Source organism: Ezakiella coagulans (assembly GCF_003096635.1).
In the GTDB taxonomy this organism is placed as follows: Bacteria; Bacillota; Clostridia; order Tissierellales; family Peptoniphilaceae; genus Ezakiella; species Ezakiella coagulans.
The window spans coordinates 33388-148730 of record NZ_QEKV01000002.1 but is presented as its reverse complement, the minus strand read 5'-3'; the positions used below and the strand labels follow the sequence as shown (position 1 = coordinate 148730).

The following is a 115343-nucleotide window of genomic DNA, read 5'->3' as shown; positions in this document are numbered from 1 at the left end:
ATTTTTTTAAATTAGTGAAAAATCTTTTAAAAACAACTAAAAAAGTTTTTTCTCTCTTTAAATATTAAAATCAAATACAATTTCATTAAAAAAGAGGCTTATTCAATTCAAGCCTCTTCATATTAATTTAATTATTTTTCTTTTTTAAAGCCGCCACCATATTTTTAAAGAATTTCGGCTTTGTGCCGTAGTTTAGGGCACCGTATCTGTAAATCTTTACAGCTAGCATACCCACAAGAACTGTAAATACAGCCAAAAGTCCAAACGACAGGAATAATTCCCATTGTGGAACAAAGTCCACGCCGTATCTCGTGATCATCGCAAAAGGACTCGTAAATGGCACTATGCTTGCAATTCTAAGAATTGTACCCGGATTGCTCATGCCGAACATTGAAATCATAAATCCTGCAACATAGATGAGCGACAACGGTTGGATTGCCATTCCGAGGTCTTCGATTTTAGAAACAAGACTTGCAGCACATGCGAAAAGATACAAGAACATAATATATCCGACAATAAAGAATGCCATAGATACTACAAATTGATCGATTGAAATGTTTATTTTTAATACTTGTGCAATTGTTGAATCAACTTCCGTTTTTGGTCCAAATTTTGTTCCGATGAACAGTCCGACGACAAGCACCATAACAACAAGCACGCCTATAACCGCAGTCGCAAAAACTTTTCCTCTAATGAGGTCTTTCGGTTTTGTCGAGGTTATCAAAAGCTCCATAGTTCTGTCGCTCTTTTCTCTTGCAACGCTCATTGCGACTTGGTTTCCAAACATCATCATAAGCGTGTATAAAATCATGAGCATCAAATATACAAGCCAGAAATTCTTTGCGCCGTCAGCTTCGAGGATTTTCGGCTCGAAGTTCGTTCCTTTTATAGCTTTTTCAACAATTTTCTCATCGACTCCCGCATTTCTCAAATAATCGCTAGATTCAAGAGCTGACATCGATTCGTTCACCGCTTCTAGCTTGCCCATATTTGAAACGGAGCTCGTCTTTATTACGACCTCCCTCTTGTCACCTGCAATTACATATCCGGCGTAAATATCGCCTGCTTTAACAGCTTCTTCAAGTTTTTCCGGAGAATCGAAATTTTCAAATTTCATTCCCGTTTTTTCTTCTGCCGATTCTTTATTCACAAAATTTTCGGTTGAGTAGATTCCGATGATATCGTCTTCGTCGCTTCCTGCAATCTTAGAGATAATACTCGGAATAAAACTTATGAGAAGTGAAATTGCAAACATTATCGCGACCGAAATTATAAAAGATTTTTTCTTTATACTCGTTAAAAATTCAAATTTAAATACTTTACCCATTTTTCTACCTCGCATATTTTAGGAAAATGTCAGAGAGTGTCGGCTTGTAAAGTCCGTAGCTGTCGACAACCGGTCCCGCCTTTGAAATGTCTTGCAAAAAATTTTCCCTTTCTTTTCCGGTCAAATCGACAACGACTCTTTCCTTTTCAATAGTCGATTCATATCCCATTTTCGAAAGAATTTCCGAATATTCATTCAAATCCGTTTCAAAAGGAATTACATAAACTTTGTTTCCTGCAAGTTCGCGTTTAACATTTTCAATGGTGTCGTTCACTTGGCAAACTCCGTCAGACAAAACAGCGATGTCCTTACAGATTTCATCCACATATCCCATTTGGTGCGACGAGAAAAGTGTGAGTTTGTTGTCGCCTGCTTTTTCCAAAATGAGCTCTTTCAAGAGATTTGAGTTTATCGGGTCGAGCCCTGAAAAAGGTTCGTCCATAATGATAATGTCCGGATTTCCCAAAAGTGCCTGTGAAATTTGAACCTTTTGTTGGTTTCCTTTTGAAAGCACTTCGAGTTTTCTCTTTTCATAGTCCGCAAGTCCCACTCTTTCCAAAAGTTCTCTCGCAGATTTCTTCGCAACCTCCGGATTATAACCCTTCAATTCCGCAAAATAAATCAGTTGCTCAAGTATATTCACCTTTTGATACATTCCTCTTTCCTCAGGAAGATATCCAATTTTAAAATCCTTCGCTCTGAAAGGTGCTCCGTCGATTGTAATCTCGCCGCCGTCCTTTTTTATTACGTCCATAAGTATTCTTATTGTTGTCGTTTTGCCGGCGCCGTTTCTTCCGAGAAACGCAAGCGGTCTTCCGCTCTCCGCCTTGAATGACAAACCTTTTAATACTTCTTTTTTGTCATAAGACTTGTACAAATTTTTAAATTCAAGTATCATAAGCCCTCCTTATTTTTATTTTAACACATCTCGATTAAGTACGTGTAAAAGCTTGTAAAATCAATATTTCTTTTATTATAGCACAACTCGAAATTCAGTTTTAAACAATTTTATATCAAAAATAAAAAATCTCTTCGAACTTTTTGTCGAGTGCTATGCTCAATATAAGTGCAAGTTTCGCCGTCGGATTGAACTGTCCCGTCTCGATTGAGCTGATAGTGTTTCTGGAGACCCCGACCATGTCCGCCAAGTTTTGCTGTGACAAATCTTTTTCTTTTCTTATTTCCTTTAAGCGGTTTTTTAAAACTAATTCATCTTTCATAAAAAACTACCTGCTAAGTTTTATAAAATGTGCCGCACACATTATGATTCCCAAAATCGTAAGCAAAATTCCGATGTATAGATGTTTCTTTTCTTTTAACCTGTGGTAATAGACAAAGCTCTGCGTCGCTAAAATCGCATAATATACTGTCCACACTGAAAAGTTGAACGAATTAAAGAAAAACCCTTCAACAACTATTATCAGTGCAACAACGCCCATCCCGACTTCCATCGAAAGCTTGCCCGCTTTCGACATTATGTCCAACATCATCTCGTCTTTGTTGTTCTTTTTATACTCTTCTCTGCTCTTTGCTAAAATTTCATCCTTGTCCAAAATTTTCTCCTTTCGTTTTATTTTGCCAAGTAAACTTGTTATTATCATTATAACATCGCCAAGTATACTTGTCAATAGTTTTATGTAAAAAAATTAAAGCGAGTTTTCACCCGCTTATAATTGTGTATTTAAATTTTTATAAATAGAATCATACTATGTTGTACGGAATGAACACTTCAAAAGTCGAACCTACGCCGAGTTTACTTTCAAGAATAACAGTTCCGCCCATAACCTCGACTCCGTGTTTTACAATTGAAAGCCCGATACCGCTTGCATCTGCGCTGTTTCTACTCTTGTCCGCAGTGTAAAATCTTTGGAAGATTTTTTCGCGGTCTAAATCGTCGATTCCGATGCCGTCGTCTTTGACGATAAACTTAAAGCCCTTGTCTCTCGCAACAAGTTTTACCCAAACCTTGCCGTCATCTTTTCCGTATTTTACGGCGTTGTCGACAAGATTGTAAACAGTTTCCTCAAGCACTTCCCTCACACCGGTGTATCTAACTTCGTCGAGTTCGGTTGTGATGGAGATGTTTTTGTTTTGTGCCTTTGAATTTATTGTATTCACGACATCGCTGATCAGCTCTTTCACGTTGATCTCTTCTTTTTTATTATTCTTTTGCTCCTCAACTTTCGAAAGACTCAAAATCTTTTCAACAAGTGTAAGCATTCTGTTGCCGCTTTTAAGAATCATATTTCCAACTTTCGGTACGTCCTCATTCTTCACCATATTATTTGTGAGCATTTCAGCATAACCGTTTATTGAAGTGAGCGGAGTTTTCAGTTCATGCGTTACATTCGATGTAAATTCTCGTCTTTCTCTTTCGAGAATACTTTCTTCAGTCACGTCTCTAATGACGATAATTCTGCCGACGAGATTGTCACTTACAAGAACCGGGTCGATTGTGATTAAAAGTTTTCTGTCGTCAATTTCGACTTCTATTTTTTCCTCACGCTTCGAATCCTTTTCTCCCAAAATTTCTATGAGTTTTTCATCCCTTATGAGATAAAATACGGACTTGTCCATGTAGCCTTCGTTCTTTTCCTTACCCAATAGGAAAATTGCCTTGCTGTTTATCATTTCAACGCGGTTCACATTGTCAATAAACAAAAATCCGTCCTGCATATTTCTAAAAATGATTTCAATAGTATCTCTGTATTCTTTGAGATCGTCGAGCCTTTCATTCAGCTCGTCCTGTTGATCTCGCACAATTCTCTTGATTGGATAGAGCTCCGGAAATTCCGAGTCGAGACTTTCTCCATGTGAGATTGCCGTAAATTGGTCTTTTAGATTTTCAACGAGTTTGTTTGAAACGTGGTTAATCGAGAAAAATGCGATTATAAGTCCGATGAAAAGAATAAATACAACCGGAATAATCGAGTCTTTAAACGATGAGAAAATATTTTTTTGCATTTCCGAAACTCTCAAAATATTTCCGTTCGAAAGTCTCGTTGCAAAATAGTAGAAATTTTCACCGAGAGTGTCCGATTTTCTTATATCGCTTCCCTTGCCAAGGTCTTTCGCTTCAACAATTTCTTTTCTCGTGCTGTGCGACTCCATTTTTGATGCCGCTTCGTCGGTGTCGTAGATAACATTGCCGTCGGTGTCCACAAGAGTGATTCTTATGCCGCGAAACGACTTCTTCGCCGCATCAAATTCCTTTTCATGCTCAGCATCTTCGAGATTCATATTTTTAAGAAAGTCTAAAATGTCCAAAAGCTTTCTTTCGTGAAAATCTTTGTAGCCGTCATAAAAATTTAGCGTCGTTGCAAGAGTTATTAAGATAACCATTAACAAAACCAATATTGAAAATCTCTTAAATAAACTCCTTTTCATTATTCCTCCAAAATATATCCGACATTTCGCACGGTTTTAATCATCACACCGCTCTTTCCGAGCTTTTGTCTCAGAAATGCTATGTGAACATCTACCGTTCTCGACTCGCCGAGGTAATCATATCCCCAAACTGCGTCCATAATTTTGTCGCGGGAAAGCACGATGCCCTTGTTTTGTGCAAGATAATATAATAACTCATACTCTTTAAACCCAAGTGACACGTCCTTGCCGTCAACATTCACGCGTCTTTTTTCAGGGATAATAGTCAAATCCTTGATTGTAATTTCATTCATCGAGTCAACGTCATTTCCACGTCTGATTCTCGCTCTAATTCTTGCCATGAGTTCAAGTACAGAAAACGGTTTTGTCACATAGTCGTCCGCCCCGAGATCGAGCCCTCTAACCTTGTCGATTTCTGCGGACTTCGCCGTAAGCATTATGACCGGAACTTCCTTGTACTTTCCTTCCCTCATCCACTTCAAAATCGAAATGCCGTCTTTGCCGGGAAGCATTATATCAAGCAAAACTAGCGACGGTGAATCTTCTTCGAGAGCCGCCTTGAACTCTTCAAAATCACGACATCCCTTCCCGCTGTATCCCTCATTTTTTAATGCATATAAAACCAATTCTCTGATGCTTTCATCATCTTCGACAATATAAATCATTGTTCATCATCCTTTTTTAGATATGGATGCGTGCCCGTGTGTTCATAAATCACCCATTCAGCAATGTTTTCAGCATGGTCGCCTATTCTTTCTACATATTTTCCAATCTGCATCAAGTCGAGTTGAACTTCCGGGTCGCTTCCTTGTTTAATCTTGTCGACAATTTTATGTCTAAGTTTTATAAACAAATCATCAACAACATCATCCATTATATCTATACCCTCAATTAAATCAATATTACCCGAAACAAATGCGTCCATTGAATTATTTAGCATTTTTTCTACAGTTTCAAACATTTCTTTTAAAAGAGGAAGTGGTGAATCAATTGATTCAAAATTTATATCTTCACAAATTTCCGCTATGTCTTCCGTTTGATCACCAATTCTTTCAAGGTCAGTAATCATCTTTAAAACCGATGTAACAACCCTAAAATCTCCGGCACGTGGAGATAGCGTCACAAGAATTCTTAATGCTCTGTCCTCTATTTCTTTTTCGAGATCGTCAGTCTTCTTATCGTTCATCGCAACTTGCTTTAAAAGCGTCAAATCTTTTTCTTTTAGACCCCTATATGTGTCTCTAATATTGTTTTCAACAAATGTTGCCATCTTGACAAGCTCATTTTTCAAATCAAATAATTCTTTTTCAATACTCATTCTAACCGAACCTCCCCGTAATATAATCTTCAGTTCTCTTATCCTTTGGACTCATAAAGAGTTCGGCTGTATCTCCAACTTCAACCATAACACCGTTTAAGAAAAACGCCGTTCTGTCCGTTACACGGCTCGCCTGTCCAATGTTATGTGTGACTATAACAATCGTGTACTTCTTTTTTAAATCCATGACAAGTTCCTCTATTTTTCCCGTACTTATCGGGTCGAGAGCGGATGTAGGTTCGTCCATAAGAATTACTTCCGGCTCAACCGCAAGTGCTCTTGCGATACAAAGTCTTTGTTGTTGGCCTCCCGAAAGTTCAAGTGCATTCTTTCTCAAATCGTCCTTGACTTCGTCCCAAAGATTCGCTTGTTTCAAAGACCTTTCTACTATTTCCTCGAGTTCCGCCTTTTTCTTCACACCGTGTGTCTTCGGTCCGTACATAATATTTTCGCTGATGCTCATTGAAAACGGAGTCGGAGCTTGGAAAACCATCCCGACTCTCTTTCTTAGTTCATTAACATCAAACTTTCTGTCGTAAATATTCTCGCCGTCCAATGTTATAAGCCCCTCAATTCTCGAACCCTCAACCAAATCATTCATCCTGTTTAAGCATTTCAGCGTCGAACTTTTTCCACAGCCTGAAGGACCGATAAAAGCAAGTGCCTGATTTTGTATTACATCAAGATTCAAATCTTTAACCGCAAGATAATCGCCGTAATAAAGATTCAAATCCTTTATAACCATTTTATTTACTTGACTATCTGTCATCATTATTTCCTCCGATTTTATTTGCCAAATATGTCGATAGAGCATTTAGCGAAAATATAATTATTAAAAGTACGACCGCCGTTGCATAGGCTTCGTTTGTGTATCTCGCTTCAGTTGAAAGCTTGTACATGTGAAGGGACAAAGTTATTCCCGGGTCCTTCAAACTCTTCGGAAGATTAGTTGAAGTTCCAAGAGTATATAAAAGCGCCGCAGTTTCTCCGATAACCCTTCCTATTGCAAGAATTACACCGGACAAAATTCCAGGCATTGCGACCGGAAGAATAACTCTAAAAATTGTTCTAAGTCTTCCCGCTCCCAGTGCAAAACTTCCGAGCCTATAAACCCCCGGTGTCGAAAGAAAAGCCTCTTCCGTCGACCTTACGATGAGCGGCAAAATCATAATGGAAACGGTTAGCGTTCCGGAAATAATACTCCACCCCATCTTTAGAGCGATTCCAAAAAACAGATATCCGAAAAGTCCGTAGACAATTGACGGAATTGCACTTAGTGTCTCGGTTACAATTCTTATGACCTTAACAAATTTCGAATCTCCCTTGCTGTATTCCGAAAGATAAATTCCCGTAAAAATCCCAATCGGTCCCGCAATTAAAATCGAAAGAACAACGACCACAATAGTCGAAATTATAGCCGGAAACATCGAAACGTTTTTCGAAGTGTAGTTCAGTGCAAAGAGTGACAATTTAAGATGCGGAACACCCTTGATGCAAATGAAAAGCACAATTCCCACAAGCACCGCCGTCGCAATGAACATCGATAGATATGCGAAAAATTTGTATAAAATCTCTTGCAGCTTTCTAGTATTTTTTGTTCTATTACTAACCCTCATTTTTACTGCTCCTACCTTTAAACATCAAGAACATACCGTTTATTATAAGAATGAAAATGAACAAGATACATGCTGTTGCAAAAAGCGCTTCCATGTGCTCTCCTGCCGCATATCCCATTTCAAGCACAACATTTGCCGTAAGTGTTCTGATTCCTTTTAAAATGTCCGTCGTAATTCGCGCTTGGTTACCGACAACAAGAATCGTTGCCATAGTTTCCCCGATAGCTCTTCCGATTCCGAGGATAACCGCCGCCAAAATACTGTTCTTTGCAGCTGGAAGAACGATCTTCATAACCGACCTTCCATGACTTGCACCGAGAGCTACACTTGCTTCGTAGTACTTGCGGTTCACAGCTTCGAGCCCCGCTTCTGAAATTGCTATAATCGTCGGCAAAATCATAATGCCCAAAAGAATACTTGCCGCCAAAATAGAAATTCCATGACCTCCTATATATTCTCTAATAAACGGAACTATAGTTTGGAGTGCAAAGAAACCGTATATAATCGACGGGATCCCCGCCATAAGATTTAACATCGGTGTCAAAAGTTTTTTCATCTTCGGACCTGCTTCGAACGCAAGAAAGAGTGCCGCGAAAATTCCAATCGGAACACCTATTAAACTTGCGAGAAATGTGACGACAAATGATGCATAAATCATCGGTAGAATTCCGTATGACGGAGGATTTGTCGCCGGCGACCACTTAGTTCCCAAGACAAAATCGAAACCGTGTCTTAAAATGAATGGAAGCCCCGTTTTAAAAATGAAGTAACATATTACTATAAAAGCTGCAATAGAGATGATTGATGCAGCCATAAAAACATATTTCATTAATTTTTCTTTAAGTTTGCCGTCCATCTCTATTGCTCCTTTCAAAGTTAACTATTTAACGTCGTTCCAGTCCTTTACTTCACCTACAAAAATTTTGTGAATATTGTCGAGTGAAATGTCTTCTGTTGCATTGTCGTTGTTTACAACAACTGCGATACCGTCCATTGCGATTGGCATTGCTTCAACCTTTTCAAGTTCTTCAGGCTTTAAATTACGGCTGCTCATACCGATTTCGGCAACGCCTTCGATTGCAGCTTGAATACCTGCTGATGAACCGTTTGATTGAATATCTGCTTCGAATCCAGGATTTAATTCCTTATACTTGTCGACCAACTTTTCCATAAGCGGAGTTACAGAAGTTGAACCTGCTATAGCAATTCTTCCTTCAATATTTGCCGGCTTATAGCTTTCCGTTGTTTCCATAGGAATGCAACCGTCTTCCTTAACAATTTCTTGACCGTCTTTACTCATAATAAATTTAATAAAATCTTTTGCTACATCGCTTAAATTTGCTTCGTGATAAGCAAGCATGAAAGGTCTTGCAATCTTATAATCGCCTTTTTTGATATTTTCCGGTGTTGCTTCAACTCCGTCAACCTTAACTGCCTTAACTTCATCGTTTAAAGAACCAAGACTGATATAACCGATTGCGAGTGCATCGCCGTTTACAGCAGTGATAACTCCTTCTGTTGAGTTAACGATTGTTGCTTCTTCATATGTGCTGTCAACTTCTTCACCCTTATCATTTTTTGATAAAATCTTTGTGATTTCTGTGAAAGCTCCTCTTGTTCCTGAACCTACTTCACGACTTACAACGTGGATTTCTCCACCTGCAGTTGTTTCTTCGGTTTTATCTTCGGTTTTATCTTCTGTCTTTTCTTCTGTTTTTGTCTCAGTAGTTTCTGTTGTTGTCTTTTCTGTTGTTTCCTTTTTTGTGTCATCCTTCTTGCAGCCTACTATTAATAAAAGTGCTGCTACTACAATTGCTAATGTTTTTAAGAATTTCATAAATATCCTTCTTCCTTTTCCTAAAATATTGCTTAGGTTTCCCTTGCAACTATATAATAACCATCAATTGTAAAATGGAGAGTTTAATATTGTAAAAACTATGTAAAATGAATTGTAAAATACAAAATTCATATTCTATTACCGCTAAAAATGTGATTTATATCATAATAATGTTAAAATAACATAAATTGTAAAATAATTTGACTATTGCTATGCTAAACTGTTATAATTTATATGGAGGTGCTTTATGAAAATAAATATTGGAAAGCAAAATGGCGAGATCATTAAATTTGTTGCAAAGGAAAGTGAAATCAAATGCGACAATCTAAAATACCTTGTCGACAACAACTTTTTTAATAGAGAAAACGGAGAGACATTCTTAAATCTTAAATGTGAAAATCCGGTACTTCTTACAGGACTTGGAAAGCCTGATGACATCACAATCGACACTCTTAAAGTCGCAGGTCTCAACGCCGGAAAAGAAGCAAACAGACTAAAACTAGAAAAAGTTACAGTTTGTGTGCCTGAACTAAAAAATTTCACAAGAAAAGAAACTGCTCTTGCAATAATCGAAGGGCTTCTAAATTCAACCTACAATTACGACAACTACAAAAAAACAAAATGCGAAATAAATCTTAAAGAAATAACCGCATGCGAAGACTGCACAGGCGATTTAAATAACGACGACATCGAAGAACTTATGGCAAAATGGAGCGGAATAGTTTTTGCAAGAAATCTTGTAAATACACCTGCAAACGATTTATATCCTGAAACACTTGCAAACGAAGCCATGAAACTTAAAGAACTCGGCGTCGACGTAAAAGTTTTTGGAAAAGAAGAAATAGAAAAAATCGGAATGAAAGCATACCTTTCAGTCGCAAGAGGATCCAATAGAGAACCGAAACTCATAGTAATGGAATACATGAAAGGCGAAGGCGCACCAATCTCATTCGTCGGAAAAGGCCTCACCTACGACTCTGGCGGATACTCATTGAAGCCAAACGACGGCATGAAAACAATGAAGAGCGACATGGGCGGCTCAGCTGCAGTTATCGGTGCAATTAAAGCGATTGCCGAAGCAAAACTTAAAGTTAACGTCGTCGGCGTTGTAGCAGCTTGCGAAAACATGCTTGACGGCGGTGCATATAAACCTGGCGACATCATCGGCTCACTTCGTGGCCTCTCAATCGAAGTCGACAACACAGACGCCGAAGGAAGACTCACTCTCGCCGACGCAGTCACCTACTCCGAAATGAACTACTCACCGAAACTCATGGTTGAACTCGCAACCCTCACCGGTGCATGCATTGTAGCAATGGGCGCACACAGATCGGGAGTGCTTGGAAATGATGCAGAATCAATTGAACACGTACTCAAATGTGCAAAACTCGAAAACGAAAGAGCATGGTCGCTTCCATATGGAAAAGACTACCAAGATCTCAACAAATCTGACATCGCTGACATTAAAAATAGCGGCGGTAGATGGGGCGGTGCATCGAGCGCAGGAGAATTTGTCGGAGCATTCATTGAAAATACAAAATGGGTCCACGTCGACATCGCAGGTCCTGCATTCAACTCGGCACCATTTATGGAACAACCGAAGGGTGGCACCGGCCACATGGTCAAAACCCTCTATAGAATTGCAAAAGAAAATAAATAATAAAAATAGAGCCTTTGATAGGCTCTTTTTTTTGTGGGGTGGTGTATAGATGTTTGTGTATATACATAATTTATTTCATTATCATTCACAGAATTATTATATTTTTATAATTGTCTATGTATGTGTACGCGTTGTAGCGTGACGGTTCTGCGAATCCTCACGCCATATATCAAGCGTATATCATTTACAAACCCAACAACAACGTTGTGTCAATAAAATATAAAACCAAAATCATTTAATAGTTTACAATTTTATTTTCGCTCTGTGTGTTTTCAAAAATTTTCCCACCCATTCTCCATTTTTGCGGCGTAGCGCCTGACATACGTAACAACGTTAGGAGTAACGATGTCCCGGCGCCATATTTGACATTTGATTTTTGGAGAAACCAAACAATAACGATGAGTGAAGAGAATATCCAACCAAAAGCTCATATAATTTATAAACATATCTTCGCTCTGTACGTCTCCCAAACAGTAGCGTCGGGTCGCTTCCCGACGCCCATTTTTGTGTCGGTAAAATATATGAAAATAATAACAACGTTGTGTCAAGAAAATATAAAACTTAAATCCCTTAATAATTTTTGAATTCATACATCATTGTGCGTTTACTCCATGCGTCGGAACGTAGTCCGACGCTACAAACAACGTAATCTCATACAAAAATAAATCATTTACAGTAATTTATTTTCACACGGAGATAGTTTCGGTGTACAAAAAAAGAACCGGAGACACCGGTTCATTTATTTTCACCTAAATTTGCTTAACTTTATGCAAATACACAACACAATTTGCGAGGAATTTTCGATGAGAAACGGTTAGATCGAGTGTTTTCAAACCAATTCTACATCCGTAAACACTTTTATTTGCGAGGATATTTTGATGAGATGCGCCGTAAACTCAATTTTTGATTGCGCCGATGTTTGGGAGGCGTTTATCATTTTCTATAGTAAATAAACACCGTTATTTGCGAGGAATTTTCGATGAGAAACGCTTAGCATGAAATATTTTAGGAGTGAGACGTACGTACAGGTACGTCGCAGCGACTAAAATATTGAATCAAGCGTTTATCGCGAAAATAACCGCAAATAGTCCCCCTTACTTCTTAATTGTGTTTCTGTAGTAATAGTCCACAAACTTTATCTCCCTATCCAACTCCTCATCCATCTCATCTGTTGCAGAATACTCGCTGCAAACTTTTACAAATGAATTTGTATAGACCGGAACGGTTTCCATCATTTCTTTTTTAAATTGCAAGACGTCGTCGCCCGGGAATGAAAGTTCCTTAAATAGATATGGTGCGAGGTTCATTGCGGAAATATCCGGTCCTTCTCCAACGAAGTCATTTCCAAGAATTTCCTTTGCAGAACCGTTAGCCCAAATTATATACGGCGTTTCATATTTTCTTAGGAAACTTTCGATATTATCCGAATCCATGTCTATGCCGAGCGATTTAAATCCTTCATCGTTCGGACCGAGAGCCGGATTGTGGTCGCCGAAAAATACAAGAACTGTCGGAGCACTTTCATTTTTAAAATGCTTAGTCATATCGTACATAAATTTTGAAGTTTTCTCAACACCTCTAAGATAGTTGTTCGTGGTGTAGTAATATTTTTCTTCGACATTATAAACATTGTCATAGTAGTATTTGTGCGGTTCATAAAAATAATACGGACCGTGATTTTGCATTGTAACCGTGAATCCGAAATATGGCTTTCCAGATTTTTTGTTGTCTTCAAAACCTTTTATTATATAGTCTTTCAAGATTTCATCCGGAAGTATCTCACCTTTTTTCACAACACCTTCGAACATATTTTCATCGCACCAAAAGTTGTCAAAGCCGACATTTTTATTTGTTTCCGCACGATTGTAGAACTTTCCGGTGTTAGGATGAAATGCCTCAGCATAGTATCCGTTTTCCTTCAAATATCTTACGATCGAGTTTTGCGGATTTTCATATCTCGGTGGTTTATACATGCTCGAAATAAACGAACGCTCCGTATTAATCGTGCCGCCTCCGAAAATGTTCACGACGAGATTTCCGTGAATGCTCTCATTTTTCACGAGATTATAGTATTCATAAGGATTTTCCTTGAAATTCACTCCTTCAAATCTCGAAAGGTCGTTGAAACTTTCTAGCATAACTGCGATTATATTAACACGTTTATCCTTTGGAATCGGCGCACCCTTATAATCTTTTAAAATCTCGTGGACCGCTTTTTTCGAATAATCTTTCGGTGCCGTTTCAAACATATTTTTTATTGAATATGTGAACGGATAAATCATGCCCTTTGACTTTACAATCTCACTTTCAAGCCATTTGTTATAGCCCTCAATCGATGTAGAATCATAATTTTCTTTACTGAAAATCGCTTGTGACATTATGAAACCGAGAAATAAATTGAGTGTAACTAGATGCAAAAACATATTTCTAGTAAACACTTTTTTCATGTCCTTATCCAAATATAGTAGCACAAAAAACACTGCAAGTACAATTACTGCAGCACTTCCAAGCCAATCCGGTGTCTGTATTTTAAAATTTGCCTCAACCATATCCCTTGCTTCACCTGCAAGAAAGATGTCAGCAAATCTGAACGGTTCATCTCTATAGACCAGCTTTGTCGTATTCGTAATTCCGATTGCAAACACTGCTATAGTCGTAATCAAAAAGCTTGCACTCAGCTTTCCCGTGACCGAGAAAAGCACGAGCATAGTGATTAAAATCGGCAGAAAATTCAAAACAAATAGTTTTGTGTTTTCCAAAAACGGCTTTATGTCATTGAAATCATAGTCCACGTCTACAAAGAAAAACGAAACGCCCGCCAATAGAAATGACAATATTAAAATTAGCAAAAATGAAGTTGTCAAATTTTTAAATTTCGATTTCATAATAACCTCTTTCAGATGAATTATAACATAAATTTTACATGTATTCAATGAAATTATGTTAATTAAAATATCTCTTGGAATTACGTTATGTTTATGTAATTTTGAAAATTTATGAATCGAGTTACAACAAAAATAAAAAGACACGCGAGAACACGTGTCAATGTTTAAATATTTCTCTAACAACAGCTCAAAAGTATCGAAATCGCCTTTTCCATCTTTTCGTCATCAAGTGCCGCAAATCCAAGTGAAAGATATGTTCCGGTCGGTTTACTGCCTCGAAGATATCGACTTAACGGAAATACAAGCACTCCTTTTTCTTGTGCAGCCTTCACGATTTCCATATCGCTCTTATATGTTTTAATCTCAACCAATATATTTGTACCGACAGGTTCAGCAATTATTTTCTTAACTTTTCCTGACGCTTCAAGGAGTTCAATCATCTTCTCGCGTCTGCCTTTGTATAGCTTTATCATTTTGTTGACGTGACGAATATAGTGTTTATCTATAAATTCGGTCAAAAACTTTTGCCAAATCGAAGGAATCGGACACGCCATAAACGGCAATGTCTCATTGTATTTTTCCATAAGTTCTTCCGGAAGAATCATATAGCTACATCTAATTGACGGTGCGATAGACTTTGAAAAACTCCCGATATAAATGGTTCTTTCCGCTCCCGACATGGTGTAAATTCTATCACTTCTGACCGGAGCATAGCGGAATTCACTGTCATAGTCGTCTTCAATAATGTAGTTATTCTTTGAAGATCTCATCCAATTTATTATTGCCTCTTTTTCTGTCGAACTCATTGTTCTTCCTATTGGAAATTGGTGCATAGAGGTCGTGCAAAGGACATTTGCATTTGAATTTATAAGTGTATTTATGCCGTTTTTAACATTTTTCGAATCGATGTCAATGTACGGAAACTTTCTTGCATTTAAAAGTGTCGGCACGATGTCATATCCCGGATTTTCAATTGCAAAAATTGAATCATTCGGAAGAAGTTCGAGAATTATTTGATATAAATATTCCATCCCGGAACTCAAAATTATGTTTTTCGGTGCAACTTTTATATCCTTTATTCGATTTAATATATATGCAATTGATTCGCGAAGCTCGAGCAATCCTTGTGGTTCGGTCGGGCTAAAAAGTGTTCTGTAGTCACTGTTTAAAACTTCAGTCATCAGCCTTTTTACAATTGCTATTGGGAATTGATCGTATGAAACAGCATTTGGCGAAAGATCATATTCAAAATCATCGCTTCTTTGGAACTCTCGTTTATGCAAATTTGTAACCTGAATCTTTGGGTACAAATTATCCGTCACATAAAATCCACTTTTCTTCTTCGCATGAATAAGCCCGTCATACTCCAAAAGTTCCATCGACTTTAAAACAGTGTTCTTGCTGACCCCGTATTTCTTTGTAAATCCAATTATCGAAGGCAGTTTTTCACCCTCTTTATAAAAGCCACTTTTTATATCTTCTTCGATTTTTTTATATACACTTTCATATAGTTTCATAAGTATATCCTCCGATTTCATTATAGCACATTTTATATTTTATATCCATATTTATTTTTAAAATTGTGTCTTCAATGGTAATAGATTTGATGTTATAATCTATTTAAAACTTATTGGAGGTTATTATGGAATTAAAAAAATTACTTGAAAGTTTAAAAGGCGGTGTCATCATGGATGTCACAAACCCTGAACAAGCAAAAATTGCAGAAAATGCCGGAGCAGTGGCAGTTATGGCACTTGAAAGAATCCCTGCAGACATAAGAGCTGCGGGCGGTGTTTCAAGAATGAGCGACCCGAAGATGATAAAAGAAATTATGGACACCGTAAAAATTCCGGTTATGGCTAAGGTTAGAATCGGACACTTTGTCGAAGCACAAATTCTTGAAGAACTTGGAATAGATTTCATTGACGAGTCAGAAGTTTTAAGCCCTGCTGACGATGTCTACCACGTTGACAAAACCAAATTTAAAACCCCATTTGTGTGTGGAGCAAGAAATCTCGGCGAAGCTCTAAGGCGTATCGAAGAAGGTGCGATGATGATTCGTACAAAAGGCGAAGCCGGAACCGGCGACGTTGTTCAAGCGGTCAGCCACATGAGAGCAATCATGTCCGATATCAGAAAAGTACACAACATGAGAGAAGACGAGCTTTTCAACTTTGCAAAGGAAATAGGTGTTTCGTATGAACTTGTAAAATATGTAAATGAAAACGGCAAGCTTCCTGTTTTAAACTTCAGTGCAGGCGGAGTCGCAACTCCTGCTGATGCTGCACTCATGAGACAGCTCGGAGCGGAAGGCGTGTTCGTCGGCTCCGGTATTTTTAAATCGAGTGACCCGGAAGTACGTGCAAAGAGAATAGTTATGGCTGTTGAAAACTTTGACAATCCGAAAAAAGTGCTTGAAGCACAAACCGGACTTGGAGAAGCGATGGTTGGATTAAACGAAGACGAAATCGACGTTATTATGGCTATGAGATAAAAAATAAGAGCCGGCACACTAGAATGCTTGGCTCATTTTTTTTACTGTTTTTAAATTCGGAATTCCTATGCCCTTCGGAGCATCGAGTTTCTTAATCTTGCCGTTCTCAACTTCTACCTTCACCTCATAGTCGACAGTACCTTCATTTACTCCTGTGTATTTCACAGAATATTTCACTACATATTGTGAATCTTCCTTGTCGATTGAATTTATCGTGACTTCAGCTTTGTTGTATCCCGCCTTTGCGTATTCATCGCTCGGAATTTGTCCCTTGTTTATAAGATTTGTAAGCAAATCGGAATCAAAATATTTGTCGAGATCCGAAATATATTTTTGGAATTTATTTTCTCCCGACTTCTTTTGTGTTATAAAGTCATGAGAATTTGAAAAAAACAAATTGTAATCGCCCTTTGCTTCATAAAAAAGTTCCACCTGATCATAAAGACGGGTAATTGTCTTTTTAATCAACTCTTTATTTGGCTCATCGGCATCTTTCGATGTCTCTGTCGATTTATTTTCCACGTTTCGGCACCCGGCAAAAGAGATTATTAATATTGCCGCAAGCATAATAGCCATAATCTTTTTCATTTAAGATAACTCCCTTCGTTAGAACTATTATATACCATTTTTTGAGTTTTTGTTCAACAAAAAAGTTAAAAAACTCCTTTTTAAAAAATATTTTTGAACGCTCATCAACTTTCATCAACTTTTTACATAAATAAATCCCCGGACTTCTTTCGAACGCCCGGGGACTTTAAAATTCAATTTATTAATAAGCAGCCGGAATGAAAAGATCTTTAAAGAATGGGTTCACCTCTGCGTCCTTCGCATTATCACCGAAAAATGTCTTTTCAATTTTTTCGCTCATTTCCTCATCAGTAAGTCTCGTCGGACTCAAGAACTCATAATAGTTCATTATAGCGCCGCTTCCGATTTTGTACTCACCGTTAAATCTATAAATCGTGTAGATTGTCGAGAATCTGCCGGAGCCCACTTCGAGCTTGTGGCCCACAGGAATGCCAACGGAATTTTTACCGACGTCTTGAATGTCAGCAACATTCGTCATGTTTCTCTCAGATGCCGGAACGCTAAATTCTTCTTCCGGTGCCTTGTCGAATGCGATGAAAATATTTTCCATTTCGCCCGCAATTGTCGCCATTCTTTCGTTTTCTTCGTCGGTTATATTTTCATCATTCAGTTCTTTCTTGCTGACCTCTATGAAGAACTGAAGCATGTCTTTGTACGACTTTAATACCTCTTTTCTGCTCTCATCCAACAAATTGTATTTGTCTGAATTTTCGAGCGTAAAATCCGTAATCCAAATCAAACGATTGTAGAGGTCAATGTTCGGCTCGACATAGTTATAGGTCTTTCTTTCGTCAAATCCACCCATTTCCGCACCGAATTGCTTTGCATAGAGAATCGTGTCGTGTTTCAGTTGTGCCCACGATGCAAGCGACGAATTCAAATCTTTAATCTTCCACAAATCGCTTTGCATAAAGAAAGGATAACCGTCCTTGTAGTCTTGGTTATTTGCACGTAGCATCCAGAGCCATGCACGGTAAATGTTCGATTTTTCTTTGTCGCCCATATTTGATGCGGCAGCCTTTGTCTCTTCAAACTTGTCCAAAAAGTCCGGCCACAAAAGGTTCTTTTCATCGGTTGTAACTCTTTTTTCCGCAGTTTCATTTCCCATAACAGCCATCACATCGAGTCCCGATGCGAGCGGTCTTCTGCTGTCCGGAGTGTTTTCCAAAAGATTTTGGAGCCACACATTGTCGATGACCGCCCTTTGCGGTAAAAATCCGAATGTCACACCGTCCTGCGGTTTAATTGACGGACCTTCCATAGCTTGAATTTCCTTTGAAACTCCTTCTATCACATCGTCTTTTAACATCTCGTTCAAATCGAACGACGATGCATGCTTCGAAATCATTTCATAAAGCCCTATCGGTGTCAAATCTTCGCTGTTTTCAACCAAAAAAGATATAGGATTATATATTTGAAGCCACAAATCATAACTCTTCTTGTCCTTCAAAACTCCGTCAGTCATGACTATTGTCGATTTCAAATTTTCCTTGTTCACCGCTCCCGTGTTATCTCGAACGACAAACTTGTTTTGGGAATAAAGCATATTCGCCTTGAAATATGTCTTCAGCTCTTCCGACTTAGTGTAATTTCCGCGCGGTTTAAATTGAGAGTAGTCAACTTCGTTTCCGGTAATATTGGAAACCGCAGCAGCTTCTCCCTCAATATTTTGCAGTTCTTTTGATGCGAGTTCCTTCACTTCCGCCGGAGCATCAATCCCCGCTCCGTCGTTTAAAATCTTCAGTCCCGTATAAAAGAGAGCTGCATTTTTCAATGCATACGGCTTTGTTTCTTCGCTTCCTTCATTGTAATTTTTAAGACTGTTTTCATACATCCTTATTGAAAGATTTGTAAGCTTGTCACGAAGCGTTCCGGTTTCAAGCTCTTCCATCATTCCGAGATAAATCACGTGAAAAAGATGCATTGCCGAATCGGTCGTGATAAACGAATTCGAATAAGTGTATTGATTTTGATCATAAATTGCAAACGGTTGCTCATAAAGTCCGTATATCACGCCGAATCCATTTTCTTTTAATGAATTTTTCATGCGCTCATTTTTTAAAAGCCACTTTATGTCATCGTCGTTGCTTGTTTCAAGGCTCTTAAAAAACTCCGAAAAGTCATACGGCTTTGAAGTTACAGTGTATTCCGCATCCTTAAACTCCGGATAAATCGGAGCCGCGTCTTCCTTATTCATAATAAAACTTAAAAGATCCGCAATCTTTTCCTTTTCTTTTTGTTCATCTTTTTGTTCATCCTTATCGACCTCGGACACAATCTCCTTGTCGTCGGGCGTCTTTGTATCGCCGTCTTTTACGCCCGTTTTGCATGCTGTGAGCGTGAGCATAAACGCCGTCAAAAGTAATAACTTCTTCCTCATTTTAAATAAACCTCCTTATTTTTCAGTCCTACATTAAATGTGCCTTTCTCCGTTTCAACCGACAAATTTTCCCCGTCCTCAAGAAAGTGAGAAATTTCAAACGAAAACTTGCCGAAATAAACTCTCTCAATTTTTAAATCATATTCCTTGTACGCGCTTATATATGATTCGCCCTTATACTTTTCAATCGCCACAACCTCGTCATAACCGTCGCCATCGATGTCATAAAGCGTGAAATCCGAAATCGGATAAGTGAGCCTCGACGCGCGAAACTTCGGCTGTAGCTCCAAATCTTTCACCGTATAAATAAAAACGCGATTCGTCATAATTCTGTGGTGCGGTGCAATATTGTAAACCCCGAAAATAACATCCTCGTTGTTCTCATCGTTCACTCGCCCCGTCTTCCACTTCCAAATATTTAAAGTGTACTTGTCCTTAAAAACATGTGTCTTAACATTCTCGTCGTCGCTCAAAGTGACCTCGTTGTAAAACTTCTGAAATCGTCTCTTTCGAAGAGTGAGTGTGACCGGCTTTCCGTCGTCGTCAACCACATCAAAAGAAACCGACTCCTTTGAAAAAATAAATAAAGCAATTAACAAAACAATTGTCACCACGAGAAATTTTTTCCACATAAAAAGCACCCACTTTACTATATTATACCACACATAAAGGGATTCTGTAAACTTTTTATAAATAAAAACGACTTTGTTCGTTATACATATTTCTATAGTGTTCGCACTTTTCCATCAAGTCTTCGTGTGTTCCGTTTGCGATAATCTCACCGTCTTTAAATACTATAACCTTGTCCACAAACTTTGTAATGCCAAGTCTGTGAGTAACAATTATAGACGTTATATTTTTTGATATTTCCAAAAATTTTTTTAAAATCGCACTTTCCTCCATCGGATCAAGCGCTGAGGTCGGCTCGTCCATAATGATTAACTTTTTATCCTCATATAACGCCCGCGCAATATCAAGTCTTTCTCTTTCTCCACCCGAAAGTTCAATTCCGTCAAATTCTTTCCCTATTCTTGTGTTTAATATTTCATCTTTGCATAACTTTGAAAGTCCAACGAATCTAAGTTTTTCAAAGACTTTTTCAGAATCGAAATGCTCTTTCGATGAAATATGTTCTCCGACAGTCAGGTTTGTTTCTGTTCTGATTTGCGGAACAATCGTATAATCATCAAAAGAAATTCCCGAAAAGTTCATATTTGAATTCCCAACAACTATTTCACCATCCGATTTATAAATCCCGCTTATGACCTTTGTAAATGTCGTTTTCCCGGAACCGTTGTAACCGACAATTGCAACCGACTCTCCTTCTTTGATTTCAGCATTTATATTTTTTATTCCGTTTTCCGAATTCGGATAAATAAATGAAACATCTTCCATTTTTACATTCCCGAACTCAACGTTGAAATTCCTCTTTTCTTCTTCCGTGTTCATAAAATTTATAAAATCATTTGCAAACATCAAGTTTTTCGGCATATTGCCGATCGAGGTAATCATTTCCTTTGTGCTTGACTGCATATTTCTAAAAGCAATAAGCGCCGCTCCCATCATCCCGATGGCAATGTCGCGACTGAATGCAAGTTTTATAGTTAATATTACCGCAACTGAATAAGAAATCACGCTCAATATATCACAAAACAAAAGTGACTTTGCATCCTTTAATCTCTCATTATAATATTTGTCGCCCACATCCGCAAAAATATTTTCATATCTGTTCACAAAAAAATCCGAACTGTCGTTTAGCTTTATCTCTCTGTTGATTTTTGCATCTGTAAATATACTATATAAATAATTTAGTTTTCTTTCGTTATATATCTCTATATTCTTTAACTTATAAAATGCCTTTCCTCTAATTATTCTAGTCACAAAATACGGAACAACTGTCAGAAGTGCAAGATATACCAAATATCTGCTGTATGAAAGAAGCGTTAAAAGAATTAAAACAACTTCTACAACCTCTCCCGAAATTCTCGCCATCAAATGTACACATGTGCTCATCCTTTCATCGTCAACCGCATTTGAAGCCCTTTCCAAATTTGACAAAAATTCCCTGTCCTCAAATTTTATCATCTCGATTTCAGTAAGCTTGTGTGCGACTTCATATTTAAATTTGTTGTCGGACTTTTCGTATAAAAATCCGTTCATGAAAACAGCATAAAAATACTCCATCACCCTTTCAGTGAAAATTAAAGCCAAAAGATAAATTCCATATTTTATTACTGAATTAATATCTTCGCATCGAACGATATATTGATATCCCGACTCAATAATATTCATCGTAAAATTGAGTTTCAGTGCAACCAAAACTCCTGAAACAATGTGATATAGAAATACATATGCAGTTCCGAAAGGGGTAATTTTGGATATCTTTTTTAATACTTCAAACATTTTAATTCTCCTTGTACCAACCCGACTGTTCGTCATACATCTGTTTATAAATTCCGCCCCTGTTCATAAGTTCGTCGTGACTTCCGCGCTCTATAATTCTTCCTTCATTAAGCACAATTATATCGTCCGCCAGTTTCGAAAGAACCAATCTGTGAGTGATAATTATTGCACCGCGACTCTTTAAAACCTTCAAAATATTGTCATACATCTTAGCTTCAACCATCGGGTCCATCGAGGCTGTCGGCTCGTCAAATATAAGAAAATCCGATTTCTTTTGAATAGCCCTTGCAAGTGCAAGCTTTTGGTTCTCTCCTCCCGAAAGATACACTCCGTCTTCTTCAAGCTTTCCTATATTTGTGTCTTCGCTGTACTTATCAAGCTCCAAAAGTCTCAAATCTTCAGCTATATCTCCGGCTTTGCCGAAAAGAATATTGTCGCGTAAACTGATTTCATAATTTTTAAAATCTTGAAAAACTATCGAAAGTTCATTTGAAATATCCTCATTTGACATCGAATATGGATTCATATTTGAAATTCTCACAGAACCCTCTGTCGGCTCGTATAGACCTGCCACCAATTTTATTATAGTGCTTTTCCCTGCTCCGTTCTCTCCGACAATTGCAGTCACTTTATCCTTGTTTATTTTAAAACTCAAATCGTGAAGAACTGTCTTTTGAGTCCCCGGATATTTAAAACTCACGTGCGAAAACTCTATCTCATCCCCATATTTAGAACTCTTTTCAACCTTTCTTTCATCGTAACTCAAAATATAAAACAATGTATTCGCGATATATCCATTGTTCGAAACATTTGAAGCCTCATAAACAAAATCCTCAGCCATATCCAAAGTACTGGATGCAGATGTTACAATCGCCGTAAGGTCGCCTGCACCAATCGCTTTTGCAAGGAGCTTCGAAACTATAAATAAAATCACAAGCCCCATCCAAACAATATTAACAACAGAACTTAAAAGAAGATAATTTTGACTCTTCAAAGTCGTGTCGAGCCTTTCCTTAAAAACCGCAGACGAATACTTTTCAAACCTGTTTAAAAATAAATTTTTCATCTTAAACACTTTGATTTCGTATAAAGCATCCTTATTTTTCAAAATATCTATTACATTTTCCATCTCGCGTTCATTTCTTGAGGTGTTTTCAAACATCTTATTCATCTTGTTAACTGCCATAAAAGTAAATAAAATATCAAAAATGGCAGCAATCAAATAAGATATTCCAAGAATTCCGGAAATATTAAAAAACACAAACGCAATACCGACAACCTTAATAACTGTCGACAAAATTAAAATAGAAGAATTGAAGAGCTCTATAAGTGCAAGATGCGGTCTGTCCTTGATTTGATTTAACTTATCTTGAAACTCCGACTTTTCTATTTCATCAACCGAAATTAAAGAAAGCTTGTTCATAAGCGATTTGTTTAAATTTAATTCGAGCCTTTGCTCAAGCTTTATGTCCAAAATATTTCTAAAAAACTTCGACAACTCTTTCCACGCAAACAATAAAACCAAAAATATAACCGGTTTTACATCTGCACCGCCGCTTACAAACCCTACAATCGAATCGACCGAAAGCTTTGTTGCATAAATAATAAGCGGATCTGTAAGTGCACTTATTATACTTTCTAATATAATCAGAGCATAAATTGCTCCTGCATTTCTTCGCACCAAGCGATATGTATTAAAAATAGCTTTCACGCTTGCCCCCCCTAAAGCTTTAATATAATATAAAATACCTTTAACTAAATTATACTACTTGCAATAAAAAAAGCAACCCTTTTGATTGCTTTTACATCTACAAATTCAAAATTAAATCGTCGATAAGTTTCACCGCAACTCTGCTTGCTCTCTCAAAATTTTCATAAAAACCTTGACCTTCCGTCTCGAGAGTGTCGCTCACCGCCTTAATCATAAGGCATTCCACCCCGAAAAGATAACTGCAGAGTGCAATCGATGCGCCTTCCATATCGACAATGTCGCAGTTCCACTCCTTATAAAGCTTCTCTCTGTCGGCGCGTCTGTCGACAAACTTGTCGCCCGATGCAAGATTTACCTTCTCGAGATCCGGGTCGAGCTTAACCGCCAAATCCACAAGTCTCTTAGAAACCGGAATCATCGTCGAATCAAACATCGAATACCTGCCCTTTTCGATTACATCGACTTCGCTCACGTCCCAATCATAGTGCACAACATTTTGCACAACTGCAAGCTCCTCAACCTCTTGCTCGCGTAGCGCTCCAACCACGCCGTAATTTAAAATAATCTCGCAGTGATAAACCTCAACAAGAACCGTCATCGCAATCGAAGCCCTAATCTGCCCCGCATTCGATGCAGCAACATAAACATCCTTGCCGTGAATATGATACTTAAAAACCTCCAAATACCCGTGCTTGAACTTCTCAATCGGCTCACCGTATATATTGTAAAAAGCGTCAAATTCAACCGCCACTAAAATCCCGATATTCATATATCTCATCCCTCCAATTACTTAAATTATACATGGTTTGGGTGAGAATTTCAAATATGAGAGGTGGGGGTGGGGGTGTGTTTTTTTTATAATCGTTTGTTCCTGTGTGTGCCACGATTTTTTACGTACGTTGTTATAACAACATACAGTCAAAGATGAATGTATAATAGAATAGAATATATAAATTTCGTTGTTATAACAACATACAGCTAAAGATGTATATTTAAAATATATAATCAAAAATAGCACACGCCATTTTATCCACGATGATATATTCATACAATTGTATCATTTCGCAATCGCTGCTTGTAATATCATACATTTTAAAAAATTTCTCGCAAAAACTACCGCAAACATCTACTCCAATTTGCGAGAAATTTTGATGACATGCGCCGTAAACTCAATTTTTGATTGCGCAGGTGTTTGCAACATCATACAATTTATAATCACAAAAAAGAACCGGTGTTTGCCGGTTCATATATGCACACCAATTTGCGAGGAATTTTCGATGAGAAACGCTTAGATGAAATATTTTAGGAGTGAGGCGTATTGATAAATACGTCTGAGCGACTAAAACACAATATCATCCGTTTATCGCATATTCAAACCAATTCCACATACATAAACACCGTAATTTGCGATGATATTTTGATGAGAAACGGTTAGATAGAGTGTTTTAGGAGTGAGGCGTACTGACAAGTACGTCGCAGCGACTAAAACACGAAATCAACCGTTTATCGCAAAATAGACCGCAAATTAAATATTCCTACTTGTACCATTTAGACTGTTCATTGACCATTCCGTAGTACTCTCCCTTTAATCTCATAAGTTCTTCATGTGTCCCTCTCTCACTCACTTCCCCGTTGTTCATGACAATGATTTCGTCGGCGATACGAGCGGAGCCGATTCTGTGGGTGATCAAGAGCGAGATTTTTCCGGCTGAGATTTCGCGAAGTTTGTTGTAGAGTGCCGATTCTTCGAGAGGGTCGATTGCAGCGGTCGGTTCGTCGAAGGCGATGATGTCGCGGTCGCGATATACTCCGCGGGCAATTGCGACTCTTTGCCATTGTCCACCGGAGAGGTCCGTTCCGTTAAATTCACGCGAAAGCACGGTGTTGCCGCCATTCGGAAATATCGGAAGATTCGAGTTCAGTCCCGCTTTTTCAAGAGCCAATCCGAAGTCATCATTTTTATTCAAGTCCGAAATTTCAATATTTTCATCGAGTTGCATTTTGTATCTGTAGAAGTCCTGAAAGATTGCGGAAGTTTTTTCGCGAAGGTTCGGATTTTCGATTTCCCCGCCCTTTTCGTCAAAGTATTTCACTTCGCCTTCGGAGGTGTCGAAAAGTCCGAGCACAAGTTTTAGAAGTGTACTTTTTCCGCTTCCGTTTTCCCCGACAACTGCAATGAGTTTGTCTTTTTCGAGGTCGAGGTCCACATCTTTCACAGCATATCTTTCAGAGTTCGGATATTTAAACGAAAGATTTCTGATTTTTACACTTTCAATCGGCGTCATATCCGTTCCGTTATCGGCTTCTTCTTCACGCATCATGTTGACGTAGAAATCTATTCCGCCATATCTTTCGGCGAGCGGTGCAATTGAATTTTGCAGAAGTTCCTCCATTATGCCGAACATAAATTCCATAGAGGTAATTGTCGCTGCAAGAAAGCCTGCATTAGTGTCGCCCATGAGCGTTGCTCTTAAAATGAGATAGATAACGCTCGAATATGCGGCGGCGGTTATTATTTTCAGTGTAAATTCAATCCAAAATGTCTTTCTGTTTGCTCTTTTTTGAACTTTTTTCACTTCGTCCCATCCGGTTTTATATTTGTTGTGGAGGAAGTTGTAAAATCCGCCCATGCGCATTTCCTTCGCTGCCGAGCCGATGATGTAGCTTCTATATTCATCGCGCACACGTGTAATTTTCGTTTCTTCATTTTTCAGTTTCACAACAATCTTCATCTTAAAAATGTAACCGATTAAAGCCGGCAAAAAGAGTATTGGAAATATGAGTGCAAGCGATGCATTTTTCGAGGACATATACCATATCATGATTATAAAATACGGCAAATATCCCGACACAACCATCGCAGCAAGCCCCGTGAAAAGCATTGCATCCGGTCCTCCGGCACGCGCTCTCGATAGTTTCAAAAGATTTTCCGGGTCCTCAAAATAAATCGGTTTTAATTTCTTCACTTTTGACATTATTCCGTTTTCAGCAGTTTTTCCGGCGAGTGATATAAATTTATTTATCGAGTAATTTACAACGGCGTTAATAACTTGTCCGAAAATCAAGAGCGACACGAAAAGCACAGCGCCGAGTATTGCTGTCGAGAGCATTCCGCCGTTTATATATTCATTGATCGTTTGAAAGAAATATGCCTGGATAATCACGTTCAGTCCAAGAAGTGTCGATTGGATGAGCGAGGACACGACCATCAAAATGAATTCGCCCCTATTTTGTTTGACCGCCGGTTTTATCGCAAACGGCATCAAATCGTGTATTGTTTTGAAAAATTTCGAGATTGATTTCATGAATACCACTCCTTTTGTGAATTGTACATTTCATAATAGTCACCTTTAAGCGCCATCATTTCGTCATGTGTGCCGTGCTCAAAAACTTTTCCCGCTTTGAACAGGAATATTTCATCGCTCAAAGATGTCGAGCCGAGTCTGTGCGAGATGAAAATAACGGTTCTGCCCTTTGTCAGTTTTCCCATTTTTTCATAGAGTTTCGACTCTGTTTTAGGGTCCATCGCCGCTGTCGGTTCGTCCAAAATCACAACCGGCGAATCCGACACAATCGCACGCGCGAGAGCAATTCTTTGGCGTTGACCGCCCGAAAGGTCGAGTCCTCTGTCGTCGAGCTTTCCGATTTCCGTCTCGATTCCCTCCGGCATTTTATTGACCATTTCTCTCAAATCGAGGTCGTCAATCACTTCCTCCACTTTTGCCTCTCTGTCCGCATAACCCATTGCGATATTGTTTTTTATAGTCGTTCCGAAAATTACATAGTCCTGAAATATTGCGGAGAAAATCGAACGGCGAACGTTTAAAGGCATCGTCCTTGCATCTACTCCGTTTATTAAAATCGTGCCTTCATATTGGTCATAAAGACCGAGCATGAGTTTTATGACGGTCGACTTTCCACTTCCGTTTTCGCCGACAAGAGAGTAGTGGCGACCCTTTTCGATTTTAAAAGTCATTGATTTAAGTATTTCTCTGTCCGTTCCCGGATATGTGAAGCGCACATCTTTAAATTCGAGCGATTCGAATTCCGGAACTTTTTCCGGTCTTATGAGCCCAGACTCTTCTTCGTCGAAATCCATGAATGTGAAGAAGTCTTTGAAGAAAAGGCTTGTACTTGTAAATGCGTCCATTGCATTCGGAATTGTCCATCCGACTTGGTTTATAAGTGTGCTTACAAGTGCGATGACCGAGGTGTAAATACCGAAAGTCAATGTGCCCGCTTTTACAGGTTTAAGAAGTACGAGTGCCACAACGAGCACGATGAGCGAGAAAATCGACGAGAAAGTCTTGCTTCGTTTGAACCATTTTTTCATAACTTTAAACTTTGCGTTCGTGACTTCGCGATAAGTTTTGTAGTCGATTTCGTTGTAGTGGTCCGAATAGTCGAAGAGATATCTCTCTTTTGCCGAATCTTTTCCAAGCAGAACTTCGTCAAGCATTTCGACATATCTATATTTTTCATTGAGTGCTTTGTCTTCTTCGTATGTTTCCTTTGCGCCCTTCTTTGCGAGCCAGATGAGCGGATAGATTACAACAATCACTACCGGCACAACCCACCAAACATAAACCGTGATTGTTATGAGTGCGGAGATTGCCGAGATTGAAACTATGCCCAAATGATTCATCGCTTGAAGCGCGGTTTTAAATTGATCCAATGTTTTCTTTTCGACCTGTTTTATTAAGTCGAGCGACGCTTTGTCTTCGAGGCGCCAATATGCGAGTCTTGAATGTTTTTCAACAATCATTTCGTTCAAATTGCCGTCGAGATTTACCATAACAACCGACATGAGCCATTCGATTATAGGTTTCGAAACGAAATTGAAAGTTGCAAGAGCGCAAAGAATTATCGCCTTGTCGATCACCGCTGATATTTCTCCAGCTCCTTTAACAGCGCTTATCGCTGCGTCGACTACATATCCGGTTACAATTGCAATTGCAGTCGGTGCCAAGCCGGAAAGTGCTATCATCAGGAGATAACATACAAGAGCGACGGGTGCGGCTTTAAAAATTTCTTTGTATGCGCGCCTTATCGCTTTGTCCCCTAGTTTTTTGCCATTTTGTTCCATAATTTTTCCCTTTCTTGCGAGTAAATTTTAAGTAGTTTGCGACGAAATTAAGTACTGTTTCCCGTCAATGTGAGTTTAATTCGAATATATTCAAAGTTTTTTGGATCCTTTTTCGGTTTAGTTAAAAACCATATTCTGAATTTATTTTTATTATATCACTATTATAAAATTTATGCAAGTGTTTTTTTCTATATTTTTATTTTTTTCTTTTATTTTTTTATAATTTTAAATTTTCCATTTTATAATTATTAATATCCAATAAAAAAAATCCCGAAAATAAATTCGAGATTTTTAAAATTCTATAAATTTAATGCATTTTCTTGAAACTCTTCTATGTTTGCACCCTTTATAAGTTCCAAAACGCGTGCCATCGGAATTGCATAACCCATGCCTTCAATGCTCGAGGATGCAATCTTTGCGGTATTTATGCCGACGAGTTCACCCTTCATATTAAGAAGTGCCCCGCCGCTGTTGCCAGGATTAATTGCTGCATCCGTTTGAATATATGTCTTTGTGTCGAGACTTTCCTTCGGTGCAAAGTTTCTGTTCACAGCGCTGACGACGCCGGTTGTGACGGATTGACCGTATCCCAAGGCGTTGCCGATTGCAACGACGCTTTCTCCGATTTCAAGCGAATTCGAATCACCGATTTTTATCGGTTTTATTTCCGACAAAGTCGACTCGCTCAAATCCTTTATTCTCACGCGAATAATTGCAATGTCGTTGTTTTCATCGTACTTCACAACTTCGGCTTTATATGTCTTGTCATCGGAGAATGTGACCGACAAATCTTTCGCACCGTCGATTACGTGATGGTTCGTGATCATATAAAGATAATCTTTCGTCTTTTCGAGAATCACTCCTGAACCGCTCATCTTCACTTCTCTCTCAACCCCGCCACCTTGGAAAAAGCTGAAAAAGTCCGGCACTTGTTGAACAGCGACATTCGTTATTGAAACTATCGACTTCAAAGCTTCCTTTGACATCGCCGAAACGTCGTTCACCACCGGTGCTTTATTTGCAACGGTCATAACATTTTGCGTTTCCACTGCAGTCGGTGCTTTTTTTTCGAAGAAAAGCATCTTCGTTCCATAGAACGAGCCGCTTGCAAAACTTCCAAGCATCACTGCGGCAACCGCTGACACAAAAAACTTTTTTATAGGCGAAGATTTTTTCGGCTTCTCCATCCTTGCTTCCGGCTCATACATATATCCATTCATTGTCTCATATTCTAAATATTCACGTCTGTTATCCTTTTCATTAAAGTCCATTTTGATTCCTCCCTTAACTTTATATCTAAATTATAAAGAGAGAAACCTAATCAAAACTTAAAATCTAACTTAATTATACTTAAAATTTATTTTATCGGAAGTTTTATTTGAATTTTTAAAGACTTTTCATCATCAGTCGTTGCACTTATCTCGCCGCCGTGCGAATTTACAATCGCCCTTGCAATCGAAAGCCCAAGACCATATCCGCCGGTCTTGCTGCTTCTCGACTCATCGGTTCTATAAAATCTTTCAAATAGATGTTTTGTGTTCTCACGCGAAATGTAGTCGGTGCCGTTTGTGACTTCGATAATAACCTGTGTTCTCGCTTTTTCGCATTTCACATCTATATTGCCGTTCGTGCTCGAATATTTAAAAGCATTGTCTAAAATGACCGACAAAAGTTTTTCGACCATTTTCTTGTCGCCACAAAAAATAATGTCCGGATTAATTTCCGCATTCAAATTTTTCTCCTCGAGAATCGCACGTGCTTTGTAGGACTCCGTCATTTCAGAAACGAGTTCCGAAATGTTAAACTCGCTCATATTCAAACTGTCGGCACCCTCGTCCATTCTAGCAAGCATAGTGAGGCTGCTGCTTAGTTCCGTTAGCCTTGTCGTTTGCGTTTTTATGTCAGAGAGCCACTCATTTTCACCGAGGTCCATTTGAAGCACTTCCGCATCCGCATTTATGATTGCGAGCGGTGTTTTTATTTCGTGCCCCGCGTCGGTAATGAAGCGTTTTTGCTTTTCGTAGCTTTCCAAAACCGGCTTTGTTATGCGTTTTGACGTGAGCACAATGAGCACATATACGATTATGAGCCCGACAATTGAAATCAAAATTCCGATTGAAACAAAAGACCTGAAATTTTCGAGCACGCGCCCCATATCGAGAAAAATAATTCGCACTCCCGACTCTTCCGCAACCGCTCTATATCTGTAGTCCCCTTGATAGCCGCGACTTTTCCCGCTCTTTAAAACATCAATCGCATACTTTACCGCTTCCTTTGTATTAACTGCGGCAATCTTTCCGGTGTCCACCGAAATTACAATCTCCCTCTCGCCGACGAGCACCGAAAAAAATCTCGACTCGTACGGAAGCTCAATCGACTCATTCGGGTTTAGTCCATACTCCTCCATATAACTTCCGCTCGGAAATCTGCCGTTGTTGTCCGCCAAAATGTCGAGAGTTTCGTCCGCACGCTTCACAATTTTTTTGTAACTTATAAATGAAACGATTGACATGATGACCGCAAGAACTATGAACAGCGACAGCATCGATGCAACTATAAATCTTTTCCTTAATTTCTTAATCATTTCTTTCCTCGAGAGTATATCCGGCGTTTCTCGTTGCCTTTATTTCCACATTCGAATCGAGCGATACCAACTTTTTACGAAGATTTGAAATATAAACCCAAACCACATTTATCTCCGCCTCGCTGTCGAAACCCCAAATCTTTTCCATAAGCCTTTCCGTCGAAATGAGCTTGTTTTTGTTTTGCATCAAAAGCTCCAATATTTGAAACTCCTTGCTTTGAAGACGAGTTTCGCCGGAGTCGGTCTTTAAAATAAATGTATCGCGCATAAGAATCGTGTTTCCCATCTTTAAAATAGAATCGCCCTCGTTGTTTTCCTTGGACCTCGTGATTGCGCGGATTCTCGCCAAAAGCTCGCGACTGTTAAACGGCTTTGTGAGATAATCGTTCGCTCCCGAATCGAGACCCAAAACCTTGTCGTCGACCTCCGACTTTGCCGTCAAAATAATAACGGGAAGCATATTGCCTTCCTTTCGCATAGTCTTTAAAACAGTGATACCGTCGACTTTCGGCATCATCAAATCCAAAATCAAACAATCATAATTGTCCGCAGACAAAAAAGAGAGTGCCTCCTCCCCGTCATAAACCTGGTCCACGGAATAATTGTTTCTCTCCAAAATAACTTTAAGCGCCTTTGAAAGAGAAACTTCATCCTCAGCAAGTAAAATTCGCATATAAACACCCCCGATAATATTATAAATATAAAAACTTAATTTAACCTAAATGATTTATACCCCAAAATTAAAAAAATCCGGCAAAATGTCACAACTGACATCCTGCCGGTAATTTACATATTTATTTTCTCACACCGTTCGCATCGAAGACTTTTTTAAGCTTCGACGAAACTGCAAATGTTGCTCCAATCATAAATGTGCATTGAACAATTTCTATCACGCCCACAACTTTTCCAATCGTATCGATGTTGCAGCCGTTCATAATCGCGAGCGTCGCATTTGAAAGCGGAAGTAGAACAAGCCCCAAAGCCTTCCAATACTTGCCGATGAGATTTTGTGAAAAATCCCACGTCTCCTGGCTCTTCACCGAAAACTTCGTCCTGTATCCGAAAGCCCAATTCGGCTTTTTCGGTGGAGTTTTAGAAACATATTTCCGAAAATAATCATAATAAGCGGAACAAAACTCACCGCAATAACCATAATTAAATTAAATCCCATAAAACTCCCTCCTTGATTTATATATACCCTTTTTGTTTGAATTTATATAAAAAGCGAATGCACCGCATCCGCTTAATATATTTTTAGAGTATTCACTTATATCTCATCTTTTATTCCATATTTTTCCATAAGTTTTTTTATTCTGAAGCCGCCGGGTATATCAAGTCCGGCGTCCATGATGATTTGTTCATTTTCATAAACTGTGTCCTTTTCTCCTTCGAGGACGATTTCTCCGTTTTTTATGACATAGATGTAGTCGGAGACTCCGTAGATGAAGTCCATATCGTGGCTCGACACAACTATGCCGCACGTTTTTTTGAGGTCGGAGAGTATTTCTTTCATTTGACGGGTGAGACGCGGGTCGAGTCCTGCCGTCGGCTCGTCCATAAAGAGATATTTCGGCTCGAGAAGCATTGCGCCGGCGATTGTGACTCTTTTTTTCTCGCCGTATGAAAGGTTTTGAACGAATCTGTCCGCAAGATATTCCATGTTTATGGTTTTCATTACATTTTCAACTCTTTGTTTCGCCTCTTCTTCCGGCACTTTTAGGTTTCTTAAAGGAAACATGAGGTCGTCGCGGACGGTCGAATAGAATATTTGTCTGTCCGGATCTTGCATGACAAGGGTCACGTCACGTCTAAGTTTTCTTTTGCCGTTCTTTGAATAGTCCGCTTTTTCTCCGTCGATATCGACTTCCCCTGAATTAAATTTTACAAGACCTAAGACGGAATTAAAGAGTGTGGATTTACCGGAGCCGTTTTGTCCGATAAGGCCAATCACTTCGCCTTTTTCTACTTTCATATTTATACTTTTCAGTATTGTTTTTTCATCAATTTTTGTTATAAGATTTTTTACTTCAAGCATTTTTTTCTCCTAAAAATAAAAGTTTCCGTCAAATAGTTTAAGGTCGAGTGCGTTCTTAAAGTCTGTATAACTTCTCATGACTCTGAAGAATAGCATTTTTGTGATTTCAGAAATGGATCTTAGCCATGTTTTCGGACTTTCAAAACCGTGTTTCAGCTCGCCTGCCGAGTGCATTGCTTCAAGTTCAATCGAGAAGATTTGAATGAATCTATACATAAGTATCATTTGCTCGATAAATTCTTGCGGAGCGTGCATTTTTTTCAATACTTGTGCAAGTTGTGTTATCGGAGTTGTGACACTTATAAAAAATGTTGCGCTGATTGCTGCAAGGCTCCTTGAGAGTATGAGTTTCGCATCATTTATCATGCTTTTTTGAAATCCGGCATAGATGTTTCCGATTTTTATATAGTGTGTGTAGTTTTCGGTATTATAGCCGAATCCAATCAATATAGAAATTACTCCGAGCACTATAAATGCCGCCGGAATTTTATAAAGTTTTATAAATTTTTTTAGATTTATTTTTGCAACAAAGCGAACGACAATTAACGTTAAAATTACTATCGCAAGATGGATTTCCCACCTATCGATAAAAAAGGCAAGGGCAAGGAAGAATATTCCAAGCCCTGCCTTTAAAACGGGATTTGTTTTTGTCAGTCTGTTGTTTGTTGCAAGACTGTCAATTGTGTTCATTATTTTCTAGCCGGTGCTTTAACAGATTTTTTACCTTTGTAGTATCCGAAAAAGTATCCGATTACTATTGCTCCGATTGCAGCTTGAAGTGCAAATAGGAGTGATTCAATTTCACCTGACTTCGGTTCGAAGATTGAGTTGAACCATGGTTCATAGTCAGGGTTGCTTTCTTCAATAACTTCGCCTGCAGCGTCGTCTGCTCCACCATATTCACCTTCGATGAATAATAGCGGAATAACAACAAGTGCGATCATAAGGACTATTAATAACCATTTAGTTGTTTGTTTCATTTAATAGACCTCCTTCAACATTTTTTACACCGTTGTATACAAGAACGGTCAAGATACCTTCCATGATTGCGATAGGAACTTGTGTGAGCATGAATACACCCATGTATTTTCCAACAGCAACCACAAACGAATCTCCAGGGAATGCGATTCCAAGTTGAATTGATGTAATTAGGTATGTGAACAAGTCACCGATTGTTGCTGCAATAAATACTGCAACGAATTCATTCACTTTAGCTTTTCTTAATGCTTTCCAAAGTACCCAAGCACAAATAGGTCCGCAAATTGCCATTGAAAATGCGTTTGCTCCGAGTGTTGTGAGTCCTCCATGTGCAAGAAGTGTTGCTTGGAAAATAAGTGTGATTGTTCCCAAGATAAACATTGGGAGCGGTCCGAATAAGATTGTTCCGAGACCAACACCTGTAGGGTGTGTGCAGGAACCTGTCATTGCCGGTAATTTAAGACTTGATAGCAAAAATACGAATGCTCCTGACAATGCCAAAAGTAGTTTTCTTTCCGGTTGTTCACGTGTAACTTTGATTAGACTTCTCATACCGACAACAATGAAAGGTGCCGAAATAATAAACCATATAAGAGCTTGTGTTTTAGGCAAAAAACCTTCAGCAATGTGCATGGCATAAGAGGTCGAGGCTTGCATTAGTCCCATAAATAATACGAGACTAAACAGCCATCTTTTTTCTTTTTTGTTCATAATTCCTCCTTGAACTCTTAAAATCACAATTTGCTGCAAATATGTGTTCCAAATTGACGATATTATTAGAAGTGACTATGCGGCAAATTGCGATTTGGCTGTAAGGATAAGAAAAGTAGGCATAAAAAAACCGCGTATATTCGCGGGTTCCATAAACAGTCATACCTTCCTAACCCGAAAATATTTTGAGACATTTCAAGTATCCTGACTTATAAGCTTCAAATTCGATCGCCTTCCCGTTAAGTGGCATGTAATCGAATCTTACTTAAATACAGTAGAGGTAGCTGTTCCGGATTCTAACCGGATTCCTTGTGCGTAATCGCTAAATATCTCTTCACTAATATAATATTACAAACAAATTAAAAAGTCAACATAAAAAAAAAATAAAATCGCTCAAAAAAGAGCGATTTTTCTATTTATTTTCTATAATTTTTTTCATGCTTACGTAGTCGCCGATACCGAACTCATGTTCATCTCCGGACTGCATGTCTTTTAATTTAATTTTTCCATTTTTCACTTCGTCTTCACCGATTACAACTACAAAAGGAATATTTTCCTTGTTTGCATAGTTCATCGATTTCTTTACACGACGATCCATTTTTTCAATTTCAACTTTTAATCCTTCGTTTCTAAGCCCGCTTGCAAGTTTGAAACTGTCTACACCCGTACCGATTGGAATTATAAATAAATCAACACATGATTTTACTTCGCCTTCGTGCATTTTATTTAAAATTTCATAGATTACATCGAGCCCGAAGCTCATACCGATAGCCGGATATTCTTCACCTGTTCCGACAAATTCCGTTATGATGTGGTCATATCTTCCGCCACCACCCAAACTTACATTGAAGTCGTGTCCATTAACATTTCTATTTTTTAGGAAAATTTCCCAAACGGTTCCTGTGTAAATGTCAATCCCGCGTGCAAGATACGGACTGAAGACCATGTCTTCGCTTGCGACTGTGTTTTTTGTATAAAGAATAAGTTCGCTTAGCTCATCGATTCCCTCTTTCAAAATTCCTTCCGCGTCAGCTTCGTATTTTTCTTTGATTTTATCAAAAGAAAGTGATAGAACTTGAAGAAGTTCATCAACTTTTTCGCCGTCGAAATCAATTTTCTTAAACTCTGCTTTAAGCTCGTCATTTGTGAGTTTGTCGAGCTTGTCGATGAGCATGATTGCCTTTCTGGTAGTGTCAGCATCCAATTTTCCGAAAATCTTTTGAATAAGTCCCGTCAAAAGTTTTCTGTTGTTGTATCTTATTTCAATGTCAAGTCCCAAATTTTTAAATCCATCGTGTGTAAGGTTCATAAATTCAGCATCTTGCATGATTGATTTTACACCCACTATGTCGACATCGCATTGCGTGAATTCACGATTTCGTCCGAGCTTTACCGGACCATCACGAAACACTTTGCCGATTTCATATCTCTTAAACGGCATGACAATAGATCCGTTTGTCGCAATTAATTTTGAAAAGCAAATTGTAAGGTCGTATCTAAGACCAAGAGCTCTTTCCCCTTGGTCGGATAATTTATATGTTTCGTTTAATATATCTGCATCTGCCGAATATTTCGAAGCTAACAAATCATACATACATAAAATCGGAGTTTCAGCCGGTGAAAATCCATAAATTCTAAAAATTTCTGTGAGTTTTCTTTTAATTTCCTCTCTCAAAGTTTGTTCTGCGGGCAAATATTCGTATGTCCCCTTAAGAGTTTCAAAATTCTTGTTCATAATTCTCCTTATCTATAACATGTCGTATCCGGTTACCAAAATACCGATACAAGCTGTGCAGGCAATAAAAATGACGCTACACAAAACTATTCCTATAATTGAGGTTATAAGCCCCGCCCTCCCAAGTGAGTTGCCGGGTTCATAATCAAGTGATTTCTTTGCAACCACAATTCCAACAATTCCTACTGGAATACCGAGAAGTGTGAGCATCGAACCCGAAATGGAGCAAATTATTGAAAAAATTCCTAAAATTAGGGATAAAATCCCGTTGTTATTGTTTTCCATAAAACCCTCCTTTTCTTTATTATACACGAAAATCGTTTTAAATAAAAGTATTGTTTATGTTTTATATTTTAAAATTCTAAAAATTTGCACAAAAAAACCGGAATTTCTTCCGGTCAATTTTATTCAACTATAAACGTTCCCGTTTTACCGTTCATGCCTTCGACAAGTTTATCCAAACTTGTGATTAAAGTCTTTCTACCTTTTCCGCTCTTTACAAAGTCCATTGCAGCTTCAATTTTTGGAAGCATTGAACCTTCAGGGAATTGTCCTTCAGCAATATATTTTTCGCACTCAGCGAGTGTCATTTGTGACAAATCTTTTTGGTTCGGTTTGTTGAAGTTTATTGAAACTTTTTCAACACCGGTCAAAATTACAAGGCTGTCGCAATCTGTATCGCTTGCAAGAAGAACAGATGTTCTGTCCTTGTCAATTACAGCATCTATTGATTTTAGTCCTTCTTCAGTTCTTATTGTCGGAATTCCTCCGCCGCCGCCTGCAATCAAAATTGTGCCTGCATTTGATAAAGTTTTACATATATTCTTTTCCACAATTTCAATAGGAATAGGACTTGCAACAACTTCTCTATATCCACGTCCTGAATCTTCAATCATTGTCTTTCCAGCTTTTTCAAGTTGTTCAGATTCTTCTTTTGTATAGAATGCACCGATTGGCTTCGTCGGATTTTTGAAGTGCGGATCATCTTTATCCACAATAACTCTTGTCACTACAGTTGCAACTTCGTTTTTAAGTCCCATTTCTTTAAGCTTGTTGTCGATTGCATTTTGAAGTTCAGCACCGATGAAACTTTGGCTCATTGAAACACATGAAAAGAGCGGCAAGTTCTCAGTCTTGTCTTCCTTTGCACCTCTGTCGATATTGCTTTTAATATATCCCACTTGTGGTCCGTTTCCATGACAAATTACAACTTCATGGCCATGTTTCACAAGGTCACAAATCGGTCCTGCAATAATTTCAACTGATTGTTTTAAATCATTATATAAAGTTCCTAGAGCGTTGCCTCCAAGAGAAATTAAAATTCTGGACATAATTATCTCCTTAAAAAAATAATTGGCTCGGATAATCATCTAAGCCAACTACATTATAACGCATAATTTTAACATAAATAAGACATTTTAGAAATCTTAAGGTGTATTTAAAACCAAATTGATTCTAATCACATACAAGAAATTAAAGCGGTTGCGTTTTCGGTTTGTTCCCCATTCTCGGATACTTCTTCGGAGTTGCTTTAATTTTTTCGATCACGACAATATTTCTTTCATCTCCGTTTTCAAGGGAAAAATTGTATGTTTTTTTGACTTTACCGCCAAGAGTGTTTAGACCGTTTTTTATCTCATCCAGTTCTTCATTTACTCCCGGCCCCTTCATCGCAATCATGTGACCGCCCGGTTTTACAAACGGCAAATTGTATTCAATCAAAGTGTTTAGCCTTGCGACTGCACGTGCAATCGATGTATCGAACATTTCTCTGTATCCGTCTTTTCTGTTCGGATTGCACGCCTCTTCCGCTCTCTCATGAGCAGTTTTGATACCCTTTAAGCCAAGTTCTTCTATAACCTCATCAAGAAAGACCAGTCTTTTTTTAAGGCTGTCGAGCAAAACGACTTCGATGTCCGGCCTCATAATTTTTATTATAACACCCGGAAATCCCGCTCCCGTTCCAACGTCGACAAGTTTTTTCGTGCCTATTTCATCCAACACAGGAAGTACGCTTGCACTGTCCAAAACATGTTTCACCCACATCTCGTCATAGTCCGTGATTCGCGTGAGATTTAGAACTTTGTTTTTTGAAATGAGCATATCCAAATAACGGTCGATTTGTTCTCTTTCTTTTTCGGTGAAGTTTATATCATTCACTTCTCTTCTCCTTTTTCCTCTTTTCGATTTCCATGTGAATCATAATAACGTTGATATCACTTGGCGACACTCCGCTTATTCTGGAAGCTTGTGCAATTGTCTCAGGTTTTATCTGTTTAAGTTTTTGAAGTGCTTCCTTTTTTAAACCGGGTACACTGTCATAGTCGAAGTCATTACCGAGAATTCTGTTTTCTTCTTTGTGGTGCTTGTTTATTCGCTCTTCAGTCTTTTTAATATATCCGCTATACTTCACTTCCGTCTCAAGAAGTAGTCGCAGCTCTCTGTTTAGCTCCGTTTCAATCGGAAACTTTTCTAAAAGAACATCGATACGAACTTCCGGTCTTTTTAAAAGGTCCAAAAGCGTCGTTGCAGTTTTTATAGGCGTTGTAAACGATGAAACTTTTTCATTTATATCGTCTTTTGGAGTGAGCACAATGCCCTTCATTTCATTTTCTGCAGCATTTAAAAGTTCTTCTTTTTTTATAGTTCTTTCGAGCCTTTCTTCTGTTGCAAGCCCTACATCGTATCCTTTTTTTGTGAGCCTCAAATCCGCATTGTCCTGTCTCAAACTCAAGCGGTACTCAGCCCTTGCCGTCATCATTCTATACGGTTCATAAGAAATTTTCGTTACGAGGTCATCAATCAAAACTCCAATGTAACCTTCGTCTCTTCTTATCACAAACGGCTCGTGACCAAGGACATTATTTGCCGCATTTATGCCCGCAATCAATCCCTGACTTGCAGCTTCTTCGTAGCCTGAGCTTCCGTTTATTTGTCCGGCGAAGAAAAGATTTTTTATGGTCTTACTTTCAAGTGTCGACTTCAAATCCGTTGCAAAAATCGCATCGTATTCAATGGCGTAACCCGGACGCATAATCTCACAATTTTCCATTCCACGAACCATTTTATACATATTTTCCTGCACATCTTCCGGCATTGACGTCGAAATTCCCTGAACATACATTTCCTTAGTGCTTGCACTCTCAGGCTCTATGAAAACTTGGTGGTCGCTCCTGTCCGGAAATCTTTTCACCTTATCTTCAATCGACGGGCAGTATCTCGGTCCAGTGCCTTCAATAAGTCCGCCGTATAGTGCACTTCTGTCCATGTTTTCTCTAATATATTCGTGCATCTTTTCATTTGTGTGCGTGAGATAACAGTCCACTTGTTCACGTCTTATATCCTCTTCATCGTTCATAAACGAAAACGGCGTTACAATCTCGTCGCCATGTTGCACTTCCATCTCCGAAAAGTCCAAACTGTCTCTGTTTACTCTTGCCGGAGTTCCCGTTTTTAAACGTCTTAAAGTGATGCCGTGTTTTTTTAATCCTTCAGACAAAAGCATAGACGGAAAACGACCGTCTGGTCCGCTGTTGTAGTTCAAATCGCCTATAAAAACTTTTCCACGAAGATAAGTTCCGGTTGCAATGACAACCGCTTTCGCTTTTATAGTCCTGCCGTCACGAACGACAACGCCATTCACTTCACCGTCTTCAATAACGACGTCTGTTGCTTCCATTTGGCGGAGTGTTAAATTTTCCGTGGACTCGAGTTTCTTTTTCATCTCTTCGTGGTATCTTATTTTGTCCGCTTGCACACGTAGTGAATGAACGGCCGGTCCCTTTGAAGTGTTAAGAATTCTCGATTGCAGATAAACCTTGTCGATGTTAAGAGCCATATATCCGCCAAGTGCATCGAGTTCTCTTACGAGATGCCCCTTCCCGGTTCCTCCTATGTTCGGATTGCACGAAAGAGCGGCAATACCGTCAAGATTCATTGTGATTATTAAAGTTTTTAGCCCCATATTTGCAGCTGCGATTGCCGCCTCACTTCCGGCGTGTCCCGCCCCAACAACTACAATATCATATTCATCTTTTAAATAAGTCAATAAAATCACTTCCCAACGCAAAAATCTCTAAATACTCGGTCGATAATATCCTCGGACGTATCTCGTCCCAAAATCATCGAAATATATTCGTGTGCCTCACGAAGGCTCACCTCTACAATTTCAAAAGGCATAACGTCGATGTCTCTTATCGCGGTTTCGATTTCTGAAATCGCCCTTTCAATCAAATCGACATGCCTGATATTAAAAATGCTTGTAACGTTAAAATCGATTTCGTGCACGATTCTCTTTTTGATTGCATCTAAAAGTTCCCTAACACCACTGTCGTTTTTAATCGAAGAAATAATGTATTCTCCGTATTTTTCAACGCTCTTCAAATCGATTTTTAAACCCTTGTCCTCTTTATTTATAAGAAAAACCTTTTCCTTGTCCTTCACAAGTTCCATTATTTCAAAATCGTCAGCTTGAAGCGGTGTAGAGCCGTCCAAAACGACAACGACAAAGTCAGCATCCTCCGCAGCCTTCTTTGAAAGCTTTATGCCCTCTCTTTCGATGACCTCGTCGGTCGATCTTATCCCGGCTGTGTCGATGAGTCTTATCGTGAGTCCTTCGTAATTTATGGTCTCCTCAATAGTGTCTCTCGTTGTTCCTGCAATCTCCGTCACAATCGCCCTCTCCTTGTTTGTGAGTGCATTTAAAAGACTGCTCTTTCCGACATTCGGTCGCCCGATAATCGCAAGTTTCAAACCGTCTCTAATATATGTCGTCCTCTTTTCGTCGTCCAAAAATGAAATAAGTCCTCCGTGAATTTTCTCGAGCTTTTCCTTCATATCGTCGACGTCGCCAAGTTCAGGATAATCGATCTTTGCTTCGCATTCACTTATAAGATTAACCACATCGTTCAAAACTGATTCAAGTTTTTCGGTGAGTTTTCCTCCCAAAACATCGGCGTACATAAGCTGTTCCTCTTTTGATTCGGCCTCGATAATTCCTTCGACAGCCTCCGCTTCCAAAAGGTCAATCCTTCCGTTCAAAAATGCGAGTTTTGTAAACTCCCCCGCTTCCGCAGGAACAGCACCGAGCTTTAGAAGAATTTCCAAAATATAAAGACAGCTCACATAGCCGCCGTGACAATAAATTTCAACCATATCCTCGCATGTGTATGTGTACGGCTTATTGAAATAACATGCCATAACTTCATCTACAACGCGGTTTTCATAAATTATTTTTCCATAGTGCATAAAACGTGGACGAATCTCTTTTTTTGTAAAAATTTTCTTTAAAATTTCTAGAGAAAACTCTCCACTCATTCTCACTATTCCTATTCCGCCTTTTCCCGGCGGAGTACTTATTGCAGCAATAGTTCTCATAACAAAAAACCCGCCTTTATTGCGGGTCACGTTGAACGACTATTCGACGTCTCGGTTCTTCACCTTCAGAATGTGTTGTGACGCCCTCGATCTTATTGATTTCTCTGTGGACCAATCGTCTGTCGTATGCGTTCATCGGTCTAAATTTATATTCGCCTTCATTGAGTGCTCTTTCTGCACCCATTCTTGCGAAACTCTTCAAATCTTCTTGTTTTTCATAAATATAATCCCCGCAGTCGACCTCAATCATCATATCACCTTGGAATCTATTTCTAAGGAAAACATTTACAAGATAACCGATTGAGGAGAGAGTATCTCCTTTTTTACCGATAAACCTTGAATTCATCTTGAAATCGTCCGGAATAATATCCAAAACATAGTTTTCATCTTCTTCAATCGGTGGAATAACCTCAACAACTCCGGCATAACCCATCTTGTGCATCATGTCTTCAAGGAAAATTCTAGAAGCTTCTGCAGCTTCATCCTTTGTTTCAAATTGCGGGAATGTAGAGTTTATATTTTCACCTTTTATATCGTCAATCTTATCGTTGACTTTTTCTCTTGTATCTTCAAGTGACTCTTTAGCATCATCTTTAAACTTTGCAACATCTTCGTGCGCTTCTTCTTTAACTTCGGAAACTTTTTCTTTTACCGATTCTGTTGTTTCAGAAATCTTTTCTTTTGCATCTTCAGCAAAATCTGAAACTTTTTCCTTTGTATCTTCAAAAGAATCCTTAACATCGTCCTTGAAATTTGAAACTTCATTGCGAACAACTTCAGTTACTTCCATGACTTTTGCTTTCGTATCTTCCGTGAAACTCTCTATTTTTTTCTTTGCATCGTCTGCAAAATCTGAAACCTTTTCTTTGGCTTCATCTACGTTTTCCTTAAAATCTGAATTTTCATATTTTTCGGTAACGCTTTCTTTTGCATCATTTATAAAATTTGTTGCAGCATTTTTTGTTAAAGAATCACTTTCATTGTCTTCATATAAAGCTGCATCAGGAGTGCCTTTTTTAACAATGGTAACCTTTGCATCCTTGCCTCCGATAAGACCTAAAAATCCTTTTTGGCCTTCTTCTTCGACATGAATAATTACATCTTCTCTCTTTGCACCGAGAAGTTTCAAGCCTTCTAAAATTGCTTCTTCAACTGTCTTCTTTTCAAGAGTTATTTTATCCATCATTATTCTCCTTTCTTTTTAAAAATGAGAGCTCTGTTTGTGATTAATTGTTGTATTGCTGTAAACAAAGTGTTTGTAATCCAGTACAATGCAAGACCACCAGGATATTTTAAAGCGAACCAGAAAAACATTATCGGCATGATATAGTTCATCGTATTCATCGATGCCATTTGTTCTTGTTGCTCAGGTGTTCCTACTTTTGGAGTTGTGAAAGATTGAAGAAATGTCGTCAATCCTACAAGAAGCGGAAGACCATACCAATGCGGATCTGCAAGAGTCAAATCCTTAATCCAAAGGAATGTCTTACTGATTGATTCAAAATGTCCCGGTTGATTAAAAACATAAAGTCCCGGATTTTGCATAACTCTAAAGAAAGCAAGTATAACAGGCATCTGAATTAAAATCGGCAAACATCCGCCGGTCATTGACGCTCCGTTTTCTCTGTAAAGTTGTTGAATTTTTATATTTGCTGTTTGCGGGTCATGCTTAAACTTAATTTGAATTTCTTTTGCTTGCGGCTGTAACTCCTGAGTCTTCTTCATTTGTCTCGCAGCCTTCAAATTTAGCGGCAATGTAATTAATTTTATAAATAGAGTGGCTACAATTATACTCATCGCAAAATAACTGAAATTTTCAGGTTCAGTTCCTATATGCGAAAGAGTGTCATAAATAAATCGCATAACATAGCCCAGTATATTACCTAAAAAGCTTAACAATATATATTTCCTTTCAATTTTTATGGAAGCGGATCATATCCACCCTTATGATAAGGATGACATTTTCCAACTCGCCTTATAGTTAAGTATAGAGCCTTCATAAATCCGTATTTTGTGAATGCCTGTTTGGCATATTCACTACATGTGGGGGTAAAGCGACAGTGGCTGCCCGTGAGAATATATTTGGATATAAACTTTTGATAAAACCAAATAACTCCAAGTGCAATCCGTCTCACTTTAACAAATCCCCCAAATTCAGTATGTGAATAATATTTTTCTTCAGATCTTTAAAATCCAGCTCATCTGCATTGACTTTCGGCACGAGAATCAAGTTGCCGTATTTAAGTTGCGGCACCAAAGGATACATAATTGCGCGAATTCTCCTCTTCAAAAGATTTCTTTTCACAGCATTTCCATGCTTTTTAGAAACGATAATCCCAACTTTTTTGCCTCTGTTCATCGGCAAATAATAAAGTGAAAAATTTCTATTGTATTTTTTTACACCGCGATTAAAAATAACCTTGAAATCCAAATCGCGCCTAAGTCGATTCTGTGGTTTAAGCATTATTATGCGCTTAAGACCTTTCTGCCTCTGTTTCTTCTTCTCTTTAGTACATTTCTGCCGTTTTTAGTTCTCATTCTTTCTCTAAAACCGTGTACCTTTTTTCTTTGTCTGTTTTTAGGTTGGTAAGTTCTCTTCATAACCACACCTCCTTATCATATAGTTTTACACAAGAGATTATACCATAAACCGTAAAAATTGTAAAGAGTGCGGCTTTGAAAAAGAAAATTATTTTGGCGAAATTTTAAAACGAATTTATGAATTGATTTAAAAATTTTATTCACTTTTATTTTGGCGGCGATACGTGTTTGTAATTTTACAATTATAAATGTCCATGTATGCGTTGTAGCGTGATGGCATACGTTACGACGTTAGGAGTAACGATGCCCCGGCGCCATATTTGGCATTTAATTTTTTAAGAAACAAAACAACAACGGTGTGTGAAGAGAATATCGAACCAAAAACCTAAAACGATTTTTAAATTCATCCATCATTGTAGGTTTCACAGAATATTTTCTGTCCATTTTCGTTATTGGCGGCGATACACCTTTTTATCTCATCTCACGACGAAATCATAGATTTCTGTTCGATGGATAAAAAAACTGGTCGCCGCTACTTGCGGCGTGTATGTATTTATACATAAATTATTCTGTATATATAATTGTAAATGTCCATGTACGCGTTGTAGCGCCAGGCACTGTGTGTCCTGGCGCCCATTTTTGTGTATATAGAATATGTATTACCACCAACAACGCTGCATTTATAAAATCTCGAACCCAAAAGACTTTACCAATTCTCCACCCCCAACCCCCGACGTTATTTGCCCGGAATTTTCGATGAGAAACGCTTAGATGAAATATTTTAGGAGTGAGGCGTACTGGCAAGTACGTCGCAGCGACTGAAATATTGAATCAAGCGTTTATCGCGAAAAGGCCCGCAAATAAATCCCCAAAAAAATATCTATGAAGGGTCTTTTCCCCTCCATAGATATCCTCATTTTTATTCTGAAATATCTTGAAACAACCTCAAATATTCCTCCGCCGTTTTTTCCCAACTGCTGTCTTTCATAAGTGCGTTTCTTCGCATTATTTCAAGTGTTTCGGGTTCGTCTTCATAAAGCTTCTTCGCTTCATCAATCGCTCCTCTGAAGTCCTTTTCTCTCATGTTCTGAAAAATTATTCCGTCGCCTTTTTTTGTAAATTTGTTATATTCTCTTATACCGTCTTTCAGAGTCCCGGTAGCTCTAACAATTGGAATTGCACCATATCTTTGTGCAATCAACTGGTTAAGTGCCTGTATTTCGGTGCGTGATGGCATGAGAAAGAAATCGCTTCCCGCCATAACGCGAATCGCTTCTTTTTCATTTACATAGAGTTTAACCGAAATGTTCTGTGGATACTCCTGCTCTTTTTCCAAAAGTTTATCCTCATACGCCGGCTCGCCCGTACCCATAATGATTATATTAAAGCCCGCCTCGACCATATAGTCGATGTTTTCGTAGACAAAGTCCACGCCCTTTCTTGTAATAAGCCGACCGATGACCGAGATTAAAGGTCTTTCAAAACCTGATAGCGAGTAGTAGCTCATAACGCCCTGTTTATTTATCGCTCTTTCCTCAAGTGTGTCTGCGCCGAAGTTTTGGAAAATTGCAGGATCCTTTTCCGGATCATAACGCCTGTGGTCTATTCCGTCCAAAATCCCCATCACCTTAAACGAATTTGCAGTCAAGAGATTGTCGAGGTTGCTGCCATAGTATGGGCTCACAATTTCCTCTTTAAGTGACGGTGCCGGAAGCGTTATATAATCTGCAGAGTCGATTCCCGCTTTCAAGAAGTTTACCGCCTTGAAATATTTGTACTCGCGGTCCTCCATAAGCTCGAGCGGTAGGCTCGCAATCGAGTCCATGTCCTTCGCCGGATATATGCCCTGATTTCTGATGTTGTGAATCGAAAGCACCGTCTTTATGCCGTGATAAAAACTGTCAACTTGTCTCTTTGTTTTTATACAAGCCGGAATAAGACTCGACGCATAGTTGTTCACGTCTATGATGTCAGGTTTAAAGTCTATTTCCTTCATCATGAGGTTCACCGCTTTGTTAAAGAAAATAAATCTCTCCGCGTCGTCTCTCTCGCCGTAAATTCTCGGTCTGTCAAAATACACGTCGGAATCGACAAAATAAAACAAAACTCCCTCAACATCGAGACTCAAAATTGTTGCGGTGTGGACCTTGTATCCCAAATCGACCACAAAGCTCTTCACAAATCGAAGACTCGAGTTGTAGTCGGTCTTGATTGATTTGAAAAGTGGCATGACGAGCCTTACGTCTGTGTTCAGTTCTTTAAGTTTTCTCGTTAAATTGTATGTGAAGTCCGCCATATTTGAAGTTCTAACAAACGGCAGTGCTTCTGTTGTTACAAATAAAATTTTAAGCTTTTTCATATTTATCTCCAAACGGTGTTTCCGTCTTTTTATAGTAGCCCTCTCCGGATTTTCTGTCCAAAAATGCAATGAGTTCCTTGCTGTCCATGCCCTTTCCGACTTTACTGAGCTCGGTCATAACGATGTTTAAATCGAGCACTTTTACCGGAAGGAATCTGTCCAAAATTTCAACGATTTCCTCGTCCATCGACTCCTTCATCATGCCCAATTCATCGAACGGGTTTTCGCTCTTCGGCTGATGGCTGATTGCTTTTCTTATTCTTATGAACATCGTCCTTCCCATGACGGCACTCGAGAAAAACACATTACCACTTCTGAGATAAGGAAGTCTTGCCGATTCGTCCGGCGAGATGTCCGTTTCTTCTTTAATCGTTTGAATGTCAGTCTGTCTCGTGGTCCTGAAAATAAATTTCGAATTCAGCTGTGCGGTCGTCGTGTCGTCTAGAATCGACGGTCTTTGCGTCGCAAGTGCTAGAAAAACTCCGTACTTACGTCCTTCCTGTGCGATTTCACGTATAATCGCCTTGGAAGGTCTCGGGTCGCCCTTCGGTGCGAAGTTGTGTGCTTCGTCTATAACCGACACAAACGGCGGAAAGAAATGCTCAGCACTACCGTCGTGCTCGTCTTTGTAGGTGCGTCTCATGTAATAGAGCGACCTTAAAATATAACTCATATAAACGAGCAAAATTCGCATCTCACCCCTGATGACAACAGTCTTCGATTGCTTCAGTGCATTTATGATGTCGCGGCTCGTGAAGTTGAAAATGCCGGTCGATTCAATTCTTTTAAAACGCCATCTTATGGCTTTTATGACCGACAGATTTGACGAGCGCACAAAACGTTTGTAGTTCTTGTACAAAGTGCTTATTCTGTTTCCTTCAGGTCCCGGATTGTCTGCAATATATTTTTCGATGTCCGCAGACGTTCCGATTTCCAAAAGCTCGATAAGCGACTCGATTTTCGTGTTGAAACTGTCAGCACTTTCATTTTTTTCGAGTGCCATTTCAATAAACGACGACTGTGCATCGCTCAGATCACCGGCGGATTTCAAAAGATAAGTTAAATCGAAACTCGAAAGGTCCTTAAACTCGATTCCGGCGTCGACGCCCACATTGAAAATTGTGTACTTGTCCTTGAATCTGTCGTCGTCCGATTCAAAACTCATTTCGTTGTGCGGATCGCTCACGATTGTCGGGATATTAAGGCGCATAAGTTCTTCGATAAATACCCTGATTCCGTAGCTTTTTCCGGAACCTGAACCCCCGAAGATGCCGATGTGCGGATAGTCCTTCATCGACCACAAATCGAAAATCGCCGGAAGCTCGTATTGCTCCCTCTCCTCTTTGTCCTCAAACATCGTGAAGAGGTCCTTGTATTTTTCGTCGGCGTATTTGTAAAGCTCGTCGGTGTTCTTTATTGCGCCGAGCACGAGTCCCTTTTTGTCGTCGGTCCTTATAAGGATGTCCTTTATTTCATCAAACTCCGGCACGACAACTTCGGATCCAGTCTCAATTGGATAAGGCGCTTCGCTCAAAAGGCGCACCTTCGCGATATAAATCTTTTCGTTGTCAATGTCGTACCCAAGGTCCTTTAAAACCTCAAGCACGTGCGTGTCCGCCATATCGCTGTCCGGCTTCAGCGGCATAAATCTGTTGTATGCGTGCGTCTTCGTCGTTTCGCAAATCAAATCCCCCTGATTTTTGTCGCGAATCTTAAGATATTCATTTATCCTTATCGGATTTTCCCTCTCAACGATATATGCCTCGCTGCTTGTAGTCATTCCAATAACTTTCATTACATCCACCTCTTTTGTCTTGCCTCATCCAAATAAAGCCTTTTAACGTCCTCTGAAATATATTTCTTTATAAAATATTGCATGTCTTTGTCGGTCACTTTCGCATATTTATCCACAATGTCCAAAATAAACGGAATGCCGCGACTCATGTCCGGTGTAAGCGTTCGAACAAGATTTGTTATAAGTTCCCTTTTATCGCCCAAAAAGTTTGGAAAATCAATCGAAATCGCCATCGGGTCGTTTCCCGGACGCAAATAAATTGTGCTTATCGAACTCTCTTTTTTTAGGTTTAACTCGTCATGAAGAAAAAATGCTTCTCCCGGAGCGAGTTTACCAAAAAGTAGCTCCCTATCGAAGCCATCAACATCCAAAGCCTTCGAAATCGAACGGCTCTTCATGTCCTCAATCACGCCCATAAAAAGCGTATCTCTCTCTTTCACGAGTTCAAGTAGCTCGTTGTACTCGTCTTCCGCATCCAAAATATATCTTATAAGTCCTCCATCCATCAAAAGTGCCTTCGAATCATATTTCTCGAGGCCCTTCATTGCCGCTATAAGCTCGAGTTTTGAAAGCTCGGACTTAGGTGAGACCTCAACGTCAACAAGCGGACTTAAAATTCGCACTTCTTCAACACGGTCGCGTTTCATATCCGGAATATAGCATGCACGAAGAAAATGGATAATGTTCGGATCCGCTCCACCGTACGAATTGTTTGAGCCATCGACCGCTGCAATACCTTTCGGAAGAAAACTATTCATCTCTTCATCTGTCAGGTGTCGCGACATATAAAACTCGCCCAATGTCAAGAGCTTTTCCTTTGTAACTTCATTTTTCAACTTTTTGTGTTTATCCAAAAGCCTGTCATTAAAAGATTTAAAAATTTCTTCTATTTCCATAACACCTATTCCTTTGAATTTTTTAAAACAAAATCATAGATTTCATTTCTCTTGATTTCTTCATTTTTGTACTCTTCTTTAATCTGTTTCAAAATGCTCTTTGCACTCATTCCGCTCTCCATTATTTCCCGGACTCTCGGCCAAATGTCGATTGCCTTTTCCTCTCCCCCTTCAACCAAAATCACCATCTCTCCTTTGAACGTGATTTTGTCAAACGGAATCTCTGAAAAGTTGAAGCGCACAGTCTCCTCATAAATTTTTGAAATCTCCCGGACGAGAGCTGCATTTCTCGTTTTAAAAACCGTTTGCATATCGAGAAGTGTTTCCTCCGCTCTGTGCGGCGATTCATAAAAAATGAGAGTTTGAGTCATATCTAAAAGACTTTCGAGCTTTTTCATGCGCTCGTTTTTCTTCGGCGGAAGGAATCCAATGAATGTAAATTCGTCCGTTGAAAGTCCGGAGTTCACAAGTGCCGGCACAAATGCAGTTGCACCCGGAAGAGTTCGAACGAACTTTGCGTCGATTTCCGAAACCAAAATACCGCATGGGTCGCTGATGCCCGGAGTTCCCGCATCACTTATGACGGAAATCGTCTTGCCTGAATAAACGAGGTCAATTATCTCGTCGACTTTCGAGCGCTCATTGAACTTGTGAAAAGAGCGCCTTTCGGTTTTTATGTCGTAAAAATTCAAAAACACTGCGCTCGTCCTTGTGTCTTCGCAATAAATATAATCGCTCGACTTCAAAACTTCAATCGCCCTGTAAGTTATATCCTTGAGATTTCCGACCGGAGTCGGAACTATGTAAAGCATTCCTTCCACTTAAATCCCTCCACCTTTTATTATACCACATTTCGGAATCCATTTCTCGAAATTTATTATAGTAATTTAAATCACTATTTTTGTACAAATAAAAATAATTTTATGTTATAATATTTTTAGGAGGTATTTTTATGACTAAAGAAACAAACTTAACATTCGAAGAGTTTAAATACGAAAGACCGGACTTTGACAAAATTGTAAAGATTATCGGTGAGGAAACTGAAAAGCTTGAAAAGGCTGCAAATAAAGACGAAGCGATTGAAACATATTTCAACGTTTCAAAAGTCTTGGACGACCTCGATTCATACGGTACATTGGTTTCCATAAGAAACTCAATCGACACAACTGACAAGTTCTATGACGACGAAATGAATCACTTTTCTGAAGAAGGACCGAAGATTGAAGAAGCGACCGTAAAATATGAAAAAGCATTTTTGGACAGCAAATTTAAAGCTGCCCTCGAAGAACGTTTCGGCTCATATTTAATCAAAAAATACGAAAACGATTTATTAACATTCAAACCTGAAATCATGGAAGATTTGGTTGAAGAATCAAAACTTTCAATAGAATATCAAAAACTTATCGCATCCTGCCAAAAAGAATGGGAAGGCGAAAAGCTCAATTTGACACAACTTGGCAAACACACTCAAGACAAGGATAGAGAAACGAGAAAGAAAGCTACAAAACTCGTTGCAGAATTTTTCGAAGAAAATCTCGATAAGTTCGACGAAATTTATGACAAGATGGTCAAAGTAAGAGATAAAATGGCAAAGAAACTCGGCTACGAAAACTATGTCGACCTCGGGTACAAGAGAATGGGCCGCGTCGACTACGGCAAAGACGAGGTTGCAAGCTATAGAAAGCAAATCATCAATGACGTCGTTCCTCTCGCAACTGAGCTTAGAAAACGTCAATCCAAGAGAATTGGCATCGACAATTTGAAATTCTACGACGAAGGACTGCAATTCGAAAACGGAAACGCAAAACCGCACGGCGACAGAGCATGGTGTGTTGAACGTGCAAAGAAAATGTACGCTGAACTAAGTCCTGAAACCGACGAATTTTTCAATTTCATGCTCGACCGTCACCTCTTTGACCTCGATGCAAAGCCGGGCAAAGCGGGCGGCGGATACTGCACATATTTGTCAAAATGGAGATGTCCGTTCATCTTTGCAAACTTCAACGGCACAACCGGAGACGTCGAAGTCCTTACACACGAAGCAGGACACGCATTCCAAGTCTACAACAGCCGTGACTTCGAAGTGAGCGAATACTTGTGGCCGGGAATGGAAAGTGCTGAAATCCACTCAATGAGTATGGAATTTTTAACATGGCCGTGGATGAATCTTTTCTTTGAAAATGAAGAAGATAAATTCAAATTCCAACACCTTCAAGGTGCAGTTCTCTTCCTTCCATACGGTGCTTTAATCGACGAATTCCAACACTTCGTCTATGAAAATCCTGAAGTTTCACCGAAGGAAAGAAGAGCGAAATTCCGTGAACTCGAAAAGAAATACTTGCCACACAGAGACTACGACGGCATAAAAGTTCTTGAAGACGGCGGATTCTGGCTGAGACAAGGACATATTTTCGGAAGTCCGTTCTACTATATCGACTACACACTCGCACAAGTTTGTGCATTCCAATTCTGGGAAAAAGACAGAGAAAACCACGAAAATGCTTGGAGCGATTATTTGAGACTATGTAAAACAGGCGGCAAAAAACCTTTCACAGGTCTTCTCGAAGTTGCAAAACTCGAAAACCCGTTTGTTCCGGGAACAATTAAAAAAGTTGTCGGACCGATCAAGGAATATCTCAATTCAGTTGACGACAGCAAATTCTAATAGACAGATTTTTACAAACGCTTATTCATTTGAATAGGCGTTTTTGTTTGCAATAAAAAAGGAAGCTTGCATCGCTTCCCTGTCTATCTTTTTGTAACATCGATAACTTCGTCGCCGATATTTTTCAAATCGACGTCGTGCGTTGAAATCAAACACGTTTTATTATGCTTTCTCAAATCCGCAATTATATTTATAATCAAATCGGCACTCTTCTTGTCGAGCGATGCCGTCGGCTCGTCAAAAAGCATGACCTCCGCATCATATCCGAGGAAAAGCGCGAGACAAAGTCTCCTGTGCTCGCCGCCCGAAAAAGTTGATTCGGAATTTTTTACATATGTTTCGAGACCGTCTTTTGAGTCGAAATAGTTTTTAAGTCCCACCTTTTCCAAAAGATTCCACATTCTTTCTTGCGAAATATTCGGATTTATCATCTTAAAGAGCTCTCCGATTCTGCCGTCAAAAGTGTTCGGCGACTGCGGAAAATATGCCCAATTGCCGCTCCTGATAAAATCGCCGCTTGAAAGAGTGTCGTGAATTTTTAATTTTTCATCCGTTTCGAGCATTCCTCCGACAATTTTAAGAATTGTCGACTTTCCCTACAATGTCAAGCAATTGTTACATAAAATTAGACGATATTTCTATCGCCTAATTTATATACAAAACTTTTATTTTAACTTTTTTATACGTTCACTTTCTGTTAGAATCCTCATTTGTTCAATAGCAATTGCATTTAATTTTTCTATCCTTTCAGTTGCATCCATTCCCTCATTTATAAAAACAGCATTTAAGTTCTCAAGATTTGATAAACACACTAATTGTGATATATCAGCATAGTCTCTCATATTTCCTTTTAACTCCGGATTACTTTCACGCCATTCTTTTGCTGTCATTCCAAACAAAGCTACATTTAATATATCTGCTTCACTTGCATAGATATAGTTTATTCTTTCCTTTGATAATTTTTCAGGGACAAGATTATTCTTAATTGCATCTGTATGAATTTTGTAATTTATCTTAGCTAAATTCCTCTTGATATCCCAACCTAATTGTTTTTGTTCTTCTTCTTTTAAGCGCTCAAACTCTTTAATAAGATAGAGCTTAAAATAAGGTGATACCCACGACGCAAATTCAAAAGCTATGTCTTTATGTGCATATGTTCCACCATATCTTCCTGCTTTGGCAATAATTCCGATAGAATTCGTCTTATTGACCCATTGTTTAACCGATAAAATAAAACGATTAAAACCTGCTTCATTTTTAATTCCCTCGAATTCGGTGGAATTAAAATTCGCATTATACATTTCTTCCCATATTCCTAAAAATTCAATTGTATTTTTATTCCTTAGCCATTTTTCTATCAGTGCCACACCATTTTCAACATTTCTAACCATGTCGGTTAAAGAAATATAATCTCTATTATCTATGGCAATAATGCTAATTTCTGATCCTTCCACATTTATTTTAGACACAAAAATCACCTCACAATATCTCATTTTAACTATAATTATATCATTTTTTTGTTTGTTCCTAAATATTTACCCTATCAACTCATAGTAAACAGTACTATTTATTTCCGCAAATTTTCTCGTCATTATTTACATTTTGGCGTATTAAAATTAAAGTTGGCGAGATTATGAGTTACTTTTAATACTATCCATCTATATTTCTACAATTTCTATTTCTCCACTTCTTGATACAATTATCTTATCAATTTTATTGTCTAAATAAGCCTTCAATAAACTTTCTTCGTCTAAGACTGTAATATCCATTTCTTTCCTTGAATCAATCTTCTCTGACTTCAATTCTTCCAACTTACTCTCCAATAATATCTTTTTATCTTTGATAAAAGTTTTTTCCTTTAGATACTCCTCTTTCGAAATATTTTTCTTTTTATAGTTTTCATAGATGATTTGTAAATTGCTGTTTAATATGGATATTTCCTTTAAAATCTCTTCTTTTACATTCTTGTGTTCTATAACTTTCTCTTTATTTAATGTGTTTTGAATCTTAAAACCTTTTAATTTAGGTTTTATAAGTTCAATAATATCTTTCTCTTTGATATTGTTTGGTGTTTTCTCAGCTTTACATAAATTACAATAATAAATCTTATACTTGTATATTTTATCAGAATTCTTCTTTTGTCTACTGTCACATCGTAAACTCATATGTCTACCACATTCTTTACAAAAAATCTTATCAGAAAAAATAGAACGATTTTTGTTTCCTGTATATCCCCCAAAACTTCGTTTTTCTTTTATTTTCTTAACCTTATCAAACACTTCTCTGGAAATAATAGATTCATGGGTATTTGGAAGTATTTTCCACTCATCTTCAGGAAGTAAAATTCTTTTTCTTCCACCTATTTTTGTTTCTTTGAATTTATTATATACATAATCTCCTGTATATAGTTCGTTCCTTGTAATCTGTGAGATAGCTGCATTTGTCCAAACTCTTTTCTTTACTTCACTTCCGGTAATTAAATTTCCAGTATAATCAGAAAGTTTCAGTTCTTCTTTTCGTTCAGAGCGTGTAATATAACCTTTTTCATTAAATATATTAGCCACTTGAATACACGAATATCCTTTTAGCAATAAATCAAAAGCTTCTTTAACTATAAAAGCTGTTTTTTCATCAATGATGATACTATGTTTATCTTTTGGATCTTTAATATATCCAAAAGGTGCTGCCCAATTTATATTTTTCCCCTGCGATTTAATTTGCCTAATAGAACCTCTTACCTTTTCAGATAATTCCTTACTGAATAAATCATAATACAATGTCTTAAACTGTGTATCTGTATCTAAGCCATTACCTTGTTCTTTTAAAGAATCATAGTTGTCATTAATAGCAATAAATCGTATTTTTAGAAATGGTAATATATTGCTTAAGTAATCCCCAAGCAAAATATAATCTCTTGAAAACCTAGACATATCTTTTACAATTATAGTTCCCACTTTACCACTCTTTATATCCTCAATAAGCCTTAAAAAGGAAGGTCTATTTGTATTAGTAGCAGAATATCCATCATCTACATATTCTTCTATTTCACAACTTTTTAAAGATGTTTCATTTTCAATGTAGCTTTTTATATAATCTCTTTGATTTGCTATACTTTCACTTTCATCCACTTTGTGATAATCTTCTTCAGAAAGTCTTAAATATATAGCTATCTTATTCATGCTCTACCTCCAACTGCTTTCCCACATCTTTATCAAGTTTAAACTTAAAATATATGGTAACCTGCTTATACTCTGATATTTCTATATGACTAATTAATGTATCGACCAATTCTTTATCAACTTCTATGCTTTTAGCATCCAAGCAGCAAAATAGTACATCTATAAATTCTATAATTTCTCTTTTTTTCTTTTTTATATTTCTTATTCTTTCAGCAAAAACTTTTAATTCATTTTTTAAGGTTTTTATTTGATTATTTATTTTTTTACTTTCTATTTTAAAATCACTTAAAAGAACCTCTCCTTTAACATAGTTTTCATATTGTTCTTGTAGATTGATCCTAAGAGAAGCAATCTTTTTATTATTTACATCTGTTTTTAGAGAAACTTGATTTATCTTTTCAGTACTTATATTTTCTAAATATATTTTTAGTCGTAATCTTTTATCCTTTTTATAAAAGCTTGAAACCAGTCTTTTTAAGGTATCTACTAAAATTTTATCTAGGTCTGTTTCGTATATTCTTACATGAGATTTTTCTAAGTTTAATCTATCTCCACCTTTACAATAATAACAATAGCAAATCTCATCATGATATTTCAGTCCTCGTGGTCCATATTGTTTTTTCAAATATCTGCCACAAACACTGCACTGTATGAGGTCGTCATACTTTCCTTCTTTTTTATGATCTCTTTGAATTTTTACTCCAACATTTTCTTTTCCGTCTTTTATTATGTTTTTCAGTGAATGGTAAGGTAGATAGTTTTGTTTTTTCTCCTTTATCTCTCTGATATTTTCAAATGTAGTTTTGTCTATTAAACCTTCGTGGGTGTTCTCTGTTATAATCCACTCTTCTTTATCACGAAACTTACTTTTCCTACTTGGATCATGTCTATTTGAGTATACTCTTTGAATCAAATTCCCAATATATACTTCATCAGAAAGCATTTTTGATATATAAGAAATATCCCATTGTTTTGTATCTTCTTTATCCTTAAAAATTTTACCTGTTCTTTTATATTCATCAGGTGTCGTATATGTTTTAGTCAATTCTCTTGCTATTTGCATATTGGATTTACCTTGACTTGCCATATAAAAGATAAGTCTTACTACATCTGCTGCCTTTTCGTCCATCACCAGAACTCTTTTTCCATCAATTTTATCAACCTTATAGCCATACGGAGCCATCGCTCCTATAAAAGACCCTTGTTTCATTTTTATTTCTTTAGATGCTTTTATTTTCTTTGAAATATCTTTTGCGTATAAATCATTGAAGATATTTTTTATTGCTATTTCATAACTCTGATCTGATTTTATACCGTCTTTAGTATCAAGATTATCATTTACGGAAATAAATCGAACTCCCAAAAATGGAAATACTTTTTCGATATAGTTTGCGATTTCTAAATACTCTCTACCAAACCTTGACATATCTTTTACTATGATACAATTTATCCTACCTGTTCGGATATCTTCCATCATTTCAATAAATGCAGGTCTTTTAAAATTTGTTCCAGAATACTCATAGTCCTTGTATACTCTTAAAATCTTTATATCTTTTTCTTTTGCAGCATTTATACAGAGTTCTTCCTGCATTTCAAGTGAATTACTTTTATCCCTGTAAGCTTCCTTTCTTTCCTGTGATAATCTAGCATAAATACCGGCAATGTATATTTTTTCAATCACTTTTCCAACTTCTGTTCCTGATTGTGATATATGCCTATTTTTTGTTCTAGCCACAGCATACCTCACTTTCAGCGCTTACAAGACTTTTATTCATAACAGTGGGTATAGTTTTTGACTTCCTGCTTTTATCGATACTTTTCTTTTTTATAGTGTTGGCTTTAATGTCAGACTTATCCATTTTTGTCATTTCTTCAAGTAAAGACAATTCTTCAGTATGATTAAACCTAACATCTATCGTCTTATCTTCAGAAATAAAAATTTTATCAATAAGCATCACAACAGACAATCTATCTATTTCAGATAAATTTTTATACTTGTTAATGTCGATGATCCAACTCTTATTTTTATCAATCTTCTCCTTAGTATCTTCCTGTTTTTTTAATCTATACTCGATACTTTCATCTAATTTAGTCAATTTCTCTGTATAGTTTTTTCTAAAAAGTTGATATTCTTCTTTACTAATAACATCTTCTTTTAGGTCAAGGTATAGAGAAGATAAGAGTTCTTCTGTCATCGCTTTTTCTCGTTTTAGTATAGGAATTTGATTGTCTTTCAAATTTTTATTTATATCTATACGCTGAACTTTAGAATATAGATTTTCATTAAATTCAATGTAGGACTTCATTATTTTAGATACTGCTTTTATCAAGGTTTCTTCTTTTATGCTGTGTCTTGTGCAAGATTTTTCCTTGTTGTACTTTGAACAGATATAGAATATCTCTTCTCTTTTTTTATACTTTACAGTCCTTCTAATCAAAGAACTTCCACATTCTTTACAAAAAAGCATTCCTGTAAAAATATCAATTTTGTCCTTTCCACGAGAATTATTCAAATCTCTTTTTAACATAGTATTTGCAATAGTAAAAACTTCTTTACTTATAATTGCTTCATGGGTATTTTCTACTCTTATCCATTCTTCTTTCTCTTTTTCTATCTGCTTTTTATTTTTGTAACTTAAAGTAACACTCTTTCCTTGTAAGGTATTTCCAATATATACTTCATTTTCTATAATTCTATTTACTGTCTTTGCTGACCAGGTTCCACCTTTTGTGTTTTGAAATCCATTACACTTAAATCCTTGACTTTCTTTATATTTTCTTGGAGTTAAAACTCCTAAATGATTTAGTTCATCTGCAATTGCCTTTGAGGAATATCCCAAGAGTTTCATATCAAATATATTTTTGATAATATCTGATATCTCTTTATCAATCACTAACTTGTTTTTATTCTCCTCAGACTTTTTATATCCATAAGGTGCAAAAGCACTGATAAAGTCTCCTTTTTCTCTTTTTATCTTTTGAGAGCTTTTTACCTTATTGGAAATATCTCGGCAATAACTGTCATTGATGAAGTTTTTTATAGGAAGTATAAGGTGTGTATCGTTTATATCTGCACTTTTACTATCGTAATTGTCATTTACTGATATAAATCTTATACCGTTTTCCGGAAATATTCTTTGAATATATTTTCCAGCTTCTATATAATCTCTTCCGAATCTTGATAAGTCCTTTACAATAATTGTATTGAACTTTCTATCATAGGCAGCCTTTATCATTTCTTTAAAATTGGGACGATCAAAATTTGCACCTGAATACCCATCATCCACATACTCTTTGACAATTGTAATTTGATTTTTTCTTGCATAAGAGTTTATAATTTCTCTTTGATTAGATATAGAGTTACTTTCTGTTTTTTCGCCATCTTCTTTTGATAATCTTAAATACATAACTGCCAAATTTTCTTTTGCTAAATTGTTTTTAAACATAAAAAAGCCTCCTTTAATTCAATTTACATACAATAAATCGAACCAAGGCTAGGCTTCCACAAAAATATTATAACGCTCCTTATATTTTCTGTCAGCCCCTAATAGACAGAAAATTTTTCTTTGATGTATTCCTCTACTAAATTTTCTAAGCTAAATCCATTTTCATTAAATTTAACTTCTATATTCCAACCATCAATTTGATTTATCATCTGTTTATCTTTTTTATCTGTTTTCATTTCTGTATTTATATTATGTTCATCACACATAATATCTTCTCCTTATCTTCAATATTTTTAAGTTTTTTGACATTAACAGGCGTGTAGGCCACGACATTGGAATTTCACCACCGCCCCTTTTCAAGATGAGCCGGCAACAACTGTAGAAGTATCATTATCCCCATTTGCTTCAATGCATCAGTTTCCTAGGCTGAATATATAATTTCTTTTTGTCGCTCGTTTTCTTTTATCCTTCTTTTAACTAGAGTATTTATTTAAGCCGAAATCCTTATCAGCAGAAAAGTCTTGGCGAAGAAATTATAAAGCTCCACAAATGGTTAATGTCCTGTCTTGGTCTATTCAGTTGTCAAGGTTCAAATCTATATATAACGAGGTATAAAAGTCCCTCTATATATAAACCTTACTTTCAGGACAATTTTTAACACTTTTTTGAATATTTTTTTGAAAAATTTTTAAAAAATAGAGGACAGAGATATTTTCCCCTGCCCTCTAGTTGATTTACCTATCCAAAAGTTTTCTCAGTTTCTCTAAAACCTTATTTCTTAATCTACTGATTTTCATCGGATTTGTATCTTCTTTCTTTGCAACTTCTGTGAGAGTTTTATCCTCAAAATACAGTGATTTAATTAGGTTTCTCTCTTCGTCATTTAGACTGTCTAATGCACGATACAAATCTTCTATACGCATTTTGGTTTCAATGATTTTTTCAACATCAACTGTATTATCTGCAATATCTACAACACTTATATTATAATCTCCAAAATGAAACACCTTATGCTTTCTATCTAATCTTTTCAAATGAGCTTCATGATTAAGCTCTTTTTTATATGCTCTATACACTTCATCAGAGACATATATCTTTTTACCTTTAACATAAATATATTTTTCTTTGTCTAACATCCTTTGATCCTCCTTTTTATGTTTTTTTGATTTTGTGCATAAAAAAGGAGGATCTCGGCATTTTGACGTGCGAAATCCTCTTAGATGTGAACGAAAAAAAGTTTTTTGGCTCTTCTCATATTCAGTTTTTAGTTCTTTAAAAAGGGCAATATATAGAAATTAATTCTATTTCACAAACACATACAGCATATTCATGATATTTTTTTACTGATAAAAATAACATCACCATATTTCCCCTCCATTATTCCATTTATTATTAGTTATCTTACCAAAAAAATAGCTGAGAAAATAACATTCCCAGCTAAAAAAGTAATTTATATAAAAGTTCATTATTAAAAATGACATCGATTCTACTAACATGATTGTTGTATTAAAAATAGGATTAATTTGTTGTTTTCAATTTAGAAAGCATTGTTTGTTGAATAATAAACCCAACCAAGATCATACTAAAATCTACAATAGGTTCAGCCCACCAAACTGCACTTGCTCCAAAAAACTTTGGAAGCAATAATATAGCCGGAATAAACAAAATCAGTTGTCTAAGCATTACAATCATGCTTGCTTTTTTCCCATCTCCAATAGATTGAAAGAATGTAAGTGTCATTATCATAATTCCATACATAATAAATGTGGAATAAAACATCTTGAAATTCATAACACCAGCTTCTATGATTTCACTTCTTACACTGAATAGTGATAGTAATTTTTCTGAATAAAACATCGATGGTATCCATGAAAGAGCTGCAAGAATAGTTGCTCCGTACATAAAAACTTTCATTGTATCTTTTACTCTTTTATATTGCTTTGCTCCGAAATTTGCCCCAATAACAGGCTGTAAACCTTGGCTCATTCCCCAAAGAGGAATAAAGGAGAACATATACAATCTCATTGTAGCAGCCATTAAAATTCCCCAATTATCTCCACCGTATGCGAAAGCTTGCTTAAACAAGAATGTTTGTTGTACTGCAAACAAAATTTGCATCATCATTGCAGAACTTCCTATGCTAAACATTTCACTGGAAATATCCTTACTCTTTTGGATTTTATGAATCCTCACAAAAGCACTTTTCTTTGAAAAATAGCGTAAGGTTAATATAGCTTGCACAATTTGAGAGATTACAGTTGCAATAGCTGCCCCTTCAATCGCATATTCTCCCATCAACTTCATGAAAATAGGATCTAAAATAATGTTTAATATTGCTCCTACCCCCATAATAATCATGGATTGCTTTACTGCACCTTCACCACGCATTGTCATATTTCCGGCTTGAGCAAAATTAACAAATATGGAGCCCAAAAAAACTACTCTTAAATATCTGACTCCAAGTTCTTTAATATTCCCCTTTGCTCCTACTAAATCCAAAAAATTAGGTGCAAATATCAAACCTAATATTGTGATAACTATAGAGAATAAAATTACCCAATAACAAAAATTTCCAAATATCTTGTCAGTTGTTTCTTTATCTCCCTTTCCAATCGCCCTTGATAATATTGATGCACTACCAACTCCAATAAGTGCTGATACTCCACCATTTATTATTGTTAAGGACATGGATATACTAATAGCAGACATTGCATAGTCTCCAATAATCCATCCAGCAAAAATTCCGTCCATAAATGGATATAGCCCTATAACTACCATTCCTATAATTCCCGGAATAGCTAACTGAAACAATAAATCTTTAGGACTTTTGGTTAAAAGTTGTGTTTTCATATCTTGTTTTCCCATATGACTTCCTCCAGTTTTTTTCAATATTTTTATAACTTATGACAACTGCCACTTTGCTGCCACTTGTCTTGCTTCAACAAATTTTTTGTAGATACCATCAACTTGAATAAGTTCTTCATGTGTACCTTGTTGCGTTATCTTTCCATTAGCTAAAACAAGTATTTGGTTTGCATTTTTTATTGTCTTTAGTCTGTGTGCTATCATTATTACTGTTTTATTTCTTGTGAGTTCCTCCATAGCAACCTGCAATTTATCCTCATTTTCAGGGTCTACATTTGCAGTAGCTTCATCGAAAATAATAATAGGTGCATTCTTTATCATTGCTCTTGCAATTGATATTCTTTGTCTTTCTCCACCAGATAAACTTGCACCTCCCTCTCCTATAACTGTTTCATATTGTTCAGGAAGCTTCATAATAAATTCATGACAACACGCTTTCTTTGCAGCTTCTATAACTTCCTCATGTGTAGCATCTGGCTTAGCAAACTTTATATTGTTCTCAATAGTGTCTTGAAATAAATAAACATTTTGAAAAACCATACTAATTTGTCTCATTAATGACTCCAATGAATATTCTTTAATATTGTGTCTACCTATGCTGATTTCTCCTTTCTCTACATCCCAAAATCTCGCTATCAAATTGCAAAATGTAGTTTTTCCAGCTCCTGAAGGCCCAACTATAGCTGTCATTTGGTTTTGTGGTATCTTGACCGAAATATCATCGAGGATTTTTTTACCTGAATATGAAAACTCTACATTATCAAAAGAAATATCGAAAGTAGTAGGCTTTATGTCTTTTCCATCAATATCCATCTGTGGAAATTCCTCTAACTTCCTTGTTTGCTCAATAGATCCACTAACAACTCTGAGGGAGGTTGTTGCACTTCCTGCCAATTTTATTTGAGAAAAAGCAAGAAAAGAAATTATAATCGTCATAACTGTATTTAAGAATGATATTTTTCCATTAATATAAAAGAAAATACCTGCACCTATTATCAAAATGCTAAACAAATCCAAAAGAATATTTTGCAAAATCGTATAAGGTGTAAACAGTTTTTCACAATCAAGATTTATTTTTCTACTATTTTCAATAGCACCTCTAACTTTTTCATCTCCTTTCCCTGTTAAATTAAAGGATTTTATAACAGACATCCCTCCAATTTGCTCTAAAATGGCATCAACTAATTTAGCAGATGCTTTTTGTCTTTTAGGAAGAACGCTCCTTGATTTGCTTTCCATTTTTGAGAGAACAAATAAGTACAATAGGCATCCAATTGCAACAATAAAACCTATTCTCCACTCAAATACTAAAATCATTATTGTAAATATTATCGTGTTTATAAAACCTGATAATGTATTTACCATAACCATTGCTGCGGTATTTTCTACATCTTCTAAAACGCTTGTAGAAATTCCAACCACTTCACCAATATTGTTTTCATTGAAAAATCCCATAGGTATTTTTTTTAACGTTTCACCTATTGCTACTCTTTTATTTGCCACCATGAAATAACTTGCATGGCATTGCTGTAATTGTGAAAAATAATTTGCAACACTTCTGCCAACTATGCTTATAACAAGAAGTATCAAAGCAATCCATGCAGGTGTCATACTCATATCTTTTTCAACAATAGCTTTAACAATAATGTATATTGCACTGATTTGGAGCATGTGAAAAATTGCAAACAAGAAACTTACCCATATAGAATGGTATACATTTTTCTTCTCATCACCTGAGAAATCTAAAATTTTCTTTAAGGCACTTATCATTTTATTTCACCATCCTTTACTCCAATATGAGCATTCCACATCTTTTGGTATAACTCAGAATCTTCCATAAGTTCTTCATGCTTACCATGTGAAACAAGCTCTCCATTCTCAATTAAGAATATTTGTTCTGCATCTGTTATAGTTGATAACCTATGAGCAATAATAATCACCGTTTTATCTTTTATAAGCTTTGATAAAGCTTGCTTTATAATCACTTCATTTTCAGGATCTATATATGAAGTAGCTTCATCAAGTATTACAATAGGTGCGTTTTTGATCATTGCTCTTGCTATTGATATTCTTTGCCTTTCTCCACCAGAAACATGGCTCCCACTACTTCCGACAACCGTGTCGTAACCATGTTCCATTTTCATAATAAAATCATGACAACCCGATTTCTTAGCAATGTCTTCTACTTCTTTATCACTGGCACTTGGATTGCCCATTCTTATATTCTCCCTAATACTTTCGTTGAACAAAAAATTATCCTGAGAAACAAAGGCGGTCAAACTATATAATTGCTTTAATGGAATTTCCTTAAGATTGTGTCCACCAATATTTATATTTCCTTCCATGATATCCCAATATCCAGCTATTAATTTTGCTAAAGTTGACTTGCCACTTCCACTTGGTCCAACAAAAGCCACTGTTGTCCCTTCTTTTATGTTTAGGGATATTCCATGAAGAATTTCTTTTTCTTCTTCATATCCAAACTTTACATTTTGTAAATCAATGTTATATTGCTGGATAGTCACTTCTCTATCAGAATGCTTTTGTTCTTTTCCTTCTAAAATTAAGTTAATAGAATTTGCAATAGTCCCTATCTTAGCAAGACCATCAACAAAATTGATTGTTTCAAGTAAAGGTCCTGCAATACCTAAAGATAGAATAATTACAGATATAAATACTTCTGCACTTAAACTTCCGCTAATGTAGAAATACCAACCAAATGGAAGCACTGTTATCATTGTAGTAGGAGATATGTTTTTAGATAAAGATACAGGTAACTGACAGCTCTTCATCCATTCATAAAAGTATCTTGCATTTGCAATGACTTTATTTTTGTACTTTGCGTACGATCTCTTGTCTTGATTAAATGTTTTTATCACTTCTATTCCATTGACATACTCAATAATTGCAGAATTCATTTCTCGATTTACCTTTACAGATCCTTCATATTGAACAGCATAATTTTTCATTACGAGTCCCATAAAAAGCATCCCCAAAGGAATGGATACTAATGATAAAAGAGCCATTCTCCAATCAAGAAATAATAAGTAAATAAATATACTCAAAGAACCTAAGAGATTCGATGTCATTTCAGGCAACAGGTGAGCGAGCGGTTTCTCCATACTTTCAACCTGATCCACTATAATCTGCTTAAAGTTTCCGCTTGGAACAGAGATTATTTCTCCTAATGGCATCTTTGGAAGTTTATCAAGCATTCTCAAGCGAATATCTTTCAATACACTAAAAGTCGCTTTATGAGATACAGATAACGCCGTAGAGTATAAAACAGATTTTAAAATATAAGATAACATACCTATTCCCATCCATAAAAAATAGACCTTGAAATCTGCAATTCCATTTAATAAATAGACTAAAATACGGCTTGCAGCAATGTATGGAACAATTCCGGCAATAACACCGATACTTGCTATAAATACAGATGTTTTTAACTTTGAATGTTCCTTATATGCAAGCTCCCACAATGTTACAGCAGGACTTTTTTCTTTCATAATTTAACACCTCCATAATTGTATCCATTTACATTTTATTTTAGAAATTCATATATTGTACCATCACAGTGTTTTATAAATTCAAAATCATGTGTAATTATAATAATAGTTTTCCCTTGTGCTACCATTTGATTCAAAAATTCAATCAAAATATCCATTTGCATTTTGCAAAGTCCACTCGTTGGTTCATCAAATATTATGATTGGTTTTTGGCTTACCATAGACATAGCAAGCAACAATCTCTGTTTTTCTCCACCTGATAACGAACTTGGGTGCATTTCTTTTTTATCAAATAAGTCTACCCTCCTCAAAATTTCATTTTTTAATTCATCCTCTTTAGTAATAGTTGAAATTTCTTGCCATACAGATTCTGTAAAAAGTTGATAATTAACATCTTGCATAATCGCAAAAATATTTTCACATCGTTTTTTTACTTTTACTCCGTTATAAAACACCTCTCCTGTTCCTCTTGTCAGCCCCATCAGCAAATTGATAAAAGTGCTTTTCCCAACACCATTTTGACCAATGATGAAATTGATACCGGATTCAAAGGCAATACTGAAGTCAAAGATTTCCTTTCTTTCATATTTTTTTTTGAAATTCAAACAAGACAATGCTTTACAATCAAGATCTGAAGAATTTTTCTTTAACACTTCTACTTGCTTATATTTCCTGCTTAAAAAATTGTTTTTAGAAATCGCATTAAAACTCCTTAGATTATGTTTTTCAGAAACCTGTTCAAAGAAATCATCACAAAACTGCTCTTTTGTGTATTCTTTATAAGTTCCATTTTCTATCACACACAATTTATCAAGCATATCTTTCAGATAAAACAATCTATGCTCCACAATGATGATAATTTTCTTTCTTTTTTTCAGTTCCATAATGGCATTCTGTAAATGCTCTATTGCAACCTGATCTAAGGAAGATGAGGGTTCATCCAACAAGATAATTTCATTTTCAGAAATCCCACAAGCTGTTACTGCAATCAACTGCTTTTCGCCTCCAGATAGTTCAAAGATATTCCTATCTAATAATTCCTTTGTACCTAAAACCGCTGAATAATACTGAATTTTATCTAAAATCAAATCTTTGTCTATGTTTCTATTTTCCAACTGAAAAGCCAGTTCATCGGTTGAATTGATACAATAAAATTGTGTTTTAGGATTTTGAAACACTGTAGATATAAATTTAGATCGTTCCAATATTGTCAAGCCAAACAATGATTTTCCGTTAAATACAATATCTCCTTCTAATTCTGCATTATTGTATTCCGGAATGATTCCATTGATAACTTTTAGCAAGCTACTTTTTCCTGTTCCTGAATGTCCTGTAATGACGGTTACTTCACCGGGTTTGAAAATCATATTTATATTTTTCAATATGCTTTCACCGTCAAAACCCACTGTTAAATTTTGTAATTCAAGCATATTTTCCCCTTATATATAGATAGATTATCCATGCCATTATTAAGAAAAACATAAAGTCAACAAGTCCCATATATGTTTCACTAATACTTGTTCTCTTTTGATTTACAGCCAACCCTTTCGTCATAGCTGATACCGTCAAATCATCTGCTGCCTTTGATAAGCACATCAATAATGGCACTAATCTATATTCAAATAATAAAATTGGACTCTTTATTAACCTTTTAAGCGTCAATCCTCTCAAACGCATAGCTTTTTTTATATTACTATAATCAATCCTTGCAGCATAAAAGAAACGTACCATTACCGTCAAGGGAATGGCTATTTCATCTGGACATTTCATTTTTTTTAATGAGTAAATGCTTTCTCCAACATTTGATGTAAGTATGGTATATCTCCCCATCAAAAATGCGGGGAGAATTTTTTTAATAACCATCACTATTATCAATAGAATTGCAACCACAGGATTGTAATTAAGCCCTATCAGAAATTTATCAGCAGAATAAACAAACAAAAGAGTAGCCACTCCAATAATAGCTACTCTTATATATTTTGCGTTAATTAAAAGTATTATCGGAATTGTGGATATTAAAATGGCTTGCACGAAATACTTTGTTTGAATATTGCCTAATACCATTACATATGAAAGAACTATCGTCATAAAAAGTTTTGTACGAAAATCAAGTTTGATTATCATCCTAACTCTCCATGAAATCTTATTTTTCCATACCGGCTTTTTTGAAGTGTTTTTTTAGAAATGCCATTCCAATGCTGCAACCTATATATGCACCGATAATTCCTACTATTGCCATTACAACAATAATCCAATTCGGCATAACACTAAGCATCTTATCAATGAACTCTTGATTGTATCCTTGTTCTAACATTTGCTTAATATATTCATTTCTTGATATAAAAATTGGAAGCCAATTTCCTAACGTGCAAAGAGGAGCAATTGAAAATGCCAATCTTGCTTTCTTTACATTGGTATATTCTCCTGATTTCAAAATTATTTCAGCAATAATACCGGCGATAACAGCCGTTAATAATGCCCAAGGTCCATGTCCCATAGCAACATATATCAATGCAATCAATAATGATTGAATAAAAATCATTCCTCTTTTTTTAATTTTGGTAGAATATAGCATATTTACAGGCCCTACCAAAACTCCCTGCGCAAATGGGACAACCGGCATTAAAACCGGAACCATTGCTAAAAATGATCCAATCATCATAAATATGAATCCTAATACGGAAAATAATCCTATATTGATTAAATCCTTTACCTCTAATTTATTCATGTTTAATCCTCCTAATCACCATCTTTTTCAATCTTCATAATATAGTTTACGATGGTATCTTTTAAAAACTCTCTTTGGCTATCAAAGCTTTTTCTTGCATCTAATATCTCGGTGCTTAAAATTAACCCATTTATATAATTTACTAAAAAATCATCTTCAAATATATCTTCTTCTATTTCTAATTTTTTTGCCACAACAGCAAATTGTTTTTTTGCAATTTCCTTCAATCTTGGATATAAATTATATAAATCTTTGTTATAGTCTTTTGATTTCAGAAAAATCACATATAGCCTCATTAAATCAGTAGATGCTAATGCTTTATCTACTAAAATTTCTCCAATTTGTTCAAATTTATTTTTACCGTTGTTACTCTCTAAATACTCATCTATTAAAGTATTCCTATAAACATTTCCGTCAATCATTAAATCATATAACATTTCTGTGGTACTACTATAATGTCGATATATACCTCCTTTGCTCATACCAGTTTCTTTTACAACATCTTCCATCGTAGTTTTATCAAATCCTTTTCTAAGAAATACATTTTTCGCATGATTTCTTATTTGTCTCATTCTCTCTTCCTTTGGTAATCTTTTTTGTCGTGTCATATTGTTCTCCTTTATAGAGACTTTAGCGTCGCTATAAAGTTATTATATTCCTTTTAAGAGAACTTTTCAATATGTCCAATCAATTAAATTTGAATAATTTCATCCATTTTTATCGGTATTTTTTCATATGGAGATAACATCTTCTGAGTTCCTAATATATTGCCTATTTCTTGCCATATTCTAATTGTTTTCAATATATATTGATTCCTTTTACTTAAATCAGTAGAATTTAAAATGGAATTTCTAAAAAGCTCCAAAGCATTCACTACTCCATCAGGCCAATATTCATTTAATATATCCTTACAAGTTCCATATTTATTTTCACCAATCAATTCATAAATTGGCAAATCGGAAAAGAGATTCTTATCATTGATATTATAATGATTATCATCATAAAGCTCTTTATTCATGCAAGGACTCCAAACAATTGGACCATTCGTATCTACCAAAATCAAATTTCCACTATTCGTAGTAATTCCAATTCTGTGAAGTAATGTCATATAATTTTCAGAATTATCGGGCTCAATTCTATTTTGTATATTTATGGTTATGCTAATATTATTTATATAACCTATTATTGTATCAAAAAATAAATCAAAATTAGAAGTTACCTTCTGAAACTCAAATGGTGTAAACCCTCCAACTGCTCTACCTAGTATATCAATTAAAGGAAATAAAACATGAATGCTGCAATCTGCACTAATATGCCTAATTGTTGTTCTATTCTGTAATTCTCTACAAATCCTTATAAATGTATCTATTGTATTCAATTCAGGATAAAATGTATTTAAAAAATACTCACATCCATTCTCCTTTGAAAGTTTTATAAATTTAATAAATTCTTTCTCATGGATAGGATGCTCTTGTATTACATTAATTCCTTTATTCAATAGTTCTTCAACAATAATACTTCCTTTTCCGCCAGCAATAGTTGATTTTATTACCACACAAGCAACATCACATATTGATTTGTCTATTTTATTTATATCTGTGTATAAAGGCACATTATATCTCTTTGCACATTCTTTTGACCAGTTACTACCTCTTGAAAAAATACCAACTAATTCAAAATTCTCTTTATTTTTTTCTATTGCATTTAGATACACCTGCCCAAATCCCACACCAAATACAACTACTTTTAATTTTTTCGACATAGTTTTTACCTTTTTGCTTAAAATAGTCCTCTCAAAACACTTTCATAGTATTCTTCTGTTAAACAATCGACATGAGTACCCAAAATATCTTTTTTCTCTAAATCTCCTACCAAGAACTTGTTCCAATACTCAATTACATCTGGTTTACTAGTAGTCATTGTACCTAGCGGGGTATTATCGCATAACAACAAATTTACTTTACCAAAATACACTTCCGGCTCGTAATACTTAATTGCCCTAAAACTTTTCTTAAATAATTCAAAAACACCTTCAAATTGCTCTTTTGTTACATTTTTTTCAAATTCTATATTTTTCTTAGAAATATAATCATATATTCTTCTTATACGATCAGTTTTACTTATTTTACTTAATTTTATATAATCTTCTTTAACAGTTGGATATGAATCTCCTAATTCTAAGTATCTATCATCACTAAATTTTTCTCCATATTTTTCCTTTAATTGAAATATTGCATCATATATAACATTATCATCAAAATAACCTAATTTGCCGACATCAGCACCCATTGTCATTCCAAATGCTTTTTCTAACAAAATATCATTATCTGCAACTACATTCATTGGAATAGAATCTATACAAGTTACAGATACAATCTCCACTCCTTTTTCCGCCAAAATTTTTGCCATTTCTACCGAAATAAAGCCTCCTATGCAATACCCTATCAGTTCAATTTTTTTGAGTTTCGCATTCGCATTATATATCTCCTCTGCATATTTCTGACCTAATTGAGAAATAACTTTTTTATCTTCTGTCCTTAAATATTGCTCCATATCATTACAAATTATTCCAATCACATTATCATTCACTTTAGACAAGTGTTGAAATAAGTTACTATACGCATTTAAAGTTCCGCTTCCATCGTGAACAAATACCTTAGTAGTATCACTTTCAGGGTTACTTCTTAAAAAAATTAAATTATTCAAATCATTTGTTACTACTTTTTCAGAATCATAATTAATATTTTTACTTTCGTTACTCATTTCTAACCTCTCAATATAATCACTTAATTCTCTAATAGTTGGTTTTTCAATCAATGCAACCATTAATTCATCCCAATTCAATTTTTTTATTGTATCAAATTCTTCTTTAATACTAGCAACAATTTTCGCTGCCAATAAAGAATCTCCTCCTACATTATAGAAATTATCATCTAATTCTATTCTCCTAGTGTCCAATATTTTTTCCCATATAATTTTTATTCTTCTTTCCATTTCTGACAATGTAGATGATTCTTCTATAAAATCCTCTATAAAGAAATCAGCAAGTTTATTTCTATCAATTTTACAATTCTGAGTTAAAGGTATTTCAGAGATAAATTTTATATATGACGGCATCATATAATTTGGCAGTTTCATTCCTAAATATTCTTTTAATTCAGATTCTAATATACTTTCTATATCTTCATTTTTTTCAGACTGAATTGTATTACTTATTTTTACAAAAAGTATTATTGAGTTTTTATTTTTATTCGATAGTATTGCCACAGAAGTATCCACCTTAGGAAAAGAATTTGCTACAGATTCTAACTCTGCTAATTCTACTCTATGACCTCTTATTTTAACTTGCCCATCGACTCTGCCCAAAAATTCAATTGTTCCATCAGGATGATATCGACCATTATCACCAGTATCATACAATCTCTTTTTAAGTTTTTCATGCATGATAAACTTTTCGCTCGATAATTTAGGATCGTTTAGATATCCATTTGCCAATCCCTCTCCTGCAATATACAGTCTTCCTTCTACCCAATCAGGACATGTATTTAAATCATTATCTAATACGTAAAATTCTTGGTTTGATAATGGCTTTCCATACGGAATACTCTTTTCATATCTATGAGTAGGATCTATTATATGAAATATTGACCATATACTTGCTTCTGTGGCTCCACCCAAACTTACAATATCAGTATTCTTAAACAATTCTCTAATTCTGATAGGTAAATTAACAGGTATCCAATCTCCAGACAGCATAACTAGCCTTAATGAGTCTGCACCTTTTAATTGTTCCGCTTTTAAATATGACGCAAACATTTCCATTTGTGCTGGTACAGTATTCCATATAGTAATTTTTTCGCTTTCTATAAGTTTTTGCCACTCTACTAAATCTTTATTATTTTGTGGAATTATAAGTGTTCCCCCAACTGTCAGTAATCCAAATATGTCAAAAACAGATAAATCAAATGCTAAATTAGAAAGGCATAACACCTTATCTTTATTTGTAATATTAAATTTCCCAATGATGTCTGTTATTGTATTCATAGCTGCTTTATGCGATATAATCACACCCTTAGGTTCTCCAGTACTTCCTGACGTATATATTACATACGCAATATCATCCGGTTCAACATTGTTAATTTCTAATTCTTCATTAACAATTTTGTCAATACAATCAACATTCAGTATTTTAATTTCATTCAAATAGTTGCTATTCTCTTCATAAATACTGGAATTTGATGTTATAACACACTTAGCTTTTGAACTACTCAAAATTCTATTTTTTCTATCAATCGGTTGATCTTGTGCTAATGGTAAATATATCAAACCATTCATCAAACACCCCATTGTTGCTGCTATCTGCCATACTCCCCTTTTCAAATCTATAGCTACAATGTCTCCTTTAATGCACCCTTTAGATCTCAAAATTGATTGTATGGTAGCTACATAGCGCCCAAGAATCTCATAAGAATATGAAGTCTCTTCAAATTTCACAGCCTCTAATTTTGGGCAATCTCTTACGTTATTATAAAATCCATCAATCAAAGTTTTTGGCTCAAAATTTTTACTAGTATTATTAACAATACTTCTTATATTGTTTGTTTTTTTTGATATTTTTATTATTTCATTTTCTTCATATAAATTATTTTGGACTCCTTCCAATAAAGCTGTTGAAAATGACTCAAACGCATCTTTGATCATATTTTCAGGAAAAACATCTTTATAATCCCAAGTTATAAAAATACCATTATTACCTCTCATAACTTGGCAATCTATAAGCACTTGTGGTGTTTGACTTATTTTATATTCTAGATTACCATACTTGGTTATTTTATTAATATTATCATTATTTTCAATCCCAAGAGTACTAGTATATACATAAGGCATAACTATATTTCTCTTTTTTTCTTTTGATAAATGTCTAATAACATCAACCCCCGAATAAGTAGAATGCTCAATGTCTCTCCACAGTTGATTTTGAATTTGTAATGCTCTGTCAATAAATCTGCTTTTTTTGAAAAGTTGTACTTCCAGTAAATTGGTTGTCGTAAAATCCCCAACAATTCTATCAATTTCACTGTGTAATTTATCTCTTTTATTAAGTGTTATATTCACACAAAAATGATTGTTTCCAGACCATCTGCTTAAAGTTTCTACATATACTGCAAGAATCAAGCTTGACAAACTAATCCTATATTTTTTGCAAACTTCTTCTAATTCAACAATTTTTTTATTTTCTAATAGCAAATTAAATTGCTTAGTTTCAACACTTCTATTATTTCGCATGGGGATTTTAGGTGCATCCGGCATTTGAGAAATACGTTCTGTCCAATATTTCCTATCTCTTTCCATTTTTGATAAATGACTAGGAAATTTATTTCTATTTTCATTAAATACTATCACATCTCTAAAAGAAAGTGTTTTTTGAATACTTTTAAAATCTTCAAAATAATATGATTCTAATTCATTCATTATTATGCTAATACTTACAAAATCGGCAATTATCATATCTAATGAAAAATGTAAAATAGATGAATCTGAGGTCTGAGTAATCCCCATATCAAATAAAGGCCATGTTTCAACGCTGTATTTTTTATTAAATAAAATTTCCCTAATTTCAAGTAAATGTTTCTGAACTTCATCATACGTACAGTTTTTGAAATCCCATTCTTTAATTCTAGGTACTTCCCAATTATCTAAAATTTTTTGAGTTCCATTTTTCAACATCATTGCATGTAACATATCATTGTTTTTCACTACATTTTCCCAAGCCAACTGTAATTTATTTAAATCTAACTTTGGGTATTTAAATTCAGAATAAATTTTGCAATTCATGCCTCCATAATCATATGTTTGAGAACTACCAAGCATATAGGAACTTTGGATACTAGATAATGAAAAAGGTTCATACTTGTTATTCTCATCACTAATAATCTGATTATTACCACCATGGATTAAATACTCGAGAATTTCTTCTTTATACTTTCTAATTTCTTCCTTAATAGTTTCATCAACTACATTCTGAGGTGATTCATAACATAATTTGTCATTTTCGACATAAAGAAGAATTCCTTTTTCTTGATACTTCAAAAGCAAAGTATTAATATTCATTATTCTACATCTCCTTCCGTTAAATATCTTTAAAAATATCCTTTATCTATATTTTGTTCATCATTTACTTTGTCATCAGATAATTTTTCTAAGATATATTGACTCAATTTATAAATATTCGAATTTTCCAAAATAACGAATAAAGGTAAATTAATACCAAATTCATCATTTATTAAATTAACAATCTGAACTGCATTCAAAGAATTTCCACCCAAGGCAAAAAATTCATCATGCAAACCTATATCACTACTATCCAATATTTTTCCCCATATTTTAAGTAGTTTTTGAGATATATTTTTATTATATTTTTCATCATTATTACAAATTACTTTGCTGCTTTCTTTAAATTCAACGGTCTCTTCATCTTTATCACTTGTCTCATCTTCCACAAAATTTCTATCAGACAATGCAAATTGAATCTTATTTCCAACTAAATACTCAATTCTTCTAACATAGTTCAAAAACATATTATTAAGTAATTCAACACCAAAAATTTCATCTACTGAATCCCATATAATCTTTAGATTTCCATCATCTTCAATAACTTGATGATCTAACCAAACTTGCGGTGTCTGCGAAATATTATAAGAGATTTTTCCTAACCAATCATTTTTTCCACCCTGAGATAATCCTATACCACTAGTGAATACAATTGGCATTAATGATCCTTTTTCTTTCTTCTGTTTTAATCGTAACTCTCTGCTAAATTTAATTGCACTATATAACCCATGATTCATGTCGTCAGATAACTGTTTTTGTAAAATTCTAGCTCTATTTACTAATATATCTTCATTACTATTTTTGACCTCAAGGTATGTCAATGTGGTAAAATCTCCAACAATTTTATTTATATCAGGATGAATTTCATTTCTATTGAATTGTGTAATATTAAGCACAAATTCTTTGTTTAAGCTATACTCTCTCAATGTATCCGAAAATAATGTAATCAATAAAATCGCAGGTGTAACTTCATAACTTTTTGCAATTTTCCTTATTTTATTCCATCCATCTTCTGAAACGTAAGCTTCTCGTCTCGAAAATATTTGATTTTCAACTTTATCCTCAGAAATACTTCCTTTTATAATTGGAGCATCTAAAAATTCATCTAATCTGTCCATCCAATACTGCTTATCTTGTCTATATTGATCAGATTCTTTCTCTTTTTCCATAGCTATTACATAATCTCTAAATGATAACTCTGGAATAATATAATGATAATTTTCATCTTCATATCTTGTTTTTAATTCCTTTAAAATATAAAACATACTCCATCCATCAAGAATAATGTTATCGAAACTTACATGGATACGTAAATTATCGTTTTTTAATAAACTCACTTTGAAGTCAAACAATGGCCATTGATCCATTTTTATTATTTCGTGAGACATTTTTTTTCTAACTGTTTTTAATGCTATTTCCATATCATCTTCTTCAAAACAAGATAAATTATTAATATCCAGTATAAATGGAGGAACCTTCTTTAATATTTGTTGTCTCCCATCTTTCAAAATTATACATCTTAACATAGGATGTTCTCTAATCATATCGTTGATTACTTTTTGAACTCTATTTATATCAATATTTTTACAATCCAATTCAAAATAGCAATGAGAAGATACTTCTCCCAAGGAATAAGCACCACTTCTTCCTGCCCAATACGCGAATTGTACATCTGTTAATGCAAATGGCTCATTTATATTTTCAACATCAGGTATAATTTTTTGAAATGATAAATTTCTCTTTTTGTCAATTTTTTTAATATACTCTGAAAGTTCTCTCAAAACAGGATATTTGAAGATGTCTCCAATTGATATTTGTACACACAATTCTTTCTGTACTTCAGAAACAATTTTCGTCGCTGTAAGAGAATCTCCTCCTAATTGAAAATAATTAGAAGTCGATAATACATTCATATCATTTAAAATTTCTTTATAAATATTGACTAATTTCCTTGTAATTTCATCATACTTTTCTGTTTCATTTTTACCTTCAATACTTTTGCTATCATAACCAGAATCTTGATTATCATGTCCTTCTATCAATTTCCTTAATTCTTTTCTGTCAATTTTACCATTTTTATTTAAAGGCATTTCTCCTACTATTACAAATTCAAATGGAATCATATATTCAGGAATCTTGTTCTTTAAAAATTTAGTTAATTCATCTTGTTTAACCTCAATTTTATTATTTCCAAGAACATATATCATTTTTCCTGTTTTTTTAACTTCAGCATCATTAGACAAATATGCGGTTCTATACTTACAATTTTCACTTGCCATTTGAATATTTTTTATGCTTGGAATAATTTTCCCATTTCGCTCTGATAAGTCAAAATCACTAAAACCTTGTTCAAGTATAGAGGCACTGATTTCAGGCAATAATAAATTATCATTTATCTCAGTTCCTATCACAACACTCATAGGAGCTAATATGGTTTTTATATCATGCAGCATATCTGAAATATTCTGAGAACGATGTAGCGAATTATATAATATGATAATATCAAAATTTTCCATTTTGAAGTTTTCTAAATATTTATTTGAAGAATTTATTTTTATAAACTCAAAACAAGTATATTTATTTTTTATGCCTTCAAACTCATTTGCAAAATATAGTGAATTGTCCGTATAAACATATTTTTCGATTTTATCTTCAAAATTTATAATTAACTCTTCTGTTAATTCGCTGTTTCTTCCACCTATATCTAAAATCTTAAGCTTTTTATTTTTGCTATCAAATACCATTTTTATAGTTTCAATAAGTTCATTTATATTTTCTCTATAATTTTTCAGTTTTTTCAAAAGTCTGGAAGGACTAAGTTTAGATTCAGAAGCATAAAACACATCAATAGCTTGTTTCTTACCCTGTATAATATCTACCACATTATTTTTGAAATTATCTAGGTTGACTGTTGTGTCTAATGCTATATCTATTTTTTTAAATAAGTAAATACCATCTTCTAAACTTATCATACTATGCTCTTGCAATAATAATAGCCATCTTTTTACGAGCAATTCGTATCCTATATCTATTTCTCCAAATTTCATTATTTCATCAAAAGAATACCTTTTTCCTTGACTAATACCCAAATCCATGAAAATAGAAAATATCAAACCTAAAACCATATTATTTTCACTATTTAGATACTCATCATAATCAATGTATTCAGATTTCAGTTTATTTATTTTTTCATTACTACTTAATCTAGTTAATGTATAATCCTTACTCTCATTACTTTCAATAAATGCGACCAATTGATTATTAGTGCCTATCTTAATAACATCAACAACAGCTTTATTAATTTTAGGATTTTCAATTAAAGCATCTTCAATTTCTCCAAGTTCTATTCGATGCCCTTTAACTTTTACCTGATTATCAAGCCTTCCTAAAAATTCAATAGTTCCATCATTCCATGTTCTTCCAGCATCTCCAGTTCTATACCATTTAACTCCATCCGATTCTATAAATTTCTTTTCTGTTAATTCCTTATCTCCCCTATATCCCTTTGCAACACCAACCCCACCAATTAACAATTCTCCTTTAACATAGTTAGGACATATTCTTCCTAAACCATCAACTACTCTATAGACTTGGTTCTTTAACGCTTTTCCATATGGAATAGAAATCCAATTTTTAGGTATTTCCTTTGGAACATTGATATAATTTGACCAAATGGAAGCCTCTGTTCCTCCTCCCATTCCAACTACAAGAGAATTTTTGCTTCTGTTATAAAATCTTTTAGGTAATGTTGTTGCAATCCAGTCTCCAGAAAGAAAAACTAATCTCAATGGAATAGAAACATCTTTACCCTCTGCCATAGTTACTAGCATATCAAAAAGAATTGGCACCGAATTCCACATTGTTACTTCATATTTTTCAATAAGTTTTAACCAAAGTTCCGGATCTTTGAAATTATTATCATCTAAAGTAATGATGGTTCCTCCAGCCGATAATATTCCAAAAATATCATAAACTGATAAATCAAAATCAATTGCTGATACCATTATTACGCTATCATTGGCATTTACTTCATATCTTTCATTTAAGTCATTGATTGTATTAACAGCACTATTGTGTGCAATTTCCACACCTTTAGGAATTCCCGTCGTTCCTGATGTCATAATTACATAGGCTGTATCAAACGGACTAATATTGACAGGTTTTTCAATTATACTTTGAATAGTTGATTGATCTATATCAACAAATGTGATATCTGTATCATCTAAATTAAAATCCCTTATTGTATTTTTATTGGATAAGACATGTTTTATTCCTATCTGTTCATATATTTTCCTTCTTCTTTCGTTGGGTTGATTAATACCGATAGGAACATATGCTGCGCCGGCAAATAAAATTCCTAAAATACCAACTATTTGACTATATCCCCTTGGCAATGTTATTCCCACGTAGTCATTCTTTTTTACTCCAAAAGAAATTAAATTTGTTGCAATAATTAACGCCTTTTTGTATAAATCTCCATAAGTTAATTCAATACCGGATTGTGCATCCACAATAGCAACTTTTTCCGGGTTTACTTTAATCCTATCAAGAAATTCTGTATAGAGAGTTTGTTTAGGGTAACTCAAAGGCAAAATATTTTTTAATTCTTTTTCTCTATCTTCAATCTGATTCAACGGAAGAATTTCAGGCAATCTATACCAATTTTCATTATCACTTAATGATTGTAATAAAGTGTATAAAGAGTCGAACATATCATCAATCATTCCATCTGGATATAATTCATCAACCACATCCCAGCATAATACAATCTCATCATCTACTAAATAAGTTTGAAAATCGAGCCAAACTTGTGGAGTTTGTGATACCATATAGTTTATTTTCCCGAATATTTTTCTTGTTTCCTGAGTCTCTAAAGGATAATCTATATTACAAGCAAACACCACAGGTGCAATATTGATAGTTTTTCCAACTTCTTTATAAACATCTCTTTGTACCTGCACTCCAGAGTATGAGCTGTGAGAGGCATTTTCTAAAAATGTGCCAGATATAGTTTTCACTCTATCTAAAAATTTTTCATTCTTTCTTTCACACTCAACTAATAGAAGATTAGTAAAATCTGCAACCATTCTTTTAACACTATTATCATTTACATCTCTATTGAATAATGGTACATTGATCACAAATTTTTCTTGATTTGTCCATCTTTCAATAATCATTGAATATGCTGATAACAGAACCATTGATGGGGTAACTTTATTTTTATATGCATTTTCTTTAATCTTAATCCAGTTTTCTTTGCTAATAATTTTCTTTCTTCTTGAAAAAACCACTTTTTCAATCATTTCTGGTTTTTTGTTAATGGGTAAGTTAGGTGCCTCTAAAGGAAAACTGGATTCAATTTTTTTCTTCCAGAATTCCTTATCTTTTTTGTATATTTCGTCATCTATTTTTCGTTCCTCCAGATAATTTTTAAAAGTATAATTGCTATCTATTGAAACTTTATCTTCTCCGCAGTACAGCTCTACAAGTCTACTCATTATAATGCCTATGCTCATTATATCTGCAACTAGAATATCAATATCTAAAAATATTCTATGTTTTTTATCCTTTAGTAACGCAATGCTAAGGCTAGCTACTTCTCCAACTTCTATATCAAATTTTCTATGAGACATTTCTTTTCTCATTTCCAATAATTTTATGTCTGCATCTTCTTCAGATAGTGAAGTATAATTAAAAATTTTAACTTCTTTTGAGTATGGTTCTTCCATAATTTGCTGAGTACCATTACGGTTAAATTTTGCTCTAAGCATTGGATTTTCCATTTGTAAACAGTTCCAAGCAGCAGTTAATTTATCTGTTACAATCTCTTGTCCATCAATTTCTAAGTATGCGTGACACCCAACACCACCTAGAACCTGATCTTCTTCTCTCCCTACAAAATAAGCATACTGTACATCCGTTAAAGGGAACTCTTCCGAAATATTCTTTTCTCTTGATTCAGTCTTTTTATCAATATTTTTAATATTTGCTTTTTCAATAAGTCTAATCCAATCTTCAAGTGTAGGATTTTCCATTAGTTTTGCAAACGATAATTTTATCCCTAATTTTTTAAGCTCTGAAACTATTTGCATGATTTGGATAGAGCCTAAACCCTTTTCAATCAAATTGTCTTTTCCTGAAGGTTTAAATCCATCTAAGTTTGCTTGTAACATTTCATCAAGAAGTCGTACTGCCTGCTGTTTAGTTTGATATGTTTCCATATTGTAGCCTCCTTATCTATTTAATCATTTGTTGTTTTAATTTACTTTTATCTACCTTTCCAACGCTTGTTAATGGCCATTGATCAACATACTGTACTTCATCCGGTAACTTAAAAGAAGCAAGTCCTCTTTCTACCAAATAATTCCTTATATCTCTAAGTGTAAGAACGGTACTCCCCTTCAAAATAAATACACCTATTTTTTCTCCGAGAGTCTCATCGGGTATGCCAACAATTTGCACTTCTCTAATATTCTTATTTGTAAGCAAAATATTTTCCAACTCAGAAGGAACTATTTTTTCTCCAGCACGATTTATCATCTCCAACACACGACCAACAATTTTATAATTGTCTCCATATAACTTAGCGGCTCTATCTCCTGTTCTTAAAAAACATTCTTCTGTAAACTGAGTATCATTTAGTTTTGATGAATCATAATATTCCAAAATAGTATATGGTCCCCTAACTATTAGCTCTCCAAAATCTCCATCAGGAACCTCTTTCCCGTTTTCATCAACAATACGAGCTTCGTCAAACTCACTTAACTTCTTCCCTTGAGTATGTAATCTGTCATAATCATCGTCCAAAACCCTAGAGCAAGTAATCAACGACTCACTCATGCCATACAATTGCAATAATTTACAATTAAATTCTTCCTGAATCTTTTTTGCTAAGTTAGAATCAAGAACAGATCCACCTATCTGTATATACTTCAAACTGCTGATATCAGCATCATCATTTTTAAGATATTCTATACACATATTAGCTAAAGTAGGTACCAATGCCATAATGCTAACTTCCTGTTCCTCAATCAAAGGTATTATTTCATCAGGACTGGATACTCTACAAGTAACTACCTTACCACCTTTTGACAATGTCCCAATCATTCCCGGACAACAAAGTGCAAATTTATGGCTCATAGGTAAAGCTGCCAAATACACTGTATCTTCATTCATATCTGTTACATTTGCCAGTTCTTTTGCTAAATATATAAATTCACAATGCCTATTAGGTATTAGTTTCGGAAAGCCGGTTGTACCTCCTGACAATAAAAATATAGCTGTTTCCTTATACTCTAATTCTTCAACAAATTTATTTTTTCTATTTTGTCTTAAGGTACATAACTTCTCATATTTCTCTGTTTCGCCAATCAAATAAACTTGTAAATCTTCTTTCGTATCTTCTATAATATTAGACACCATATCTTCATATGAAAATCCTAAGTACCTGTTAATTCCAATATATGCTTTTGCATTTGTTTTATTTAAAATTCCCTTAACTTCTGAATATCTATGACCCATCAAGATAATTACAGGAATCACTCCTATACTCATCATTGCAAATAAAATTATAATAAATTCTTTGCTATTAGGAAGTTGAAATAATACTTTATCTCCCTTACAGAATCCTTGATTTAAAAGTCCATTAGCATAACAATCCACTTCATCTTTAAGTTGTCTATATGTCAATTCTTCATTTTCATCTACAACTGCTACTCTATCGGCGTATGTATTTGACCACATTTTCAAATGTTCGCCAACAGTTAGATGCTCCCAAACATCTTTATCATAAAAGTTGATTAATTGTCTCTTAATCTCTAAATTCATAATATTTGCCCTACCTTTTTAATAGCATAACGCAAAAACAAATTTTTCTTTTTCAAAAATCAAAATCTCCTTTTGAATATTATTTTCTTTATCTATAACTTTCATTACATTATTATTTTTATTAATAACATCGACTGTTTCCAAATTTTGAATTAAACCGACTCCTTTATATTTTAAATAAGCTTCTTTAGAAACCCAATATTTGTAAAAGTCTTTCAAACCTAATATTTTTTCATTGTTAATAAAAAAATTATTCTTAATTTCACTATAATCTATATTTCTTTCTATATTTTCAATATCAACTCCTATATCATTTCTTGAGAAAGCTACTATTGAAAATCCTGTGGTATGTGATATATTAAAATGTAAATTCAAATGATTTCTAATATATGGTTTATTATATTTACCGTAACGCCATCTAATCTCTTCGAATTTTAGTTTCTCAATTTTAGAAAATAGCAAGTTTACTATTGCTTTTGTTACAGCATAATTAATTCTGTCACTTTCTTTTCTATACTTCCACATAATTTCAATTTGATCTTTACTTAAATATGGAATACATTCACTTATAATTCCATAACTATTTGTTTCTACAGCAACTACTGCTATACAATCATCATGTATAAATTGAACTACCTCATTAATGTCAAATTTTGTTAGTTCTGTAATTTTAATTATTTTTAACGTTTTCATTAATATAGCTTTTTATTTCCCTTATAACCATTTCAGGAGATGTATTAACAAACATATGCTTGCCATCTATATATTTATAGACGAATCCTTTTGTTGTATAATCTTGCCATTTTTTAAGTTCTTCTAATTTCATTTCTTGATCTTTATCTCCCATAAGTCCAAGTATGGGACTTTCTAATTTTTCATGTTTTGTATCTTGATAGTCTTCGTCTATTACAAAATCTGCTCTAAGTGTCGGTAAAAAAATTGAAATCAATTCTTTATTATCTAATATCTCTTTCGGGGTTCCCTCATATCTTCTTAGCCCTTCTATAAAACCTTCGTCATCAAGGTAATAGATTGGGTTTGGTTCTTTATACACTGGAGCACGTCCACCTGAAATTATTATTCCTCTTGGATTTTCATATCTTGAATTTTTGATCTTTAAGGCTATTTCATAAACTATTTTTGTTCCCATACTATGTCCAAATAAATAGTAAGGTTTTCCAAAATCAAAATTTTCTTCCATATCATTGAATAATGTTTCAACTAAAATATTAATATCACTTATAGCTTTTTCAGAAAATCTATTTTCTCTTCCTGGATATTGAGCAACAAATATCCTTACATCTTCAAATTCATATTTCCAATTTCTAAATGCAGATACTCCACCTCCTGCAAACGGAAATATAACAAGACTAGCTTTAATATTGTTTTCGTCTAATTCTTTATTTAGCATTTCAAAATTTTTTGACATAAATTCACCTTTTAATATATTTTTTGTTAGCAATAGCTAACTTTTATTCATTATATACCATTTGATAACATTTATCAATGAGTTTTTGAACGTTTTTGTAAAATAATTAAAAAAAATAGCATAAAAAACTTATTTAAAAGTTATCTATGCTATTAATTATAAGGTTTCATTAAAATGTTTTTTTAATTTTTTAAACGTTTCATCTGATATAACGTGTTCTATAAGACAAGCTTCACTTTCTGCTTGTTTAGGATTAACTCCAAGTTTAATGAATACGCTAGTAAGATACATATGTTTTTTATACATCTTTTCACAAAATTTTTTTGATTCGTCTGTTAAACGAATTATTTTATCATCTCCATAAGTTATCCTGCCTTTATTGTCAAGTTTTTTTAGCATTCTTGTAACCGTCGGTCTTTTGTAATCCAAATAGTTAGCAATGTCTATATTTCTAACCTCTTCATTTTCCAAAGATAAAATATATATGGCTTCTAAATAATTTTCTTCAGCAAATTCCCTGTGTAAAATAAATTACTCCCCCTCTTAAATTGTTAGTAACTAATAATTTAATTAAATATCTTTAAATATGATAATTTAAAATATTTTTTAATATCATACATATTATTATAGTTGTAAAAGTATCTATTTCAAAGTAATTTTTTTAGTTTTTTAAAATTTAAGTTATCATAAAATAGTGTATTTTTAAATTAAACAAAGTATAAATTTCTAATTATCTTTTTATATTTTCTTAAATGCTCGTAAAGCCTTATTCTATGTGCTTTCGAGTATTTTTACTGTAGGAAGATACTTCACGTTTCTTTGCATATTTCCTCATGTCTTAGCTGTCAGAAGTGGTAAATAAGTAGTAAATTCATTTGTACTACTAAGCAACAAGACGCTCCTGTTGCTTCTCTTTATTCAAGCGTTTCATTTCTGCCATTGCAGAATCGAATGTTGCATGTGCGTAATAGTTCAGCGTCATGGCTATATTAGCATGTCCCATAATGTACTGTAATGCCTTTGGATTCATTCCTGCATTTGCATAGTTGGTACAGAATGTATGTCGCAAACTATGTGGAGTGATGTGTGGCAATTTATCCTCGTTATACTTATTGTATTTCTTAACAAGACCTTTCATCATGCCGTTGTAATCACTTGCCACTTTTGGATAGTTCTTTCTATTAAGAAAGAGGAAATCACTATATCCATCAATCTCAACACGCTTATCATTCTTTCGATTCGCTAACACTCGCTTAAATGCTTGATAGGCTTCTTCAACCATAGGAACTTGACGTTCGCCACTTTTGGTCTTTGGTGTTTCAATGTAGTACCCAATTTCAGTATCTCTCAATAGCTGATGGTCTATATTGACAAGACGATTCTCAAAATCTAAATCTGGAAGTGTCAAACCACCAAACTCTGAAATACGAAGACCTGTTTTTAAGAGTATCAGAATTTCATCATAATTTTTGCTGTAGGTTTTATCAGCTTTTGCAAAGGCTAACAGTTTTTCTTCCTGTTCTTCTGTTAGTACGGTCTTAGGGACAGTATCATCATCAAGAACTGCTTTCAGTTGAAAGTCAAATGGATTCTTCCGAACACAATCATCTTGTATAGCAATATAGAATGAAGCCTTTAAAGAACGTTTGTAGTTATTGATGGTTTGATAAGCATAACCATTTTCACTCATTCTAATAGCCCATTCTTTAGCGTCTGATGGCTTAATACTGTCAATACTTCTTACACCTAACTTGTCTTTCTTCAAAATATCCATAAGATATTTGCGTCCAGTTTCAGTGTTTTTTCTAACCTTTGGTCTTTGAGCGTTCTGTTTTGCGTAAAGCTGGCAGAGTGTCATTTTCTTTCCTACAACATCAATACCATCATGAATGTCTTTCTGTAACTCTGCGATTTTCTCTCTAAGTGAGATACAATCACGCTTTCCTGCTGGTACTCGGTCTGTAGCCACAAGTTTCCACGAGTAAACAAATTGCGGTTCTCCAAATGAATCTATATATTTGTATAAGTATCTTCCGTCTTTTCGTTGGCTCTCTCCAGTCTTTAAGATTCGACCTTTATTGTCACGTCTTTTTTCTGACATGGCATTTGCTCCTTTCCTTTATGGAAAGAGCCTTGATACGACTTAATACTATTTTATCATATACAAGACCCTTTGGCGACGCTAGATTGCGTCCAATGTATCTATAATTTTTTCAAATTGTTTTCGTTTAATCTGAATACGATTGCCATTCATAATCAGCCAATTTGCATTTTTATTTTCCTCTGCCAAGCGTCGTAGCTTGTTTTCGCCAATACGAAAATATTTTGACGCTTCTTCAATGGTTAGGGTATAACGTTCCCAAATAGGAATGTCAGTCTGCTTCATAAAATCCTCCTTTCCAAATCACTTATTTGGATTTCATAAAAGTTGTTTTACCAGCAATCGAACAGCTTTAGCAAAGCTCACGGGAGTTCCACCCCTGCATGGTTCTCATGTAGCCATACTCATTGCCTGCGACGGTTTTATCACGCTCGGACTATTGACTGTATGGGAGTATCATTATCACGATAAGAATGTCGTTGCAGGCAATCCTGCTAAAGATTGCTTCTCGGATCACTAACATGAATCGCTCGCTATCTTTATAAGATAGGTCATGGCGGTTAGTTCCGTTGGCTCTTTTCTTATCGAAACGTATTCGATTACTTTTATTCAGTTTTCAAAGAACAATGGCTCGTTAGCCTATCAAAACACATTGAAAGCTCAATATGCTTTGGTGGAATAACAAACCTCCCTGTTCGGGAAGCGTGGAATGGTTTAGCACGCTTCCACGAAAGGAGAGAGGATATTACTTAATTTCAAATGACAAAATCTTTGTAATCAGTCTGGTTTCCATTCTTCCACGTAAGACTTCATCAACGACCATACTTTGATTGCCATATTCATCTTTCATAAGTCGTAGGGAACGCTTCGTTATGTACCCTCTGTAATGATGTAGAATCTGGTTAATCGCTTCGGTATCGCCATCTGTTGCCTTTACAATGAGAGGAAAGGGAATCATAGGATATTGTGTTTTCATTCTTCAAATTCCTCCATAAACTTTTTAATTAAGGCTAGTCCACTGGTTCTATGCCGATAGACAGTAGAACGGTTCAATTTCAACAGGTCTGCAATTTCTGAATCGCTCATGTCCATAAAGTAAAACAGCAGTAGAATTTCACGTTTCTTGTCTGGCAACTCACGTAATGCTTCACTCAACAAATCATTTTCAACGCCTACTGATAACCCATTGAGTGTAAAAATCTGAAAGTCAGTTGAATAGTTATCTGTTGTCGCAAACTGGCTAACAAGATAATCGCCAACATCCGAAAAGGACACCTCACGCTTTGCAATCCTTGAAAGATAAAGCATATAATTCTTTCGCTCGTCTTCCATAGCACGTTTACAGATATAGTCAAACTGATTTTCTATTGTGGTCTGAAAAGAAGATGGTTTCATGTTTCTCACCCCCTTTCTGTCTAGGAAAGGAAGTGAGCCTTGCTCGTTTATCTCCTTTCACTCTTAGTCCCAATGTGAAAGGGGGATTTGTTGCATTACTGATAAATAAACTTTGTAAAAAAGTTCTGAATAGCCAAAAAAGCATATAAACAGATTTATTTCTCTGTTTACATGCTTCTGTTATTCTATCTATATGATTTATAAAACCACATTGGTGGACGTACTTATCTATTGCAGATAGACGACTTTTTTTGACAAGAACCCAATGTAAGGAAATTTATTGTATATGATGTACTTCATGGCGACGTTGACCTCCAACAAACCGCCATTTGGAAGTAATATACAATATTTTAACAGCGTAAATAGCACTACCATATAACGGTTTTTTTTATTGGCGTTTAGTAGTGCTTTTTATTAAATATAAACCTATAAACCATATAACACGTTTTTCTATACCTGTTTTTAATTCAGTAGGAACAATAAAATGTATAGAGGTGGTCTACTATGCGTAAAAAAGAAGATAAATATGATTTTAGAGCCTTTGGTTTAGCCATTAAAGAAGCTCGATTGAAACGAGGTTTAACTCGTGAACAAGTGGGAGCATTGATTGAAATTGACCCACGGTACTTAACTAATATTGAAAATAAAGGGCAACACCCCAGCATACAAGTTCTTTATGACCTTGTATCGTTACTTCATGTTTCCGTTGATGAATTTTTCTTACCTGCTAATAACTTGGTAAAAAGCACCCGACGATTACAGATAGAGAAATACATGGATAGCTTTACAGACAAAGAACTATCCTTAATGGAATCTTTAGCCAGCGGTATCAACGAAGCAAGAAACATCGAAGACTAATTAAAAGAATCCATACATAACGGAAAGAGCCGATAAAATGAGATTGTATTAATCTCATTTTATCGGCTCTGCGTCTTTGCGTCTGGCTCTGTAATCACAGTTACTTTGAACTGCTTTATTTCAATTAAATTTTCTTGTCTGCATTTCGGACAATAGAGGGGGAATTTTTTTAATTCAGTATCTTCCCTTATCTTTAATCGTGTTTTATTTCCACATACAGGACACAATATCCACTTGTAGTTTATAATAACTATCTCCTCCTTTACACTTTAATTCAAATCTTTATTAAAAAATATTTCATCTTATTTAACAAGAAACCATATTTATATAACAACATAAAATACACTAAGTTATTTTATTGAACATATATCGTACTTTATCTATCCGACTATTTGGACGACGGGGCTGGCAAACAGGTTCACCGGTAGTAACATGGTACCCTTTTAACTCTGTTAAACAAACACTACGTCCATTTGTAAAGAAAGTTAAATCACTACGATATTCTTGAATACACCGAGCAGGGATTTCTCCACTAAGAATGACCTCATTATTTTTCAATTGAGTGTCTACGATGTTCGCACAATATTTAGGAGCATCGTTGTATGCTCGTGAAAGATATTCCTGTGGCGCATAAATTTTAAAACTAAGATATGGCTCTAACAATTCTGTTCCAGCTTTTTTTAAGACTTGTTCCAATACAATAGGAGCAAGCATCCGAAAATCTGCTGGGGTACTAACAGGGCTATAGTATAAGCCATACTTAAAACAGATTTTACAATCCGTCACATTCCAACCATATAATCCTTGTTCGCAACCATAGCGTATCCCTTCCATAACTGCATTTTGAAATGATTGATTTAAGTATCCAAGAGAAACCGAGCTCTCATACTGCATTCCACTTCCCAACGGAAGCGGTGATACAGATAAACCAATGGAAGCCCAGAAAGGATTTGGCGGCACTTCGATGTGAATGGTATATTCTGCATTTTTTAACGGTCTCTCCATATAAATGACTGTAGGCTCTTTTAGTTCTATCTCCACATGATACTTTTCTTGCAACAGTGCACTAATCACTTCCATTTGTACTTTCCCTAAGAAAGAAAGTATAATTTCATGTGTCGTAGAATCCACGTAATATCGTAGAAGCGGATCACTATCTGAGATTTCCAAAAGGGCATCAAGCAACATTTCTCTCTGTTCAGGTTTACTCGGTTCAACAGTTGTTTGTAGTAGAGGGTGCGGATTTTCAATCTTTTTTCTCTGTGGCAATAGTTTTGTATCTCCAAGAACACTATTTAACTTCAAAAACTCATTTTGCAAAATAACAATTTCTCCAGAATAAGCTCTATCAATCTTACATAATTCACCATTTATTGAAGTATACATTTCTGTAACTTTTATTTTTTCTTTTTCTGATACTCTAACCGAATCTCGTAAATGTAGTACTCCACTATAAAGGCGTATATATGCAAGACGTTGTCTTTTTTTTGTATATTCAATTTTGAAAACATTTCCGCAAAGTTCAGACGGACCTCGATGTGTTGATGAATAAAATTTATTCGTAATCACTTCTATAAGGTTATCAATCCCTATATTGTTTTTTGCACTTCCGTGATAAACAGGGAACAGGGAACAATTATGAAATCTTATGCTTTCCTCTTGTTCGAGTTCCAATGCTTCTAATGATTTACCGGACATATATTTCTCTAAAAGGTCATCGTTTCCCTCTATTACCGTATCCCATTGTTCAGATTCGGTAAAGTTCGTCACACACATATTAGGATACAGTTCTACCTTCTGTTTGATTACAATTTCGGCAGAAAGTTTCTCTTTAATATCCTGATAAACCGTTGATAAATCAATTCCATTTTGGTCAATCTTATTGATAAAAAAGATTGTGGGAATCCCCATTTTCCTAAGTGCATGAAATAATATACGAGTTTGTGCTTGTACGCCATCTTTTGCAGAAATCAGTAGAATTGCCCCATCTAAAACTGATAATGAACGATATACTTCTGCTAAGAAATCCATATGTCCTGGCGTGTCTATGATGTTCACCTTCGTATTTTCCCACTGAAAAGAGGTTATTCCTGTCTGAATTGTAATTCCTCTCTGACGTTCTAAAAGCGTATTATCCGTCCTCGTTGTACCTTTGTCCACGCTTCCTAATTCTGTAATCGCTCCACTGTTATATAATAAGCTTTCTGTTAAGGTAGTTTTTCCTGCATCAACATGAGCTAAAACTCCAATATTAATAATTTTCATGTGATTTTCCTCCATTCAAAAACCCAAAAGGGCATAAAAATCCCAGTGATAAATACTTTTATCACTGGGATTTTTATGCATAACCATAGGTATACAAAGCATACAGATATTCTCTGGATACTTTAGAATCACATGATAAAGGTATTCTTAAACTGGGTACAAAAAACTAAGCCCTCCTAAAAAAGGACATCTAATTATTTGTTCCCGCTATCAAATTGACAGTTTATTTAAGAATACCTTGCCGCATATTTATTAACTCCTTTTAAATAGTCACTTAAATAATAGCACGTAAGAGCATATTTGTCAAGGAATCTCCAATTTTTTATCAAAAAGAGTACATGATTACAAAGTATCTGTAATCATGTACCAATATTTGTTATTTTACAATCTTCCAATTACTCCCGTTCTTTTCAAGTACCAAATCAAATTGAGATACCTGCGTTGCTTTGGTCTGCTGGTCGATATACTCCACTGTCAGCGATACCGTGACTTGATTATCCTTACGATTGTGAATAGGATTTACCAGTTCTTGAAAGATGTACTCTTTTCCGATTGGTTTTAATATCCCGTCATTCACATAGTAGGAAAGTTCACTGGCTGTCGCTGTAGGATAGAGCTTGAAGAACGTCGTTAAAAACTCATTGATTTCATTGGTTGTAATGGAATCAACCGTCCCCTCACTTTCAATGGCTTTTGGTTTATAACTTGATTTCTTAGGTATGTTGGTAATGGTCGGATTCTTAACCAGTACCATATTTCCAGAACCATCTACATAGACACTCACTATATAAGCAGAGTGGACGGTCTTTGTATTTTCTCCCTCTGTAATGAGCTGGTCTACACTGTAGGTTACATTAAACTCATTGTCGCCAGTTGGCTCTACCGTCCATATCTGAAATCCTCTTACAGAAGACGATACAGGAATATCTTTGCGTACTGTATCAACATTGAGAGCTTGAAGTTCATCTGTCAGATAGCCTTTTAGACTTTCCATTCGATTATCAATGGACTTATCGGATTGCTCCCATGAATAGTAGACTTTCGCAAAGTTCTCTACAAAATTTTCTACATGATGAGTATCAACGTATTCCTTTTCTATGATAGTTGTTTCGTGAATAGTATGAGTATCTATAGCTGTAAAGTGCTTGAATATCGCAAAGCTGAAACTAAGCCCTAAAAGTACCCACAAGGCAATCACAACCTTTTTATGAGGATTGACCTTATAGACACGAGGTTTCTTTTCCTTTGGTATCTGTTTTTCTTTATTCTGATTTTTTCTAAATTTCATCATTAAATCTTCCTTTCTCATTGTTTGATTCGTCCTGCTCCCACTAAATGCTGTTGCCAGTAGGGGCTTGTTAAGTCGGCATAACCGATTGGGTCGCCTGCATGAAACATACGGTTATTGCCAAGGTATATCCCAACATGAGTAATATAAGAGCCAGCGTTATAGGTAGAATGAAAGAAAACCAAATCGCCAGCTTGTGCTTCCGATAGTGGGATATGCTGGGTCACATCATATTGCTGTTGTGCGGTTCGTGGTAAGTTAATTCCAGCTTTTCCATACGTCCATTGTGTCAGTCCGCTACAATCAAAAGAAGTAGTCGGGGAAGCTCCACCGTAAACGTATCGCCAGCCCTCATATTTCAGTGCTTCGTCCATGATGGCTTGTACCGTATCATCATCAAACTCTGTTGTGACAAGATACTGCGTTACCAGTTGCACATAAAACATATTGCCATAGTTGTATCGCCAGCCCCCATTGATAGGTATGGCTATGGGATTGGGGTAAGACACTTTTTCGCCACCTGAATACTCTTTTGAGAAACTTTGAGCCAGTTCAAAGGTATATTTATTTCCACGATTAGCCACATACCCTAAGAAACCACCACCATAATTGTAGGACTGGATAACCGATTCTAAATCTACACTGAGCCTTTCGCTACTGGCTAATAATTCACTGAAATACTTCACACCTTGCTTAATGGATTCTTCTGTACTCAATGAATTAGGTGGAAGACCGAGGGATTCCGAGGACTGCATAACATCTTCCGCAGTACCGCCCGATTCCACCTGTATAATCGCAAGAAGTATGTTGACATATTCTTCAACGCCATATTCTTTGGCATATTTTTCTACCATAGGCTTATGAGCCAGCACTTCTGCGGAAACATTCACACCTCCATAATGAATATTGGAAATTCCGCTGTCCTGTTCATCTGAAAATAAAATGGCAACAAACAGAAGCAGTGAGAAGACCATCAAGAATAATCCAGAACCACCAATCACTAAAGTTTTCAACTTCATGGTTTCTTACCGACTTTCTTAATGGTGGCGGTTTTGATTGGTGGTCTACTTCTTGTATTTTGTAGTGGTACTCTTTGAACAGTAGACGGACGTTCTTTTGTGATTGGACGTTGTGAAGTTCTATCTGCTGTAGTGGTTGAAGTTGCTGGCTTTTGAACGGTTTTTTCTTGAACGGTATTGCCTTGGCGTTCCACTTTTGGACTTGAAAAATCGGACTTAACTGCTGGACGCTCTTGTTTGGCTTGTTGAGATTCCTTATATGAAGTCTGAATATTAGACTGTTTTGAGGTCTGTTCATCATGATATTGTTCTTGTCTTGTAGTCGGTCTTTCATGAACAGAAGAAGCAGGCTGTTTTTTCTGTTTGACCTGTTCCATTTCAGAGCGACGCTTCGCAATGGTTTTTCGCCTTTGTTCCTGCTGTTCCTTGCGTCCACTGGCTCTGTCCGCTTTGGTTTGAGAAATACTACTGGTTAAATCACGGACATTCTCTTTTACTTTGGATTTTCCTTGATATACTGCATATCTTGCATTGGTCGGCAAATCTTTAACCTGTTCTTTCAAACCACTAGCAGTGTCTACCATTCTGTCTTTGGTATCAGCTACTGTACCGATGGTTTGACCGATACGTTTTCCAAGTGTTGATTTTTCCTTTCCGTCTGGTCGGGAGTGATCTGCTTGTGTCCTTGCAGAACTCCCCGAACCCGACTGTCCTTTTTTACCTGTAACAATGGCAGACCCAGCCCCTAGAGTAGTCATGGAACGTCCAAGTTTCCGCTGTAGACGGTGCATGTGAGCGTGCATAAGCATACGAGGTTTTCTCATCACACGACTTCCCACACTTTGAGAATCGTTACTCTGTAGAGAAAACATACTCATTAAATCGCCCAGCTTGAAGTAGATTCCTGCAAAGGTCACAATCTGTAGAAAAGCAATCAAAAAGAACGGATAACCAGCCGATAAGGTATAGAGCATGGTTGAAATACTAAATGCTGTCGTAATAATCAATGTGATTCCAGCTCGTGTCAAAATGGTATTAAAGAGCTTTGTTATGGCTCGTTTTGACATACCATCAAATGATGGAATCATGCTTAAAATAAAGCTCACAGGCAGAAACATAGCATAGATGATAAAAAGTACCTGCGAGAAAATCATGATTCCTGTTAATAGGAATACAAATATGGAAATCCCAATATTGAAGACAAATAGGAAGAAGACTGTACCTAAACGGTTAATGGTCTTTGTAATGGTTAGATTGGTATTGCTTCTGTCTTCAATTTCTTCCGCAACAATTTTTTCTCTGTCTTCGCCATTGTTGGAATCTGGGCTGGTGGAGAGCAGGCTTTCCACACGGTCAATACCGATACTTTCAATGTCTGAACTGTTGTATTGAAGCAGTAGCCACGGTTGCTGAACCTGTATGGAAAACAGGCTATCTCTGATTAAGTCCACGCTGTCCTTGCCTTGACTATCGGAATGGGGCATGACAATCTTCGTGCCAAGTGATAAACTGGCATTACTGATGTCTGATGAAAAGTCATTGATTTTTTTAATGTAGTCGGGAGCGTAGGCAATAAAGGAAGCCGATAGGATAAACACCAGCACAAAATTCATAATGGCATGAATTGCCTTTGTGGTTTCTCTCTTTATCAGTCCCGTATAGGCAACATAAACCCCAAGAACCAAAATCAAGAGTAAGAGGAATCCAACATAGAAACCCTCTGTTGAAAATCCGTTTGCACTCACACCAGCTAAGGTCTGCATATTCTTACCAATGGAATCTGCTGTAGCGGAAATGAAGTCTAAGGAATAGGCTTCCTGTACTAAGTAACCTGTCGCATTGGAAACATACAAACTGATTGTCCAAATAAAATTGGTAATGGCATATAGTCCATACATGACCTGTTTTCCAATCCCGTCCGACCAGTTCCACGGAAGCCAGCCCCAGCTATTATCCACATAAAAATCCAGTTGATAGTTTTCAAGTGGGTATCGGCTGTATTCATTTGCCACATTGACCGTATCATCTACCAAGCCCGCAGCTTGAACCACCGTTCCCAGCATGGCTAAAAGAAAAATGGCAATCACAAGTGTGAAAGCCACTGTCATTGCCACTTTACCTAGACGTTTCAGCGTCCAGTTTGATTTTATTCTGTTTACTATTGATGGTTTCACATTTACACCTCTTTTCGCACAGGTGGTCTGGTATCAAAGGCATGGAGCAGTTCTTCAAATACAGGGTGGAACTGTATCACACCGACACGACCATATAAATCACTGATAAGGCATTGCCCGTTTTCCAAATCACGCAATCGCTTCTGATTGTTTTCGTCCTCTGGGTCTACACCAAAAAAGGCTAAGGTCTTTTTAATCTCGTTAAGGTCAGTGGAACGAAATGCAAATTTTAAGCCGAGGTTATTTTTCAGTTTTTCATCTAAGAGGTCGTCTGTATTTTGGGTCACGAAATATACCCCAGCGTTCATAGCACGACCAGCCCGAACCAGCTTCATAGATAGTGTTTTTCCTTGTGCTACCTGTAAAAAGCTCCATGCTTCGTCTAAATCTACAATCTTGAAAATGCTTCGGTCTGTATGGATAAAGTCTAAAGCAAAGGTACTAATGACAATCAGCATAGCAACGGATAAAAGCTCCATAGTGGTATATTCCTCAAAGGAAGTTTCCTTGTCGGGAAGTACCAAGTCCGCAACCTGTATAATGTTCAGTTGTTTTTCTAAGCTGATAGACTGCTCCACATAACCATTACTGAATAATAAATGTGCAAAGTCATAGTCTGTAAAACTTTCGATATGGTCGGCTATACTGGTACTTAGTGGCGTATTCTCAACCCGTAATTCCTCAATCACTTTCATCAACCCTCGTACTTCACTATTGGTTACTGCACGAATGGCTTTTCTAAGGATTGGGAAGCGTTCCCCATCACGAGAGGAAATCCCCGTAAGGAATGTCAGAATATCAATAGCCAGTGATTCAGAATCTTTGGGATTTTTCATAATCACATAAGGGTCAAGTAAGCCTTTGTTTTTCTCATCAGAAGTCAGAGTGACGATATTGATTTCATGGGAAATCTCTGGCAAGGTTTCTTTCCATCTGCCACGTTCTGCTTTTGGGTCTACAATCACTGCTTGTGCCCCATAAAGCACCGCATAATAGACGATAAGGTTATTCGCAAAGGATTTACCACCACCCAGCGAACCAACAAAAGCCGACGCTAACGCATTGGTTACTGAACCCTTAACCCCTTGACTGGCAAGAGCAGGTTTCAGATAGACATTGCGTCCAGTATCTAAGCTGTAGCCAACATAAATCCCCTCATTTTCCCCCAGCATTTGAGTAGCACCAAAACCTAAACCAGCGAGGAAATCAGAGGTCACGTATTGAATATAATCATTCATATAACGCTTGCTGGCAGGTAAAAATTCTTCATGTAAGCCGAGCATATCCCCAAATGGTCGTACCAGTTTTACGCTTAAATCGTCATAAAAATCTTTCACTTCATTACAACGACGTTTGAGTTCGTCAAGATCATTTGCTGATACCCTTACCACATAAGACAGCTTGTACATAGATTCCTTGCTTTGGTCTAAATTGGTTTCCAGCTCATTCACACTTTCCAGAGCTTCCGCCACATTGGAGCTGGTTTCATTATCACTTTGCCAAGCGTGGTTATCCAAGTCTTTCAGTTCTTTCTTTTTATTGCGGACAGTAGATAGGGCTTTACGATTCGCTACAATTTCCACATTCATTGACGTATCAATCGGGAATGTAAATTGCTGTTGCTGGTAGTAGAAGATTTCAGAGGACGGGAAGTCCAGTTCTCCGACAATGCTGTTAATGGTAAAGTAAGCTACATAGACGGTTTCATCTTCCTGCTGGATTTTCAAATATCGCTGTTTTTCTTCCACCAAACAGCGAGTAGGCTTAATCAAGTCATAGTATTTAATCAGCGTTTCATTATCCAGCTTTTTCTTTGATAGATGGTACTCATACTCTTCATAGGCAGTGCCTGTCTGTCCGTAAAGGTGTTCAATCAGATAGCCGAAGTCGTCCTTATCTAACCTGCGGATTTTGAAACGACGAGAGATTTTATTTTCTAAGAGCTTTTCCATCTTCTGAAAACGCAGGATTTCATCATTACTCATACTAACAAAATCGCCCATCAGCTTATGGTTCACATCATAGACAAAATCAGACAAAGCATTTTTTGCTTCAACGGTAAGACTTTTCATAGAAAACTCCTGATCGTTGAGAAGCAACTTAAAGCCGATAAAGAAACGGTAGTTCACTTGATTTTCGCCAATCATGGATATTAAAGCGTCTGTCTGTTGGTCGATTTTGTCATAGGCAACCGCTTTGAGCTTGCCAGTGACTTCATTTTTGGAACGCTCTTGTGCAGAACGTATGCTGGATTCTGTACTGATTTGTAAAGCATGAATTTTGCCATCACGATTTTGTGCGATAAGCTGTCTGAAAGAATCATGCACTTGTATTTTCTGTTCTGGACTTAGAAATGAGTAATTGTAAGGAACAAGCTCATAGTAAGCATAACATTCCCCGTCTTTATTCCAGACGAGATTGTTTTCAATGTATTTAATTGGATATGCCATAAAATTCACTCCTAACTGCTGTAATGGCTTCTTGTGGCTGGTTTCTGCCAAGCGTTACTTTTTTTCCTGCATAGGTCAGCTTTGGTCGCAGTGCATAAGCAATGACAGACTTCAAAAATCCATAAGGCTTTTTACCATCAAAAGTTTTTGTAGACATAAACCATGTGAAAGCCACAGGAATCCCAAAGTATTTGAGAAATGCTCCCTCTATCATGGAAAGAGGGGGCAAGTTGCCAAGTATCATCACTGCAAAGAGTGACACGACAAACCATGTCATTTGCGTAAAGGTTATGGGAAACGGAAGTCTAAAATCATTGATAGAATACAGTACCTTTTCCACAGACCAGATACTGGTATAGCTTCGTATTTTCTTCATGTAATCAATCCTTTCATAAAAAATAGGGGTAGCTGATTGAGCCACCCCGTAAAATAGAAAATCTGCCAGTAGTAATGTACCGACAGATTTAATAGACGATTTCAAAAATCCCATGATTGGTTGAGATAAACGTTCCTGAAAGGTCTAAATCCCGACCATAGGCTTGATAATCAATATAGTTTTGAAGACTAGCTGGTACTTCGCCTAAAGCACCCGTTTCTTCAATGTAGTAGCGTGCCACGTCATACATATCATCACAATCGGAATGAATGATAATATCCTCTTGATGTTCGCTTAGTTCTTCAATGCTTGAAAAATGAGTGAGCAGAGCAGATAGCTCCGATTGTAATTCTTCGGGTAATTCCGATACCATTTCCCATAGTCGATTGAGTTCGCCAATGGAAGTGTATTCGTCAACCGTAAAGGGTAACTCGTAGTCATGAATGGCGTATTCCTCATATTCATCATTCAAGCCGATTTTCTCTTTGACTTCCTCAAAGTCAATGGGAAAGGTAAACCACGCACCGACCAATTCGCCCTCATTGTATTTGCCTAAATTCGCAATATAGACTTGCATATCGTCCATATATTCACGTCCTTTCTTTGTAGAGATTCAAAAATCCCTACCGCACTTCGTTTGGTGTACCATTCCTTTGCGGAACATAAGAAAACCACTTATATTCCACAAAAGAACGGTTTTATTTAAGCACCAATAATGCGATTGAATAGCTCTAGTAAAATGTCTTTTACTCCAGCAGCGTTGAAGACTAAGCCAACCGCAATAATCGCAATAATTAAAAAGCCAATCAGTTTGCTAAACTCACGCTTGAAGCCAAGATACAAGCCAATCACAACGATTGCTAAAAGCACCAGTGATTGAGCGTTTGATAGAAACCAGTTATAAAGGTTTTGTCCAAAATTCATAAAAATGTTCTCCTCTCTATATTCAATGAATTTGTATTTGAGTTATTTTTTTGTTGTTATCACGTCCTGTTCTTTTACTGACTGTTGCTTCAAAATCTGCTTGTGTCGGTCTGTCAGTTTCGCATGGTCGAGAATGTCTTTTACAACCTGCGTCTGGTTGATTTCATCAAGTTTAATCGCAACCTTTAAGGTCGGGGCAACTTGATGAGATAGCCAGTTCAGCGTCCTTTGGAAGGAGTAAGGCTCTGGTTTTGTGGTTAGTTTTAATCGTTCACGATTGTTCCCAATAAACCAAGCCCATTCTTCATTCAGTTTCCAATCAGAACGAGGTTTGGAATCGTCTTTATCTACAAAACGGATATACCGATTGATAATTTTAAAGGCGGTATGCTCTGGATTGTCATAGACGAGTAAATCACGGACTGCATAATAGGCACGCTCATTTTTCAATCGAATCTCAAAACGGTTTTTTACTTCTGCGTCTTCAATGGGAATATCATTTTTCTTGTACTGCTCGTAGTCCTTTTCATAGATACAGAAATAAACTTCACTTTGTAATGAACCGATATAGAGGGTGTTTCCCATACATTCCTTTTCCTCTTTGCGTACCAGTTCGCCACTGCGATAGCTTTTAAAACTGCGGAAGACGGAGATACATTCTTCCTGTTGGCACTTTTCAGTGAGTACAGGGATATTTAAAATCCCTGTCTTATCGTTAATGGCAAGGTCAAGGCGTTTCATCACACCGCCAGCCACCAAAACGTCCATAAAGAACTCATACCAGCTTCTTTGTTGTGCCAGAAGATAGCTTTCAAATTGTCTGCACCCACGACCTTTCAATTCCACCAGAACTCCTTTGTCCAGTTCATGGGAGCAAAGGACGAATATGTCGCCTAAAGCATAATGCTCTGAATAAGAATAGAAACCATAGTCCTCATGAAGAAAATAGGACAGTTTCAGTTGTAAGATGTTTTCGACCACCTGCTGTACGTCTGTTGTCGGAAAGCGAATTCTTACATAATCAAACAGCATTTCAAGGGGAGCGTCGGGATTGAAGCGTTCCAGAGCTTCCCAAAGGGACTGCTGTAAATCCTCTGATGGCTTGACTTTTCCTGTTTCAATATCGCTTAGATACTGCCTTGTAATACCAGTCGCAACAGCTAAACGGTTTTGAGATAGTCCATAAGCCAAGCGTTTTTCTTTTAAATGCTGTAACCAAGTTTGTTCATTCAGTAAAAATCCCTCCAATCAAAAAGGCGTATGTCAACTTTTAAAGCCCATTTGACATACGCTGAAATTTTGTAAATCCCTTGTAACCAAAGGATTTTCTAATGTTTTTTTGACTGTTTCCTGTCGATTTGTACCCCCCTGTTAGATACGGGGGGTTAAGTGCTGGCGTGGCTATTGCCACACCAGCCAGCAAGATCAGTCCACACCTGCGACTTCCGCTTCGCACGTCGCCTGCGTGGACTGTCTGCTGTTGGATAACTTTTTAATTTCCTCCAAGAAATCATATCCTTTTGGTACAAGGGGAGTATAAAACTCTGATATGACACTTGTTCCTACATCAACATAGCCACGACCTTTGATTCGCTTTAAGAAGAAATCCTTTTGTACGTCACTGCCAAACATCATGCCATAGCCCATTTCAGACATACGACCTAAAGCCACTCTGAAATTAAACTGATCACGGATTCCGTCGCCTAAATATTTTGCGTCTGGACGTTGACAAGCCAGTATTAGAAAGAAGCCAGCTTGACGACCTAACATGACAATCTGTTTCAGCTTATTCATAACTGCGGTGTTTTCTTTTGTTCCCAGCATTTCCATGAAAGCGACGTATTCATCAAAGATTAAGAAGTGTGCCGGGAGACCTAAGTAAGCATAATTTTTGCCAGTCTTATAGTTCTTCATCTGCTTCATTTCCTCACTACGTTTCATCATTTCTTCATAGAATGTTTCAATGCAAGAAAGCAAGTCTTCTTTTCTATAGTAGACATTTGCCATCACAGAACCTAAGTCCGCAAGATCAGCATTTTTCGGGTCAAGAATATACAGTTTTGAATCTGTATGAAGCAAGGCTTCAATCAGTGTCAGTATAAAGTAAGTTTTACCGCCACCTGTACCACCAGCAATCAACATATGAGGGAGCTTATCATATTCCCACCATACGTTTTTCATTAAGCGAAGTTTACCATCTTTAGCTTCTACTTCATCAATAGAAATACGACTGGCTATGGTGTCATAGAGCAAAGTATATTCCACATAGGAATCCTTTAACTCTTTATCCGTCAGCTCACAGTACAAGCCACTCTCTAATTTCTTTTCCAAGTGTAAGAGTTGGTCTTGATATTTTCCCAGCGTGATTTCCACCCGTATCTGTATCAAGCCATTTTTAAGTCGATAATACATTTTAGGGAAGTAGGTTATCTTTTCCTTTGTACGACCAGCACTATCTTTAAAGAAACCCTCTGTTTTGACCTGTTCAGATTCATACCACTTGTTTTCAAGTATCATCTTTGCCAGTTTTTGACGGTGGTAAAGTTGTTTAACCGTATCATAGCGAACCCGTTTGAATACAAACGCTACCAGCAAGCAGATAAGAATTGCGACACTGAAACTGATAATTAAATAGGGAATGTCAATCTTATCTGCTTGTGATAGGTTAAAATCCTGCCAGTTGATCTGCTGGATTGTCTTCACATGAAACAGTCCGACAACCAGCAGGAAAACAGGCAGGAGTGACGCTATCGTAAAATGAAAGACTAAATCTTTACCAGATGGGCGAATCCTTTTACCACGCTGTTTCATGCGAAAAAGTCTCCTTTCTACCTAGCGACTATTTGTCTTGTGTCGGTTCTTTCTTTGCTTGTGGTTGAGCTTTGAATGAACTAGAATCCTTTGTCAGCACAATATCGTCTGCCTTGATATACCAGTCAACATCTGCTCCTTGATAGGTGGCAGTAGCAACGGTGTCCGCAATGGGATTGATAAGTTCCACCCGTGCGTTATAATCAAACTCTTTCAAAGGCACGCTGGCAGGAATACTTACTTGAATCATGCGTCCTTGTCCTTTGGATTTTAAGTCATAGGTACGTTCCTTGATTTCATCTGAAACCGACCCGTCTTCATTTTGGATTCTCACTTCACGACGTAGAGCAGAGAATTTCAATTCTCCAAAAGTCGTGTCTTTATCTAATACAATGCCATTTGCTAATCTCATCATTTTTCCTCTCTTTCTTTATTCTTTTATCATGTCGTCAGCATGTAAAAGGTAATTTGTAAAACCACGAGTGCCGATTTTGTAGCCCTCTGCGGTAATACGTGGATTGACTAACTTCACACGTTCCTCAAAGCCGAAATGTTTTTCGCCAGCTTCAGCAGGAAGCACCACCACAATATCATCTGCTCTTTGAACATCAGAATAGAGATTATAGCTTCTTGATAAGACAGTTAGCCGTCCGTTGATTCTTCGCTGAACGACTTTATCCTCGCCAGCAAATTCTAAATTGCCGAATGTTTTTTCCATGTTGGGAATCACAAATTTAAGTTCCATATTTTTACCTATCCTTTCTTTTTTATTGGCTGAATGAATGTTTGATGGTCTTAAAGAGTGGGGAACGACCTTTTGATTCTTGATTTTTTGTTTTCATAAGTTCACTTCCTTTCAAAATCGGGTAAAAAAATAGACACCTCATTTTTTGAAGTGTCTACCTATTAAATATTCAAATTTTATTGGAAGTATCTTTATATCTTCACTTTTCAAGGATAAATCGTCGTATCAAAGCTCATTCATAAGTAGTAAATTAGTAGTAAATTGAGTGGTTTTGACCTTGATAAAGTGTGATAAGTCCAGTTTTTATGCGGATAACTAGATTTTTATGCTATTTTTATTAAACAAAAATAGCAAAAATAGCAAGCACAGTAAGTGCATATGCACTTACTAAAAATGAAATAAGAATACTACGATTATATCACTTATTTTTTCCCATTTTACTTGTTGGGGAATATCCCCAAACCCCTAGATTTATAATAATTAAATTCAGCAACAAACGCTTATAATAGCCCCAACGTAAACTTGAATATTCCCTCAAAAAGTGATACAATATGAATGATAAAAATTTAAATCAGGAGATTTCCAGACGAAATATATAGAATAAATTAAACCTGTAAGTCAAGTAATCCTACTTGAATTTACAGGTTTTTCTTTTTTATTTCTATTAATAAATTTATTAGGTAGACGAACTTCAATGAGGTTTACTACGAGCTCTATATATACAATTATTATCCCATAATAAAGAGGGATTGAGAACAAAATGTAGTATTTTATTACTACAACTATAATATACGAGGAGGTTAAATTATGACAAGTAGATTTAGGAATAACGGAATCTATTTAATGTTATCTGATGAGGAGTTAGAATTGTTAAATGAAAAATATAAAGCATCTAAGTGTAAAACTCTTAGGCAATTTATTATGAAATGTATTTTAGAAAAAGATATTTATGTATTAGATATGGATGTCTTTCGTGAAATGTCAACAAATATAAGTCGTACTTCAAATAATATAAATCAAATTACTAAAAGGGTAAATACTACATCAATTATATATAAAGATGATGTAGAAGATTTAAAAATCTTATTAGAAAATCAGGCAAAAGATATTTTCTCTATACGTAAAAAAATATACTCTCTTACTAATTCTAATAGCATAAATACTGAGAAAGAATAATGGCAATTACTAAAATTCATCCTATAAAATCCACTTTAAAAGCAGCACTTGATTATATTATGAATAGTGATAAAACAGATGGAAAAATTCTAATTTCCTCCCTAAACTGTAACCCTATAACTGCTCATTTAGAATTTGAACAAACAAAAATAGAATGTAATTCTAAAGCAAAAGTTTTGGCAAGACATTTAATTCAATCTTTTTTCCCCGGAGAAACTACTGCTGAAGAGGCTCATCAAATAGGAATAGAACTATGCGAAAAAATCTTAAAAGGAAAGTATGAATATGTTCTTACTACCCATATAGATAAGGGACATATTCACAACCATATACTATTTAATAATGTTTCTTTTGAGACTGGTAAAGCATATCAAAGTAACAAAAAAACTTATCACCAAATTAGAAATCATAGTGATAATTTATGTAGAAAGTATAAGCTATCAGTTATAGATGAAGATTATGTAAAATTTAAGGAAAAGTATAAAACCAATGGTAAATCCTACAAAGAATATATTGAATTTAAGAAAGGAAAATCCTGGAAACATAAACTTCAAATCGCTATTGATCATACTATTAATAAAGCAAATAGCTATGAGAATTTCTTAAAGCTTATGGAAGAATATGGCTATGAAATTAAACTTGGAAAATATCTTTCTTTCAGGCATAAAAAACAAGGAGAAAAAGGGCGATTCATTCGTGCGAGAGAAACTACTCTTGGAAAAGATTATACAAAAGAGAAAATAAAAGAGAGAATTGAAAATAAGGTAAATGAAAATTACAAAAATAACAAAATTTGTTATGATAAAAAATCTTATAAGAAATTTGATAATATAATAGACACAGAAAGTAATGAAAAGGTTAAATCTTCTAAAGGTTATGAAATATGGGCAAGAAAGCATAACATGAATACTATGGCGAAGACCTTAAATCAGCTTAGAAAATACGGACTATCATCTAGTATGGATTTGGAAACTAAACTCCAAGAAGAGGCTGTTAATAGGCAAGAAATCCTAAATAAGATTAAAGATGTTGAAAAAGTTATGAGCAAAATTTACGCAGCTATTGAAGACATTAACACTATAAAAATAAATAAGGTTATCTATAAAACCTATAAAGAAAATCCAAATGATAAAGATTTTTATAGTGAATATAAGCCTCAAATTATCGCATATGAAAAAGCAATAAATACTTTAGAAAAGTGTCAATATAAAAATCCAAGTATAAAAGAGTTGTCAAAATTATATGATGAATACAAAAATAAAAAAGATATTCTTATGGATGACTACGCCAACGAGAATATCTTGATAAATGAATTGACTCAATTAAGAAAGAATACTGATAAGTATATTTATAATGAATTGTATAAGTAATTGGATCTATAAAAAAATGATAGGATAGTGTGGAAACTTTTCCACAGCCCCTTTCAAATATGAGCTCTCATTTTGCCTTTGCCAATAAAAATCGAGTAGGACTAAATATAACCCTCTCACACCATCGTACGTGCCATTAGACATACAAGTAGTTCAATGCAAATAATAATCAAAACAGCTTTAAAGTCCTCTCTTTTTGAGGATTTCTTTGTTTATATAGTACAATCCTGTTATGTTAGTTACAACTTAATAATAGTCGCCAAACCCCTAGGACTGTTTTCCATCTACAGTGGGACATTTAATTTTCTTTTAATCTTTTATAATGAATTCTCGTGTTCCCTAGCCTTCCAACTCTCTTTTCTTTTTCAGACTTCAAATCCAAAACATTTTAGCTTTGTTGGTTTAATAACTTTGAATTTTGTTGCATTTATTTTAATCCTAACTTCTTTTCTATACATTGGTTACTAAAACTATTACTCTATTTGCCACTACACTGTTTGCTACTGTTAGTATACTGTAATCTACATATCTAACCAACCTTAATATCATATTCATGTTCATCAAGTCAGGTCGTTCCTCTCTTCCACATATCTCCATGTGAAATTTCAGGATTGCTATGGAATTCGTCGACAAATACGCTATTTAGGAACTTTCACCCCAGTATTGGAACTTGCCCGTTATACAAAAAATTTTGATACTAATAATTTAGTTAATATCAAAATTTTAAATACCATTATATTTTAAAAAAACAATTAATACTAAACTTATAAAAATAGCACTAATAAAAGCTATCCAAAAAATAAATTTATCTACTTTAAACTTAGATTTAAATTTTTTTAAAGCTAAATTATATATTCCCACGCCCAATACACCACCTAATGTATTATTAATTATATCAGTTATATCAAATACTCCAATTGACAATGCGTACTGTAAAAACTCTATAGCTAAACTAAAGAAAAATACAAAAAGAATACTTTTTAAATTGTTTTTACGAAATAAAATAGATCTAATCATAATTCCCAAAGGTAAAAAAATGAGTATATTTGATACCATCTCATCAAAAATAACTTTAATATTAACTGTATTGTCATAATAAAATGGTAGTAAATTTATTTGTCGCTCAATCAATAAATTATTGATTGAAAATGTCATTTTAAATACTACAATAAAGATTAACCAAATTATATAGTATACAGTTAGCACTTTCATCCCAACTGAAATATATTGATTTTTCAATTTCATAATTAATTCCCCTTCAATCTATTAAAGTCACTTAAATTCCTTATTATACATTAACTTATATCTATTACAGTTTTCAATTAAATCATCGTGACTCCCATCACCTACTATTTTTCCATTATCCATCACAATAATTCTATCAGAATTCATCGCACATCTTATCCTATGGGTGATATATATAATAATCTTATCATTCGAATTATTTAAAATATTATCAAATATGATTTTTTCAGAAATTATGTCTAATGACGAGCTTGGCTCATCAAATAACAATAGACTTGATTTTCTATACATAGTTCGTGCTATTGCAATTTTTTGCCATTGTCCGCCTGAAAGTTCCTGCCCATTTTCAAACCAATTACCTACTACTTTATTAATATTATATTTACCATCATTTTTTAAAAATTTTGCATCAGCACTATTTAATGCTGTTAGAATCGAACAGTCGTCTTCATTTCTATCAATTTGCCCTAATATAATATTCTCTTTTATTGTCCCCTCATATTTCAAATAATCTTGAAATAATGAACTAATCTGTGTTCTATAAGATTCTATTTCAATATCATCAAATTTCATCCCATTAATTAAAAACACACCTGAATCTGGACTATACAATCCAGCTAAAATTTTTAGAAGTGTACTTTTTCCTGAACCATTTTCCCCAATTATTGCAATGGATTCTCCTTTTTTTATCTTTAAAGAAATGTCTTGCAGAGCTAAACTATTATCATCATAAGAAAAGTTTATATTAGATAACGATATTACATTAATGTCTTTTATTGATCTTAGTATAGTTTTTGTCTCTACTTTTAAATCGTCAGTTTTAAATTCAAGAAACTCTTTAAGTAAATTTATATATAAATTTGAATTAATAATATTGTATACACTGGTTCCTGTTTCATTTAGAGAACCTTGAAATATAACAATTGTGCTTATGTACACCATAGCAGTTCCAATTAAAAATTCTCCATTATACGTTTTAAATGCAAGTTCTTTAAAAATATATAAATTAATAAGAACTTGAAAAAAATTTATAACAATTATTAATAAAGCTTTCAATTTTTCAATGCTATTATTTTGATTAATAATAGTATCTGTAATTTCTTTATACTTACTAATAAAATAATTTTTTAACCTAAAAGTTTTTATCTCCTTAAAAGCAATATCGTGAGTTAATAAAAAAGAATAATACCAACTTTTCCTCTCTAAAGTACTTCTTCTATTTCTTATATTAAATTCTAATTTACCTATTTTTATTTCTCCAAACACTGATATTATGGTAACTGCAAACAAAAGAATAACCAAAAAATAATTCCATTTAATTAATACATACATAGCTATAATAGTTTGCGTTAAATTAAAAAGCAAATTAATAACTGACATCAATATTTCATATGGCTTTAATGTAGCATCTTGCTCTATTCTGTTCAAAATATCGTAAGTTTTATTATCTTCAAGTTTTTTTAAAGGCAAATCAGCACATTTTCCCATTACTTTCCTCATGGAAGAATAAGTAACTTCATTACTTAACCTTTGTAAATAGTAGTTTTTAATATTATCTACTATTACAGATATAAATTGTAAAGATAAATATATAAGTATAAGTATTATAATATTATCAAATCTAGTGGAATGAATTTGAATTATATTAATTATTGTTTGTCCTAATTTAAGAACTAAAAACGGAAAAACACCACTTACAATTGACAATATTATAGTAATCGCAAAAGAATTTTTATCTACTTCATAAATCATCTTGAATGCTATTTTTATACATTCAAGATGATTTATTTTATCCTTACCCATATATTTATCCTCTACTTCCCATTAAAATATTTATTGCTCTATTTTGTTATATGATTTTATACTTAGCAATAAATACAGAGCAATATTAATTAAAGCCATTATTACTAGAAACTTTGGAACCCATAAAATTTTACCTGGCAACTTAACAAATTCAAATTTTTGATACTGTTCAATTAAGCTATTTTCTGCAGTACCTAATCCCAAAGACGGCAAAAAATAAAATATTGATTTAAACTCAGTTTTTCCATACAATAATGATGGAATAAAAAATAAAGCACACGATATGGCTGTTGAAACCATAGAAACTTTTGAATTTATAGCGACAAATATTGACATCATTGAACTTGCAATAGTAAATAATATACTTAACAAAAATACACTTAATATAACTTTACCTATAGTTAAATTAGATATTGACAGTTGATTAAATAGTAACATTTGAAAAGATGAGTCTAAACCACTAGTGTAAATATATTTAATAGTGCCATAATAAATAGATATATTTAATATCAAATAAAGCGATATAATACTTGCTAAGGCAAGTATCTTGCTGCAAATATATTTATTTCTTCCATTTCTAGTTGTTCTAAAAATTGAATCTAGGTAATTTTCTTTATCTTCAACAATGCATTGTGATGAAATCAATATACATATTAATGATAATACTGTTACAAATATCATTACGAAAAATAGTGTATCTTCACTAAAATACCCTGCATAATAATATGGTTTATTAACCTCTTCATATTTTTTTAGAGCAAATTCTGTTATCTTGTCGTTGTTATATTTCTGTTCTATGTCTTTTTTCAACGCATCATTACAACTTTGATAAAAATTTAAATCTTTTTCTGTATCAAGTTCGTTTACATCAAGTAAACTTCCAGATGTTGTAATTGTATATGGGTATGTTATTACTCTTAATATAGGATCAAATTTCGATATATTTTTTTTAGCATCCTCTGATAAATTTTCTCTACTGTTTACATTTTCATTATTTAATATTTCTTTATAAGATTTTACTACTTTAGTTATTTTTTCTTCTGTCAAATAACCTATAGAATCTTTACTATCCTCATTAAAGTGTTCTATAGCCTCTTTACCAAAATAAGTAATTGTATCTCCAGAACTTATATCATCATATTGTATACTTACATAAGTAATAAATGATATCAAAAAAGTAAAAACTAAACCCATGCCCAAAAAGACTCTTACCGATTTTTTAAATAAAAATCTTTTAAGTTCCTGTATATATATATTCATAATCTATAAACTATACCTCCCTTACAGCTTTGACAAAGCAAACTAGTCTTATTATTTATAATTATTATAGAAGCCCACAAAATATAGACTAAAATTTCTATATATTGTGAGCCTCTATGATTCATCATTAATATGATGCTCTTGGAGTTTTTAAAGCGCGAACTCTGTTACCAGTTCTATATTCTCCTTTACCGCCACAACCACAGCCACAATGAATACAACTATCATTGTTGCCACGATATCCAGCAAAACCTGTTGAACACATGCATGCTTGTGGTTGAGCTCCACTGCCCGGATGTCTTCCTATAGGATTTATAAATTTCACATTCTCACCTCCTTCTCAATTATTTAAATATATATATACATATATACTTATCTAATTCATATCATTTTTACTGAAACTCAATTTCGTTAAATTCCTTGAGTACATCTGGATTTTCTTCCAATATCTCATGATATTTTATCAAGCTATCTAATAAATATTTTCTTTCACTTCTACAAGAATTATGTCTATAAGAAAAATGTGTGCCATATTGATCATAGCAATTTACATAACATAAAGTACATAAATTAATAGCCCAACAGTCTTTGCAATATTTGCTAGATTCTTTAATAAAATCATCAAAATATAATTCTTTTATTCTTTTTTCATCAAACCCTTTATGTACATTTCCTATCTCTGGAATATCTCCTACCTTTTCACAAATTTTGAAATTTCCGTCTACTGTAACATATATTCGTCTTTCTCCAGGGACACAACAACCATTCATCCCATATTTTTTAACAGGCTTTTCAGATAATAATCTTTTGTGTATAATCATCATAGCCTTATCTACATCAGCATCTGTAAATATTTCATTAGTATTATCTTTATTCCTTATTTTATTTTTTTCATCCCACGATAAAATTGGATCATAATAATCTTTTAAAATCATTCTTTCTTCATAAGATTGTGGTCTTGTATATATGCTTTCATGTGGTCCATAATCTATGGAAGATGTTAATATGTTTATATTCTTAGGCAACCAATCGCATTCATTTAAATAAACTTGTATCTTATCATACTTATTCTCATAATCAGGTCCTTCGATTACCATGTTTAAGGTAATGTTTTCTTTATTATTATATTTTTCTGCTGATCTCAATAAAATTTTTAATCCATTAATAGTTTTTTCAAAACTTCCCTCTCCAGTAACAAACAATCTATTTTTATTATGAAGTTCTTTATATCCATCTAAACTTACTATAATATTGAATTTATTCTTCATAATATAATCAGCAATTTCTTCATTCATTAAAGTAGCATTTGTTGTCATAGAATAAGTCATTTTATCAAATAACTTATTCGCATAATCTGTTGTTTTCTTTATAAGATCATAGTTTATTAAAGGTTCTCCACCATAAAATCCAATATGTCGTTCTTCAGAATTTTGTGAATGACTTTTCAAAAATTCTACAGCTTTTTTTGCAATTTCCCAATCCATATTCCTATGACCAAAAGCTCTATACTCAGGGTGAGATTCATTATAGATGCAATATTTACATCTTAAATTACATTTCTCTGTAACCTCTAAGGTAACATTTTGTATCTTATTATCTATTATCTCATCAATTTGTTCATAAGTTTTTCCAGTCAAACAATTAAATTTAGTTGCTGAGAGTATACTTTCTTTATTAATCGCATCTTTTATTTCACTTATAGCCTCACAAAATTCTTGTTCAGACATATCAAGTTTTATAAAATCCAAGAAATTTTCGCTCTCTAAAAATTTAGTTAAGACTTTATACACATTTTCATTTATTTGTGCTACTTTACCAGTACCACTATCATAATAGTAAAAATTATATTTTGTTTTAAATGTTTTGCCTAATCTCCCTGGATATTCTTCCTTACATAACTCTTTGTACTTATTTTCTAACTTTTCTTTTTCTAGGGTTATTAAGTCCATAATTACCTCCAATTTTTGAATACATCATTACTACTAAACTTGGTAAAATAATAATATATATTACAGCTGATATCATTATAAGACTTGATGAACTCATCCAATTTCCAAAAACATTTACAAAATTAAAATCAGCTATTTGATTTTGTAATGAATTGAGTAGTCCTACTCCTGAAGATGGAAAAATATAGTTTATAGCACTAATCATACCAATAGGAGAAATTATTGTTGGAAATACTGCTAATAAAATTGATTTCATTATGGATTCAACTTTTCTTTTACTTAATACAGAAATAATTAGTGTAGCAAGAATGGTTGAAATCAATATGATACTATTACAAATAAGCATATATTTATTAAACTGTCCAAAGTTCCAATTATGCAAACTTAAAGCACTAAACATCATCTGAACAGAAGTCTTTTTATACTCTGTTCCAAAAGCATAGTCTAATATAGAGCCTTGTATGAAGTTTCCTAAGAGCAAAGTTAATACCGAAATCGTAAGTATTGCTAGGATTTTATAGATGGCAAACTTTCTTCTGCCATATTTAGTTGTTTTAAATATATAATCTAAATCATTCTCACTATCTGACGAGAATATTGGAGCTGCTACTACAACCATTAAAATTATTATTATCGTATTATAAAATCCTCTATAATCATTTGCATCTGTACTATAATATCCATAATATTCATATGGAGTTTTTATTTTACCCAGTTCTTTTTCAGATTTTTCTATAATTTGATTCTGAGCTTTATTAGGATATTCATTTTCAATTACTTTATTTAGATAATCAAATACTTTATTGTAAAAATATTTGGTATCATTGATATCTATGCTTAAAACTGGAGGAAGGTTATTACTTTGAGAATCAGTGAATACTTCATTTACTTTCTTACTTATATGTTCTATAGGCATAAGCTTCTTTGTATTAATTTCAGGTTTTAATTCAGACCTATCAGTAACATTATATTCTCTTAGTATTTCTCTATATTTTTTTGTGCCATTATAAATTAAATCTTCTGTTATCTTTCCTGAATAAGGCTCTTTAGCTTTTTTAATATATTCTATTGCTTCTTTTCCTTTTAAATTTTTTACTTGATCTCCTTCTCCATAGGTAATTTTTGTAAAATTAATTGGAGCTATGGAAAGCAATATAGCAAGTAGTAATGAAAACAATATTATAATTTGATTTGATCTTATTGATAAAATCCTCTTTATCTCATTTAAGTAAATTTTCATTTTAATTCACCTTAAAACTTCTATCTTCTGGAAAGACCCATAAATAGAAGTCTTCTAGATGAGCTTTTGTTAATTTAGAATTATTTAAAACATCATCTTTATCTGATATGTATCTAATGAGTACGTTTCCATCATCTTGTTGTTTTACATTAACAACATTCAATTGTGTTTCTTTTTCTGCATATTCTCTATTTGATATAGATGCTTCGTATACCTTATTCTTAATTTTAGATATCAGTTCATCAGTTGTTCCAGAATATACAAATTTACCATCTTTCATAATTAAATTTGATGTTGATATATATTCAATATCAGAGACTATATGAGTCGAAAGCAAAACTATTTTATTTTTTGATATTTCCGTGATAAAATTTCTTAATTTTATTCTCTCACCAGGATCAAGTCCTGCTGTTGGTTCATCTAAAATTAATATTTTAGGATCATTTAAAATAGCTTGACATATTCCTACTCTCCTTCTCATTCCTCCTGAAAGCTTTACTACTTTTTTGTACTTGACATCAGATAAGTTTAATACTTCTAGGAGTTTATCAATCATTTCTTCTGTTTTGCTCTTGTCTATACCTTTTAAAGCAGCTACATATTGTAAAAATGAATTTACAGTAAACTCTGGAGCACAAATAAATTCTTGAGGTAAAAACCCTAACAAATTCCTATATTCTTCTCCTAATTTGTTGATTCTTTCCCCATTATATAAAATTTCGCCTTGACTCGGTGTACTAATTCCAGTGATCATTTTTATTAAAGTTGTTTTCCCAGCACCATTTGCACCTAAGAGTCCCCAAACACCTGGACATAACGTAGCTGATGCATTATCAACCGCTAATTTATCTTTAAATTTCTTACTTACGTTTTTAATCTCTAATTCCACTAAACTACCTCCCTTATCTTTTATGCTTCCTTATTAAAAAGTAAAAAATACATCTTCATGTTAGTGATAAAAATTTTACTCCTCTATGATTTTATTTTAATTGATACAATAAAAAAGTGTTTTAATATTCTATTGATTAATTCTTAAGATTTCATTAATTTTTAAAAAATAAAAAAACACCTTAATTATGTAGTTTTATACATAATTAAGGTGTAATCCTCATTTATTTTTTAATCTTACAATGACAATAACTTCATTATTAGAACTTTCTACCTCTATCTTACCCTCATGTAATTCAATAATTTCTTTTGCGATAGGTAAACCTAAGCCAGATCCCACTTTTTTTGAATTTCTTGCTAGATTTAATCTAGTAAATTTGTTAAACATATTTCTTATCTGCGCTTCTTCTAGTGTATCGGCCTTGTTAATAATTTTTAATATTACACACTTATACGTTTGATATATTTTAACTTTTATCTCTGTATTTGCATAAGAATATAAGATTGCATTTTTTAAAATATTCTCTAAGGCTCTTTTCATTTTATTTGGATCGACATTTACAAATATTGAGCCTTCACTTGAGATATTTATCTTATGATTATTCTCTTTCATCATAGGATAAAGCTCATCTTTTAATTGTATTAAAAAATATTCTAAATCAATTTTTTCTTTATGAATACTAAATTCACCATTATTTAATCTAGCAATTTCAAAAAATTGGTTTATAAGATCTTCTAATCCTAATGCTATTTCTAATAATTGTCTAATATATTTCTCTCTTTGCTTATTAGGCAAGTCTTTCATTTCATCGAGCATTGATAAATATCCAATGATAGATGTCAAAGGAGTTCTTAAGTCATGTGCTAAGTAGGTGATTAAATCATTATCTTCATTTTCTCTTTTTTTAAGCGTATATTCTATCTCTTTTTGTTTAAATTTTAATCTATTTATGGAATCTTCTAAAGTTTTATAAGGAGTCGGGAAACTAACAATATTCTCATCCAAATCGTCTATTTTTTTGCATAAGTCAATATAATCTTTCTCTAATTTTGAAAATTCTTTTATTATAATAATTAATATCCCCAATAATAAAATAACAAAAAAAATCAGATCCAATCTATTAACAAAAAATTCGTGTATTTCATTATTAAATCTAAAAATATTGCTATCTATTGCAAGCATACAACTCATTAGAATAAATAAAAATACCATAATTTTTATTACTATTTTTTTTAGTATATCTTTAAAATATTGATCTTTATCCAATTTTATACCCAACTCCCCATACAGTTGTTATTATATTGTTTTGCACTCCTAACTTTTCCCTAATATGTCTAATATGAACTGAAACCGTATTATTTTTTATATAATATTCATCCGGATATATTTTATAGAATAAATCTTCGGATCCTAGTACTTCAGATTTTTTCTCTAGTAATGATTTTAAAATAATAAATTCAATAGGAGTTAAATCAATTTCCTGTCCATCAACTAAAACTTCTCTTGATTTGATATTTAAATCCACATTTTGATAAGTTAAAATATTTCCTGTACCTTCTTTAGTTTTTAAATTATAATTATTGTATCTTCTTAATTGAGCCTTTACTCTAGCAACTAACTCTCCAGGTAAAAATGGTTTAGTTACATAATCATCCGCTCCAAAGGTTAAGCCCTTAATTTTACTTGACTCATCATCTTTTGATGTAAGCATAATAATTGGATAATTAAAAGACTCTCTAATCTTTTTGCATAAATAATATCCATCTTTATCAGGTAACATAATATCTAAAATCGCTAAATCAAATTCTTCTTCCTTAATATATCTAATTGCTTCCTCTGAACATGTTGCCTTTTTTATAATATAATTTTCATTTTCTAGATATATCTCTATTAAATCTAAAATACTTTCATCATCTTCTACTACTAATACTGAGTAATTCATAACTAAATTTCCTCCATTTTAAATCTATCACTTTTGTCAAAACAACTTTAAAAAAATAAAGAAATTTTTTAAGTAAAAGAATCAAGAAGAACAATACAACATCCTTTTAATGAATTAAATCTATCTTTCTAAATTTCTTAAATCTATAATTTTTGATTTAATATACATTTCTTTCGTTGTTTATAAATGTCTACTTATAAATAAGTATACCATTATTCTTTATCTCATTTCAATATCTATATCTACTATATTGATAATAGATTGTCTTTGCTGTCATCACATATACTATATCTTTTAAAAAGTTTTCGTCTGTTCTAGCCTTCTAATCGTCTTTTCTTTTTCAGACTTCAAATCCAAAACATTTTAGCTTGGTTGGTTTAATAACTTTGAATTTTGTTGCATTTATTTTAATCCTAACTTCTTTTCTATACATTTGGTTACTAAAACCATTACTCTGTTTGCTACTGTTAGTATACTGTAATCTACATATCTAACCAACCTTAATATCATATTCATGTTCATCAAGTCAGGTCGTTCCTCTCTTCCACATATCTCCATGTGAAATTTCAGGATTGCTATGGAATTCGTCGACAAATACGCTG

At 34.9% G+C, this 115343-nt stretch carries 101 protein-coding genes, 1 pseudogene and 1 riboswitch; of the genes and pseudogenes, 7 read left to right on the top strand and 95 right to left on the bottom strand.

Features of this window, described 5'->3' with window-relative positions:
* Positions 1-127 precede the first annotated feature (127 nt).
* The 11 genes from C7381_RS02125 to C7381_RS02075 form a co-directional block, all read right to left on the bottom strand.
* Positions 128-1327, bottom strand: a complete 1200-nt coding sequence (locus C7381_RS02125; RefSeq protein WP_165803558.1) for an ABC transporter permease — start codon at positions 1325-1327, stop codon at positions 128-130.
* Between the two features lie 4 nt (positions 1328-1331).
* A complete protein-coding gene (locus C7381_RS02120) occupies positions 1332-2225 on the bottom strand; it encodes an ABC transporter ATP-binding protein (RefSeq protein ID WP_116479705.1) in 894 nt (297 codons plus the stop codon).
* 115 nt (positions 2226-2340) lie between these two features.
* Positions 2341-2547, bottom strand: coding sequence for a helix-turn-helix transcriptional regulator (locus C7381_RS02115; protein ID WP_116479704.1), 207 nt, complete (start codon positions 2545-2547; stop codon positions 2341-2343).
* 6 nt (positions 2548-2553) lie between these two features.
* On the bottom strand, positions 2554-2955 hold the full coding sequence (locus C7381_RS02110) for a DUF6442 family protein (RefSeq protein WP_245893685.1): 402 nt from the start codon (positions 2953-2955) through the stop codon (positions 2554-2556).
* A 73-nt stretch (positions 2956-3028) separates the two neighbouring features.
* Complete coding sequence (locus tag C7381_RS02105; RefSeq protein ID WP_116479703.1) at positions 3029-4714, bottom strand: sensor histidine kinase; 1686 nt, start codon at positions 4712-4714, stop codon at positions 3029-3031.
* Positions 4714-5379: a response regulator gene (locus C7381_RS02100; protein ID WP_116479702.1), complete on the bottom strand. Its 666-nt coding sequence runs from the start codon at positions 5377-5379 to the stop codon at positions 4714-4716. The genes C7381_RS02105 and C7381_RS02100 overlap by 1 nt, the downstream gene beginning before the upstream one ends.
* Positions 5376-6032 (bottom strand): phosphate signaling complex protein PhoU, encoded by a 657-nt coding sequence (gene phoU, locus C7381_RS02095; protein WP_034544746.1) that lies wholly within the window; start codon positions 6030-6032, stop codon positions 5376-5378. Before phoU ends, C7381_RS02100 begins: the two co-directional genes overlap by 4 nt.
* 1 nt (position 6033) lies before the next feature.
* Entirely contained in the window at positions 6034-6804 is a 771-nt protein-coding gene (gene pstB, locus C7381_RS02090) for a phosphate ABC transporter ATP-binding protein PstB (protein WP_281261748.1), read from the bottom strand.
* A complete protein-coding gene (gene pstA, locus C7381_RS02085) occupies positions 6791-7648 on the bottom strand; it encodes a phosphate ABC transporter permease PstA (RefSeq protein WP_116479701.1) in 858 nt (285 codons plus the stop codon). Before pstA ends, pstB begins: the two co-directional genes overlap by 14 nt.
* Positions 7638-8504, bottom strand: coding sequence for a phosphate ABC transporter permease subunit PstC (gene pstC / locus C7381_RS02080; protein ID WP_116479700.1), 867 nt, complete (start codon positions 8502-8504; stop codon positions 7638-7640). The genes pstA and pstC overlap by 11 nt, the downstream gene beginning before the upstream one ends.
* A 24-nt stretch (positions 8505-8528) precedes the next feature.
* Positions 8529-9485 (bottom strand): substrate-binding domain-containing protein, encoded by a 957-nt coding sequence (locus C7381_RS02075; protein ID WP_116479699.1) that lies wholly within the window; start codon positions 9483-9485, stop codon positions 8529-8531.
* 247 nt (positions 9486-9732) lie between these two features.
* Here C7381_RS02075 and C7381_RS02070 point away from each other — a divergent pair, with 247 nt between their 5' ends.
* Positions 9733-11145: a leucyl aminopeptidase gene (locus C7381_RS02070; RefSeq protein WP_116479698.1), complete on the top strand. Its 1413-nt coding sequence runs from the start codon at positions 9733-9735 to the stop codon at positions 11143-11145.
* 1094 nt (positions 11146-12239) lie between these two features.
* Here C7381_RS02070 and C7381_RS02065 read toward each other — a convergent pair.
* Together C7381_RS02065 and pdxR are read right to left on the bottom strand one after the other, a co-directional pair.
* Positions 12240-14030 (bottom strand): LTA synthase family protein, encoded by a 1791-nt coding sequence (locus tag C7381_RS02065; RefSeq protein WP_116479697.1) that lies wholly within the window; start codon positions 14028-14030, stop codon positions 12240-12242.
* A gap of 176 nt (positions 14031-14206) precedes the next feature.
* Positions 14207-15547 carry a MocR-like pyridoxine biosynthesis transcription factor PdxR gene (gene pdxR, locus C7381_RS02060; RefSeq protein WP_165803557.1) on the bottom strand — a complete coding sequence of 447 codons (1341 nt, stop codon included), beginning with the start codon at positions 15545-15547 and terminating at the stop codon, positions 14207-14209.
* 125 nt (positions 15548-15672) lie between these two features.
* Between pdxR and pdxS the strand changes: the two genes are divergently transcribed.
* A complete protein-coding gene (pdxS, locus tag C7381_RS02055) occupies positions 15673-16524 on the top strand; it encodes a pyridoxal 5'-phosphate synthase lyase subunit PdxS (protein ID WP_116479695.1) in 852 nt (283 codons plus the stop codon).
* Positions 16525-16542: 18 nt separating this feature from the next.
* On the opposite strand, the gene C7381_RS02050 is transcribed toward pdxS, so the two are convergent.
* From C7381_RS02050 to rsmI, 32 genes are all read right to left on the bottom strand, one after another.
* Positions 16543-17112, bottom strand: a complete 570-nt coding sequence (locus C7381_RS02050; protein WP_116479694.1) for a hypothetical protein — start codon at positions 17110-17112, stop codon at positions 16543-16545.
* Positions 17113-17293: 181 nt separating this feature from the next.
* Positions 17294-19492 (bottom strand): DUF3160 domain-containing protein, encoded by a 2199-nt coding sequence (locus C7381_RS02045; protein WP_116479693.1) that lies wholly within the window; start codon positions 19490-19492, stop codon positions 17294-17296.
* On the bottom strand, positions 19489-20124 hold the full coding sequence (locus C7381_RS02040; RefSeq protein ID WP_116479692.1) for a hypothetical protein: 636 nt from the start codon (positions 20122-20124) through the stop codon (positions 19489-19491). The genes C7381_RS02045 and C7381_RS02040 overlap by 4 nt, the downstream gene beginning before the upstream one ends.
* A 55-nt stretch (positions 20125-20179) precedes the next feature.
* A complete protein-coding gene (locus C7381_RS02035) occupies positions 20180-21895 on the bottom strand; it encodes an ATP-binding cassette domain-containing protein (RefSeq protein WP_165803556.1) in 1716 nt (571 codons plus the stop codon).
* A gap of 1 nt (position 21896) precedes the next feature.
* A complete protein-coding gene (locus tag C7381_RS02030) occupies positions 21897-23606 on the bottom strand; it encodes an ABC transporter ATP-binding protein (protein ID WP_116479690.1) in 1710 nt (569 codons plus the stop codon).
* A gap of 97 nt (positions 23607-23703) precedes the next feature.
* Positions 23704-24384, bottom strand: a complete 681-nt coding sequence (locus C7381_RS02025; protein ID WP_116479689.1) for a 5'-methylthioadenosine/S-adenosylhomocysteine nucleosidase — start codon at positions 24382-24384, stop codon at positions 23704-23706.
* A gap of 757 nt (positions 24385-25141) precedes the next feature.
* Positions 25142-26911 (bottom strand): ABC transporter ATP-binding protein, encoded by a 1770-nt coding sequence (locus C7381_RS02020; RefSeq protein WP_116479688.1) that lies wholly within the window; start codon positions 26909-26911, stop codon positions 25142-25144.
* The gene (locus C7381_RS02015; RefSeq protein ID WP_116479687.1) at positions 26908-28692 is read right to left on the bottom strand and encodes an ABC transporter ATP-binding protein; all 1785 of its coding nucleotides are present in this window, start codon (positions 28690-28692) and stop codon (positions 26908-26910) included. The genes C7381_RS02020 and C7381_RS02015 overlap by 4 nt, the downstream gene beginning before the upstream one ends.
* 299 nt (positions 28693-28991) lie before the next feature.
* Positions 28992-29963 carry a S1C family serine protease gene (locus C7381_RS02010; RefSeq protein WP_116479686.1) on the bottom strand — a complete coding sequence of 324 codons (972 nt, stop codon included), beginning with the start codon at positions 29961-29963 and terminating at the stop codon, positions 28992-28994.
* Between the two features lie 86 nt (positions 29964-30049).
* Positions 30050-31276, bottom strand: a complete 1227-nt coding sequence (locus tag C7381_RS02005) for a sensor histidine kinase (protein ID WP_116479685.1) — start codon at positions 31274-31276, stop codon at positions 30050-30052.
* Complete coding sequence (locus C7381_RS02000) at positions 31269-31949, bottom strand: response regulator transcription factor (RefSeq protein ID WP_116479684.1); 681 nt, start codon at positions 31947-31949, stop codon at positions 31269-31271. The genes C7381_RS02005 and C7381_RS02000 overlap by 8 nt, the downstream gene beginning before the upstream one ends.
* A gap of 121 nt (positions 31950-32070) precedes the next feature.
* Positions 32071-32316, bottom strand: a complete 246-nt coding sequence (locus tag C7381_RS01995; RefSeq protein ID WP_116479683.1) for an SdpI family protein — start codon at positions 32314-32316, stop codon at positions 32071-32073.
* Positions 32313-32447, bottom strand: coding sequence for a hypothetical protein (locus C7381_RS08760; protein WP_281261747.1), 135 nt, complete (start codon positions 32445-32447; stop codon positions 32313-32315). Before C7381_RS08760 ends, C7381_RS01995 begins: the two co-directional genes overlap by 4 nt.
* 96 nt (positions 32448-32543) lie before the next feature.
* Positions 32544-33311, bottom strand: a complete 768-nt coding sequence (locus tag C7381_RS01990) for an energy-coupling factor ABC transporter ATP-binding protein (protein ID WP_116479682.1) — start codon at positions 33309-33311, stop codon at positions 32544-32546.
* Positions 33312-33320: 9 nt separating this feature from the next.
* A complete protein-coding gene (locus C7381_RS01985) occupies positions 33321-34001 on the bottom strand; it encodes a CbiQ family ECF transporter T component (protein ID WP_116479681.1) in 681 nt (226 codons plus the stop codon).
* Positions 34001-34291 carry an energy-coupling factor ABC transporter substrate-binding protein gene (locus C7381_RS01980; RefSeq protein ID WP_034547973.1) on the bottom strand — a complete coding sequence of 97 codons (291 nt, stop codon included), beginning with the start codon at positions 34289-34291 and terminating at the stop codon, positions 34001-34003. The genes C7381_RS01985 and C7381_RS01980 overlap by 1 nt, the downstream gene beginning before the upstream one ends.
* Positions 34275-35000, bottom strand: a complete 726-nt coding sequence (locus C7381_RS01975; protein ID WP_034547975.1) for an energy-coupling factor ABC transporter permease — start codon at positions 34998-35000, stop codon at positions 34275-34277. The genes C7381_RS01980 and C7381_RS01975 overlap by 17 nt, the downstream gene beginning before the upstream one ends.
* A 177-nt stretch (positions 35001-35177) precedes the next feature.
* Positions 35178-35363: riboswitch (cobalamin riboswitch) on the bottom strand.
* A gap of 49 nt (positions 35364-35412) precedes the next feature.
* Positions 35413-36735, bottom strand: a complete 1323-nt coding sequence (gene hisS, locus C7381_RS01970; protein ID WP_116479680.1) for a histidine--tRNA ligase — start codon at positions 36733-36735, stop codon at positions 35413-35415.
* 12 nt (positions 36736-36747) lie between these two features.
* Entirely contained in the window at positions 36748-37020 is a 273-nt protein-coding gene (locus C7381_RS01965; protein WP_116479679.1) for a hypothetical protein, read from the bottom strand.
* A gap of 119 nt (positions 37021-37139) precedes the next feature.
* On the bottom strand, positions 37140-38066 hold the full coding sequence (gene arcC, locus C7381_RS01960) for a carbamate kinase (protein WP_116479678.1): 927 nt from the start codon (positions 38064-38066) through the stop codon (positions 37140-37142).
* Positions 38067-38208: 142 nt separating this feature from the next.
* The gene (gene rsmG, locus C7381_RS01955; RefSeq protein ID WP_116479677.1) at positions 38209-38895 is read right to left on the bottom strand and encodes a 16S rRNA (guanine(527)-N(7))-methyltransferase RsmG; all 687 of its coding nucleotides are present in this window, start codon (positions 38893-38895) and stop codon (positions 38209-38211) included.
* Entirely contained in the window at positions 38888-40792 is a 1905-nt protein-coding gene (gene mnmG, locus C7381_RS01950; RefSeq protein WP_425433150.1) for a tRNA uridine-5-carboxymethylaminomethyl(34) synthesis enzyme MnmG, read from the bottom strand. Before mnmG ends, rsmG begins: the two co-directional genes overlap by 8 nt.
* A complete protein-coding gene (gene mnmE / locus C7381_RS01945; RefSeq protein WP_116479676.1) occupies positions 40789-42111 on the bottom strand; it encodes a tRNA uridine-5-carboxymethylaminomethyl(34) synthesis GTPase MnmE in 1323 nt (440 codons plus the stop codon). Before mnmE ends, mnmG begins: the two co-directional genes overlap by 4 nt.
* A gap of 16 nt (positions 42112-42127) precedes the next feature.
* The gene (locus tag C7381_RS01940; protein ID WP_165803555.1) at positions 42128-43294 is read right to left on the bottom strand and encodes a Jag N-terminal domain-containing protein; all 1167 of its coding nucleotides are present in this window, start codon (positions 43292-43294) and stop codon (positions 42128-42130) included.
* 2 nt (positions 43295-43296) lie between these two features.
* Entirely contained in the window at positions 43297-43974 is a 678-nt protein-coding gene (locus C7381_RS01935; protein ID WP_133240916.1) for a YidC/Oxa1 family membrane protein insertase, read from the bottom strand.
* A gap of 56 nt (positions 43975-44030) precedes the next feature.
* Positions 44031-44246, bottom strand: a complete 216-nt coding sequence (gene yidD, locus C7381_RS01930; protein ID WP_116479673.1) for a membrane protein insertion efficiency factor YidD — start codon at positions 44244-44246, stop codon at positions 44031-44033.
* Entirely contained in the window at positions 44243-44575 is a 333-nt protein-coding gene (rnpA, locus tag C7381_RS01925) for a ribonuclease P protein component (protein ID WP_116479672.1), read from the bottom strand. The genes yidD and rnpA overlap by 4 nt, the downstream gene beginning before the upstream one ends.
* 2 nt (positions 44576-44577) lie before the next feature.
* Positions 44578-44712 (bottom strand): 50S ribosomal protein L34, encoded by a 135-nt coding sequence (gene rpmH / locus C7381_RS01920; RefSeq protein ID WP_034547989.1) that lies wholly within the window; start codon positions 44710-44712, stop codon positions 44578-44580.
* A gap of 859 nt (positions 44713-45571) precedes the next feature.
* Positions 45572-47011 carry a glycogen synthase gene (locus C7381_RS01915; protein ID WP_116479671.1) on the bottom strand — a complete coding sequence of 480 codons (1440 nt, stop codon included), beginning with the start codon at positions 47009-47011 and terminating at the stop codon, positions 45572-45574.
* A complete protein-coding gene (locus C7381_RS01910; RefSeq protein ID WP_116479670.1) occupies positions 46998-48806 on the bottom strand; it encodes an ATP-binding protein in 1809 nt (602 codons plus the stop codon). The genes C7381_RS01915 and C7381_RS01910 overlap by 14 nt, the downstream gene beginning before the upstream one ends.
* A complete protein-coding gene (locus tag C7381_RS01905) occupies positions 48806-49702 on the bottom strand; it encodes a DNA double-strand break repair nuclease NurA (protein ID WP_116479669.1) in 897 nt (298 codons plus the stop codon). Before C7381_RS01905 ends, C7381_RS01910 begins: the two co-directional genes overlap by 1 nt.
* A gap of 5 nt (positions 49703-49707) precedes the next feature.
* Entirely contained in the window at positions 49708-50514 is an 807-nt protein-coding gene (gene rsmI / locus C7381_RS01900; RefSeq protein WP_116479803.1) for a 16S rRNA (cytidine(1402)-2'-O)-methyltransferase, read from the bottom strand.
* Positions 50515-50654: 140 nt separating this feature from the next.
* On the opposite strand from rsmI, the gene C7381_RS01895 reads away from it, so the two are divergent.
* Positions 50655-52367, top strand: coding sequence for a M3 family oligoendopeptidase (locus tag C7381_RS01895; protein WP_116479668.1), 1713 nt, complete (start codon positions 50655-50657; stop codon positions 52365-52367).
* Positions 52368-52450: 83 nt separating this feature from the next.
* On the opposite strand, the gene C7381_RS01890 is transcribed toward C7381_RS01895, so the two are convergent.
* From C7381_RS01890 to C7381_RS01780, 23 genes are all read right to left on the bottom strand, one after another.
* Entirely contained in the window at positions 52451-52951 is a 501-nt protein-coding gene (locus tag C7381_RS01890) for an ATP-binding cassette domain-containing protein (protein ID WP_281261750.1), read from the bottom strand.
* Between the two features lie 81 nt (positions 52952-53032).
* The gene (locus C7381_RS01885; protein ID WP_022620611.1) at positions 53033-53836 is read right to left on the bottom strand and encodes a KilA-N domain-containing protein; all 804 of its coding nucleotides are present in this window, start codon (positions 53834-53836) and stop codon (positions 53033-53035) included.
* Positions 53837-54025: 189 nt separating this feature from the next.
* Positions 54026-55546: a recombinase family protein gene (locus C7381_RS01880; RefSeq protein WP_022620610.1), complete on the bottom strand. Its 1521-nt coding sequence runs from the start codon at positions 55544-55546 to the stop codon at positions 54026-54028.
* Positions 55539-57281 (bottom strand): recombinase family protein, encoded by a 1743-nt coding sequence (locus C7381_RS01875; protein WP_022620609.1) that lies wholly within the window; start codon positions 57279-57281, stop codon positions 55539-55541. Before C7381_RS01875 ends, C7381_RS01880 begins: the two co-directional genes overlap by 8 nt.
* On the bottom strand, positions 57274-58992 hold the full coding sequence (locus C7381_RS01870) for a recombinase family protein (protein WP_022620608.1): 1719 nt from the start codon (positions 58990-58992) through the stop codon (positions 57274-57276). Before C7381_RS01870 ends, C7381_RS01875 begins: the two co-directional genes overlap by 8 nt.
* A 98-nt stretch (positions 58993-59090) precedes the next feature.
* The gene (locus C7381_RS01865; RefSeq protein ID WP_000332792.1) at positions 59091-59258 is read right to left on the bottom strand and encodes a hypothetical protein; all 168 of its coding nucleotides are present in this window, start codon (positions 59256-59258) and stop codon (positions 59091-59093) included.
* Positions 59259-59726: 468 nt separating this feature from the next.
* Entirely contained in the window at positions 59727-60278 is a 552-nt protein-coding gene (locus tag C7381_RS01860; RefSeq protein ID WP_079392103.1) for a sigma-70 family RNA polymerase sigma factor, read from the bottom strand.
* A gap of 232 nt (positions 60279-60510) precedes the next feature.
* Complete coding sequence (locus C7381_RS01855; RefSeq protein WP_022620606.1) at positions 60511-61857, bottom strand: MATE family efflux transporter; 1347 nt, start codon at positions 61855-61857, stop codon at positions 60511-60513.
* Positions 61858-61893: 36 nt separating this feature from the next.
* The gene (locus C7381_RS01850) at positions 61894-63627 is read right to left on the bottom strand and encodes an ABC transporter ATP-binding protein (RefSeq protein WP_022620605.1); all 1734 of its coding nucleotides are present in this window, start codon (positions 63625-63627) and stop codon (positions 61894-61896) included.
* Entirely contained in the window at positions 63624-65366 is a 1743-nt protein-coding gene (locus C7381_RS01845) for an ABC transporter ATP-binding protein (protein ID WP_116479666.1), read from the bottom strand. Before C7381_RS01845 ends, C7381_RS01850 begins: the two co-directional genes overlap by 4 nt.
* Before the next feature lie 35 nt (positions 65367-65401).
* Entirely contained in the window at positions 65402-66796 is a 1395-nt protein-coding gene (locus C7381_RS01840; protein WP_022620603.1) for an ATP-binding cassette domain-containing protein, read from the bottom strand.
* Positions 66789-67490, bottom strand: a complete 702-nt coding sequence (locus C7381_RS01835) for an energy-coupling factor transporter transmembrane component T (protein ID WP_022620602.1) — start codon at positions 67488-67490, stop codon at positions 66789-66791. The genes C7381_RS01840 and C7381_RS01835 overlap by 8 nt, the downstream gene beginning before the upstream one ends.
* 19 nt (positions 67491-67509) lie before the next feature.
* A complete protein-coding gene (locus C7381_RS01830) occupies positions 67510-68094 on the bottom strand; it encodes an MptD family putative ECF transporter S component (protein WP_022620601.1) in 585 nt (194 codons plus the stop codon).
* An 11-nt stretch (positions 68095-68105) separates the two neighbouring features.
* A complete protein-coding gene (locus tag C7381_RS01825) occupies positions 68106-68702 on the bottom strand; it encodes a TetR/AcrR family transcriptional regulator (RefSeq protein ID WP_022620600.1) in 597 nt (198 codons plus the stop codon).
* Positions 68703-68785: 83 nt separating this feature from the next.
* The gene (locus C7381_RS01820) at positions 68786-69856 is read right to left on the bottom strand and encodes a Gfo/Idh/MocA family oxidoreductase (RefSeq protein WP_022620599.1); all 1071 of its coding nucleotides are present in this window, start codon (positions 69854-69856) and stop codon (positions 68786-68788) included.
* Positions 69857-69873: 17 nt separating this feature from the next.
* Positions 69874-74205 (bottom strand): non-ribosomal peptide synthetase, encoded by a 4332-nt coding sequence (locus tag C7381_RS01815; protein WP_116479665.1) that lies wholly within the window; start codon positions 74203-74205, stop codon positions 69874-69876.
* A 29-nt stretch (positions 74206-74234) separates the two neighbouring features.
* Positions 74235-80426 (bottom strand): non-ribosomal peptide synthetase, encoded by a 6192-nt coding sequence (locus C7381_RS01810; RefSeq protein WP_116479664.1) that lies wholly within the window; start codon positions 80424-80426, stop codon positions 74235-74237.
* Positions 80427-80442: 16 nt separating this feature from the next.
* A complete protein-coding gene (locus C7381_RS01805; RefSeq protein ID WP_022620596.1) occupies positions 80443-82032 on the bottom strand; it encodes an AMP-binding protein in 1590 nt (529 codons plus the stop codon).
* 18 nt (positions 82033-82050) lie between these two features.
* Positions 82051-82725 carry a 4'-phosphopantetheinyl transferase family protein gene (locus C7381_RS01800; protein WP_022620595.1) on the bottom strand — a complete coding sequence of 225 codons (675 nt, stop codon included), beginning with the start codon at positions 82723-82725 and terminating at the stop codon, positions 82051-82053.
* The gene (locus C7381_RS01795; protein ID WP_108830666.1) at positions 82703-83461 is read right to left on the bottom strand and encodes a thioesterase II family protein; all 759 of its coding nucleotides are present in this window, start codon (positions 83459-83461) and stop codon (positions 82703-82705) included. Before C7381_RS01795 ends, C7381_RS01800 begins: the two co-directional genes overlap by 23 nt.
* Positions 83462-83617: 156 nt before the next feature.
* A complete protein-coding gene (locus C7381_RS01790) occupies positions 83618-83989 on the bottom strand; it encodes a metal-dependent transcriptional regulator (protein WP_073998359.1) in 372 nt (123 codons plus the stop codon).
* Between the two features lie 355 nt (positions 83990-84344).
* A complete protein-coding gene (locus C7381_RS01785) occupies positions 84345-85562 on the bottom strand; it encodes a tyrosine-type recombinase/integrase (protein WP_001291561.1) in 1218 nt (405 codons plus the stop codon).
* 81 nt (positions 85563-85643) lie between these two features.
* The gene (locus tag C7381_RS01780) at positions 85644-85847 is read right to left on the bottom strand and encodes an excisionase (RefSeq protein ID WP_000814511.1); all 204 of its coding nucleotides are present in this window, start codon (positions 85845-85847) and stop codon (positions 85644-85646) included.
* Between C7381_RS01780 and C7381_RS08675 the strand changes: the two genes are divergently transcribed.
* Entirely contained in the window at positions 85831-86082 is a 252-nt protein-coding gene (locus C7381_RS08675) for a hypothetical protein (protein WP_001845478.1), read from the top strand. The genes C7381_RS01780 and C7381_RS08675 overlap by 17 nt on opposite strands.
* A 225-nt stretch (positions 86083-86307) precedes the next feature.
* Here the strand turns inward: C7381_RS08675 and C7381_RS01770 are convergent, their stop codons facing one another.
* Both C7381_RS01770 and C7381_RS01765 read right to left on the bottom strand, forming a co-directional pair.
* On the bottom strand, positions 86308-86538 hold the full coding sequence (locus C7381_RS01770) for a helix-turn-helix domain-containing protein (protein WP_000857133.1): 231 nt from the start codon (positions 86536-86538) through the stop codon (positions 86308-86310).
* Complete coding sequence (locus C7381_RS01765; RefSeq protein WP_000804885.1) at positions 86535-86957, bottom strand: sigma-70 family RNA polymerase sigma factor; 423 nt, start codon at positions 86955-86957, stop codon at positions 86535-86537. The genes C7381_RS01770 and C7381_RS01765 overlap by 4 nt, the downstream gene beginning before the upstream one ends.
* A gap of 504 nt (positions 86958-87461) precedes the next feature.
* On the opposite strand from C7381_RS01765, the gene C7381_RS01755 reads away from it, so the two are divergent.
* Positions 87462-87815: a helix-turn-helix transcriptional regulator gene (locus tag C7381_RS01755; protein ID WP_001227347.1), complete on the top strand. Its 354-nt coding sequence runs from the start codon at positions 87462-87464 to the stop codon at positions 87813-87815.
* 59 nt (positions 87816-87874) lie between these two features.
* On the opposite strand, the gene C7381_RS01750 is transcribed toward C7381_RS01755, so the two are convergent.
* From C7381_RS01750 to C7381_RS01680, 15 genes and pseudogenes are all read right to left on the bottom strand, one after another.
* Positions 87875-88042 carry a cysteine-rich KTR domain-containing protein gene (locus C7381_RS01750; protein WP_000336323.1) on the bottom strand — a complete coding sequence of 56 codons (168 nt, stop codon included), beginning with the start codon at positions 88040-88042 and terminating at the stop codon, positions 87875-87877.
* Between the two features lie 118 nt (positions 88043-88160).
* Entirely contained in the window at positions 88161-90080 is a 1920-nt protein-coding gene (gene tet(M) / locus C7381_RS01745; RefSeq protein WP_000691727.1) for a tetracycline resistance ribosomal protection protein Tet(M), read from the bottom strand.
* Positions 90081-90095: 15 nt separating this feature from the next.
* Positions 90096-90143, bottom strand: a pseudogene (locus C7381_RS08825) (tetracycline resistance determinant leader peptide); the annotation flags it as partial.
* A gap of 313 nt (positions 90144-90456) precedes the next feature.
* Positions 90457-91389: a conjugal transfer protein gene (locus C7381_RS01735; protein WP_001224319.1), complete on the bottom strand. Its 933-nt coding sequence runs from the start codon at positions 91387-91389 to the stop codon at positions 90457-90459.
* The gene (locus C7381_RS01730) at positions 91386-92387 is read right to left on the bottom strand and encodes a bifunctional lytic transglycosylase/C40 family peptidase (protein WP_000769868.1); all 1002 of its coding nucleotides are present in this window, start codon (positions 92385-92387) and stop codon (positions 91386-91388) included. The genes C7381_RS01735 and C7381_RS01730 overlap by 4 nt, the downstream gene beginning before the upstream one ends.
* On the bottom strand, positions 92384-94561 hold the full coding sequence (locus C7381_RS01725) for a CD3337/EF1877 family mobilome membrane protein (protein WP_000804748.1): 2178 nt from the start codon (positions 94559-94561) through the stop codon (positions 92384-92386). Before C7381_RS01725 ends, C7381_RS01730 begins: the two co-directional genes overlap by 4 nt.
* A gap of 2 nt (positions 94562-94563) precedes the next feature.
* Positions 94564-97011: a conjugal transfer ATPase TcpF gene (gene tcpF, locus C7381_RS01720; RefSeq protein ID WP_000331160.1), complete on the bottom strand. Its 2448-nt coding sequence runs from the start codon at positions 97009-97011 to the stop codon at positions 94564-94566.
* The gene (locus C7381_RS01715) at positions 96995-97387 is read right to left on the bottom strand and encodes a conjugal transfer protein (RefSeq protein WP_000723888.1); all 393 of its coding nucleotides are present in this window, start codon (positions 97385-97387) and stop codon (positions 96995-96997) included. Before C7381_RS01715 ends, tcpF begins: the two co-directional genes overlap by 17 nt.
* Positions 97388-97475: 88 nt before the next feature.
* On the bottom strand, positions 97476-97973 hold the full coding sequence (locus tag C7381_RS01710) for an antirestriction protein ArdA (RefSeq protein WP_000342539.1): 498 nt from the start codon (positions 97971-97973) through the stop codon (positions 97476-97478).
* A gap of 116 nt (positions 97974-98089) precedes the next feature.
* On the bottom strand, positions 98090-98311 hold the full coding sequence (locus tag C7381_RS01705) for a hypothetical protein (RefSeq protein ID WP_001009056.1): 222 nt from the start codon (positions 98309-98311) through the stop codon (positions 98090-98092).
* 42 nt (positions 98312-98353) lie between these two features.
* Positions 98354-99559: a MobT family relaxase gene (gene mobT, locus C7381_RS01700; protein WP_000398284.1), complete on the bottom strand. Its 1206-nt coding sequence runs from the start codon at positions 99557-99559 to the stop codon at positions 98354-98356.
* A 22-nt stretch (positions 99560-99581) separates the two neighbouring features.
* Positions 99582-99734 carry a hypothetical protein gene (locus tag C7381_RS01695; protein WP_000879507.1) on the bottom strand — a complete coding sequence of 51 codons (153 nt, stop codon included), beginning with the start codon at positions 99732-99734 and terminating at the stop codon, positions 99582-99584.
* Positions 99735-99736: 2 nt separating this feature from the next.
* Complete coding sequence (locus C7381_RS01690; protein WP_000813488.1) at positions 99737-101122, bottom strand: FtsK/SpoIIIE domain-containing protein; 1386 nt, start codon at positions 101120-101122, stop codon at positions 99737-99739.
* 28 nt (positions 101123-101150) lie between these two features.
* Positions 101151-101537, bottom strand: a complete 387-nt coding sequence (locus C7381_RS01685; protein WP_000985015.1) for a YdcP family protein — start codon at positions 101535-101537, stop codon at positions 101151-101153.
* A gap of 15 nt (positions 101538-101552) precedes the next feature.
* On the bottom strand, positions 101553-101867 hold the full coding sequence (locus C7381_RS01680) for a YdcP family protein (protein WP_000420682.1): 315 nt from the start codon (positions 101865-101867) through the stop codon (positions 101553-101555).
* 807 nt (positions 101868-102674) lie between these two features.
* Between C7381_RS01680 and C7381_RS01665 the strand changes: the two genes are divergently transcribed.
* Entirely contained in the window at positions 102675-103043 is a 369-nt protein-coding gene (locus C7381_RS01665) for a plasmid mobilization protein (RefSeq protein WP_019107245.1), read from the top strand.
* Positions 103043-104413, top strand: coding sequence for a relaxase/mobilization nuclease domain-containing protein (locus C7381_RS01660; RefSeq protein ID WP_019107246.1), 1371 nt, complete (start codon positions 103043-103045; stop codon positions 104411-104413). The genes C7381_RS01665 and C7381_RS01660 overlap by 1 nt, the downstream gene beginning before the upstream one ends.
* Before the next feature lie 723 nt (positions 104414-105136).
* Here the strand turns inward: C7381_RS01660 and C7381_RS01655 are convergent.
* The 10 genes from C7381_RS01655 to C7381_RS08645 all read right to left on the bottom strand — a co-directional run.
* Positions 105137-105658, bottom strand: a complete 522-nt coding sequence (locus C7381_RS01655) for a VanZ family protein (RefSeq protein WP_004812176.1) — start codon at positions 105656-105658, stop codon at positions 105137-105139.
* 27 nt (positions 105659-105685) lie between these two features.
* Positions 105686-107461, bottom strand: coding sequence for an ABC transporter ATP-binding protein (locus C7381_RS01650; protein WP_022620836.1), 1776 nt, complete (start codon positions 107459-107461; stop codon positions 105686-105688).
* 30 nt (positions 107462-107491) lie between these two features.
* Positions 107492-108721 carry an ABC transporter permease gene (locus C7381_RS01645; protein ID WP_022620837.1) on the bottom strand — a complete coding sequence of 410 codons (1230 nt, stop codon included), beginning with the start codon at positions 108719-108721 and terminating at the stop codon, positions 107492-107494.
* 127 nt (positions 108722-108848) lie between these two features.
* Positions 108849-109046: an Apre_1838 family putative sactipeptide bacteriocin gene (locus C7381_RS01640; protein ID WP_022620838.1), complete on the bottom strand. Its 198-nt coding sequence runs from the start codon at positions 109044-109046 to the stop codon at positions 108849-108851.
* Between the two features lie 67 nt (positions 109047-109113).
* Positions 109114-110670 carry a radical SAM protein gene (locus C7381_RS01635; RefSeq protein ID WP_022620839.1) on the bottom strand — a complete coding sequence of 519 codons (1557 nt, stop codon included), beginning with the start codon at positions 110668-110670 and terminating at the stop codon, positions 109114-109116.
* The gene (locus tag C7381_RS01630) at positions 110630-111910 is read right to left on the bottom strand and encodes an ABC transporter permease (RefSeq protein ID WP_022620840.1); all 1281 of its coding nucleotides are present in this window, start codon (positions 111908-111910) and stop codon (positions 110630-110632) included. Before C7381_RS01630 ends, C7381_RS01635 begins: the two co-directional genes overlap by 41 nt.
* A gap of 1 nt (position 111911) precedes the next feature.
* Complete coding sequence (locus C7381_RS01625; protein WP_012797171.1) at positions 111912-112799, bottom strand: ABC transporter ATP-binding protein; 888 nt, start codon at positions 112797-112799, stop codon at positions 111912-111914.
* Positions 112800-113018: 219 nt separating this feature from the next.
* On the bottom strand, positions 113019-114065 hold the full coding sequence (locus tag C7381_RS01620) for a sensor histidine kinase (RefSeq protein WP_022620841.1): 1047 nt from the start codon (positions 114063-114065) through the stop codon (positions 113019-113021).
* Positions 114058-114741 (bottom strand): response regulator transcription factor, encoded by a 684-nt coding sequence (locus C7381_RS01615; protein ID WP_019107252.1) that lies wholly within the window; start codon positions 114739-114741, stop codon positions 114058-114060. Before C7381_RS01615 ends, C7381_RS01620 begins: the two co-directional genes overlap by 8 nt.
* Before the next feature lie 402 nt (positions 114742-115143).
* Positions 115144-115343: hypothetical protein (locus C7381_RS08645; protein WP_222843774.1), on the bottom strand; the 200-nt coding region annotated here is incomplete at its 5' end.

Bases quoted from the DNA above. Each gene is read 5' to 3' on its own strand.
- C7381_RS02125 (WP_165803558.1), bottom strand. From the start codon at position 1,327: ATGGGTAAAGTATTTAAATTTGAATTTTTAACGAGTATAAAGAAAAAA.
- C7381_RS02120 (WP_116479705.1), bottom strand. From the start codon at position 2,225: ATGATACTTGAATTTAAAAATTTGTACAAGTCTTATGACAAAAAAGAA.
- C7381_RS02115 (WP_116479704.1), bottom strand. From the start codon at position 2,547: ATGAAAGATGAATTAGTTTTAAAAAACCGCTTAAAGGAAATAAGAAAA.
- C7381_RS02105 (WP_116479703.1), bottom strand. From the start codon at position 4,714: ATGAAAAGGAGTTTATTTAAGAGATTTTCAATATTGGTTTTGTTAATG.
- C7381_RS02100 (WP_116479702.1), bottom strand. From the start codon at position 5,379: ATGATTTATATTGTCGAAGATGATGAAAGCATCAGAGAATTGGTTTTA.
- phoU (WP_034544746.1), bottom strand. From the start codon at position 6,032: ATGAGTATTGAAAAAGAATTATTTGATTTGAAAAATGAGCTTGTCAAG.
- pstB (WP_281261748.1), bottom strand. From the start codon at position 6,804: ATGATGACAGATAGTCAAGTAAATAAAATGGTTATAAAGGATTTGAAT.
- pstA (WP_116479701.1), bottom strand. From the start codon at position 7,648: ATGAGGGTTAGTAATAGAACAAAAAATACTAGAAAGCTGCAAGAGATT.
- pstC (WP_116479700.1), bottom strand. From the start codon at position 8,504: ATGGACGGCAAACTTAAAGAAAAATTAATGAAATATGTTTTTATGGCT.
- C7381_RS02075 (WP_116479699.1), bottom strand. From the start codon at position 9,485: ATGAAATTCTTAAAAACATTAGCAATTGTAGTAGCAGCACTTTTATTA.
- C7381_RS02070 (WP_116479698.1), top strand. From the start codon at position 9,733: ATGAAAATAAATATTGGAAAGCAAAATGGCGAGATCATTAAATTTGTT.
- C7381_RS02065 (WP_116479697.1), bottom strand. From the start codon at position 14,030: ATGAAATCGAAATTTAAAAATTTGACAACTTCATTTTTGCTAATTTTA.
- pdxR (WP_165803557.1), bottom strand. From the start codon at position 15,547: ATGAAACTATATGAAAGTGTATATAAAAAAATCGAAGAAGATATAAAA.
- pdxS (WP_116479695.1), top strand. From the start codon at position 15,673: ATGGAATTAAAAAAATTACTTGAAAGTTTAAAAGGCGGTGTCATCATG.
- C7381_RS02050 (WP_116479694.1), bottom strand. From the start codon at position 17,112: ATGAAAAAGATTATGGCTATTATGCTTGCGGCAATATTAATAATCTCT.
- C7381_RS02045 (WP_116479693.1), bottom strand. From the start codon at position 19,492: ATGAGGAAGAAGTTATTACTTTTGACGGCGTTTATGCTCACGCTCACA.
- C7381_RS02040 (WP_116479692.1), bottom strand. From the start codon at position 20,124: ATGTGGAAAAAATTTCTCGTGGTGACAATTGTTTTGTTAATTGCTTTA.
- C7381_RS02035 (WP_165803556.1), bottom strand. From the start codon at position 21,895: ATGTTTGAAGTATTAAAAAAGATATCCAAAATTACCCCTTTCGGAACT.
- C7381_RS02025 (WP_116479689.1), bottom strand. From the start codon at position 24,384: ATGAGATATATGAATATCGGGATTTTAGTGGCGGTTGAATTTGACGCT.
- C7381_RS02020 (WP_116479688.1), bottom strand. From the start codon at position 26,911: ATGAAATCAATCTCGAAATTTTTCAAAACAATACACGATTTGATGCCG.
- C7381_RS02015 (WP_116479687.1), bottom strand. From the start codon at position 28,692: ATGGAACAAAATGGCAAAAAACTAGGGGACAAAGCGATAAGGCGCGCA.
- C7381_RS02010 (WP_116479686.1), bottom strand. From the start codon at position 29,963: ATGGACTTTAATGAAAAGGATAACAGACGTGAATATTTAGAATATGAG.
- C7381_RS02005 (WP_116479685.1), bottom strand. From the start codon at position 31,276: ATGATTAAGAAATTAAGGAAAAGATTTATAGTTGCATCGATGCTGTCG.
- C7381_RS02000 (WP_116479684.1), bottom strand. From the start codon at position 31,949: ATGCGAATTTTACTTGCTGAGGATGAAGTTTCTCTTTCAAAGGCGCTT.
- C7381_RS08760 (WP_281261747.1), bottom strand. From the start codon at position 32,447: ATGGGATTTAATTTAATTATGGTTATTGCGGTGAGTTTTGTTCCGCTT.
- C7381_RS01990 (WP_116479682.1), bottom strand. From the start codon at position 33,311: ATGCTTGAAGTAAAAAATCTTATAACAAAAATTGATGAAAAAACAATA.
- C7381_RS01985 (WP_116479681.1), bottom strand. From the start codon at position 34,001: ATGAACACAATTGACAGTCTTGCAACAAACAACAGACTGACAAAAACA.
- C7381_RS01980 (WP_034547973.1), bottom strand. From the start codon at position 34,291: ATGAAACAAACAACTAAATGGTTATTAATAGTCCTTATGATCGCACTT.
- C7381_RS01975 (WP_034547975.1), bottom strand. From the start codon at position 35,000: ATGAACAAAAAAGAAAAAAGATGGCTGTTTAGTCTCGTATTATTTATG.
- hisS (WP_116479680.1), bottom strand. From the start codon at position 36,735: ATGAACAAGAATTTTGAAACTCTTAAGGGGACATACGAATATTTGCCC.
- C7381_RS01965 (WP_116479679.1), bottom strand. From the start codon at position 37,020: ATGGAAAACAATAACAACGGGATTTTATCCCTAATTTTAGGAATTTTT.
- arcC (WP_116479678.1), bottom strand. From the start codon at position 38,066: ATGTCCAGAATTTTAATTTCTCTTGGAGGCAACGCTCTAGGAACTTTA.
- mnmE (WP_116479676.1), bottom strand. From the start codon at position 42,111: ATGAGAACTATTGCTGCAATAAGTACTCCGCCGGGAAAAGGCGGAATA.
- C7381_RS01940 (WP_165803555.1), bottom strand. From the start codon at position 43,294: ATGGATAAAATAACTCTTGAAAAGAAGACAGTTGAAGAAGCAATTTTA.
- C7381_RS01935 (WP_133240916.1), bottom strand. From the start codon at position 43,974: ATGCGATTTATTTATGACACTCTTTCGCATATAGGAACTGAACCTGAA.
- rnpA (WP_116479672.1), bottom strand. From the start codon at position 44,575: ATGCTTAAACCACAGAATCGACTTAGGCGCGATTTGGATTTCAAGGTT.
- rpmH (WP_034547989.1), bottom strand. From the start codon at position 44,712: ATGAAGAGAACTTACCAACCTAAAAACAGACAAAGAAAAAAGGTACAC.
- C7381_RS01915 (WP_116479671.1), bottom strand. From the start codon at position 47,011: ATGAAAAAGCTTAAAATTTTATTTGTAACAACAGAAGCACTGCCGTTT.
- C7381_RS01910 (WP_116479670.1), bottom strand. From the start codon at position 48,806: ATGAAAGTTATTGGAATGACTACAAGCAGCGAGGCATATATCGTTGAG.
- C7381_RS01905 (WP_116479669.1), bottom strand. From the start codon at position 49,702: ATGGAAATAGAAGAAATTTTTAAATCTTTTAATGACAGGCTTTTGGAT.
- rsmI (WP_116479803.1), bottom strand. From the start codon at position 50,514: ATGCTTTACATAGTTCCGACTCCGGTCGGAAATCTCAAGGATATAACT.
- C7381_RS01895 (WP_116479668.1), top strand. From the start codon at position 50,655: ATGACTAAAGAAACAAACTTAACATTCGAAGAGTTTAAATACGAAAGA.
- C7381_RS01880 (WP_022620610.1), bottom strand. From the start codon at position 55,546: ATGAATAAGATAGCTATATATTTAAGACTTTCTGAAGAAGATTATCAC.
- C7381_RS01870 (WP_022620608.1), bottom strand. From the start codon at position 58,992: ATGTTTAAAAACAATTTAGCAAAAGAAAATTTGGCAGTTATGTATTTA.
- C7381_RS01865 (WP_000332792.1), bottom strand. From the start codon at position 59,258: ATGTGTGATGAACATAATATAAATACAGAAATGAAAACAGATAAAAAA.
- C7381_RS01855 (WP_022620606.1), bottom strand. From the start codon at position 61,857: ATGGGAAAACAAGATATGAAAACACAACTTTTAACCAAAAGTCCTAAA.
- C7381_RS01850 (WP_022620605.1), bottom strand. From the start codon at position 63,627: ATGATAAGTGCCTTAAAGAAAATTTTAGATTTCTCAGGTGATGAGAAG.
- C7381_RS01845 (WP_116479666.1), bottom strand. From the start codon at position 65,366: ATGAAAGAAAAAAGTCCTGCTGTAACATTGTGGGAGCTTGCATATAAG.
- C7381_RS01840 (WP_022620603.1), bottom strand. From the start codon at position 66,796: ATGCTTGAATTACAAAATTTAACAGTGGGTTTTGACGGTGAAAGCATA.
- C7381_RS01835 (WP_022620602.1), bottom strand. From the start codon at position 67,490: ATGATAATCAAACTTGATTTTCGTACAAAACTTTTTATGACGATAGTT.
- C7381_RS01830 (WP_022620601.1), bottom strand. From the start codon at position 68,094: ATGAATAAATTAGAGGTAAAGGATTTAATCAATATAGGATTATTTTCC.
- C7381_RS01825 (WP_022620600.1), bottom strand. From the start codon at position 68,702: ATGACACGACAAAAAAGATTACCAAAGGAAGAGAGAATGAGACAAATA.
- C7381_RS01820 (WP_022620599.1), bottom strand. From the start codon at position 69,856: ATGTCGAAAAAATTAAAAGTAGTTGTATTTGGTGTGGGATTTGGGCAG.
- C7381_RS01815 (WP_116479665.1), bottom strand. From the start codon at position 74,205: ATGAATATTAATACTTTGCTTTTGAAGTATCAAGAAAAAGGAATTCTT.
- C7381_RS01810 (WP_116479664.1), bottom strand. From the start codon at position 80,426: ATGGAAACATATCAAACTAAACAGCAGGCAGTACGACTTCTTGATGAA.
- C7381_RS01805 (WP_022620596.1), bottom strand. From the start codon at position 82,032: ATGAATTTAGAGATTAAGAGACAATTAATCAACTTTTATGATAAAGAT.
- C7381_RS01800 (WP_022620595.1), bottom strand. From the start codon at position 82,725: ATGAAAACGTTAAAAATAATTAAAATTACAGAACTAACAAAATTTGAC.
- C7381_RS01795 (WP_108830666.1), bottom strand. From the start codon at position 83,461: ATGTCAAAAAATTTTGAAATGCTAAATAAAGAATTAGACGAAAACAAT.
- C7381_RS01785 (WP_001291561.1), bottom strand. From the start codon at position 85,562: ATGTCAGAAAAAAGACGTGACAATAAAGGTCGAATCTTAAAGACTGGA.
- C7381_RS08675 (WP_001845478.1), top strand. From the start codon at position 85,831: ATGTCAGTCTGCTTCATAAAATCCTCCTTTCCAAATCACTTATTTGGA.
- C7381_RS01780 (WP_000814511.1), bottom strand. From the start codon at position 85,847: ATGAAGCAGACTGACATTCCTATTTGGGAACGTTATACCCTAACCATT.
- C7381_RS01770 (WP_000857133.1), bottom strand. From the start codon at position 86,538: ATGAAAACACAATATCCTATGATTCCCTTTCCTCTCATTGTAAAGGCA.
- C7381_RS01765 (WP_000804885.1), bottom strand. From the start codon at position 86,957: ATGAAACCATCTTCTTTTCAGACCACAATAGAAAATCAGTTTGACTAT.
- C7381_RS01755 (WP_001227347.1), top strand. From the start codon at position 87,462: ATGCGTAAAAAAGAAGATAAATATGATTTTAGAGCCTTTGGTTTAGCC.
- C7381_RS01735 (WP_001224319.1), bottom strand. From the start codon at position 91,389: ATGAGAAAGGAAGATTTAATGATGAAATTTAGAAAAAATCAGAATAAA.
- C7381_RS01730 (WP_000769868.1), bottom strand. From the start codon at position 92,387: ATGAAGTTGAAAACTTTAGTGATTGGTGGTTCTGGATTATTCTTGATG.
- tcpF (WP_000331160.1), bottom strand. From the start codon at position 97,011: ATGGCATATCCAATTAAATACATTGAAAACAATCTCGTCTGGAATAAA.
- C7381_RS01715 (WP_000723888.1), bottom strand. From the start codon at position 97,387: ATGAAGAAAATACGAAGCTATACCAGTATCTGGTCTGTGGAAAAGGTA.
- C7381_RS01710 (WP_000342539.1), bottom strand. From the start codon at position 97,973: ATGGACGATATGCAAGTCTATATTGCGAATTTAGGCAAATACAATGAG.
- C7381_RS01705 (WP_001009056.1), bottom strand. From the start codon at position 98,311: ATGAATTTTGGACAAAACCTTTATAACTGGTTTCTATCAAACGCTCAA.
- C7381_RS01690 (WP_000813488.1), bottom strand. From the start codon at position 101,122: ATGAAACAGCGTGGTAAAAGGATTCGCCCATCTGGTAAAGATTTAGTC.
- C7381_RS01685 (WP_000985015.1), bottom strand. From the start codon at position 101,537: ATGATGAGATTAGCAAATGGCATTGTATTAGATAAAGACACGACTTTT.
- C7381_RS01680 (WP_000420682.1), bottom strand. From the start codon at position 101,867: ATGGAACTTAAATTTGTGATTCCCAACATGGAAAAAACATTCGGCAAT.
- C7381_RS01665 (WP_019107245.1), top strand. From the start codon at position 102,675: ATGACAAGTAGATTTAGGAATAACGGAATCTATTTAATGTTATCTGAT.
- C7381_RS01660 (WP_019107246.1), top strand. From the start codon at position 103,043: ATGGCAATTACTAAAATTCATCCTATAAAATCCACTTTAAAAGCAGCA.
- C7381_RS01655 (WP_004812176.1), bottom strand. From the start codon at position 105,658: ATGAAATTGAAAAATCAATATATTTCAGTTGGGATGAAAGTGCTAACT.
- C7381_RS01650 (WP_022620836.1), bottom strand. From the start codon at position 107,461: ATGGGTAAGGATAAAATAAATCATCTTGAATGTATAAAAATAGCATTC.
- C7381_RS01645 (WP_022620837.1), bottom strand. From the start codon at position 108,721: ATGAATATATATATACAGGAACTTAAAAGATTTTTATTTAAAAAATCG.
- C7381_RS01635 (WP_022620839.1), bottom strand. From the start codon at position 110,670: ATGGACTTAATAACCCTAGAAAAAGAAAAGTTAGAAAATAAGTACAAA.
- C7381_RS01630 (WP_022620840.1), bottom strand. From the start codon at position 111,910: ATGAAAATTTACTTAAATGAGATAAAGAGGATTTTATCAATAAGATCA.
- C7381_RS01615 (WP_019107252.1), bottom strand. From the start codon at position 114,741: ATGAATTACTCAGTATTAGTAGTAGAAGATGATGAAAGTATTTTAGAT.